Origin of the sequence: Ovoidimarina sediminis, from assembly GCF_032586175.1 — a bacterium.
Classification (GTDB): Bacteria; Pseudomonadota; Alphaproteobacteria; order Rhodobacterales; family Rhodobacteraceae; genus Ovoidimarina; species Ovoidimarina sediminis.
Window position 1 is genome coordinate 1 of sequence record NZ_JAWHTE010000021.1, and the last position, 82,820, is coordinate 82,820.

79 protein-coding genes and 3 tRNA genes are annotated in these 82,820 nt (G+C 63.2%); 36 read left to right on the top strand and 46 right to left on the bottom strand.

Translation table 11 applies throughout. From position 1 onward, the window contains the following. Nucleotides 1–129: 129 nt before the first annotated feature. From RXV90_RS19410 to speB, 3 genes are all read right to left on the bottom strand, one after another. Nucleotides 130–1,350, bottom strand: coding sequence for a tyrosine-type recombinase/integrase (locus RXV90_RS19410; protein ID WP_316650806.1), 1,221 nt, complete (start codon nucleotides 1,348–1,350; stop codon nucleotides 130–132). Between the two features lie 200 nt (nucleotides 1,351–1,550). Then, nucleotides 1,551–2,084, bottom strand: a complete 534-nt coding sequence (locus RXV90_RS19415) for an AAA family ATPase (RefSeq protein ID WP_316650808.1) — start codon at nucleotides 2,082–2,084, stop codon at nucleotides 1,551–1,553. A 12-nt stretch (nucleotides 2,085–2,096) separates the two neighbouring features. Continuing rightward, complete coding sequence (gene speB / locus RXV90_RS19420) at nucleotides 2,097–3,059, bottom strand: agmatinase (protein WP_316650810.1); 963 nt, start codon at nucleotides 3,057–3,059, stop codon at nucleotides 2,097–2,099. Nucleotides 3,060–3,188: 129 nt separating this feature from the next. Between speB and RXV90_RS19425 the strand changes: the two genes are divergently transcribed. The 6 genes from RXV90_RS19425 to RXV90_RS19450 all read left to right on the top strand — a co-directional run bounded on the left by RXV90_RS19425 (nucleotide 3,189) and on the right by RXV90_RS19450 (nucleotide 8,174). Further along, complete coding sequence (locus RXV90_RS19425) at nucleotides 3,189–4,010, top strand: aspartate dehydrogenase (RefSeq protein ID WP_316650812.1); 822 nt, start codon at nucleotides 3,189–3,191, stop codon at nucleotides 4,008–4,010. Nucleotides 4,011–4,069: 59 nt separating this feature from the next. Continuing rightward, nucleotides 4,070–4,801 carry a B3/B4 domain-containing protein gene (locus tag RXV90_RS19430; protein ID WP_316650814.1) on the top strand — a complete coding sequence of 244 codons (732 nt, stop codon included), beginning with the start codon at nucleotides 4,070–4,072 and terminating at the stop codon, nucleotides 4,799–4,801. Between the two features lie 262 nt (nucleotides 4,802–5,063). Beyond that, nucleotides 5,064–5,219, top strand: coding sequence for a light-harvesting antenna LH1, beta subunit (gene pufB, locus RXV90_RS19435; RefSeq protein WP_316650815.1), 156 nt, complete (start codon nucleotides 5,064–5,066; stop codon nucleotides 5,217–5,219). Between the two features lie 12 nt (nucleotides 5,220–5,231). Then, complete coding sequence (locus tag RXV90_RS19440) at nucleotides 5,232–5,573, top strand: light-harvesting protein (RefSeq protein ID WP_316650817.1); 342 nt, start codon at nucleotides 5,232–5,234, stop codon at nucleotides 5,571–5,573. Between the two features lie 97 nt (nucleotides 5,574–5,670). Then, complete coding sequence (locus tag RXV90_RS19445) at nucleotides 5,671–7,125, top strand: PucC family protein (protein WP_316650819.1); 1,455 nt, start codon at nucleotides 5,671–5,673, stop codon at nucleotides 7,123–7,125. After that, on the top strand, nucleotides 7,122–8,174 hold the full coding sequence (locus RXV90_RS19450; protein WP_316650821.1) for a PucR family transcriptional regulator: 1,053 nt from the start codon (nucleotides 7,122–7,124) through the stop codon (nucleotides 8,172–8,174). The genes RXV90_RS19445 and RXV90_RS19450 overlap by 4 nt, the downstream gene beginning before the upstream one ends. A gap of 57 nt (nucleotides 8,175–8,231) precedes the next feature. Here the strand turns inward: RXV90_RS19450 and RXV90_RS19455 are convergent, their stop codons facing one another. The 9 genes from RXV90_RS19455 to RXV90_RS19495 all read right to left on the bottom strand — a co-directional run bounded on the left by RXV90_RS19455 (nucleotide 8,232) and on the right by RXV90_RS19495 (nucleotide 15,762). After that, entirely contained in the window at nucleotides 8,232–8,798 is a 567-nt protein-coding gene (locus RXV90_RS19455) for a hypothetical protein (RefSeq protein WP_316650823.1), read from the bottom strand. A gap of 173 nt (nucleotides 8,799–8,971) precedes the next feature. Next, a tRNA-Glu gene (locus RXV90_RS19460) sits at nucleotides 8,972–9,046 on the bottom strand. A gap of 56 nt (nucleotides 9,047–9,102) precedes the next feature. Beyond that, complete coding sequence (locus RXV90_RS19465) at nucleotides 9,103–9,654, bottom strand: AAA family ATPase (protein WP_316650825.1); 552 nt, start codon at nucleotides 9,652–9,654, stop codon at nucleotides 9,103–9,105. Then, nucleotides 9,635–11,398 carry a single-stranded-DNA-specific exonuclease RecJ gene (gene recJ / locus RXV90_RS19470; protein ID WP_316650827.1) on the bottom strand — a complete coding sequence of 588 codons (1,764 nt, stop codon included), beginning with the start codon at nucleotides 11,396–11,398 and terminating at the stop codon, nucleotides 9,635–9,637. The genes RXV90_RS19465 and recJ overlap by 20 nt, the downstream gene beginning before the upstream one ends. Before the next feature lie 74 nt (nucleotides 11,399–11,472). Further along, nucleotides 11,473–11,943, bottom strand: a complete 471-nt coding sequence (locus RXV90_RS19475) for a hypothetical protein (RefSeq protein ID WP_316650829.1) — start codon at nucleotides 11,941–11,943, stop codon at nucleotides 11,473–11,475. Continuing rightward, nucleotides 11,943–12,896 (bottom strand): class II fructose-bisphosphatase, encoded by a 954-nt coding sequence (glpX, locus tag RXV90_RS19480; protein WP_316650832.1) that lies wholly within the window; start codon nucleotides 12,894–12,896, stop codon nucleotides 11,943–11,945. The genes RXV90_RS19475 and glpX overlap by 1 nt, the downstream gene beginning before the upstream one ends. Before the next feature lie 104 nt (nucleotides 12,897–13,000). Then, nucleotides 13,001–13,948, bottom strand: coding sequence for an Acg family FMN-binding oxidoreductase (locus RXV90_RS19485; protein ID WP_316650834.1), 948 nt, complete (start codon nucleotides 13,946–13,948; stop codon nucleotides 13,001–13,003). 108 nt (nucleotides 13,949–14,056) lie between these two features. Beyond that, on the bottom strand, nucleotides 14,057–15,343 hold the full coding sequence (locus tag RXV90_RS19490; RefSeq protein ID WP_316650836.1) for a homoserine dehydrogenase: 1,287 nt from the start codon (nucleotides 15,341–15,343) through the stop codon (nucleotides 14,057–14,059). Between the two features lie 152 nt (nucleotides 15,344–15,495). After that, nucleotides 15,496–15,762: a hypothetical protein gene (locus tag RXV90_RS19495; protein ID WP_316650839.1), complete on the bottom strand. Its 267-nt coding sequence runs from the start codon at nucleotides 15,760–15,762 to the stop codon at nucleotides 15,496–15,498. Between the two features lie 78 nt (nucleotides 15,763–15,840). Here RXV90_RS19495 and RXV90_RS19500 point away from each other — a divergent pair, with 78 nt between their 5' ends. From RXV90_RS19500 to RXV90_RS19520, 5 genes are all read left to right on the top strand, one after another. Then, complete coding sequence (locus RXV90_RS19500) at nucleotides 15,841–16,443, top strand: TetR family transcriptional regulator (RefSeq protein WP_316650841.1); 603 nt, start codon at nucleotides 15,841–15,843, stop codon at nucleotides 16,441–16,443. An 85-nt stretch (nucleotides 16,444–16,528) separates the two neighbouring features. After that, nucleotides 16,529–17,974 carry an IMP dehydrogenase gene (gene guaB, locus RXV90_RS19505; RefSeq protein ID WP_316650843.1) on the top strand — a complete coding sequence of 482 codons (1,446 nt, stop codon included), beginning with the start codon at nucleotides 16,529–16,531 and terminating at the stop codon, nucleotides 17,972–17,974. Between the two features lie 156 nt (nucleotides 17,975–18,130). Continuing rightward, nucleotides 18,131–19,744: a hypothetical protein gene (locus RXV90_RS19510; protein WP_316650844.1), complete on the top strand. Its 1,614-nt coding sequence runs from the start codon at nucleotides 18,131–18,133 to the stop codon at nucleotides 19,742–19,744. 13 nt (nucleotides 19,745–19,757) lie between these two features. Beyond that, the gene (locus RXV90_RS19515; RefSeq protein ID WP_316650846.1) at nucleotides 19,758–20,954 is read left to right on the top strand and encodes an RsmB/NOP family class I SAM-dependent RNA methyltransferase; all 1,197 of its coding nucleotides are present in this window, start codon (nucleotides 19,758–19,760) and stop codon (nucleotides 20,952–20,954) included. A gap of 134 nt (nucleotides 20,955–21,088) precedes the next feature. After that, a complete protein-coding gene (locus RXV90_RS19520) occupies nucleotides 21,089–23,392 on the top strand; it encodes a hybrid sensor histidine kinase/response regulator (RefSeq protein WP_410482388.1) in 2,304 nt (767 codons plus the stop codon). 7 nt (nucleotides 23,393–23,399) lie between these two features. Here RXV90_RS19520 and RXV90_RS19525 read toward each other — a convergent pair whose 3' ends face one another. The 5 genes from RXV90_RS19525 to recA form a co-directional block, all read right to left on the bottom strand. After that, nucleotides 23,400–23,855 (bottom strand): MOSC domain-containing protein, encoded by a 456-nt coding sequence (locus tag RXV90_RS19525; protein ID WP_316650849.1) that lies wholly within the window; start codon nucleotides 23,853–23,855, stop codon nucleotides 23,400–23,402. Nucleotides 23,856–23,869: 14 nt separating this feature from the next. Then, entirely contained in the window at nucleotides 23,870–24,160 is a 291-nt protein-coding gene (locus RXV90_RS19530; protein WP_316650851.1) for a DUF1330 domain-containing protein, read from the bottom strand. Then, a complete protein-coding gene (alaS, locus tag RXV90_RS19535) occupies nucleotides 24,157–26,829 on the bottom strand; it encodes an alanine--tRNA ligase (RefSeq protein WP_316650853.1) in 2,673 nt (890 codons plus the stop codon). Before alaS ends, RXV90_RS19530 begins: the two co-directional genes overlap by 4 nt. Before the next feature lie 120 nt (nucleotides 26,830–26,949). Further along, nucleotides 26,950–27,315 carry a nuclear transport factor 2 family protein gene (locus RXV90_RS19540; RefSeq protein ID WP_316650855.1) on the bottom strand — a complete coding sequence of 122 codons (366 nt, stop codon included), beginning with the start codon at nucleotides 27,313–27,315 and terminating at the stop codon, nucleotides 26,950–26,952. A 924-nt stretch (nucleotides 27,316–28,239) separates the two neighbouring features. Further along, nucleotides 28,240–29,328 carry a recombinase RecA gene (gene recA, locus RXV90_RS19545; RefSeq protein ID WP_316650857.1) on the bottom strand — a complete coding sequence of 363 codons (1,089 nt, stop codon included), beginning with the start codon at nucleotides 29,326–29,328 and terminating at the stop codon, nucleotides 28,240–28,242. Between the two features lie 240 nt (nucleotides 29,329–29,568). Between recA and RXV90_RS19550 the strand changes: the two genes are divergently transcribed. Beyond that, nucleotides 29,569–29,790, top strand: a complete 222-nt coding sequence (locus RXV90_RS19550) for a DUF6471 domain-containing protein (RefSeq protein WP_316650859.1) — start codon at nucleotides 29,569–29,571, stop codon at nucleotides 29,788–29,790. Between the two features lie 18 nt (nucleotides 29,791–29,808). Beyond that, nucleotides 29,809–30,687: a hypothetical protein gene (locus tag RXV90_RS19555; protein WP_316650863.1), complete on the top strand. Its 879-nt coding sequence runs from the start codon at nucleotides 29,809–29,811 to the stop codon at nucleotides 30,685–30,687. Between the two features lie 269 nt (nucleotides 30,688–30,956). Here RXV90_RS19555 and typA read toward each other — a convergent pair whose 3' ends face one another. The 4 genes from typA to RXV90_RS19575 all read right to left on the bottom strand — a co-directional run bounded on the left by typA (nucleotide 30,957) and on the right by RXV90_RS19575 (nucleotide 34,377). Beyond that, entirely contained in the window at nucleotides 30,957–32,777 is a 1,821-nt protein-coding gene (gene typA / locus RXV90_RS19560; protein WP_316650864.1) for a translational GTPase TypA, read from the bottom strand. Between the two features lie 60 nt (nucleotides 32,778–32,837). Beyond that, entirely contained in the window at nucleotides 32,838–33,167 is a 330-nt protein-coding gene (locus tag RXV90_RS19565) for a DMT family transporter (protein WP_316650866.1), read from the bottom strand. Between the two features lie 100 nt (nucleotides 33,168–33,267). Further along, nucleotides 33,268–33,879 carry a YitT family protein gene (locus RXV90_RS19570; RefSeq protein WP_316650868.1) on the bottom strand — a complete coding sequence of 204 codons (612 nt, stop codon included), beginning with the start codon at nucleotides 33,877–33,879 and terminating at the stop codon, nucleotides 33,268–33,270. Nucleotides 33,880–33,918: 39 nt separating this feature from the next. Continuing rightward, nucleotides 33,919–34,377, bottom strand: a complete 459-nt coding sequence (locus RXV90_RS19575; protein WP_316650870.1) for an Lrp/AsnC family transcriptional regulator — start codon at nucleotides 34,375–34,377, stop codon at nucleotides 33,919–33,921. Between the two features lie 116 nt (nucleotides 34,378–34,493). Between RXV90_RS19575 and RXV90_RS19580 the strand changes: the two genes are divergently transcribed. After that, a complete protein-coding gene (locus tag RXV90_RS19580) occupies nucleotides 34,494–34,700 on the top strand; it encodes a DUF6356 family protein (RefSeq protein ID WP_316650871.1) in 207 nt (68 codons plus the stop codon). A 1-nt stretch (nucleotide 34,701) separates the two neighbouring features. Here the strand turns inward: RXV90_RS19580 and RXV90_RS19585 are convergent, their stop codons facing one another. Together RXV90_RS19585 and RXV90_RS19590 are read right to left on the bottom strand one after the other, a co-directional pair. Continuing rightward, the gene (locus RXV90_RS19585; RefSeq protein WP_316650873.1) at nucleotides 34,702–35,448 is read right to left on the bottom strand and encodes a hypothetical protein; all 747 of its coding nucleotides are present in this window, start codon (nucleotides 35,446–35,448) and stop codon (nucleotides 34,702–34,704) included. A 74-nt stretch (nucleotides 35,449–35,522) separates the two neighbouring features. Further along, a complete protein-coding gene (locus tag RXV90_RS19590) occupies nucleotides 35,523–36,734 on the bottom strand; it encodes an NADP-dependent isocitrate dehydrogenase (protein WP_316650875.1) in 1,212 nt (403 codons plus the stop codon). 241 nt (nucleotides 36,735–36,975) lie between these two features. Here RXV90_RS19590 and RXV90_RS19595 point away from each other — a divergent pair, with 241 nt between their 5' ends. Beyond that, a complete protein-coding gene (locus RXV90_RS19595) occupies nucleotides 36,976–39,204 on the top strand; it encodes an NADP-dependent isocitrate dehydrogenase (RefSeq protein WP_316650877.1) in 2,229 nt (742 codons plus the stop codon). On the opposite strand, the gene RXV90_RS19600 is transcribed toward RXV90_RS19595, so the two are convergent. Beyond that, nucleotides 39,201–39,773 (bottom strand): HD domain-containing protein, encoded by a 573-nt coding sequence (locus RXV90_RS19600; protein ID WP_316650879.1) that lies wholly within the window; start codon nucleotides 39,771–39,773, stop codon nucleotides 39,201–39,203. The two genes, RXV90_RS19595 and RXV90_RS19600, sit on opposite strands and share 4 nt — an antisense overlap. A gap of 173 nt (nucleotides 39,774–39,946) precedes the next feature. Beyond that, nucleotides 39,947–41,560: a winged helix-turn-helix domain-containing tetratricopeptide repeat protein gene (locus RXV90_RS19605; RefSeq protein WP_316650881.1), complete on the bottom strand. Its 1,614-nt coding sequence runs from the start codon at nucleotides 41,558–41,560 to the stop codon at nucleotides 39,947–39,949. A gap of 75 nt (nucleotides 41,561–41,635) precedes the next feature. Here RXV90_RS19605 and RXV90_RS19610 point away from each other — a divergent pair, with 75 nt between their 5' ends. After that, entirely contained in the window at nucleotides 41,636–41,803 is a 168-nt protein-coding gene (locus RXV90_RS19610) for a hypothetical protein (RefSeq protein WP_316650883.1), read from the top strand. A gap of 131 nt (nucleotides 41,804–41,934) precedes the next feature. Then, complete coding sequence (locus RXV90_RS19615; protein WP_316650885.1) at nucleotides 41,935–42,873, top strand: ketopantoate reductase family protein; 939 nt, start codon at nucleotides 41,935–41,937, stop codon at nucleotides 42,871–42,873. Between the two features lie 24 nt (nucleotides 42,874–42,897). Here RXV90_RS19615 and RXV90_RS19620 read toward each other — a convergent pair whose 3' ends face one another. Continuing rightward, nucleotides 42,898–43,551, bottom strand: coding sequence for an alpha/beta hydrolase (locus RXV90_RS19620; protein ID WP_316650887.1), 654 nt, complete (start codon nucleotides 43,549–43,551; stop codon nucleotides 42,898–42,900). Between the two features lie 187 nt (nucleotides 43,552–43,738). Here RXV90_RS19620 and iscR point away from each other — a divergent pair, with 187 nt between their 5' ends. From iscR to RXV90_RS19675, 11 genes are all read left to right on the top strand, one after another. Then, entirely contained in the window at nucleotides 43,739–44,200 is a 462-nt protein-coding gene (iscR, locus tag RXV90_RS19625; protein ID WP_316650889.1) for a Fe-S cluster assembly transcriptional regulator IscR, read from the top strand. Nucleotides 44,201–44,375: 175 nt separating this feature from the next. Beyond that, nucleotides 44,376–45,380 carry a cysteine desulfurase family protein gene (locus RXV90_RS19630; protein WP_410482389.1) on the top strand — a complete coding sequence of 335 codons (1,005 nt, stop codon included), beginning with the start codon at nucleotides 44,376–44,378 and terminating at the stop codon, nucleotides 45,378–45,380. Between the two features lie 18 nt (nucleotides 45,381–45,398). Beyond that, nucleotides 45,399–46,919 (top strand): Fe-S cluster assembly protein SufB, encoded by a 1,521-nt coding sequence (gene sufB / locus RXV90_RS19635; RefSeq protein ID WP_316650893.1) that lies wholly within the window; start codon nucleotides 45,399–45,401, stop codon nucleotides 46,917–46,919. Between the two features lie 118 nt (nucleotides 46,920–47,037). Next, entirely contained in the window at nucleotides 47,038–47,349 is a 312-nt protein-coding gene (locus RXV90_RS19640) for a heavy metal-binding domain-containing protein (RefSeq protein ID WP_316650895.1), read from the top strand. Further along, entirely contained in the window at nucleotides 47,349–47,855 is a 507-nt protein-coding gene (locus RXV90_RS19645; protein ID WP_316650897.1) for a cupin domain-containing protein, read from the top strand. Before RXV90_RS19640 ends, RXV90_RS19645 begins: the two co-directional genes overlap by 1 nt. A 154-nt stretch (nucleotides 47,856–48,009) precedes the next feature. Continuing rightward, nucleotides 48,010–48,576: a hypothetical protein gene (locus RXV90_RS19650; RefSeq protein ID WP_316650898.1), complete on the top strand. Its 567-nt coding sequence runs from the start codon at nucleotides 48,010–48,012 to the stop codon at nucleotides 48,574–48,576. Nucleotides 48,577–48,667: 91 nt separating this feature from the next. Next, nucleotides 48,668–49,423 (top strand): Fe-S cluster assembly ATPase SufC, encoded by a 756-nt coding sequence (gene sufC, locus RXV90_RS19655; protein WP_316650900.1) that lies wholly within the window; start codon nucleotides 48,668–48,670, stop codon nucleotides 49,421–49,423. After that, complete coding sequence (locus RXV90_RS19660; protein WP_316650903.1) at nucleotides 49,423–50,718, top strand: SufB/SufD family protein; 1,296 nt, start codon at nucleotides 49,423–49,425, stop codon at nucleotides 50,716–50,718. The genes sufC and RXV90_RS19660 overlap by 1 nt, the downstream gene beginning before the upstream one ends. Nucleotide 50,719: 1 nt before the next feature. Further along, nucleotides 50,720–51,211, top strand: coding sequence for a YIP1 family protein (locus RXV90_RS19665; RefSeq protein WP_316650905.1), 492 nt, complete (start codon nucleotides 50,720–50,722; stop codon nucleotides 51,209–51,211). Beyond that, complete coding sequence (locus RXV90_RS19670; protein WP_316650906.1) at nucleotides 51,208–51,807, top strand: YIP1 family protein; 600 nt, start codon at nucleotides 51,208–51,210, stop codon at nucleotides 51,805–51,807. Before RXV90_RS19665 ends, RXV90_RS19670 begins: the two co-directional genes overlap by 4 nt. Further along, nucleotides 51,808–53,028 carry a cysteine desulfurase gene (locus tag RXV90_RS19675; protein WP_316650908.1) on the top strand — a complete coding sequence of 407 codons (1,221 nt, stop codon included), beginning with the start codon at nucleotides 51,808–51,810 and terminating at the stop codon, nucleotides 53,026–53,028. 63 nt (nucleotides 53,029–53,091) lie between these two features. Here RXV90_RS19675 and RXV90_RS19680 read toward each other — a convergent pair whose 3' ends face one another. Continuing rightward, nucleotides 53,092–53,223, bottom strand: a complete 132-nt coding sequence (locus tag RXV90_RS19680) for a hypothetical protein (RefSeq protein WP_316650910.1) — start codon at nucleotides 53,221–53,223, stop codon at nucleotides 53,092–53,094. 125 nt (nucleotides 53,224–53,348) lie between these two features. Here RXV90_RS19680 and RXV90_RS19685 point away from each other — a divergent pair. Together RXV90_RS19685 and RXV90_RS19690 are read left to right on the top strand one after the other, a co-directional pair. Further along, nucleotides 53,349–53,425 (top strand) — tRNA-Arg (locus RXV90_RS19685). Between the two features lie 830 nt (nucleotides 53,426–54,255). Then, nucleotides 54,256–54,744, top strand: coding sequence for a hypothetical protein (locus tag RXV90_RS19690; protein ID WP_316650912.1), 489 nt, complete (start codon nucleotides 54,256–54,258; stop codon nucleotides 54,742–54,744). A gap of 591 nt (nucleotides 54,745–55,335) precedes the next feature. Here RXV90_RS19690 and RXV90_RS19695 read toward each other — a convergent pair. The 9 genes from RXV90_RS19695 to RXV90_RS19735 all read right to left on the bottom strand — a co-directional run bounded on the left by RXV90_RS19695 (nucleotide 55,336) and on the right by RXV90_RS19735 (nucleotide 62,931). Then, nucleotides 55,336–55,749 (bottom strand): hypothetical protein, encoded by a 414-nt coding sequence (locus tag RXV90_RS19695; RefSeq protein ID WP_316650913.1) that lies wholly within the window; start codon nucleotides 55,747–55,749, stop codon nucleotides 55,336–55,338. 231 nt (nucleotides 55,750–55,980) lie between these two features. Beyond that, on the bottom strand, nucleotides 55,981–57,264 hold the full coding sequence (locus RXV90_RS19700) for a phage major capsid protein (RefSeq protein WP_316650915.1): 1,284 nt from the start codon (nucleotides 57,262–57,264) through the stop codon (nucleotides 55,981–55,983). 124 nt (nucleotides 57,265–57,388) lie between these two features. After that, nucleotides 57,389–57,574, bottom strand: coding sequence for a hypothetical protein (locus RXV90_RS19705; protein ID WP_316650917.1), 186 nt, complete (start codon nucleotides 57,572–57,574; stop codon nucleotides 57,389–57,391). 1,144 nt (nucleotides 57,575–58,718) lie between these two features. Beyond that, the gene (locus tag RXV90_RS19710; protein WP_316650919.1) at nucleotides 58,719–60,596 is read right to left on the bottom strand and encodes an AAA family ATPase; all 1,878 of its coding nucleotides are present in this window, start codon (nucleotides 60,594–60,596) and stop codon (nucleotides 58,719–58,721) included. Next, nucleotides 60,593–60,793, bottom strand: a complete 201-nt coding sequence (locus tag RXV90_RS19715; RefSeq protein WP_316650921.1) for a hypothetical protein — start codon at nucleotides 60,791–60,793, stop codon at nucleotides 60,593–60,595. The genes RXV90_RS19710 and RXV90_RS19715 overlap by 4 nt, the downstream gene beginning before the upstream one ends. 11 nt (nucleotides 60,794–60,804) lie before the next feature. Next, nucleotides 60,805–61,026 (bottom strand): hypothetical protein, encoded by a 222-nt coding sequence (locus RXV90_RS19720; protein WP_316650923.1) that lies wholly within the window; start codon nucleotides 61,024–61,026, stop codon nucleotides 60,805–60,807. Beyond that, the gene (locus RXV90_RS19725) at nucleotides 61,023–61,262 is read right to left on the bottom strand and encodes a hypothetical protein (RefSeq protein WP_316650925.1); all 240 of its coding nucleotides are present in this window, start codon (nucleotides 61,260–61,262) and stop codon (nucleotides 61,023–61,025) included. The genes RXV90_RS19720 and RXV90_RS19725 overlap by 4 nt, the downstream gene beginning before the upstream one ends. 104 nt (nucleotides 61,263–61,366) lie before the next feature. Continuing rightward, nucleotides 61,367–61,816 carry a hypothetical protein gene (locus RXV90_RS19730; RefSeq protein WP_316650927.1) on the bottom strand — a complete coding sequence of 150 codons (450 nt, stop codon included), beginning with the start codon at nucleotides 61,814–61,816 and terminating at the stop codon, nucleotides 61,367–61,369. After that, on the bottom strand, nucleotides 61,813–62,931 hold the full coding sequence (locus RXV90_RS19735; RefSeq protein WP_316650929.1) for a tyrosine-type recombinase/integrase: 1,119 nt from the start codon (nucleotides 62,929–62,931) through the stop codon (nucleotides 61,813–61,815). The genes RXV90_RS19730 and RXV90_RS19735 overlap by 4 nt, the downstream gene beginning before the upstream one ends. Nucleotides 62,932–63,049: 118 nt before the next feature. Here RXV90_RS19735 and RXV90_RS19740 point away from each other — a divergent pair. Continuing rightward, nucleotides 63,050–63,116: transfer RNA gene (locus RXV90_RS19740), tRNA-Arg, on the top strand. A 787-nt stretch (nucleotides 63,117–63,903) separates the two neighbouring features. On the opposite strand, the gene RXV90_RS19745 is transcribed toward RXV90_RS19740, so the two are convergent. After that, nucleotides 63,904–64,392, bottom strand: coding sequence for a fasciclin domain-containing protein (locus RXV90_RS19745; protein WP_316650931.1), 489 nt, complete (start codon nucleotides 64,390–64,392; stop codon nucleotides 63,904–63,906). Between the two features lie 1,340 nt (nucleotides 64,393–65,732). Between RXV90_RS19745 and RXV90_RS19750 the strand changes: the two genes are divergently transcribed. Next, a complete protein-coding gene (locus RXV90_RS19750; RefSeq protein ID WP_316650933.1) occupies nucleotides 65,733–66,431 on the top strand; it encodes a winged helix-turn-helix transcriptional regulator in 699 nt (232 codons plus the stop codon). 334 nt (nucleotides 66,432–66,765) lie between these two features. On the opposite strand, the gene RXV90_RS19755 is transcribed toward RXV90_RS19750, so the two are convergent. After that, a complete protein-coding gene (locus RXV90_RS19755) occupies nucleotides 66,766–67,809 on the bottom strand; it encodes an alpha/beta fold hydrolase (protein WP_316650935.1) in 1,044 nt (347 codons plus the stop codon). Nucleotides 67,810–67,836: 27 nt separating this feature from the next. Here RXV90_RS19755 and RXV90_RS19760 point away from each other — a divergent pair, with 27 nt between their 5' ends. The 3 genes from RXV90_RS19760 to RXV90_RS19770 all read left to right on the top strand — a co-directional run bounded on the left by RXV90_RS19760 (nucleotide 67,837) and on the right by RXV90_RS19770 (nucleotide 71,793). Beyond that, nucleotides 67,837–68,943: an alpha/beta fold hydrolase gene (locus tag RXV90_RS19760; RefSeq protein WP_316650937.1), complete on the top strand. Its 1,107-nt coding sequence runs from the start codon at nucleotides 67,837–67,839 to the stop codon at nucleotides 68,941–68,943. Between the two features lie 618 nt (nucleotides 68,944–69,561). Continuing rightward, nucleotides 69,562–70,812 (top strand): alpha/beta fold hydrolase, encoded by a 1,251-nt coding sequence (locus tag RXV90_RS19765; RefSeq protein ID WP_316650939.1) that lies wholly within the window; start codon nucleotides 69,562–69,564, stop codon nucleotides 70,810–70,812. 156 nt (nucleotides 70,813–70,968) lie between these two features. Next, nucleotides 70,969–71,793, top strand: a complete 825-nt coding sequence (locus tag RXV90_RS19770) for an alpha/beta fold hydrolase (RefSeq protein ID WP_316650941.1) — start codon at nucleotides 70,969–70,971, stop codon at nucleotides 71,791–71,793. Nucleotides 71,794–72,423: 630 nt separating this feature from the next. Here the strand turns inward: RXV90_RS19770 and RXV90_RS19775 are convergent. The 8 genes from RXV90_RS19775 to RXV90_RS19810 form a co-directional block, all read right to left on the bottom strand. After that, nucleotides 72,424–73,287: an NAD(P)-dependent oxidoreductase gene (locus tag RXV90_RS19775; RefSeq protein ID WP_316650943.1), complete on the bottom strand. Its 864-nt coding sequence runs from the start codon at nucleotides 73,285–73,287 to the stop codon at nucleotides 72,424–72,426. Between the two features lie 522 nt (nucleotides 73,288–73,809). Next, nucleotides 73,810–75,468, bottom strand: a complete 1,659-nt coding sequence (locus RXV90_RS19780; protein WP_316650945.1) for a Na/Pi cotransporter family protein — start codon at nucleotides 75,466–75,468, stop codon at nucleotides 73,810–73,812. 38 nt (nucleotides 75,469–75,506) lie between these two features. After that, the gene (locus RXV90_RS19785; RefSeq protein ID WP_316650947.1) at nucleotides 75,507–76,304 is read right to left on the bottom strand and encodes a metallophosphoesterase; all 798 of its coding nucleotides are present in this window, start codon (nucleotides 76,302–76,304) and stop codon (nucleotides 75,507–75,509) included. Between the two features lie 4 nt (nucleotides 76,305–76,308). Beyond that, nucleotides 76,309–77,118 (bottom strand): carbohydrate ABC transporter permease, encoded by an 810-nt coding sequence (locus tag RXV90_RS19790; protein WP_316650948.1) that lies wholly within the window; start codon nucleotides 77,116–77,118, stop codon nucleotides 76,309–76,311. Then, a complete protein-coding gene (locus tag RXV90_RS19795; RefSeq protein ID WP_316650950.1) occupies nucleotides 77,115–78,008 on the bottom strand; it encodes a carbohydrate ABC transporter permease in 894 nt (297 codons plus the stop codon). Before RXV90_RS19795 ends, RXV90_RS19790 begins: the two co-directional genes overlap by 4 nt. 63 nt (nucleotides 78,009–78,071) lie before the next feature. Further along, entirely contained in the window at nucleotides 78,072–79,328 is a 1,257-nt protein-coding gene (locus RXV90_RS19800; protein WP_316650952.1) for an ABC transporter substrate-binding protein, read from the bottom strand. A gap of 47 nt (nucleotides 79,329–79,375) precedes the next feature. Further along, nucleotides 79,376–80,410, bottom strand: coding sequence for an ABC transporter ATP-binding protein (locus RXV90_RS19805; RefSeq protein ID WP_316650954.1), 1,035 nt, complete (start codon nucleotides 80,408–80,410; stop codon nucleotides 79,376–79,378). Further along, on the bottom strand, nucleotides 80,410–81,183 hold the full coding sequence (locus RXV90_RS19810) for a DeoR/GlpR family DNA-binding transcription regulator (RefSeq protein ID WP_316650956.1): 774 nt from the start codon (nucleotides 81,181–81,183) through the stop codon (nucleotides 80,410–80,412). The genes RXV90_RS19805 and RXV90_RS19810 overlap by 1 nt, the downstream gene beginning before the upstream one ends. A gap of 298 nt (nucleotides 81,184–81,481) precedes the next feature. On the opposite strand from RXV90_RS19810, the gene RXV90_RS19815 reads away from it, so the two are divergent. Then, the gene (locus RXV90_RS19815; protein WP_316650958.1) at nucleotides 81,482–82,366 is read left to right on the top strand and encodes an HAD-IIA family hydrolase; all 885 of its coding nucleotides are present in this window, start codon (nucleotides 81,482–81,484) and stop codon (nucleotides 82,364–82,366) included. The last annotated feature ends 454 nt before the right edge of the window (nucleotides 82,367–82,820 follow it).

Below are 82,820 nucleotides of genomic sequence, written 5' to 3' on the forward strand. Positions count from 1 at the left end.
ATAAGCTGGAACCACAACGAGCCAGGGCCTCCGTTACAGATCAAGCCACCCTGTCCCAAATCATCTGACGACGGACAGTATAGACTAGCGCGCCAAAGACACGGTAGCCCGCATCAACTTATAGCACCCCTAGGCGTCCCTTGCAACACTATCTTGTGCCTCATTCCGAAAATTCACCACTGAAGTTCCATACGGCTTACCTAGCAGTTTAGCCCACCGCTCCATCAAAACGCGCCGCTGCTCCAGAAAATCCGTCCGCCGATAAGCCCGCTCGACCGCTGCCCCCGTGACGTGACCCAAAGCCGTCTCGGCCACATCACGCGGTGTGTTCGTCGCTTCCGCGCACCAGTCCCGAAATGACGACCGGAACCCATGGGGCCGCGCCTCCATCCCGCGCCGTTTCATGAAAGAACTCATCGTCATGTCGGATGTCACGCCTTTGCGGACACCTGGGAACAGAAAGCCGTTTCGGGCGAACTTCCGCGCCTCCTGAATGACCTCCTGCGCTTCGGTCGATAGCGGCACCCGGAACTCGGACGTAGCCCCCACGCGGCCTTTCATCGCCTCTGCAGGGATGGTCCAGACATCGCCATCAATCTGGTCTTCGTGGATGTGGCGCAAGGGGTAAGACCGGACCGCTGTCAGGATGAGAAGACGCAAAGCCAGTTCGGTCACTGAACCGCCAAGGCTCTGGTAGAAAGCGGGAACCTTCTGCCATTTCAGGGCAGGGACGTGCTTTGGCGTGTGGCGCTGTTTGCCCAGAAGGGCGCGTGCCTTGTCTGTCGCCTGAAGGTCCACGTCGAGACCCAGAGCTGCCGCGTGACGTAAACAGATGCTCAGCCGGTTCATCGCCTTTCGAGCGGTATCGGCTTTGGTGTGCCAAATCGGAGCGAGCGTGTCGCGGATATCGCGCTGGTCGATTTCAGCTATCGGCATTCTGCCAAGCTTCGGCAGAACATGCAGTTCCAGTGGCGTAAACCAGCGGCCCGCTTTGCCGTCGCCCTTCAGCTCGGCCTTTCGGCTTTCGAATGCATCGAGCGCGATCTCACTAAGAATGTGCATGTTGCGCTCCGCCTCTCGGCGCTGGCGCTCCCGCTCCTTGATGGCATCCTTTCCCTGCCGCACCACCGCGCGCCACTTCTCGGCCTCTGTACGTGCGTCCTTTAGGCCAACATCGGGGAACCGCCCCAAGCCCATTTCATGGCGCCGCCCATGAATGGTGTATCGCAATACCCACTGCGCCCCGCCATCGGCGCGTTTATAGAGCCAGAGGCCCCCGCCGTCGGAGTGCTTCCCTTGAGGAGCGGCCTTCACGGTCGCGGCGCTGAGCTTGTGCAGGGCACGGGCCATTTCAATCCCCCTAGCAATCCCCCCACAACATATGGGGTATAGTGGGGTAGAATGGGACGGGGTGAAACGACTAAGTCACTATATGACTATATTTTACAGAATTGGTGGGTCAGGTTGGGGCATCAAGATATAGTTCTTTGATGCCGTGTGGGGGCACCACCACAGACAGAAAACCCGCCGTCCATCGGCAGTTTGCCCGGCTATGCGCCCTTGAGTGCATTGCGAACAAAGGCGACCCGCTCCGCCACGGGCGCCTTGGGCAGGCGCAGCACCCGGTGTCCCGGCGCGTCCAGTGCCCGCTCGATCCGCGCGCATTCCGCGGCGGCTGCGGCGAAGCCGTGCGGACGATCGTCATCGGTGGCAAAGATCTCGGGCCAGGGCGGCGCCAGGAACACAGGGTCGGCATAGGGCGACCCATCCAACAACGTATCGGCCAGGCACGCGCCCCCCGCGTGCTCCAGTGCCACCGCCGCATCGATCGGCCCCCGGTCGAAGAACACCCGGCCCGCCATCCGGTGCGTGGCCTCCAGATCCGCCCGAGACACCTCCACCGCCCGCCGCGCGAAAGCCAGCGGGTCGACCCAAGCCAGGGCCGCGCCGGTGCCCGCACGCGCCTCGGCCACGATCCGGCGGCCGGGCTCGTCGTCGCAGCGCTCTCCCGCTTCGCGAAGCGCTGCAAGCAAGGTCGACTTGCCGCCCCCGGAGCAGCCGGTGATAAGAACGCATGTCGTCACGCCGTTATTGCGTCACGCCCCCGGCGCGCCGCGTCGCTTCACGCCGGGCAGGGCACAAAGCATCTCGAACAACAGGTTTGCGGCGATCAGCGCCGTGTTCCCCGACGGATCATAAGGCGGTGACACTTCCACAAGATCCCCGCCGACGAGGTCCAGCCCCATGCATCCCCGCACGATCTCAAGCCCCTGCCACGACGAAAGCCCGCCCGATTCCACCGTCCCCGTGCCCGGCGCGAAGGCCGGGTCGAGCGCGTCGATGTCGAAGCTTAGGTAAACGGGCGCATCGCCGATTTTCTCCCGCACCTCCTCCATCAGAGGCGCGAGAGAGCGGTACCAGCACGCCTCCGCCGGCACCACGGTCCAGCCTTTCTCGCGGCCCCAGTCGTGATCCTCGGGCGTATAACCCGTGCCCCGCAACCCGATCTGCCAGACCTTGTCGTTGATCAGGCATCCGTCCTCCCAGGCCCTGCGGAACGGCGTGCCATGGGCCACTGCCTCGCCGAACATATCGGGGCTCGTATCGGCATGGGCATCGACATGGATCAGCGCCACCGGCCCGTGCCGTTCCTTGATCGCGCGCAGGATCGGCCAAGTCAGGGTGTGATCGCCGCCAAGCGTAAGGGGTACCGCCCCGTGGCGCAGGACCTCGCGGTAATGCTCCGTGATGATGTCCGCCGTGGCCGGCAGGTTGAAGGTGTTGATCGGCACATCCCCGATATCGGCCACCTGCAGGCTTTCGAAAGGGGCGGCGCCTGTCGCCATGTTGTAGGGCCGCATCATCCGGCTTTCGTCGCGGATCTGCCTTGGCCCCAGCCGCGTGCCCGCCCGGTTCGACGCCCCGATATCCATCGGGATTCCGATGAAGCAGGCATCAAGCCCTTCGGCCGTCGCCTGTGCGGGCAGCCGCATCATCGTCGCCGGCCCGCCGAAGCGCGGCATCTCGTTGCCCCCAAGCGGCTGGTTCAGATCAGGCATGGCAAATCTCCCTTCTTCATCTTGCCGCCAGTGATGAAGAGAAAGGCCGCCCGGTGCAAACCTTTCCGCCCCGCACTTCCGGCCCTATGACTGGCCGGGCGCCCGCAGATCGGTTCGGGCGGCAGGCAGTTGGAACGTCTCATGCATCTCGGCATCATCGGCTATGGCAACATCACCGAAACGCTTCTCGGGCTTCTCGAAGCCGAACCGGTTGAAGCCCTCACGGTCCTCGTCCGCCCGGGACGGGAGGCGCGCGCCCGGTCGGCGCTTGCGGCCTCGGCCGCTGCGCCTTTTGTCACGGTAGTCGACACACCCGACGCCCTCGCCGACGCCCGCCCCGATATCGTGGCGGAATGCGCGGGTCAGGGGGCTGTCGCCGATCTCGTGCCGCCGCTCCTCGATGCCGGTCTTCCGGTGATCGTGGCCTCGGTCGGCGCGCTGGCCGACGATGCGCTCGCCGCCCGCCTCAACGCGGCCGCACATGCAGGGGGCACCCGGATCATCCTGCCCGCGGGCGCCGTCGGCGGTGTCGATCTCCTCGCGGCCCTCGCGCCGGCAGGCGGCCTCAGCGTCAGCTATCGCGGGACAAAACCGCCGGCGGCGTGGAAGGGCACCGCCGCGGAGGCGTTCCTCGATCTGTCCGCCCTCACCGAGCCAGCCGTTTTCTTCCGGGGCAACGCCCGCGAGGCGGCGCAGACCTATCGCAAGAACGCCAATGTGGCCGCGACGCTGGCCCTCGCCGGTCCCGGCTTCGCGGCGACGTCTGTCGAACTCGTCGCCGATCCGGCGGCCCGCGCAAATATCCACCATTACGTCGTGACCTCTGCGCTCGGGCGCTTTGCGGTCGAAATCGAAAATGCTCCGTCGCCGGGGAACGCGAAAACCTCCGTCGCCACGGTCTATTCCATCCTGAGAGAGATCAACCGCATGCGCCGGGCGGTTGTCATCTGACGGGCACCACGCCATCGTCCCCGGCAACGGATCGCCGGATCACGAAGCAGGGGTGGCATATGGCCGACAACGTCACATTCGAAATCGACGCCAGCGTGATCGCGGCCTTCCCCGAGGTCGAGGTTCTGGCCCTGCGCGCCGTCATCCCCGATCAGGCGGCACTCGCCCCTGTGGTGGCCGGACAGGCCGCGCGGATCGAGGCCGCCATGGCCGAGATCGCAGCGGTCGATCCGATCACGGCCCTCCCCGAAATCGCGCGCTGGCGCAGGGCTTACGGCGCGCTTGGCGTGAAGCCGTCGAAATTCGCCTCCAGCATCGAGGCGCTTCTCCGCCGCGCCCGCAAGGGGCAGATGGCGGACACCGGAATTCCGGCGGTCGATCTCTACAACACGGTTTCGGTGATCCACCGCGCGCCCATGGGCGCCTATGACGCGGCGCGTCTGTCGTCAGACCCCCTGCGGCTTCGCCAGGCCGATCCCGCGGCCGACAGCTTCGCGCCGCTGGGCGGTGATCCCGCCTCCTTTCCGCTCAACCCCGAACTCGTGGTTTACGCGCAGGGGGCAGGGATCTTGTGCTGGGGCTTCAACACCCGCGACAGCGCGGCCACGGCCGTGCACGAAGGCTCCTCGGATATCGTGTTCTTTTCCGAGACGGCGGCTGCGGACGGTGCCGCCGCGGCGGGCGCCGCGCTCGAGTCTCTTGCTGTGTTGATCGGGGCGGGCGGGGGAACGGCCGGCCCGATCTGCCGGTTTTCGGCGGCCCGGCAGGCGGGGGACATTTCGCGTCCCTGACGCGGTTCTCTCAAGAAAAAAAGCAGGTTAGTGCGTCGTGATCCTCGGGATTCCGTCATATCCGGGTGTATTCGGCACGCCAGCGGGACACCTGAAATATGTAAAGAAAAATTTACACTATTATTGTCTACAAATTATGACATAGTAGCGACATGGTGACGCAGGCGGCGAAATGGCTCAATCGGCCCGATCGCAGCGGGGGCGGGGCAAGTGCTCACCCGGCGGGCACCGCGGGAACGAAAAATCTTAGAAGGAAAACGGCATGTCCGATGATCCAGACAAAGTATGGCCAACCGGCCTTACGCTGAAAGAAGCCGAGGAAGTCCACAGCTACATCATTGATGGCACACGGGTCTTCGGTGCGATTGCGCTTCTGGCGCATATCCTCGTCGCATTCACCACGCCCTGGCTCGGGTAAGGGAGGCCTCTCATGAACAATGCGAAAATGTGGCTGGTCGTAAAGCCGACCGTGGGCATTCCCCTCTTCCTCGGCGGTGTCGCCGTTGCGTCCTTCGCCGTGCACGTTGCCGTGCTCTCGAAAACCAACTGGTACGAAGATTACCTGATCGGCGCCGAGCTTGGCTCTGGCGAAGGCATGGCGTTCTTCAACAGCACCGATACGGATGACACCGTGAAGCCGGCCTCCTATGCAACGCAGCTTCAAAGCGGCGCGCAGGAACTGACCGTCATTCTTCCCGACGGCACCACGACCAAGGCTGTTCTGGCTCCGGATGTCATTGCGGCATCGGCACCACTCAGTGTGGCCAACTAGAGCAAGCTGACACCTGCCGGAACTGCTTCCGGCAGGCGTGTTATCCCAAAGCCATCGGCCGTCCCGTCCGCAGGACGGCCGGGCCCATGGTGGATTTATGGCCTTCGACTACAAAGCATTCGCGCTCGGCAAGCTGACCCGGATCGGGCCGCAATACATGCCGTTCGCGGATGTGGCGACAGACGACGTGCCGCTGTCGCGCCTCCTTCGGCTTTCGCTCTTTCAGGTCACGGTGGGGATGGCGCTCGTCCTGCTCGTCGGTACCCTGAACCGGGTGATGATCGTCGAACTCAAGGTGCCGGCCACTCTGGTGGCGGGCATGCTGGCGCTTCCGCTTCTCTTCGCGCCGCTGCGCGCGCTCATCGGCTTCAAATCCGATTCCCACGTTTCCGCCCTTGGCTGGCGGCGTGTGCCCTACATCTGGAAGGGCACGCTCTATCAGTTCGGCGGCTTCGCGATCATGCCCTTCGCGCTTCTGGTCCTGTCCGGTTTCGGCGAGGCCGTCGATGCGCCGCGCTGGGTCGGGCTTTCCTCCGCCGCGCTCGCGTTCCTGCTGGTGGGGGCAGGGGTCCACATGGTACAGACGGTGGGCCTCGCCCTCGCGACCGATCTCGTCCGGGAAGAGGATCATCCCAAGGTCGTCGGGCTGATGTACGTCATGCTCCTGTTCGGCATGGTCGCAAGCGCGCTCGTCTACGGGCTTCTTCTCGAACCCTACACGCCTGGCCGCCTGGTGCAGGTCATCCAGGGCACGGCGGTCGTGACCGTGGGCCTGAACCTCTGCGCCCTCTGGAAGCAGGAGGCGCGTGACAGGATCCGTGCCCGCGATATGGAAACGGCGCCCCGGCAAAGCTTCGGCGCGGCCTGGGGCCGCCTCGTGTCGACACCGGGAACGATCCGGCTGCTGGTCGTGATCGGTCTCGGGACCTTCGGGTTCGGCATGGCCGACGTGCTTCTCGAACCCTACGGGGCCGAAGCGCTCGGTCTCTCCGTCGCAAGCACAACCAAGCTGACGGCGCTCTTCGCCACCGGCACGCTGATCGGCTTCGGCATCGCCTCGCGCGTGCTCGGACGCGGGTATCCGGCAGTGATGCTGGGGCGCATCGGCGCGGCGATCGGCGTCCCGGGCTTCGCGGCCATCGTCGTGTCGTCCTCCGGCGGCGGCGTGCCGCTCTTCCTTGCGGGAACGTTCGCCACCGGTCTCGGCGCGGGGCTGTTCGGCCATGCCACCCTCACCGCGGCGATCCGCCGGGCGCCCAAGGGCCAGATCGGCCTCGCGCTCGGTGCATGGGGCGCGGTTCAGGCCACCTGCGCCGGGCTCGGCATCGCGCTTGCCGGCGGCGTGCGCGATTTTCTCGTCGCAACGGGCGGTCTTGCCGGACTTCCGGCGCACGCGCCCTATAATACAGTATTCGGGATCGACATCGTCTTCCTGGCCCTGGCCGTCATCGCCGCGATCCCGCTCGGCGCGGCCCTGTCCAGGAATGGCGAAACACCACAGTCGCTGCGGTCGCCCGCAGACGCGCACCCCAACCCGGTGGAGGCATCATGACAGTCGTCATTACTCGGTACTTCGACAGCGCAGCGCAGGCCCGGTCCGTCAAGCACGAACTCGTGCACTGGCGCCGCTTCTCCCTCAAGATCCTCGATCTCTTCGAAAGCCCAAGGGGCCTTGCGGCAGCCCTGCAAGCCGACCACGTCGAACCCGAAACGATCCGCGCCTATGAAGAGAGGCTGGCGAATGGCGGCGCCGTCCTACTCGTCCGCGCCGGATACAAGCCGCTCGGCGTCGCCCAGATCACCCGCGATGTCGCGGCCGAGATGGGCGCGGCGGATATGGGCGATCTCGTGGAAGAGGTCTACGTCAAGGACGAGGTGCGCACCGCGACCCTCAGCCTGCTGGAAGATCATCCGCTTCTTCTCTCCCGTCCGCGCGATCACAAGAAGACGGCCTATTACATGGCCGACTGGCCCATCGCCCTGATCAGCCGGCGCAAGCCGCTTCAGGGTTCGGTGATGACGAGCCATCCGCATTTCACGAAGGAGTTCTTTCCCCTTCTCGACGAGCGCAAGCCCTATACCGGCTCGATCATCAAGCCGCACGCGCATATGGCGAATTTCCCGATCCCGCTGATCAGCCGCCGCAAGCCGTCGACGGCCTCGATCATCCCGCGCCACGCCCACATGGCGAATTTCCCGATCCCGCTGATCAGCCGGCGGCGGCCCTCGGGGCGTTCGATCTTCCCGCGGCATCAGCGCATGGCCACCGTGCCCTTCCCGCTGTTGATCAACGAAGAGACGGGGAAAAACGCCCTGATCCCGGGTCAGCCCCACATGGCGAACTTCCCGATCCCCCTGATCAGCAAGCGAAAGCCATCGACGGCCTCGATCTTCCCGCGCCACGCGCATATGGCGAACTTCCCGATCCCGCTGATCAGCCGGCGCAAGCCATCCACGGCGTCGATCATCCCGCGCCACGGGCACATGGCCGAATTCCCCTGGCCGCTCGTCATCCGCCGCTCGAACACCGCGGCCCCCGACGGCGGCTCGGGCTTCTCGTTCTCGAAGATGCTGGGAATGCGGACGATCACCCGCAAATAGAAACGATCTGCCGGTGTCCCGGGCGCAGCCCCGGGACATCCGCGCCCCGAAAAGCGCCTACTGCCGCTTCAGAAAGCTCGAAAGCGATCGCTGCTCGGCCCCGTTCCGGAAACTGCTGAATTCAAGCTGCAGCCCGCCCTCGGCAAGGGTCCGGTCGTATTGCTGGATCTCATAGCCCCCGGTCGCATCGACGAACAGCGCATAGACGGTCAGCGTATCGCCGTTCAGCTGCCCCCAGACATAGGGTTCACCCTTCATCGGGTCGAGCTGCACGTCATGCCCGAACAGATCCTTCTTCATCGCGGCCGCGAAAAGCCCGTCTTCCTTGCTCGGCACGAACCCGATCTTGTAGGAGCGTTCCTTTGTGCGCCCGTCGGGCCGGAAGGTGATCGTGCCCCAGGCGACCGAGAACCCGGCGTCGCTTTGTGCGATCTCCACATTCAGATCGCGGTTCTGCTTTGTGCCGTCCGCGAGAACAAGCTCGGCAGATCCGGAATACGTGCCCACGAAGGGCTCGATCCCGGGCACCTCCGCCAGCGCGGCCACCGCCGCGGACAGGGAAAGAACCAGGCCGGCGGCCAGGCCCAGGATGGCTCGGCTCAGGAAAATATCACGTGCTGTCATAACAGGCCCTCATCTGGCATCGGAAACGCATGCCCTCGAAATACCGGCATGCCGATCAACCTTAGCCTATGAGCGCGCCCCGTCAAAAGCCAGTCACGTCTCCGCGCTTGCCAGGTGAACTTGCGTCCCCGGCCGGAGCCCAGCAAGGACGCGACGAAAACTGGAGGAGAATGTGGCAGCCCGTAGGGGAATCGAACCCCTCTTTCCAGGTTGAAAACCTGGCGTCCTAACCGATAGACGAACGGGCCTTACCGGTGGTGAGGGGCTATCTAGGGAAACCCGCGTGGGGAGGCAAGCGGAATTTTCAGCCAAGCCCCGTTCCCGGTTCGGCTGAATCCGGAAGGGCCCTGATCAGCGCCGCAAGGCTCTCCTCTGGCGGCATGCCGCAGGTCTCGATGCGAATGTCGGCGTGCTCCACCGGATCCATCCCCAGCGCGCCAACCTTCCGCCAGCTCTTCCTCCCCGACTGCGCTCGCGCTTCGATCCGGGCCTGCCGGATGGCAGGGTCCGAGCACAGGGTTTCGATCCACAGAAGCTGCGCTCGGGCCCGCGCCGCCACGTCCGTCCAGGGATGCCGCAACGCCGCTGTCCAGTGCACCGCGTCCGCCACCACCGGGCGACCGAGCGCCAGGTTCTCCGCCGCCAGACTCCGCGCCGCACAATAGGTCCCGTCCTTCGCATCGCCCAGCCGAAGCTCTGACTGGAAAAGCCCGTCGCGAATCGCGTCAACCCTCAGGTAGGCCGCTCCCAGATGGCGCGCCAGCCCGGCGGCCAGCGTCGATTTCCCGGTTCCGGGAAGGCCGCAGAACACGCAAAGGCGCGGCCCCGCCAGTTGCTCACCCGGCGGGCGCGGCATCCGACAGCTTCACTTGGGCCCGCGCGCGCCCGTTCCAGTGATTGATCTCCAGGTGGCCGGCAAGGTGAAACCGCGCCCCGCCATGGGCCAGAAGCGCGGGGCCGAGCGGCCCCTCGAACGCCCCGAAGACGATCGCCTCGGCCTGCGGCCCGCCCGTGTCGCCGAACCGGATCTTCAGATGCGTCTCGCCCACGCGGCGCGCATCGGTGATCCGCTGGTCGGGAAAGGCGAAGCGCGGGGCAGGGGCCGCCTGCCCGAAGGGGCCCGCCGCCTCGATCTGTTCGACAAGCTCCGGCGTGGCGGCCCCGGCCATCATCAAACCGTCGATCCTCAGGCTCCGCGGTCCGTCCGCCCCCGCGCCCTGCCGCGCCAGAAGCTCCGACAACCGTGCCATCGCCGCCTCGATCTTCGCCTCCGCCACGGTCAGTCCGGCGGCCATCCGGTGCCCGCCGCCCTTCTCCAGAAGCCCCTCCGCCGCAAGCCTTTGCACCGCCGCGCCCAGATCGATGCCGGGGACCGACCGGCCCGATCCCTTGCCCATGCCGTCTTCCAGCCCGATCACCACCGCCGGTCGCCCCAGCGCTTCCTTCAGGCGCGCCGCCACGATGCCCACGACCCCGGGGTGCCAGCCCGCGCCGGCGGCCCAGGCAAGCGATGCCTCCGTCCCCCGGTCTTCCGCCTGCGCCAGGGCGGCCTCGCGCACCGCGGCCTCAATTTCCCGCCGCTCGGTGTTCAGCTGGTCGAGCCGTTCGGCCAGCGCCGCCGCCTCGTGGGGGTCCGCCGTCGCAAGACAACGCGCGCCCAGATCGGCCGCCCCGATCCGTCCGCCGGCATTCACCCTGGGGCCGATCACATAGCCCAGGTGATAGGCCGCGGGCGGCACATCGAGCCGCGCGACATCCGCAAGCGCCCGAAGCCCGGGGCGCGCCCGCCGCCCCATCGCCGTCAGCCCCTGCCGCACGAAGGCCCGGTTCACCCCCGTCAGCGGCGCCACATCCGCCACCGTCGCCAGCGCCACGAGGTCGAGAAGGGCCATCAGGTCGGGCGTCGGCGCGCCCGCCGCCCGCCGCTGCCGGTTCGCCTCCACAAGCATCAGGAACACCACGCCCGCCGCGCAAAGATGGCCAAGCGCGCCATCCTCGTCCTGCCGGTTCGGGTTCACCACTGCGAGCGCCGGGGGCAGGGTCTCGCCGCCAAGGTGGTGGTCGAGCACGATCACGTCCGTGTCCCCCGCCGCCGCCAGCGCCTCGTGCGACAGCGTCCCGCAATCGACACAGACGATCAGGTCATGGTTGCGCGCAAGCTCGGCGATCGCGGGCGCATTCGGCCCGTATCCCTCGTCGATCCGGTCCGGGATATAAAGCGTCGCCACCCGTCCCAACGCCCTCAGCCAGTCGATCAGAAGCGCGGCCGATGCCCCGCCATCCACGTCGTAATCGGCGAAGATCGCGATTTTCTCGCCCCGGCCGGCGGCGGCCACGAACCGCTCCGCTGCCGGCCCCATATCCTTCAGCGTCATGGGGTCGGGCAGCAGATCCTTGAGCTTCGGCGCCAGAAACGCCTCCGCCTCCGCGCTGTCGATGCCGCGATCGGCCAGCACGGCGCAGACGGGGTCGGGCAATCCGGTATCCTGCCGCAGCCGCTCTGCCTGCCGCGCGGTTTCAGGCTCGGGGCCGGTCCACCGACGGCCGGTCAGTGACGCGGCGACACCAAGAAAATCCGGCACGGTGTGATCCTTCGGCATATCCCGAGATGTGGTGTTAGGGGCGGTTTTGACCACTATATCTTACGATGCTTCCGGGCGAAAGGCCGGCGTCTTCACTTGGAGGCGCAGAGGCCGGAACGGTGGCAGTCCACCACCGCCTGCTCCCCCGCCGCATCCAGTGGCAGGGCGTTCGACGGGCAGGGCCCCAACGACACGATCTGCCGCTGGCCGTCCTCGCGCACCGCGACCAGAAGGTCGTGCCCCGCTTCCGGGGGCGGTGCGCACCAGACCGACAGGCAGGTCAGTTCAACGGCAACCACGCTGTCGAAAGGGGCGGAAAATCCCAGCCGGCCAAGCGATCTGCCCTTGAGCCGCGCCTCGAACGTGACCGGCGCGTCTTCGGCTTTGGCGCCCGCATCCGGCACCCTGTCGAACCGGCCCGACACGATCCGGTAGGGATCGGCACTGTCCCGCGCCTCGGTGTAAAGCCGCACCGGATCGGGCGGCAGGCAGGACAGCGCCAGGGCAGGGCCCGCCAGACCGGCGAGAACCGCCGCGACGGCCAGCCTGCCGCCGCGCCACATCACGTCGGGTTGCGATAGGTCATCCGCCGGATCGACCCGGTCTTTGACCGCATCAGCATCGTTTCGGCGGTCAGGAACCCTGGCTCCCGCTTGATCCCCGGCAAAAGCGAGCCGTCGGTCACGCCCGTCGCGGCGAAGATCACGTCGCTCGTCACCATGTCGTCCCGGGTATAGACGCGGTTGAGGTTCTTGATCCCGGCCTTCTCGGCCCGCCCCTTCTCGTCGTCGTTGCGAAACAGAAGCTTGCCGAACATCTGACCGCCCATGCATTTCAGGGCGGCGGCTCCCAGAACGCCCTCCGGCGCGCCGCCCGATCCCATATACATGTCGATCCCGGTGATATCGGGCTCCGCGCAATGGATGACACCCGCCACGTCACCATCGGTGATCAGCCGGATCGCCGCGCCCGTGGTGCGCAGTTCCGCGATCATCTCCTCGTGCCGCGGGCGGTCGAGGACACAGACGGTGATGTCTTCGGTCGAACAGCCCTTCGCGGCAGCGAGCGCCGACACCCGTTCCGACGGCGACATGTCCATCGTCACGATCCCACGCCGGAACCCGGGGCCGATCGCCAGCTTTTCCATATAGACATCGGGCGCGTGCAGCAGCGTGCCCCGCGGCGCCATCGCAATCACCGTCAGCGCGTTGGGCATGTCCTTCGCCGTCAGCGTCGTCCCTTCCAGCGGGTCAAGCGCGATATCCACCTCCGGCCCGTTTCCCGAGCCGACTTCCTCGCCGATATAAAGCATCGGCGCTTCGTCACGCTCGCCTTCCCCGATCACCACGGTGCCCCGGATGTCGAGGCGGTTGAGCTGATCGCGCATCGCGTTGACGGCGGCCTGGTCGGCGGCCTTCTCGTCGCCGCGTCCGATCAGACGGGCCGAGGCCATCGCGGCGGCTTCTGAGACCCGCGCAAGGCCAAGCGACAGCAGGCGGTCATGAAATTCGGGCATCTTCAGCTCCGGTGGTTGGGATTGGGTCCTGGTCATCCCCTACCGTCGCAGCGGCAGCGGGGCAAGATCGGTCTCTCCTGTGCACGTCTGCCCGGCTCATGACATCAGCGCTCGATCACCGCGTCGAGGTTCCGCCGCGGCGTGGGGTCGGAAGGCGCCTCGGGGTAGCCAAGGCACATCAGACTCTGCGGAACGCCCCCACGATCACAGAGGTCCGAAAGCCGGGGGCGAAGATAGGCCACCTGTACCGGCTGGTTGAGGTATCTCGCCTGAAGCCCCGACGCCGCCGCGATCAACAGCACACGCTGCATCGCCTGACCCGCGGCAATCCGGTCCCTGGGCCCATCCGCACCGGTGCCGATGACGGCAAGCACAGGTGCAGTTTCCGCAAGCGCTGCGTCCTTCGTGGCGATCCGGTCGCCCATGTCGATCGCCCGCACCACGGTGCGCGCCACCGGAGCGAGGACACCGGGCAGGGCCAGCCCGTCACCCTGCCGGCGCGGGTGCATCCATTGCGCCAGCTCCCGCCTCCAGTGCGGATTGGCCCATTGCGCCGCGTCGCCCTCCGCGACAAGCGTTGCAGCGGCACGGCGCCGCTTCGGATCGTCCAGAAACTCCGCCCACGCGCCCTCGGCCTCCGCCGCCGCGGCCAGCGATGCGATCTGCCGGTCATCGGGACGATCCGCCTTGAAGCTGCCGTGGCATGTCCGGCGCAGGCCGATCGCACCGGCCCACGTGCGCAGGGCGGCGTCCTCGCCGGGCGTCAGCTCCACCAGGGCCAGAAGATCCTCGTCATCCGCCTCGGGCAGCACGTTAACCGATGCTTGAAATCCGCGATCCGCAGCCGCGACGCGCAGGTTGAACAGCGCGCAGCCACAACTGATCAGCAGCTCCCGGTCGTCGGGGTCGTTGACCGGCAGGGCGCGGGTGCGGTCCGCGTAAAGCGCGATACCGTCCGGGCGCGGGGCAAAGATCCATGGTTGCGTGTTGTGGCTCGACGGGGCCAGAACCGCGTGGCCGATCAGCGCCTCGAACAGCCCGTCTTCTGTCATATGCCTGTGTCCCCAGGTCCGAGTGGCGGGCCGGAACCGGCCCTCGACGCCACTCTGGACGACAGACCGCGCCGCGTATTGACCCGGGTCAAGCAGAACGGCGGGCGTTCAGACCTCTTCGATCCGGATCGCCACCGGATCGCCGCTCAGAACCCCGGTCTTGCCCATCGCGGCAATCGCCTCGTCCAGCGCGGTCTTCGTCGTCTTGTGCGTCACGATCAGAACCGGGGCGGTCGGCTCGTCATGGCCGTATTGCCGCATCCGGTCGATCGAAATGCCCGCATCCCCCAGAACCGCCGCGATCTTCGCCAGCGCGCCGGGTTTGTCGACCAGCGCCATCCGCAGGTAATAGGGCGCCGAGACCGAGGCTTCCGCCCCGCGCGCCGGGCGCAGCGCGGTGGCCGGCTGTCCGAAGGTCGACAGCCGCGTGCCGCGCGCGATGTCGATCACGTCCGCCATCACCGCGCTCGCGGTCGGGCCCGCCCCGGCGCCCGCGCCCCGCAGCACGATCTGGCCCACCGCGTCGCCCTCGAGGACGACCATGTTCGTTCCGCCCTCGAGCTGCCCGAGCGGAGAGGTCGCGGGCACGAGGCACGGGCTCATCCGCTGCTCGAGCCCCCGTCCGGTCATCTGCGCCACGCCCAGAAGCTTGATCCTGTAGCCCATGTCGGCGGCCTGCCGGATATCCTCGATCGAGATCCGTTCGATGCCTTCAAGATCCATTGCCCCGAAATTCACCTTCGTCCCGTAAGCGATTGACGCGAGGAGGGAAAGCTTGTGCCCCGCATCGATCCCGCCCACGTCGAGCGTGGGATCGGCCTCAAGATACCCCAGCGCCTCGGCCTCTGCGAAGACCTCGTCATAGGGCAGGCCGGCCGATTCCATCCGCGTCAGGATGTAGTTGCAGGTGCCGTTCATCACCCCCATCACGCGGGTGATCTCGTTGCCCGCCAGCCCCTCGGTCAGCGCCTTGACGACGGGGATGCCGCCCGCCACCGCGGCTTCGAAGCGGATCACGTGATCGCGGGCTTCGGCCGCCTCGGCCAGTTCCTGCCCGTGCAGCGCCAGCATCGCCTTGTTCGCGGTCACCACGTCTTTTCCGGCGGCGATCGCGGCCTCGACCGAGGCTTTCGCAGGGCCGTCCGAGCCCCCCATGAGCTCGATGTAGAGATCCACGTCATCCCGCGTGGCGAGCTTCACGGGATCGTCTTCCCAGGCGAAGCCCGCAAGCGACACGCCCCGGTCCTTGTCCCGCGACCGGGCGGAGACGGCCGTGATCTCGATCGGGCGGCCGGCCCGGGTGGCGATCAGGTCGGGATGGGTCTTGAGGATCCGGACAACGCCGGCCCCCACGGTGCCGAGACCGGCGATGCCAAGGCGAAGGGGCGCAGTCATGGGTCGTCCTCTCTCAGGGGCTGTTCTGCGAGACTTCGCTTAGCGCAAGGCGCTCGGGGCGGCAATCCGTTGGAGGGGACGGAGGGGGCGCTGCCCCCGCCGCGCGTGCCGCGCGGCCCCCCGGGATATTTCCGGCCACATGAAGGGGCGGGTCAGTCTGGTGCGTCGCCGTTGGCAAGGGCCGCGGCGCGGCCGCGCAGCGCATCGCCGCGGGCCTCGAGCGCGGCATTGGCGGCGAGCTCCTCTTCCCGGACGTCTGCATCGAGCGCGAGGATTTCGGCCGTGGAGACAAGGTCCGGATACTCCGTGCCGGGCGGCGGCGGCCCAAGCGCCGCGTCCACCTCGGGCCGCCGGTCGCAGGCGGCCAGAAGGGCCGTGGCCAGGCAGGCGAGGATCAGGGTCTGGCGCGCTTCATCCATGGCCGCGACGCTAGGCGCGCCGGCCGCGCGGCGCAAGCTCCGCTTGATATGAACGCCCGTTCATATAGCATTGCCCCCATGGCGCGCAAATCAGGCTCCCATTCCGAAATCACGCGGCCCCGCATCCGCGATGCCGCCCTGCGGCTTTTCGCCCGGCATGGCTTTGCCGCCGTCTCGATGCGCCAGATCGCCGCCGAAGTCGGCGTGCAGGCCGGGGCGATCTATCTTTATTTCGAAGACAAGCAGGCGCTTCTTTTCGAACTGATGGACACCCATATGGACGATCTGCTTGCGGCCTGGGAGGCGGTCGTTCTGCCCGAGGATGCGCTCGGCCGGCTGCGGGCCTTCACGCGCTTTCACATCGCCTATCATGTCGAGCGGCCCGACGACGTCTTCATCGCCTACATGGAGCTGCGCAGCCTGACGCCCGGGAATTTCGCCGTCATCGAGACCAAGCGCCGCGCCTATGAGCGGATCCTCGAAGACCTGCTCGAAGCGGGCCGGGCCGACGGCGTGATCGATGTCGAGGATGTGCGGATCACCACCATGGCGCTCATCGCCATGCTCACCGGCGTCAACACCTGGTACCGCGAAGGCGGGCGGCTGGCGCGCGAACGGCTGGAGCGGATCTACTGGGGCATGGTCGAGCGCATGATCACCGGCGCCCGCGTCCCCGCCTGAGGGCGGCGGCGACAAAGGCCCTTTTCGCCCCCCGCGATCCGTGTAATAGCAACCTGCCAACCGATCTTCCCGAGGAGAGGACCTGATGGAGATTCGCGAGGCGCTTACCTTCGACGATGTGCTGCTTGTGCCGGGGGCGTCATCCGTCCTGCCGTCCGAGGCCGATACCCGCACACGTGTCACCCGCGACATCGCGATGAACATCCCGCTCCTGAGCTCTGCGATGGATACGGTGACGGAATCGCGCATGGCCATCGCGATGGCCCAGGCCGGCGGCATCGGGGTGATCCACCGCAATCTCGATATCGAGGAACAGGCCCGCGAGGTGCGCCGCGTCAAACGGTTCGAATCGGGCATCGTCTATAACCCGATCACGCTGACGCCCGACCAGACGCTTGCAGACGCCAAGGCCCTGCAGGAACGCTACAACGTCACCGGCTTCCCGGTGGTGGGCGAAGGCGGGCGGCTCGTCGGCATCGTCACGAACCGCGACATGCGCTTCGCCACTTCCCACGACACGCCCGTCCGCGTGATGATGACCTCCGACAATCTCGCCGTCCTGACCGAACCCGCCGATCTCGACGAGGCGAAATCGCTGATGAAGGCGCGGCGGATCGAGAAACTTCTGGTCACCGACGGCGCGGGCAAGCTTACGGGGCTTCTGACGCTGAAGGATACCGAACAGGCGGTGCTGAACCCGCAGGCCTGCAAGGACAGGCTCGGGCGGCTGCGCGTCGCGGCGGCTACCACCGTGGGCGACAAGGGCTTTGAACGCTCCGAGGCGCTGGTGGATGCCGGCTGCGACGTGATCGTGATCGATACCGCGCACGGCCATTCGAAGGGCGTGGCGATCGCCGTAGAGCGGGCCAAGCGGCTCTCGAACGAGGTTCAGATCGTGGCGGGCAACGTCGCGACGGCAGAGGCCACGCGTGCGCTCATCGCCGCGGGCGCGGACGCGATCAAGGTGGGCATCGGCCCCGGCTCCATCTGCACCACGCGGATGGTGGCGGGCGTCGGCGTGCCCCAGCTTACGGCGATCATGGATGCCGCATCGGGCGCGGGCGACGTGCCCGTGATCGCCGATGGCGGCATCAAGTTTTCCGGCGATTTCGCCAAGGCGATCGCCGCCGGGGCCTCCTGCGCGATGGTCGGCTCGATGATCGCGGGCACCGATGAAAGCCCCGGCGAGGTGATCCTCTACCAGGGGCGCAGCTTCAAGAGTTACCGCGGCATGGGCTCTCTCGGCGCGATGGCGCGGGGCTCGGCAGACCGGTATTTCCAGTCGGACGCCGCCTCGGACAAACTCGTGCCGGAAGGGATCGAGGGGCAGGTGCCCTACAAGGGGCCGGCCGGCACGGTGATTCATCAGCTCGTGGGCGGGCTTCGCGCCGCAATGGGATACACCGGCTGCGCCACCATCGAAGAGATGCGCACCAACTGCCAGTTCGTGAAGATCACCAATGCCGGGCTCAGCGAAAGTCACGTCCATGACGTGACGATCACGCGCGAGTCGCCGAACTACTCTCGCTGACGCCGAATGCTGCCGCATGGGCGGCATCGTGCACGGATCGGCAACGGTTCGCGCCCCGGCCGGGTGCGCCCGGGGCATCTCATGGCAAATCTGCGCCTTATGAGGTAAACCTAAGACGGATCTGACCGAAGTGTTCCCATGTGGGGGGGCGTCAGAATGGCCAATGGCGGGCCAGAGAACGGCACGGCGAAGCGCCGCCCGATACGGCGGCTGCCTCCGAACAAGCGGCAGGGCCGGTGGGATCTGCGGCTTGAGGAGGCGCGCGCCCGGCGCGAGGCCGCTCTTGCGGGGCAGGGAGAGCCCGCAGACGACGCGTCGTCCGCAACGCCCCCTGCGTCCCCCGTCGATCTGCCGGACGAGCGCGACTTGCGGCGCACCCCCGCTGCGCCCCGGCACCGCGATCCCTTCACCGCGCCTGCCGAAGCGCCCGGGGTGCCGCCTGCGTTGGTGCCGGAAGACGAGGGCGACGCCCCTGCGGGCGCACCGGTAAAACCCGCTTCCGAACCGCGCAGCAGGCAAAAGAAGACGGCCGGTCTTTCACGGCGCCTGCTCTGGGGTGGCCTCTCTTACGGCCTGCTCGCCGCCGCCGTCGTCTACACGCTGTTCGAGACCGGTATTCTGCCACCGAAACCCTCGGCGCCCGAACGGCTCGCCACCTCTCCGCTGCAGGCCGCGCCTTCCGATCCGCTGGCGGGGCCAGCAGGTGCGCCGGCGCTGACGGGCGATCCGCCCCGCAGCGCTCCGGCCCCCGCCACGCCCGGGGCTGTCGCGCTGCCGTCAGGCGCCTACCGTCTTCTCAGCACGCCGCCCGCGCCGCTCAACCGCCCGCCGCCGCGCCTTGCCGAAGCGGTTCCGCGCCCCAGCCCGCTGCCCTCTCTCGCAGCGCCCGCACCTCCACCTCTGGAAACGGTGGCCACGATGCGCTTCGACGAGCGCTACCGCGGCCGCCCTGCGATGATGCCGTTCAACCTGAACAACCTGATCTCGACGACGGCCCCGCCGCCCCGGCTTCTGGTGATCCCGGTTCCCGATCCGGTGCCGGAAATCGCGGTGACGCCGACCTTGCTGATCCCGCTTCGCCTGACGCCGCCGGCACCGCGCCCGGGAATAGTCGTGCCGGTCTTCGAGGCATCGGATGAGGATGCCCGGCCGCGCGCGCGCCCCGTGCCTGACGCAGGCGATAGCTTGTCGCCGGAAGAGGCGCTTTCCGCCTCCGACACGCAGGACGACGCGTTTGACGGCGCGCCTCTGGCAGAGGCCGGCAGCGAACCGCTTGCCGACAACGTGCCGCAACCCGCCTTGCCTGAAGACAATGCAACGCCTGAGCCGCTCCCCACGGCTGACGCGTCTCCCCCGGATGTCACGCCATCCGCGCCGCCACGCGACGGGCGCGTCGTCCTCTTCGCGCCCAGTATCACGTCCGATACCGAACTCGGCGTCCTCGGCGCCCAGATCCGGGCCATGGGGTTTGGCGACGTCACCGAACGGCGGCACGGCTTCGGCATCGCCGACACGCAGATCCGCTACTACTTCGCCGCCGATCGTCCCGCCGCTCTGGACCTCGCGCAAACCTTCGACGGGGATGTGCGCGATTTCACGGGCTTCACGCCGCGCCCCGAACCCGGGCTGATCGAGGTCTGGCTGCCGGGCGAGGCACCGGTCAGCCGGTCCGCCACCGCACCTGCCGCGCCGGAACCTCCCGAACGTCTCTCGCCAGTCGAAGCGGTCGGGCGTACGCTGAACCGCATCATCGACGATATCCTGCCCTGAGGCCCGGCCCCCCGTGACCCCCGCTGCCCGCATCGCCGCCGCGATCGAAATCCTCGACACCGTGCTCACCGGTCAGCCGGCCGAACAGGCGCTGACCAACTGGGCCCGGCGGCACCGTTTCGCAGGCTCGGGCGACCGGGCGGCGATCCGCGATACCGTCTTCGACGCGCTCCGCCGCCGCCGCTCCGCCCTCTGGGCCTCGGGGGCAGGGGAGGAAACAGGGCGCGCCCTGATGATCGGCAGCCTCACGCTCCAGAAAATCCCGCTCGATCCGATCTTCTGCGAGGCCCGCTTCGCCCCGCCACCGCTTTCGGCGGAAGAGCACGCGGCCCTCGCCGCCGCCGATCCCGCCACGGCGCCTGATCCTGTTCGCCTCGACTATCCCGACTGGCTCGACACGCCGCTTCGCGAGGGCCTCGGCGACAGGCTCGGGCCCGTCATGACGGCCCAGTCCACCCGCGCCCCCATCTTCCTGCGCGTTAACCTTCTGAAGACGACCCGCGACGCCGCCCTCCGCCGCCTCGCCGAAGAGGGCATCGCGGTCACGCCGCATCCGGAGGTCGCGACGGCGCTCACGGTCGAGGGTGGCGGGCGCGGCCTCCGCCAGGCGCCAGCCTTCGCGGACGGGTGGGTGGAGCTTCAGGACGCTGCCTCCCAGGCCACGGCGCTCTTCGCCGCCGAGGCGGCGCCGCGCGAAGGAAGACCCCTCAAATGCCTCGACTATTGCGCCGGAGGCGGCGGAAAGACCCTCGCCCTGGCGGCCGCGCTCGATACCCCCGTCGCGGCGCATGACGCCGATGCCGGCCGCATGTCCGATCTTCCGGCCCGTGCGCGGCGCGCAGGCGCCGACGTCACCCTCCTCAAGCTGGGCGAACCGGCCAGGCAGGCGCCCTGGGATCTGGTCCTCGTGGACGCGCCCTGTTCCGGATCCGGGGCCTGGCGCCGCCAGGCCGAGGCGCGGTGGCAGCTGAGCCCTGCGCGCCTAGCCGAGCTCACCGCACTCCAGGCGACGATCCTCGACGAAGCGGCGGCGCTTGTCGAAGAGGGCGGGGCGCTCGTCTATGTCACCTGCTCGATTCTCGGGGAAGAGAACGAAGCCCAGGTCTCTGCCTTCCTCGCGCGCCACCCCGGCTGGCGCTGCGTGACGGCCCGCCGTTGGTGGCCCGGATCGCACGGGGACGGCTTCTTCGTGGCACACCTTATAAGGTAGCGCGAACTTTTTACGCAACCTTAAGGCGATTTTTCTATTTGGATTAACACCTGATTAACCCATAGTACCCGATAGAGGACTGAACGAGACGAAGACTAAAGGGGATGGGTGTGCGTGATCCGGTCCAGCCGATGATGAAAGCAGGGCCATCGGCGCTCGGGCACATTCCCCCCGCGACCCGCCGCTCAGGCCCGGTGCACCTTGTTCTGCTGGGCGCGGTTCTGATCGGGCTCACCAGCGCCATCGGCGATCCGCTCCTGTCAACGGTCACACTCGCCGGGGGAATCAGCCTTGTCGCGGCCAGCGGGCTGATCTTCGCGCTGTCCGCCTATCGCCAACGTGTCGCGACGACGGATGCCCGTGCCATCGCACGCGTCACGGCGCGCGACGCCTCGCCCTGTTTCACCACGAATGAAGACGCCTGCATAACCTACCAGAACGATGCGGCCACCGCACGCTTCGGCGCGCGCCCCGGCGCGTCCCTCGCCAGTGTATTCGGCGGGATCCTCGCCTCCCCCGGCGCGGTCATCCAGCGCGTCAGCGGGCGTGCCACGGCCACCGGCGCCGCGCAGGAGGATCTGAGTGTCAGGAACGGCATGGTCCGCCTCTCGGCCTGGGATCTCGGCGATAACCGGCTTCTGTGGCGGCTGGACGAATTCGCCGCGCGCACCGGGGCATCGGGCGGGGCAGATGGCGTCAGCCTGCCGATGCTCACCGTCGCGAAATCGGGCGCGGTCCTGCATGTGAACGAGGCGCTGCGCCGCCTCGTCGGCGGGCGGCCCAAGACGCTCGACAGGATCATCGCCGATCTGCCGCTCCGGCCCGGCGACGTGCATCGCGTGTCCACGGAAACCGGCGTGCGCCATGTCACGGTGATCGAGGTGCAGGGGCCTGCCGGGCGGCGCGAACTCTACCTCCTGCCGGTCACGGTCGATACCGGCCCGGTGAACTGGGACATGATCGATGCGCTGCCCGTCCCGATCCTGAAGCTCGCGCGCTCGGGCGTCGTGCTGATGGCCAACCGCATGGCGAAAGAGCTTCTGCGCGTCCAGCCGGGCGAGGAAACGGGGTTCGGCAGCCTTGTCGAGGGCCTCGGGCGCCCGCTCGCCGACTGGGTGGCAGAGGCCGCCGACGGGCGCGGCAGCGGGCGGCCCGAATTCCTCCGCGCGGCCCGCGTTCCGCAGGATACCTATATCCAGGTCACGCTCACGGGGTTCGAAGAAAACGGGCAGGGCGCGGTCATCGCCGTTCTGAACGACGCGACCGAACTCAAGACGCTCGAGGCGCAGTTCGTGCAATCCCAGAAGATGCAGGCCATCGGCCAGCTCGCGGGCGGCGTGGCGCATGATTTCAACAACCTGCTCACCGCGATCAGCGGCCATTGCGATCTCTTGCTCTTGCGCCGCGATCCGGGCGATCCGGACTATGCCGATCTTTCCCAGATCCACCAGAACGCCAACCGCGCGGCAAGCCTCGTGGGGCAGCTTCTGGCCTTCTCGCGGAAACAGAACCTTCGCCCCGAACACATCGATCTGCGCGAAACCATGGGCGATCTCGCCCATCTCCTGAACCGCCTCGTGGGGGAGAAGATCGCCCTCACCTTCACCCACGATCCCGACGCCAAGCAGGTGCGCGCCGACAAGCGCCAGTTCGAGCAGGTGATGATGAACCTCGTGGTGAATGCGCGCGACGCGATGCCCGACGGTGGCACGATCGAGGTGGAAACCCGCGCCACCACGCTCGCCACCGAACTCACGCGCGACCGTGCGGTCGTGCCCCCGGGGGAATACGTGATGATCCGCGTGGTCGATCACGGCACCGGGATCGATGCCGACAGCCTGCAGAAGGTGTTCGAACCCTTCTTCACGACGAAACGCGCGGGCGAGGGCACGGGGCTCGGCCTCTCCACGGTCTACGGGATCGTCAAACAGACCGGCGGCTTCATCTTCGCTGACAGCGAACCGGGCTCGGGCACCGCGTTCACGATCTACTTCCCAGCGCAGGACCCGCCCGCCCCGGAAGAGGCCACGGCACAGGCCGAGGCGCCGCGCACCCGGTCGAAGGAACGCCACGGCCATGGCGTTATCCTTCTGGTCGAAGACGAGGCGCCGGTACGCGCCTTCGCAAGCCGCGCGCTGCGCCTGCGCGGCTACACGGTGATCGAGGCGGCGAACGCGGAAGAGGCGCTCGAACAGCTGCGCGACGCCACGCTGGATGTCGATGTCTTCGTCACCGATGTGATCATGCCCGGCATGGACGGCCCCACATGGGTGTCCGAGGCCCTGCGCGACCGCCCCGACACGCGCGTTGTTTTCGTCTCGGGCTATGCCGAGGAAAGCTTTGCCGAAGGCCAAGCCCGCATCCCTCAATCGGTGTTCCTGCCGAAACCCTTCTCGCTGTCGCAACTGACCGAAACGGTGCAGGCCCAGATCCACTGAGCGCGGCTCAGCCCCGCTCGGGGCGCACCACGTCGCCGATCGCGATCCGGCCCGGCTCCAGAATCTCGGCATAGACCCCGCCATGCCCCCGCATCGCGGTATAGCCCCCGTGGCCCAGCGCCTCTTCCATCCGGGAACAGGGCGGGCAGGGGCCGGTGACCTCGATCAGCACGGGGCCCACCCGCAGCCGCGCCTTTCGAAAGCCCAGAAGGTTCAGCCCCGACACCAGAAGGTTGCGCCGCAAAAGCGCCGGCGCCACCGCCTCGCGCCCCAGAAGCGCGGCCAGAACTCCCAGATGCTCGGCCTGAAGAAGTGTCAGCGCCCGCTTCCCGGCCCGCCCGTGATCGCCCTCAGGGCCCTCCGGGGTGATCTCGGCCTCCTGAACCTCGCGCACCGGCTCGCGCCGGCCGGGCCGAAGCCCGATCCACGCAACCCGGCCCTCCCGCGCGGTCCGGGCCATCATCTCGGCAAGGCCCGTCAGGCAGGCGCCTCTTCAACCACCACAAGCTCCCGCGTGGCGGCGCCCTTCGCGAACTGAAGCGCCTCCTGGTAGCGCTCCGAATTGTAGCAGGCCACCGCATCCTCGACCGAGGGAAACCGCGCCACCACGTTCCGCGGCCGGTCGGGCCCCTCAAGCTGGACGTAGGCGCCACCCCGGGCAATGAAGACGCCCCCATGGGCGGCGATCGCCTCGGTCGCGATCGCGGCGTATTTCCCATAGGCCTCCGCGTCATGCACGTCGACATGGGCGATCCAGAGTGCGCTCATGACAGCTCTCCCAACAGTGTTTCAACGGCCGCGATCGCGGCATCGGCCTTCTCGGCATCCTTGGCGCCACCCTGCGCCAGGTCGGGCCGGCCGCCGCCGCCCTTGCCGCCCAGCGCCTCCACGGCCGCCCGCACCAGATCGACGGCCGAGACCGTGCCGGTCAGGTCGTCGGTCACGCCCGCGGCCACCGCCGCCTTGCCATCGGCTTCGGCGATCAGAAGCACGGCGCCCGTGCCAAGCCGCGCCTTGTGCGCGTCGATAAGCGACGGCAGATCCCGCCCCGAAACGCCGCTCAGCGTCTGCGCGACGAAGGCCACGCCGCCCACATCGCGCGCCTCGGCCCCGCCATCGCCGCCACCGCCCATCGCCACCTTGCGCCGCAGCTCCGCCACCTCGGCCATCAGCGCCTTCCGCTCGTCCAGAAGCGCGCGAATCCGCTCCGGCACCTCCTGGGGCTGCGCCTTCAGCGTCAGCGCGGCCTCCGCCAGCCGGTGATCCTGCCCCGCTAGGTACTGGAACGCGGCATCGCCCGTCAGCGCCTCGATCCGCCGCACACCCGCCGACGACGCGCTGTCGCCCAGCGTCACGAAGGTGCCGATATCGCCAGTGCGCGTCACATGGGTGCCGCCGCAAAGCTCGATCGAATAGGTCGCCCCGTCGACACCCTTTCCGGTCTCGGCCCGGCCCATCGACACGACCCGAACCTCGTCGCCGTATTTCTCGCCGAAAAGCGCCTGCGCCCCGATGCCGCGCGCCTCGTCGGGCGTCATGATCCGCGTCTCCACCGGTGCGTTCTGCCGGATATAGGCGTTCACCTCGGCCTCGACGCGCGCCAATTCCTCAAGCGAAAGCGCCTTCGAATGGCTGAAATCGAACCGCAGGCGGTCGGGCGCGTTCAACGATCCGCGCTGCGCCACGTGACTGCCCAGGGCCTGCCGCAGCGCCTCGTGCAGAAGGTGCGTCGCCGAATGGTTCGCCCGGATCTGCCCGCGCCGCGCGTGATCGACCGTCAGATGCACCGATCCGCCCACCGCCAGCGCGCCGCTCTCAAGCCGCGTCAGATGCCCGAACACCGCGCCGCCCGCGAACCGCTTGGTATCGGCCACGGCCCCCACGACATCGCGGTTTTCCAGGTTCGTCATGTGGCCGGTGTCGCCCACCTGGCCGCCGGCCTCGCCGTAGAACGGGGTCTGGTTCAGCACGATCCAGGCCTCGCCGGGGCCCTCGAACCGCTCGACCGGCGCGCCATCCTGCACGATCGCCACGATCTGGCCCTCGGCGACCTCCGTGTCATAACCCAGAAACTCGGTTGCGCCCGTCCGCTCGGCGATATCGAACCAGTGGCCCGCATCCGCGGCCTCGCCCGATCCCGCCCAGGCGGCGCGTGCCTTGGCCTTCTGCGCTTCCATCGCGGCGTCGAAGCCCGCGACATCCACGCTCCGGCCCTTCTCCCGCAAGGCATCCTGCGTCAGGTCCAGCGGAAACCCATAAGTGTCGTACAGCTTGAACGCCTCTTCGCCCGGCAGTTCCGCGCCGTCAGGCAGGCCGGCCAGCGCCTCGTCCAGAAGCGTCAGCCCCCGGTCCAGCGTCTGGCGGAACCGTGTTTCCTCAAGCCGCAGGGTTTCCTCGATCAGCGCCTGCGCCCGGCCAAGCTCGGGGTAGGCCTGCCCCATCTGGCCGACGAGCGCGGGCACCAGCCGGTGCATCAGCGGATCCTGCGCGCCAAGCAGCGCCCCATGCCGCATCGCCCGCCGCATGATCCGGCGCAACACGTAACCGCGCCCCTCGTTCGAGGGCATCACCCCGTCCGCGATCAGGAAGGAGGTTGAACGCAGGTGATCCGCGATTACCCGGTGATGCACGTTCCCCGGCCCGTCCGGATCGGAGGATGTCGCATGTGCCGAGGCCTCGATCAGCGCCCGCATCAGGTCGGTGTCGTAATTGTCGTGCTTGCCCTGCAGAAGCGCCCCGATCCGCTCGAGCCCCATGCCCGTATCGATCGACTGCATGTCGAGCGCTTTCATCGAGCCGTCCTCGAACTGCTCGTTCTGCATGAAGACGATGTTCCAGATCTCGATGAACCGGTCGCCATCCTCGTCGGGGCTGCCCGGCGGGCCGCCCGGAATATGCTCGCCGTGGTCATAGAAGATCTCGGTGCACGGCCCGCAGGGCCCCGTCGGCCCCATCTGCCAGAAATTGTCCGAGGTCGCGATCCGGATGATCCGGTCCTCCGGCACGCCGGTCTTCTTCCAGATCTCCGCCGCCTCGTCGTCGGTGTGATAGATCGTGACCAGCATGCGCTTGGGGTCGATGTCGAAGCCCTTGGTCAGAAGCTCCCAGGCATAGGGAATGGCATCCTCCTTGAAATAGTCGCCGAAGCTGAAATTCCCCAGCATTTCAAAGAAGGTATGGTGCCGCGCGGTATAGCCCACATTGTCGAGGTCATTGTGCTTCCCGCCGGCGCGCACGCATTTCTGGCTCGTCGTCGCGCGGGTATAGTCGCGATGCTCGAGCCCGGTGAAGAGGTTCTTGAACTGCACCATGCCCGAATTGACGAACATGAGCGTCGGGTCGTTCCGCGGCACGAGCGGCGATGATGCGACGACCTCGTGATCGTTCTTCGCGAAATAGTCGAGGAAGGTGGAGCGGATGTCGTTCAGGCTGGGCATGGGCGCGGGCTTCGCTTCGGCTGCTGTCAGGCGTTCCGCCCATTTAGCCCTCTGCCCCGGGGGTGTCCACGGGGGATGGGCCCGATCGGGTGGATCGCCGCCCCCCTCAACACGGCAGGATCACGCCAGGTGGTGAAAACACTTGAAGACGATCCGCCAGCGCCCGTCTTCCTCAAGCAGGGTCAGCGTGTCGCGAAATTTCTCGCCCGCCCAGACATTCGTGACGATCACCACCGCGGTATCGCCCGATGTCCGGATCATCTCGATCTCCCAGGCCGGCACCTCCGCGCCCGCGGGAAGCGCATGGGCGGCACAGTCCTCCGCGAAGGCCTCGACGCCCATCCATTCCAGCGCGCCGCCGAAATGCCCTGCCGACACGCCGCGGGGGTGAAAGGCCGCGCGCAATTGCCCGGCATCCCCAAAGGTCATTCCCATCACATATGTGGCAACCGTCTCGCGGATCGCTGCCTCTGTCACACTATCCATCGCCGTCCTCCCCGCTTCATCCGATCATCGCGCGCGACGTGCCGGCCTGTCACCTGAAAAGACGCGGGCGGCGCCGTGCCCCTCGGGTCGACTCGCCCGCACGAGGCCAAATACCGGACTCGCGCCTGCGAAAACATGCCGCCTTCGGCGCCGGACCGTCACGCGAGCGCCCGTGGCTCTCCCGCGCACACCTGCCGCCTGCCGCGCCGCCTCGTCCCGCAAGCTCCCGCGCCTCTCCCATGGCCCCCTGGCACGGCACCGGGGCCCTTTCGCCGCCCGTCGGCCAGGGCAGTCACCTCAGGACAAAGCGCTGTGGCCGCGGTTGGCGGCTCCCTCAGAAGGAAAAAAGGGCCCGGCCAACCGCCGCGCCCTCCCTTCTCGTGGCCGAAAGTATCCCGGCGGGGGGCACAGCCCCTTCGACCCCCGCCAACCGGCAATCGCCTCGCGCAACGATGTGTTCGCGCGTAACGTCCCCCCGAACAGGATATCGCCCACGAAGATGTACCGCCTGCGTTGCCGCACGGTCTGGTAAACTCCCATACCTCTCCCGCGGCCCCCTGGCACAGTGCCGGTGCCTTTTCGCCGCCCGTCGGCCGGAAATCGCCCCACATCACGATGTGCTCGTAGGTAACATCCCGCCCCGGACAGAAATCCGCCGGCGAAAACAGGGCACCTGCTGCGCTGCACCTTCCGCAAGCTCCCATGCCTTTCCCATGGCCCCCTGGCACGGCACCGGGGCCGTTTCGCCACCCGCCGGCCAGGGCAGTCACCTCAAGACAGAGCGCTCTTGCCGCGCGTGGCGGCCCCCTCAGAAGGAAAAAAGGGCCCGGCCAACCGCCGCGCCCTCCCTTCATGTGGCCGAAAATATCCCGGGGGGAGCCGCCCGGGCTCCGGGCGGCGGGGGGCAGAGCCCCCCGAACCGGCTCAAAGGTCGACGAGCGCGTCGTCTTCCCCGTCCGCTTCCGCCTCACTCTCGGGCATGTCGAAATCCAGCCCGTGCGCGGCCCGGATCTTGTCCTCGATTTCCAGCGCGATCTTCGGGTTCTCCTTCAGATATCCCTTGGCGTTCTCCCGCCCCTGGCCGATCCGTTCGTCGCCATAGCTGAACCAGGCGCCCGACTTCTCCACCACCCCAGCCTTCACGCCAAGGTCCAGAAGCTCGCCGGTCTTCGAAATCCCCTCGCCATACATGATGTCGAACTCGACCTGCTTGAACGGCGGCGCCACCTTGTTCTTTACCACCTTCACCCGGGTCTGGTTGCCCACCACCTCGTCGCGATCCTTGATCGCGCCGATCCGGCGGATGTCCAGCCGGACGGAGGAATAGAATTTCAGCGCATTGCCGCCCGTGGTCGTCTCGGGCGAACCGAACATGACACCGATCTTCATCCGGATCTGGTTGATGAAGATCACCATGCAGTTCGATCGGCTGATCGAGGCCGTCAGCTTCCGCATCGCCTGGCTCATCAGCCTTGCCTGCGCGCCCACGGTCGCGTCGCCCATATCGCCCTCGAGTTCCGCCCGCGGCGTCAGCGCCGCCACCGAATCGACGACGACAAGGCTCACCGCGCCCGACCGCACCAGCGTATCGGTGATCTCCAGCGCCTGTTCGCCCGTGTCGGGCTGCGAGATCAGAAGTTCGTCAAGGTCGACGCCAAGCTTCTTCGCATATTGCGGGTCAAGCGCGTGTTCGGCATCGACGAAGGCGCAAACCCCGCCTTTCTTCTGCTCCTCGGCGACGCAATGCAGCGTCAGCGTCGTCTTGCCGGAGCTTTCCGGGCCATAGATCTCGATCACCCGGCCCTTCGGCAAGCCGCCGATCCCAAGCGCGATATCAAGCCCCAGCGATCCGGTCGAGGTCGCCTCGATCTCGCGCATCGGGCTCCCGGCGCCCAGCTTCATGATCGAGCCTTTGCCGAATTGCCGTTCGATCTGCGCCAATGCCGAATCGAGGGCCTTCTGACGGTCGTCGCTGCGCTTGTCGCTCATCTCGAGAATACTTGCCGTGGCCATAGGTCCTGTTCCTTATTCCATGGCCGCACCCGGGATGCCAGAGGGGGCAGGGGGCGCGGCGATGCTGCACATGTTCGCCTCTTGTTCTTGTTTTGAGGTATGAGAACAAAACGCGAAGATTTCAACTCTTTTCTTCGGCCTTATGTATCAAGCGCACCAGTTAACAGCCCGTTAACCCTGCTATCCTGCGCCCATGCAGGACAAAACGATAGACAACGTACTCCGCCACCTTCACCGGGAATGCATGAACGGTCGCCATGGTGGGTTGATGTATGGGCAAGTCTTCCGGCAAACCTGCTCAAAGCAGAGTTGAAACGTAAGGGGGTGACTTACAGTCATCTTGCCGACATGATCGGGGAGAAAGAAGTCAACATTCGCAACAAGTTATCCAGAGGCAAATTTAGTGCCGCGTTTCTCCTGCAATGCCTGAACGCGATTGGGGCGAACGAGCTCCGCTTGTAGTTCTAGTTTTTTTTACTGGTGATTTTTGCCGGTGTGGTGGCTTGGGATGCACTAGAATACCCAAGACCAGGAAGCATACATCAAGACTATCATCCCAGCGAATATGCAAAACGCGCCGAGGAACGCATTGCGGTAATATGCCGTGATCTTGTCGGCGTTCAGCAGGCGGCTTGCGCGGCTGAAATAGCAGACAGACAGCGGGAAAAACATGATTCCGAGCGCGACCTTAATGCCCAAAGGTACATGGCGTTTTGGGCCTTCTGGATGGTCGTCGCATCGACCATTGCGGCTTTTGCTACACTCGTCGGTCTGATCTTGCTTCAAAGGACGTGGCGCGAGACGAAGCGAACCGCTGACGTAGCTCAATCGGCTTTTCTGATGTCCGAGCGTCCGCACCTTTTCATTGGTGAAGTTCAGCCAATGGCTCCGCTGTTTTCTGATTACCCGAACCGCGTAATTAATCCTGATCTTGAGTTCTTCGACGTGCGCTACGACGTGCAAAACCACGGAAAGACACCAGCAATTATCAAGGCTCTTGAGGCTTCTGTTCGCATCCTGCCCAATCTCGACGGTACACCCGAGTTTTCTTCCGGTGAACAAAGCCCGTTCGAGATGATTGTTGCGGCGGAGCGCGCCAGAACCGCTAGTCAATTCATGCGACGCGCGATCACCGAAGAGGACGCCCACCTCATCAGCCGAAGTCGACAAGTCTACATTGAGGGCGCTGCGGTTGGGCACATCTTCTTTTATGTCAGAGTAACCTACACCAGCCCTCTCGGTGTCACAGATCAAATCATGTCTGCATTTCGGTATGACCCGATCACTAACGATTTCATTCCAGCAAGTGGAAGCAACTTCAACTACCGCCGTCTCGGCCAAATAGAGCCCCAAAGCTAAAGCAGCCCAAATCACCCCTCATCCCCCGTGCCGGGGGCGAGAGCCGGTGACGCATCTGGTGCGCTTGATACATAACGCCGCTTTTCTTCGCGTCCACTCTGAAGCCACGTGGTTAACGGGCCGTTACCGCCACATGTCCGGCGGGCCCGGTGGCCTTCATGCGGCCGGAAATATCCCGGGGCCGCCCTTCAAGCGTGATTGGTCCGATCGACAATGGCGATGGGCAGCGCCCCACATGGTCGGCGCGGCCGTCAGGCCGCGTCGATCCCCTATTCCGCCGCCCGCGCCTGGCGTTTCCGCTCATGGGGGTCGAGATACCGCTTCCGAAGCCGGATGGCAGAGGGCGTCACCTCCACAAGCTCGTCATCGTTGATATAGGCGATGGCCTCTTCCAGCGAAAACCGCGTGGGCGTCGTCAGCACCACCGCATCGTCCTTCCCCGATGCGCGGATATTCGTCAGCTTCTTGCCCTTCAGCGGGTTCACCTCCAGGTCGTTGTCCCGCGAATGCTCGCCGATGATCATCCCCTGATAGACGTCTTCCTGCGCCCCGATGAACAGCCGCCCGCGTTCTTCGAGGTTCCACAGCGCATAGGCCACCGACTGCCCGGGCTCCATCGAGATCAGAACGCCCGCGCGCCGCCCGGGGATCGCGCCTTTCCACGGCGCCCAGCCATGGAACACCCGGTTCAGAACCCCGGTGCCGCGGGTGTCGGTCAGGAATTCCCCGTGATAGCCGATCAACCCGCGCGATGGCACCAGCGCCACGATCCGCGTCTTGCCCGCGCCCGCGGGCCGCATTTCCGTCATCTCGCCGCGCCGGGGGCCAGTGATCTTCTCGATCACCGCGCCGGAATAGCCGTCGTCGACATCGATCGTCACTTCCTCGATCGGCTCGTGGCGCACCCCGTCGATCTCGCGGGTCAGCACCACGGGGCGGGAAATCGACAGTTCGAACCCCTCGCGCCGCATGTTCTCGATCAGAACGCCCATCTGCAATTCGCCGCGGCCCGCCACCTCGAAGGCCTCGCCGCCCGGCGTGTCACTTACCCGGATCGCAACGTTCTGTTCCGCCTCGCGCATCAGGCGCTCGCGGATCACCCGGCTCTGCACCTTCTTGCCGTCGCGGCCCGCCAGCGGGCTGTCGTTGATCCCGAAGGTGACGGAGATCGTGGGCGGGTCGATCGGCTGCGCGGGCAGGGCCTCGTCGACGGCAAGGGCCGCGATCGTGTCCGAAACCGTGCCCTTCGACATGCCCGAGATCGAAACGATGTCGCCCGCCACGGCCTCCTCGATCGGTTGCTGGCCGAGGCCGCGGAACGCCTGGATCTTCGACACCCGGAACTGCTCGATCGGCTGGCCCATCCGGCTCAGCGCCTTCACCGTCGCCCCGGTCTTCAGCCGCCCGGTTTCCACCCGGCCCGTCAGGATGCGGCCCAAAAACGGGTCGGCCGACAGGGTCGTGGCGAGCATCGTGAAATCCTCGTCCACACGGCCCTGCTGGCGCGGGCGGGGCACGTGGTTCACGATCAGCCGGAACAGCGCCGACAGATCCTTCCGCGGCCCGTCCAGATCCTCGTCGGCCCAGCCCGAGCGCCCCGACGCATAGAGATGCGGGAAATCGAGCTGATCCTCGTTCGCGTCAAGCGCGGCGAACAGATCGAACACTTCATCCAGCGCCCGGTCCGGCTCTGCATCGGGCTTGTCCACCTTGTTCAGCACGACGATGGGGCGCAGGCCGAGGGCCAGCGCCTTCGAGGTGACGAATTTCGTCTGCGGCATTGGCCCTTCGGCGGCATCGACCAGAAGGCACACCCCGTCGACCATCGACAGGATTCGCTCCACCTCGCCGCCGAAATCGGCGTGGCCCGGCGTGTCGACGATGTTGATCCGCGTGCCCTTCCATTCGACCGAGGTGCACTTGGCGAGAATCGTGATCCCGCGTTCCCGCTCCAGGTCGTTCGAATCCATCGCGCGTTCGGCCACGGCCTGGCCTTCGCGGAAGGCGCCCGACTGGCGCAGAAGCTCGTCGACGAGCGTGGTTTTCCCATGGTCGACATGGGCGATGATGGCGATGTTGCGAAGGTCCATGGGGCACTCTTAAGGGCTGCTCGCGGGGGAGCTAGCGCGCCCGGGCCGGAAAGACCAGCCTCAGTGACCCGTGGTCTTGGAAAAGAGGTGAATGACGAGGATCCCGGCAAGGATCAGTGCAAGGCCCAGGATCGCGGCGGCATCGAGCCTCTGGCCAAACAGAACCCAGCCGATCGCGGCGATCAGGATGATTCCAAGCCCCGACCACATCGCATATGCCACGCCAACGGGAATGACCTTGAGGCAAAGGCCGAGGAAGTAGAACGACACCGCATATCCCAGGACAACCAGAAGCGAGGGCCCGAGCTTGGTGAACCCGTAGCTCGCCTTCAGGGCGGAGGTGCCGATCGTCTCGAAGGCGACGGCGATCACGAGATAAAGGTAGGGCATGGCGGGCCTCGCATGGGTCGGTGGCCTGCCCCTCATGCCGATCCCGGGCCCATGGGGCAACAGGGATGTTCAACGGCGGGGCGCGGCGCGCCCGGCACGTCTATCGCCCGATATACCTGTCCTTCCGGTGGTTCACCCCGATGATCAGGTTCACCACCACCGCCCCCAGCAGCGACCAGATCACCAGCGGCAGGTCGAGCACGAAAAGCGCCGCGGCGAACAGGGCCACGTCGAAGATCAGCTGCGTCCACCCGGCCTGAAACCCAATCCGCTCCTGCAGGTACAAGGCCAGCACCCCGATCCCGCCCAGCGATGCGCCGTGGCGGAAGATCACGATCAACCCCAGTCCGATCATCCCGCCCGCCAGTGCCGCGCCGAGGGGCGTGTTCACCTGGCCCAGTTCCACAAGCCGCCCGAAGGCTTCGGTGAAAACCGAAACCATCGCGACGGCGATGAAGCTTTTCACCGTGAAACGGGGCCCCAGCCGAAGCCATGCAAGGATGTAGAAGGGCAGGTTCACGAGGAAAAAGACCCCGCCGAACGGCAGCCCCGTCACATAGGCCAGAAGAACGCCAAGCCCCGCCGTCTGCCCGGTCACAAGCCCCAGATGCGTCAGGAAAACGACGCCGAGCGCGCACATCGCGGTGCCCAGCACGAAGGCCATCGCGTCTTCGAAAAGCGTGTGTTCCAAGGGTTTGTGCGGTTCCGCCATGGCCCGCCTGCTGACACGGGCCACGGCCGGTGTCCAGCGTCACAAGGGCAGGGCGGTGGTGTGCTTCAGTTCTTCCATAACGAAGCTGGCCGACACGTCGCTCATCTCCACCTTCTCGATCAGCCGCCTGTAAAGCGCGTCGTAGCCCGCAACATCCGCCACCCGGGCGCGCACGAGATAGTCGAGATCCCCCGTCATCCGGTAGGCGCCGAGGATCTCGGGCATCGTGCGGGTAGCGCGCCTGAACTTCTCCAGCCATTCCGCGTCGTGACGGTTTGTGCGGATCAGCATGAAGACGGTCAGCGGCAGGCCGGCCTTCTCGGGATTGACGAGGGCCACGCGCTTTTCGATCACGCCGGCCTCTTCCAGCGCCTTGATCCGGCGCCAGCAGGCGTTGCGGCTGAGGCCGACGGCCTCGCTCAGCGCGTCGAGGCTTTGGTCGGCGTTTTCCTGCAGCGTCCTCAGAATGCGCCGATCGGTTTCATCAATGTCCCGCATTATTGGGGTATCATGGGATAATTTCTCACATTCTGCAAGTCAATCAGCACTTATTTGGGACACTCTCCCATCGTCCCGGCGCTATCCTTGATGAAAGAGCAGTACAGGAGTTTCCCATGATCGACCGCGTCTTCCTCGACCATCCGCGCAGCGTCGAAGAAAGCTATCTCGAACATGCCGCCTTCGCCGGGCGGTTCTCGGGCCGGCTCTTCCTGGCCGCCTGCGCCGCGGCGGTGCACGCGGTGATCCCCTGCCTCTTCGAGAAGACGGCAAGCCGCATGGTCGCCGAACTCTACGCCAAGACGGCACATCGCGGCCGCTGAGCTAGTCTTCGCCGCCGCCCCGCCAACGCTCCCGCAAGACGGCGAGGGTCAGCGCCAGGCTGTCCTTCCGCTCCGACAGTTGCCGAAGCGTCAGGCGCCGGTGCCGCACCACCCTCCGTGCGATCCGGAAGTTGAGGCGGCGCTGCCGGTCCAGCGCCTCTTTCGGCAGCCGCCGCCTGACGAACCGCCAGAGCCAGCCGAGCTGGAAGAATGCGGCCGTCTTGAACGCCGTCTTGCGCAGAGTTTCCCAGATCATCCGCCCCAAAGCGGTTAACGCGGCGATCGCCCAGAACGGCAGCTTCACCAAAAAAAGAATCAGCCAGAGCCCGAGGGACGTGACCGACAGCGCCAGCGTGGCGAACAGAACGATCAGCGCGGCCACCAGTTTCTCGTACCACTGAAGCCCTGCGAACCACCCCATCAGCGCGTCGTACTGCGCCCGCACCCGGCTGCGATAGGCGGCGAAGAACGCCTCGATCCGGCGCAGCAGGGCATTGCCCACCAGAAGCGGCAGGGCGCTTGTCATCAGCCATTTCTTCAGAAGCTCGATCTGGAAGAAAGCCTGCGTCTCGGTCTTGAGCCAGGCAAGGATCGCGGGCCATTCGACGGTGGCGAGTTTCTTCAGAACGAACTTGAGCTGCACCGCGATCAGGCCGAGCGCCAGAAGCACCGCCTCGCCGAAATACCACGTCAGCGCCAGCGAGAGGCCGGCGACGAGGATCAGGAGGAGAAGCGCGCGCAGGAACATGTGCTTGAAAGCCTAGGCGATGTGCCGCCGGGTCTGAACCGGCGCTCCCGGCATGGCCTTTCCCGGCCCCCGCCTCAGCTCAACGCCGCCTGCAGGTTCTCGTCGATCTTGTCGAGGAAACCGGTCGTCGTCAGCCACTTCTGTTCCGGCCCCACCAGAAGGGCGAGATCCTTCGTCATGTCGCCGCGTTCCACGGTTTCCACCACGACGCGTTCCAGTGTTTCCGCGAACTCCATCAGGCGCGCATTGTCGTCGAGCTTCGCGCGATGCTTGAGCCCGCCGGTCCAGGCAAAGATCGAGGCGGTCGAATTGGTCGAGGTCGCCTTGCCCGCCTGATGCTGGCGGTAGTGCCGCGTCACCGTCCCGTGGGCGGCCTCGGATTCGACGATTTTCCCGTCCGGCGTCATCAGGATCGAGGTCATGAGCCCCAGCGAGCCGAAGCCCTGCGCCACGGTATCCGACTGCACGTCGCCGTCGTAGTTCTTGCAGGCCCAGACGAACCCGCCCGACCATTTCATGGCCGAGGCCACCATGTCGTCGATCAGCCGGTGCTGATACTCGATCCCGGCCTCGTCGAAGCGCGGCTTGAACTCGTCCTCGAAGATCCGCTGAAAGATCAGCATGAACTGGCCGTCATATTCCTTCAGGATCGTGTTCTTGGTCGACAGGTACACCGACCAGCCGAGGTTCAGCCCGTAGTTGAACGAGGCACGGGCAAAATCCTCGATCGACTGATCGAGGTTGTACATGCCCATGTAGACGCCGGAAGAGGGCGCCTTGTAGACCTCGCGCTCGATCACCTCGCCGTCCTCGCCCACGTATTTCATCGACAGCGTGCCGGCGCCGGGAAACTTGAAATCGGTCGCCCGGTACTGGTCGCCAAAAGCGTGGCGGCCGATCACGATGGGTTTCGTCCAGCCCGGGACAAGGCGGGGCACGTTCCGGCAGATGATCGGCGCGCGGAACACGACGCCGCCCAGGATGTTGCGGATCGTGCCGTTGGGCGAACGCCACATCTTCTTCAGCCCGAATTCCTCCACCCGGGCCTCGTCGGGCGTGATCGTCGCGCATTTCACGCCGACGCCCACCTCCTTGATCTTCTCGGCGGCGTCGATGGTGATCTGGTCGTCGGTGCGGTCGCGTTCCTCGATCCCGAGATCGTAATACAGAAGGTCGATATCCAGGTACGGCTCGATCAGCTTTTCGCGGATGAAGTGCCAGATGATCCGCGTCATCTCGTCTCCGTCGAGTTCGACGATGGGGTTTTCGACCTTGATTTTCGACATTGCGCCGGATCCTCCTGAGGGCTCGCGTCCGAAGGGCAGCATAGCCTGTCCCGCGCCCCCGGGTCAGGGGGTGTGGGGTGATGATGCGGCGCCAGGTCGCGGTGAATTCGTGGTTGGTATACATTCGTACACATTGACTTGTCGAGGCCGCTTCGATACGCGAAGCGCAATCCCGAACAGGCGGGCGCGGGAACGAGGGATGCGCGCCCGAAACCCCATAAGACACTTGGAGGCACGACGGATGGCCCAGACCAGCACGCCGGACATCATCTACACAAAGGTTGACGAAGCCCCTGAACTTGCGAGCGCTTCGCTTCTTCCCATCATCCGCAGCTTTGCCGCGCCTGTCGGGATCAAGATCGGCACGCGCGACATCTCGCTTGCGGGCCGGATCATCGCGGCCTTTCCGGAATACCTGACCGAAGATCAGCGCCAGTCCGACGACCTTGCGATCCTGGGCGATCTTGTGAAGACGCCCGAGGCGAACGTGATCAAGCTGCCCAATATCTCGGCCTCCGTGCCGCAGCTGACGGCGGCGATCTCGGAACTTCAGGGGCAGGGCTACGCGCTTCCCGACTACCCCGAAAGCCCTGAAACCGATGAGGAAAAATCGGTGCGCGCGCGCTATGACGCGATCAAGGGCTCGGCCGTGAACCCGGTTCTGCGCGAAGGCAATTCCGACCGGCGCGCGGCCCAGGCGGTGAAGAACTACGCCATGGCGAACCCCCATTCGATGGGCGAATGGAGCGCCGACAGCAAGACGCATGTCGCCTCCATGACCGGCGATGATTTCTACGCCAACGAAACCTCGACCACCGTGACCGCCGCGCAGGCGGGGCCGGCGAAAATCGTCTTCACCGGGACGGGCGATGTCGAGACCGTGCTGAAGGACGGCGTCGAGATCGCGGAAGGCACCGTCGTCGACGCAAGCTTCATGTCCGCCGCGGCGCTCCGGGCGTTTCTGAAGGAACAGGTGGCGGATGCGAAGGCGAAGGGCGTTCTGTTCTCGCTGCATCTGAAGGCCACGATGATGAAGGTTTCGGATCCGATCATCTTCGGGCATGCGGTTTCGGTGTTTCTTGAGGATGTATTCGACACCCATGGCGAAACCCTGAAGGCGGCGGGCGTTAACCCGAATTCGGGGATCGGCGCGCTGGAGGCGCGGGTGGCGGAATTGCCCGAAGGCGTGCGGGGCCAGATCGAGGCCGATATCGCCGCGCTGATGGCGGCGCGGCCGCCGATGTACATGGTCGATTCCGATCGTGGAATCAGCAACCTGCACGTGCCGTCGGATGTGATCATCGACGCCTCGATGCCCGCCGTGATCCGCGCGGGCGGCAAGGGCTGGGGCCCGGACGGGCAGCCGGCGGATTGCAAATGCGTGATCCCGGACCGGTCCTATGCCCCGGTCTATGACGAGACGATCAAGTACTTCAAGGAAACCGGCGCGCTTGATCCCGCCACCGCGGGCGCGGTGCAGAACGTGGGCCTGATGGCGCAGAAGGCCGAGGAATACGGCTCGCACCCCACCACCTTCGAGATCCCCGAGGCGGGGACGGTGAAAGTGATCGCCGCCAATGGCGACGTGCTTCACCAGCATGCGGTGGGCAAGGGTGATATCTGGCGCGCCTGCTTCACGCGAAAGGCCCCGATCGAGGATTGGGTGCGGCTTGGCATTGCGCGGCAGAAGGCCACCGGGGCGCAGGCGATTTTCTGGCTCGACGCGAACCGGGCGCATGACGCCGAGCTGATCAAGTATGTGAAGCCGATGCTGGAAGCCGCTGGTGTGGATGACAAATTCGAGATCATGGCCCCGCGCGAGGCAACGCGTGCGTCACTGGAGACGATCCGGGCGGGCAAGGATTCGATCGCGATCACCGGCAACGTCCTGCGCGACTACCTGACCGATCTGTTCCCGATCCTCGAGCTTGGGACCTCGGCGAAGATGCTGTCGATCGTGAAACTGATGCAGGGCGGCGGGTTGTTCGAAACCGGGGCCGGTGGATCGGCGCCGAAGCATGTGCAGCAGCTTGAACGCGAGAACCACCTGCGCTGGGACAGCCTGGGCGAGTTCTGTGCGCTGGGTGAAAGCCTGAATTACCTGGGTGAAGCGACTGGAAAGAAAGGCGCTTCCGTCCTGGGCGCGGCGGTGGATGCGGCGACGCAGAAGATCCTCGACCATGGCCATTCACCGGAGCGGAAGGTGGGCCAGAACGACACGCGGACAAGCCATTTCTACTTCGCGCTGCACTGGGCCGAGGCGCTGGCGGCGCAGACCGATGACGCGGAGCTTGCGGCGCATTTCGGGCCGATTGCCGAGGCGCTGAAGGACAGCGAGGCGACGATCCTGGCCGAGCTGAAGGCGGCGGAGGGATCGCCTGCCGATACCGGCGGCTACTACCACACCGATCCGGAAAAGACCGCGGCGGTGATGCGCCCGAGCGAGACGCTGAATTCGATCATCGGCTAGGCGCCGAACCAGGCGCGGATGCGGGTTTCGAGGTGCGCCCAGACAATGGGCGCACCGCGCTTTGCCTTGCTTGCAACTCGTGTCTCAAGTTGTTCATAAGTCACGTTAAATTCGGCCCAGGTTCCGCCGCCTGACTGCAGGTTGGCGACGACGGGCTGGATCCTGTCAAGGGATTTGGCGAAGACCGCGTCATCGGATTCGGCGGCTTCGAATTCGTCCCAGAGGGCGCGGAATTCCGCGGCCTGATCGGGGGGAAGGAGGCCGAAGAGCCGGTCGGCGGCCAGTGCTTCCCGCGCCGCCTGCCTGGCCGGGTCGTGGCCGCCGTGGATCGGGGCGTCGCCCGCGTCTATCTCGACAATATCGTGCAAAAGCAACATCTTGAGGACGCGGTTGATATCGACGGGCCGCGTCGCATGTTCGGCCAGCGTCAGCGCGTAGAGCATGATGTGCCAGCTGTGTTCGGCCGAATTTTCACGGCGCGAACCGTCGTGGAGGGTGGTGCCGCGGAGGATGGATTTGAGCCGGTCGGCTTCGTTCAGAAAGGCAAGCTGGGCGTCTAGTCGGGACATCGTTGTTACCTTTCCGGTCGGTGCATTAAGCGGAAATCTGGCCGAAAACCGGCCGTACACCCGGCGTACACAACCTGTACACAGCGCGTACACAGAAAATCGTTCCGCCCGCGCATCGAGCGTACGTTAAGGATTGGGGACGGTCCTGTCGGGATTTCGTAACGCCCCACCTGCTAGCGTTCGGGCAAACCCGCCATGCGGAGCCCTTCGAGCCAGAGCTGCTGGTTCGCGTCGGGCACGATCGGGATCATCTTTTCCAGCCGCTCGATCGTCAGGTGCGGCATCCGGGCCAGAAGCTGATCGAGGGCCACGCGCGCTTCGTCCATCCGTCCGAGATGGGCGAGGGCGGAGACCCGCTGGCGGAGCGCCGGGCCGTAATCGGGATCGACCTGAAGCATGCGGTCGGTGTTGTCGATCGCTGCCTCGAATTTCCGCGCGAGGATGAGCGCGATGCCCTTGCCGGACATCCAGAGGGTGCGCGTGGGATCGGCGGGGCTGAGCGCCATGGCCCGGTCGAAGGCCGCGAGCGTGGCGTCGTATTCGCCCTTGCAGCCATGGGCTGTCGCCTTGAAGCCATAGGCCGAGGCGAGGTTCGGATTGATCGCGAGCGCGGCCTCGAGCCGGTCGAAGCATTCGTCATGCCGCCCGCCGAACATCGCCGCGAGCCCCAGAACCGCGATGGCGCCGGCATCATAGGCATCGAGCGTCGCCGCGCGGCGGGCCGCGGCCTCGGCGGCGCGGATTTCCTCGATCGGGTCGGCGCACCAGGCGTTCAGCATCTTGTGGTAGTGGCAGAACGCCTTGGTGGAATGCGCAAGGGCGAGATCGGGGGCGGTTTCGATCACCTGTTCGAGGATGGCGAGCGCGGTGTCGGTATCGTCGCGGGAAAACTTGTCCATGTGCCAGCGCGCGCGCATCACGCGTTCCCAGTCCGAGAGCCGCGCGATGTCCTTCCGGAAGGCCGAGGACATCTCGTGATACTGGGTTTGCGGGGCGATGGCGGTGACGGCCTTTGCCGTGATCTCGTCCTGCACCTCGAAGATATCTGTCAGTTCGCCGTCGTAGCGGTCGGACCAGATGGTGCGGTCGGCGCCCGCGTCGATCAGTTGCACGGCCACGCGGATGCGGTGGCCGACCTGGCGGACGGAGCCTTCGAGGATGTACTTGACGCCGAGGGTCGCGGCGATCTCGCGCGCCGAGACGGCCTGGCCCCGGAAGGCGAAGCTGGAGTTCCGGGCGATGACGGAAAGCTCGTGGAAGCGGGAGAGGGCGTTCAGGATATCTTCCGCGATGCCGTCGGCGAAGAAGGCGAGGTCGGGGCTGTCGCCCATCACCGCGAAGGGCAGGACGGCGATGGAGGGGGTGGTGGCCGCTGTGCCTGCCGGGGCCGGGCTGTCGGTTTCGGGCGTCGCGCCGAAGCGGAAGCCGCGCCCGTGCACGGTTTTGACGAGGCGCTGTTCGGTGCCGTCGTCGCCGAGCGCGCGGCGAAGCGCGTTGACGCGCGAGGACACCGCGCTTTCGGAAACGATGCGGCCCGACCAGACGGTTTCGATGATCTCGTCCTTCGTGACCACCCGGTCGTGGTTGCGGACAAGCAGGGTCAGAAGATCGAAGACCTGGGGTTCCATGGGCACGGGGGCGCCGTTCGCGCGAAGCTCTGCCCCCGCGATATCGAGGGTGAAGCCCTCGAAGCGATAGACCTGTACATCGTGCCCCGCCATGGGGGTACTGAACGCTGTCGTGACGTGCTCTGCAAGCGTCTCAAGGAAATCGTGACGAAATCTCAAGACCGGCTTCAAGCCTTTGGGCCGCGCCCTGGGCAGGGTGGGGGCATCGACGGCAATCAAAGAAGGATCGGCACGATGACACAGGATCACAGAGAGTTCTTCCGGGCGGACGGATCGATCGACATGGAGCGCGCGATGCGCGCCGGTCGGCGGGTGCGGGCCGAGGCGTTCCGCGAGGGGATCGCCGAGGTGAAGCGGGTGTTTGCGGGGGAGCCGCGGGTGCAGCGGCGGATCTACTGGTAGGGGGCTTCGTCGCCCGTTCCGGGCGCAGGCGTGATGCGCCTGGCCCGCTGATGCCCGTGGCAAGGCTTAGCAGGCCAGTCGCGCGTCGCCGGTCAGGCGGCCGATGGAGGTAGGTCTTTGGAGGAAGATCGATGAGGGCAATCATCTACGGGGCCGGCGCATTGGGGTGCTTCTACGGTGCCCGGCTGCAGGAGAGCGGGCACGACGTCACCTACATCGCCAGAGGCGCGCATCTGGAGGCCATGCAGCGAAACGGTCTGCGCATCGAAAGCCGTTTGGGGGATGTCCACATTGAGACAATCGATGCAACCGACGATCCGACCATGGTTCGGCAGGGCGATCTGATCTTTTTCGCGGTCAAGAATTACGATGTCGAGACCGCGATCCCGGCCATGGCCGGGCTGGTGGGCGCGGACACCAGGATCATCACGGTGCAGAACGGCGTCTGGGCCCAGCCGCTTCTGGCAGACAGGTTTGGCCGTGAGCGCGTGCTGCCGGGTGTTGTCGTGCTGCCCGCCGATATCAAGGCGCCGGGCGTGATCCGGACGCCCGCAGAGGTGGAACTGGGTGGCCTGACGTTCGGCCCCTACGGAGGGGGCGTTTCGGAGCATGCCGTGAGGATCCATGACGCCTTTGTGGCCAGCGGTGTGCCCGCGACGCTGACGGAGGATATCTGGCGCGCGTTGTGGGAGAAATTCATCCGGCTTTCGGCCTATTCGGCGATGACGGTGTCGGCGCGCCTGAACATCGGGGCGATCCAGAAGACGGCCGCTGCGCGCGACCTCATGCACTCCCTGGTCGGCGAGACGGCGGCGATTGCCCGGGCGTCACACGGAAGCGTGCCGCCGGACGCGGCGAAGAGCGCGTTCGACTTTCTCATGTCGCTGCCGTCCGACATTCACGCGTCGATGCTGGACGACCTCCTGCGGGGGAAGCGCATCGAGCTTGACTGGTTATCGGGCGAGGTGATCCGGAGGGGCAGGGAGCTGGGCATCCCGACGCCCAGCCATGCATTCGCCCATGCCGTGCTGTCGCCCTATATCGGCGGCCGGCCCGAGGGCGCTTTCTAGAAGCGCCCTTCTGGCCCGGATGCCTCAGCGCGTCGTTTCCGTCAGGCGGCGTTCGACGTAGCCCTGCACGTGGCCGATCATCTCTTCCATATACGGATCTTCGAAGAAGTGGCCGGCGCCCTCGATCTCGGTATGGGTGATCGTGATGCCCTTCTGCTCGTGCAGCTTCTCGACAAGCGTGTGGGTGTCGCGGGGCGGGGCCACGCGATCGGCCGTGCCGTTGATGATGAGGCCCGAGGAGGGGCAGGGGGCGAGGAACGAGAAGTCGTACATGTTGGCCGGCGGCGAGACGGAGATGAACCCCGTGATCTCGGGCCGGCGCATCAGAAGCTGCATGCCGATCCAGGCGCCGAAGGAGAAGCCCGCGACCCAGCAATGCTTGGAGTTCTGGTTCATCGACTGGAGGTAGTCGAGCGCCGAGGCGGCATCCGACAATTCCCCGATGCCCTGATCGTATTCGCCCTGGCTGCGGCCCACGCCGCGGAAGTTGAAGCGCAGAACGGTGAAGCCGATCTGGTGGAAGGCGTAGTGCAGGTTGTACACCACGCGGTTGTTCATCGTGCCGCCGAACTGCGGATGCGGATGCAGGATGATCGCGATCGGTGCGTCCTTGATCTTCTGCGGATGATAGCGGCCTTCGAGGCGCCCTTCGGGCCCCGGAAAAATCACCTCGGGCATTCTCGTCCCATTCCCTTGCCGACCCCGCGCCCGGAGATGTTGACGGTTTTCGTCAGGGTCCTTAGAACTGTTCTAAACAACGCGCGATGACGTCGCCTCGACCGGGCCAGATTGCACCTAAGGCCCCTGTCCAGCCACGTCAATGTCTCAAGGGCCGATTGGCCCTGATCCCGGGAGGTCTTGGCCCATGAAACTGAGCACGAAGGGCCGCTATGCGATGGTCGCGCTTGCGGATCTGGCGAGCGCGCCCGAAGGGACGCTGGTGTCGCTTTCGGAACTGAGCAAGCGGCAGAACATCTCGCTGCCCTATCTCGAACAGCTTTTCGTGAAGCTGCGGCGGGCGGGGCTTGTGGAAAGCGTGCGGGGGCCCGGCGGCGGCTATGCGCTGGCGCGGGCGGCCTCGGACATCCGGGTGAGCGAGATCCTGGGCGCGGTGGACGAGACGGTGAGCGCGATGGAAACCGGCGCGGGGGCATCCGGCGCGGCCTCGGGAACGCGGGCGCAGAGCCTGACGAACCGGCTGTGGGAGGGGCTGTCGGCCCATGTCTATGTCTTCCTGCACCAGACGCGGCTGTCGGATGTGGTGGGCAATACGCTGGCACCCTGTCCGGCGGTGCCCGCACTTCTGACCGTGGTGGACGACGGATGACGATCGAGCGCCTGCGGCGGGTTTCCTTTCGTGGATCGGGGGCGCTGCCCCCGAACCCCCGGAGTATTTGTGCCAAAATGAAGGGGCGGGCCGGGATAGAGGGTGCGGCGTGAGCGGTCGGGTCTACCTCGACTGGAACGCGACCGCGCCGTTGCGGGCGGAGGCGCGCGACGCGATGGTTGCGGCCTTCGATCTGGTGGGCAACCCGTCTTCGGTGCATGCCGAGGGGCGGGCGGCGAAGGGGCTCGTGGAGCGGGCGCGGGCGCAGGTGGCGGCGGCGGTGGGCTGCAAGCCTGTCGAAGTGATCTTCACCTCCGGCGCGACCGAGGCAGCGGGGGTGCTGGCGCATGTCGCTCCTCATGGCGCGGTGTGTGTCGACGAGACGGCCCATGATGCGCTTTGGGCGCAGTTCGACCTGACCCATGTGGAGACGGGGCACAACGTGCTGGCGATGGGGGTGGCGAATTCCGAGACCGGCGTGATCGGGGAGGTGCCGGAGCGGGGGGCGGCGGGATACCCCTACGGCGCCTATCATGCGCAGAGCCTGCTTCTGGACGCGACCCAGGCAGTGGGGCGGATCCCGTGGTCGTTCGCCTGGTCGGGGGCGGATATGGCGATTTTAAGCGCCCACAAGCTGGGCGGACCGAAGGGGGTGGGGGCGCTGATCCTGCGCGATGGCCTTGATATCGAACCGCTTCTCAGGGGCGGCGGGCAGGAAATGGGCCGCCGGTCGGGGACCGAGAACGTGGCCGGGATCGCGGGGTTCGGGGCCGCGGCGGAGGCCGCGATGGCCGATCTGGAGGCCGGAGCCTGGGCGCGCGTCGAGAAACTTAGAAATATTCTAGAAATAACTCTGGCCGATACGGCAAAAGAGACTATTTTTGTCGGGAAAGATCGGAATCGGCTTCCGAACACCTCCTGCTTCGCGACGCCCGGCTGGAAGGGCGAGACGCAGGTGATGGCGATGGACCTTGCGGGGTTCGCGATTTCCGCGGGCTCGGCCTGTTCGAGCGGCAAGGTGCGCGAAAGCCGGGTTCTGCGGGCGATGGGATATGCGGAGGATGTGGCGAAGAGCGCCGTTCGCGTCTCTCTCGGCCCCGCGACGACGGAAGACGAGGTTCTGCGCTTTTGCGAGGCGTGGGGCCGGGCATACGGGAAGTTCCGCCAGAGGGCGGCGTGAGACAAAGGATGTGACGGGATGAGCGCGCTCGATGTGAACGTCAAGGAAGGCGTCGACCAGGAAACGGTGGATGCCGTCGAAAAGCTTTCCGGCAAGTACAAGTACGGCTGGGAAACCGAGATCGAGATGGAATACGCGCCGAAGGGCGTGACCCCCGATATCGTGCGGCTGATTTCGGAAAAGAACGGCGAGCCGGAGTGGATGACCGAATGGCGGCTGTCGGCGTTCCAGCGCTGGGAGCAGATGGACGAGCCGGAATGGGCGATGGTCGATTACCCGAAGATCGACTACCAGGACCAGTATTACTACGCCCGGCCGAAGAGCATGGAGGCGAAGCCGAAGAGCCTCGACGAGGTGGACCCGAAGCTTCTGGAGACCTATTCGAAGCTGGGCATTCCGCTGAAGGAGCAGATGATCCTCGCGGGCGTCGAGGGGGCGGAAAACGCGCCGGCGGAAGGCCGCAAGGTGGCGGTCGATGCCGTCTTTGACAGCGTGAGCGTGGGCACGACCTTCCAGGAGGAGCTGAAGAAGCACGGGGTGATCTTCTGCTCGATCTCGGAAGCCGTGCGGGAGCATCCGGAGCTTGTGAAGAAATACCTAGGCTCGGTCGTGCCGCCCTCGGACAATTTCTTTGCGACGCTGAATTCCGCGGTCTTCTCCGATGGCTCGTTCGTTTACGTGCCGCCGGGGGTGCGCTGTCCGATGGAGCTTTCAACCTATTTCCGGATCAATGCGGAGAATACCGGCCAGTTCGAGCGGACGCTGATCATCGCCGACAAGGGCTCTTACGTGAGTTACCTCGAAGGCTGCACCGCGCCGATGCGGGACACCCATCAGCTTCATGCCGCCGTCGTGGAACTGGTGGCGCTGGAAGACGCGGAGATCAAGTATTCGACGGTGCAGAACTGGTATCCCGGCGACGAGAACGGCAAGGGTGGGATCTACAACTTCGTGACGAAGCGCGCCGATTGCCGGGGCGACCGGTCGAAGGTGATGTGGACGCAGGTTGAGACGGGATCGGCCGTGACGTGGAAGTATCCCTCCTGCATCCTGCGGGGCGAGGGGAGCCAGGGCGAGTTCTATTCCATCGCGATCACGAACAACCGGCAGCAGGCGGATACCGGCACGAAGATGGTGCATCTGGGGAAGAACACCAAAAGCCGGATCGTGTCGAAAGGGATTTCCGCGGGGCGGGCGCAGAACACCTATCGCGGCCTCGTGTCGATGCACCCGAAGGCGAAGAACAGCCGGAACTATACCCAGTGCGACAGCCTGCTGATCGGCGACAAGTGCGGGGCACATACGGTGCCTTACATCGAGGTGAAGAACAACTCCTCGCGCGTCGAGCATGAGGCGACGACATCGAAGGTCGATGACGACCAGATGTTCTATTGCCGTCAGCGGGGCATGGACGAGGAAGAGGCCGTGGCGCTGATCGTCAACGGTTTCGCCAAGGAAGTGCTTCAGGCGCTGCCGATGGAGTTCGCCATGGAGGCGCAGCAGCTGGTGGCGATTTCGCTGGAAGGGTCGGTGGGGTGACCTGCTGAGCCTTCCTGCAAGGCGTTTACGGGCCGGCTTTTCGCTTTGATCCGCCGGCCCCTGGTTCCTCGACAAATCTGCGGGATGTGAGCCGATGACCCCCTGGGGAGAGAGTAAGATGATCGTGACGACGACGCCCTCGATCGAGGGCAAGAGCATCACCGGCTATCACGGGGTCGTAGTGGGCGAGGCCATTCTGGGGGCGAATGTGTTCCGGGATCTGTTCGCCTCGATCACCGATATCGTGGGCGGCCGGTCGGGGGCCTATGAGCAGGAGCTTGGGAAGGCGCGGGACATCGCGCTGCGCGAGCTTCAGGAGCGGGCCATGGCGCAGGGGGCGAATGCCGTTGTGGGCGTCGACCTCGATTACGAGGTGATCAACAACATGCTGATGGTCTCGGCCAGCGGCACGGCGGTGACGGTGGCGTGATGGCGGGGCCCGTCGTTCATATCGACGACCTGCGCCGGTTTCCGACGGCGCCCGAGGGCGGCAGCGGCCGCTTCGGGGTGGAGGTGTCGCCGGTGGGCGAGGCGCTGGGGCTGACGGGCCTCGGGATCATGGTGATGACGGTTGAGCCGGGCAAGCGGGCGTTTCCGTTTCACAACCACCTTGGGAATGACGAGGCCTTCGTGATCCTCGAAGGTGAGGGTACCTACCGGTTTGGCGAGAGCGAACATGCGGTGCGGGCCGGATCGATCTGTGCCGCGCCGAAGGGCGGGCCGGACACCGCGCATCAGCTGATCAATACCGGGAGCGGCCCCTTGCGCTATATCGGGCTGTCGACGACGCAGGACCCGGATGTGGTGGAGTATCCCGACAGCGGGAAATACGCCGCCATCGCGGTGGCCCCCGGAGCCTCGTTCATGGAGGCGCATCTGAAGGTGATCGGGCGGGCCGAGGCCACGCTCGATTACTGGGACGGGGAGGACATTTAGCCAGTGTTACCCGTCATTAACCACGATTTGGCGACATTCGTGAGCCCGGTCACGCAAATCGGACGTCTGTGCGCCCAAAACTCCCCCCGTATGCCACGTTTCCGCCCTCTTTCCGGGGCAAGAAACGGCCAAGCGGAGAGTGTGGAGTTTTCTCATGGCTGTTATGGCGGAAGGACAGAAGCAGAGCTTTCAGGACCGGATCGGGCGCATCGAAAAGGGCGGTGCGAACACGATGGGCACCATCTATATGGGTGCGGTCGAGGCGGATGGGAAAACCATCCAGCCGAAGCGCCGGAAGCGGAAGGGCGGGGGGCTGATCGTCGGCCTTCTGATGCTGCCGCTGGCGATCGTCTTTGGCGGGATCGCGATGCTGGGCGGGCGGATCGGCCTGTTTCAGCTTGCCGCGCAGCCCGACCTGATCGCCGAGGAATATGCCGAAACGATCATGGCCTGGGGCGACCTGGGGATCGGGCTTGTGCTGATGTTCGTCTTCGCGGTCGCGCTGAAGATGGGCAAGGGCATCCGGAAATACGGGCTGGCCGCCGGTTTCATCGCCGTGATGCTGGGCGAGCCGCTTCTGATCCAACAGGCGCCGGAGCTGTTCGTGCCCGCCTTCTCGGAAGAGTATGTGGCCGAGATGATGACGGCCGAGTCGCAGCTCGAGCGGCTGCCGGAGTGGATCGAAAGCGCGAAGGCCTATATCGCGTCAGAGGACGGCTGAGCCGCCTCACCCCAAACACTGAAATCCTGAATTCGGAGGGCCCCGCGCTGCGCGGGCGCCCTCTTTCGTCATGCCTGCAATGAGGACTAAGATGCTGAAGATCGAGAACCTGCACGTATCGCTGGAAGAGGAAGAGAAGGAGATCCTGAAAGGGGTCAACCTCGAGGTGGAGGCCGGGAGCGTTCACGCGATCATGGGCCCCAACGGATCGGGCAAGTCGACGCTGTCCTATGTGCTGTCGGGGCGCGACGGGTACGAGGTGACGGACGGAACGGCGACGCTGGAAGGCGAGGACGTTCTAGAGATGGAGCCCGAGGAGCGGGCGGCGGCCGGGCTGTTCCTGGCGTTCCAGTACCCCGTCGAGATCCCCGGCGTGGGCAACATGACCTTCCTCAGGACCGCGATGAACGCGCAGCGGAAGGCGCGCGGCGAAGACGAGATGAGTGCGGCGGATTTCCTGAAGCTCGTGCGCGAGAAGGCGAAGGATCTGAAGATCGACGCCGATATGCTGAAGCGCCCCGTGAACGTGGGCTTTTCGGGCGGCGAGAAGAAGCGGAACGAGATTTTGCAGATGGCCGTGCTGGAGCCCAAGATGTGCATCCTGGACGAGACGGATTCCGGCCTTGACGTCGATGCGATGAAGCTGGTGGCCGACGGCGTGAACGCGCTGCGCAGCGAAGGCCGGGGCTTCCTGGTTATCACGCATTATCAAAGGCTTCTGGACCATATCAAACCCGATGTCGTGCATATCATGGCGAATGGCCGGATCGTGAAGACGGGCGGGCCCGAGCTTGCGCTCGAGGTTGAGGAGAACGGCTATGCCGATATCCTGAAGGAGGTGGCGTGATGGCGCTTCCGCAAGCGAAGCTTGATGCGACCGAGGCGCGGCTTGACGGGCTGAGCCTTCCGGCCGGCGCGGGCTGGGCCGTGGCGGCGCGGGAAGAGGCGCTGGCGCGGCTCAGGGCCATGGGCCTGCCGGGGCGGCGCGACGAATACTGGCGCTTCACCAACCCCGAGGCGCTGAACCGCCCCGATGCGCCGGAGGCCGCGATCTTCGACGCGGGCGACGAGAGCCCGGTCTTTGGCGGGGTCGACCGGCTGAAGATCGTGTTCGTCGACGGCGTGTTCCGGCCCGATCTGTCGGACCCGCTTGAGATGGCGGGGCTGGAGATCGAGCTTCTGTCGGAGGCGCAGGGGAAAGACATTCACTGGGCCAAGGAGTTCTACGGCGTTCTCGAGGCGCGGGGGCAGGCCCCCGTGGCGCGGCCCTTCGCGGCGCTGAACACCGCGTTCGCGAGCGACGGCATCCTGATCCGGGCGACCGGCAAGGCGGCGCGGCCCGTGGCGTTCATCTACCTGCATGAAGACACAACGTCGGACGCGACGCTGCACCATGTGGTGCGCGTCGAGGAGGGCGCGGAGCTGACCGTGCTGGAGGTTGGCCCTGCGGCGGCGCGGTTCAACAAGTGCATGGAGGTCGACGTGGCCGATACCGGCACGTTCCACCACGTGCGCGCGCAGGGCCGGGATCACGAGCGGCGCGCGATGACCCATATCTTCGCGCGGCTGGGGCGCGAAAGCATCTACAAGAGCTTTACGCTGACCGCGAATGGCGTGCTGACGCGAAACGAGCACGTCGTCGAACTGACCGGCGACGATACCGTGGCCCATGTGGCCGGCGCGTGCCTGGGCGATGGCGGGGCGTTTCACCATGACGACACCGTCTTCATCACCCATGACGCCGTGAATTGCGAAAGCCGGCAGGTGTTCAAGAAGGTGCTGCGGAACGGGGCCACGGGCGTTTTCCAGGGCAAGATCCTGGTGAAGGAAGGCGCGCAGAAGACCGATGGCTACCAGATCAGCCAGTCGCTTCTTCTGGACGAGGATTCGGTGTTCCTGGCGAAGCCCGAGCTTGAGATCTATGCCGACGACGTGGCCTGTTCGCACGGGAGCACCTCTGGCGCGATCGACGAGACGGCGCTGTTCTACCTGCGGTCGCGCGGGATTCCGCACACGGATGCGCAGGACCTGATGGTGCTGGCTTTCGTTTCGGAAGCGATCGACGAGATCGAGGACGAGGCCCTGGCCGAAGACATGCGCACCCGCCTCGAGGGATGGCTGAGCCGGCACAGACACGGCTGATATGAGCGTCACCTGGGACATCCTGCGCACCTACCGCGCGCCGCGGGAGGTGGTGCGCCGCCGCGCCGGCGGCGTGCCGAGCGAGGCGCGTGCGCTGGCCGTTCTGCTGGCGGGGTGCCTTCTGTTGTTCGTGGCGCGGCTGCCGGCGCTGCGGCGGCAGGCCTTCGACGACCCGTCGGTGCCCTTCGAGGGGCTGGTGGCCGGGGCGCTGGTGGGGGTGATGTTCATGGCGCCGCTTCTGTTTTACGTGCTCGCCGCCCTGTCGCATCTGGTGGCGAAGCTCGTTGGCGGGGCGGGCACGTGGTATGGCGCGCGGGTCGCCCTGTTCTGGGCGCTTCTGGCCGCCGCGCCCGCCTTTCTTCTAAGCGGGCTGGTGCAGGGCTTTGTCGGGCAAGGAGTTGCCGTTTCGATCACCGGCACCCTTGCGGGCGCGGTGTTTCTGGTGTTCTGGGTCATGGGACTGATCGAGGTAGAGCGGAGGCAGCCGGCGTGAGCCTGAGCTTTTCCGAATTGATGCGCATGGTGCTGCGCACCCTTCAGAACCCGCGAGAGGGGGCGGCGGAGGTGCTGGCGCTTGGCATCCCGCGGGAGGCGCACTGGCTTCTGGTGGCCGTCGTTGTGGTTCTGTCGTCGCTTCTGACCGAGTTTTTCGCCGTGGTGGCGATGATGGGCAGCCCCGCCTCGGCGATGGGCCAGCCCAGCCTCGTGCTGACGCTGGCGGTGCATCTTGGCAGCATCGTGATGCTGATCGTGCTGGTGCAGGGGATCGGGCGCGCGATGGGCGGCACGGGGCGCGTGGAAGAGACCACGGTGCTGATGTGCTGGCTGCAATTCGTGATGATGGTGGTGAGCGTGGCGCAGACGCTTCTCATCCTTCTGATGCCGCCGATCGCGGCGGTGGTTCTGTTTGCGGGTGTGGGAATTCTTCTGTGGTTGCTCACGCATTTCGTGGCCGTGCTGCACGGGTTTCGCTCGTTGGCGGGGGTGTTCGGGATGATCCTCGGGACGGCCTTTCTGATCGCCGTCGTGCTGACGATCCTGCTGCAGATGGCCGGTGTGGAATTCCCGATGCCCGAGGGGGCTGTTTAGATGTACGATGTTTCTGAAATCCGGGCGGATTTTCCGATCCTCGCGCGCGAGGTGAACGGCAAGCCGCTGGTTTACCTCGACAACGGCGCCTCGGCGCAGAAGCCGCAGGTGGTGATCGATGCCGTGACGCGGGCCTATGCGGAGGAATATTCCAACGTGCACCGGGGCCTGCATTTCCTGTCGAACCTCGCGACCGAGAAATACGAGGCGGTGCGGGGCACGATCGCGCGGTTCCTGAACGCGCCCGACGAGCGCGAGATCGTGATGACGACCGGGACGACGGAGGGCATCAACCTCGTCGCCTATGGCTGGGCTATGCCGCGGATGGAGCCGGGCGACGAGATCATCCTGAGCGTGATGGAGCATCACGCGAATATCGTGCCCTGGCATTTCCTGCGCGAACGCCAGGGGGTTGTTCTGAAATGGGTGGATGTGGATGCCGACGGTTCGCTTGACCCGCAGGCGGTGATCGACGCGATCGGGCCGAAAACCCGGCTTGTCGCGATCACCCAGGTGTCGAACGTGCTTGGCACGAAGGTGGATGTGAAGGCGATCGCGGCGGGCGCCCGGGCGCAGGGCGTGCCGGTTCTGGTCGACGGCAGCCAGGCGGCGGTGCACATGCCCGTCGATCTTCAGGATCTGGGCGTCGATTTCTATGCGATCACCGGGCACAAGCTTTACGGCCCCTCGGGATCGGGCGCGATCTGGATCAGGGACGAGCGGATGGCCGAGATGCGGCCCTTCATGGGCGGCGGCGACATGATCCGCGAGGTGCACAAGGACGCGATCACCTGGGCCGAGCCGCCGATGAAATTCGAGGCCGGGACGCCGGGGATCGTGCAGCAGATCGGGCTGGGCGTGGCGCTTGAGTACATGATGGGCCTCGGGATGGAGAATATCGCGGCCCACGAGGAACGGCTCTGCGCCTATGCGGGGGAGCGGCTGGACGGGCTGAACTGGCTTCAGGTGCAGGGGACGAGCCCCGGCAAGGCGGCGATCTTTTCCTTCACGCTCGACGGGGCGGCCCATGCCCACGACATCTCCACCATCCTCGACAAGAAGGGCGTGGCGGTCAGGGCGGGCCACCATTGCGCGGGGCCCCTGATGGATCACCTCGGGGTATCGGCGACCTGCCGGGCGTCGTTCGGGCTTTACAACACCGAAGCCGAGATCGACGTGCTGGTCGAGGCACTGGAACTGGCGCACGATCTTTTCGCCTGAGGCGATGGTCGGCGGATTGGCCGCGGGCCGGACGCCCGGCCCGCGGCCTTGCCCGTTCCGGCGTCAGGCGCCGTCCGGCGGCGACAGGATGGACTGAACCTTGTCATATGTCCGTTTCATCTCGACGTTGTGCCGGAAATGCGAGAGCGCGAATGCAATACGCTCCCAGTCCTCGCGGGTGAGGGCATCGGTCATGTTTACACCATTTCACTGTTTACGGATGCCCCCGCGGCCGGGATAGGGCATGCAGGTGAAGAACCGGTTGCCCCGGGATTTTCCGTTGCAGGGGGTGGGTGGAGCGGCTATAGCCCTGCGCCAAGGCACCCGTAGCTCAGCTGGATAGAGCGCTGCCCTCCGAAGGCAGAGGTCACAGGTTCGAATCCTGTCGGGTGCGCCAAATAAATCAAAGAGTTAGTATTTTGGGGCAGAGGCTTTAGTAAAAAATTAGTAAATTCCGTTGAGCTTGTTCACTCGAATCTTCCATGCCTGACCGCCGTGGCCGCAAAGGTAGCGTCGAAGACCTGATCCCCGAAAACAGGACTGCATGGGCGCGCGAGATTTGGGCTGACCGCGAAGCGGTCGCCAAACTGCAGTCAGGTGCTTGGATGCTGAGAGAAGCCGCGAAGGCGCTGGGGCTCCCCGAGGAAGAGGTGGACGAGGTTTTGTGTCGGTAGGGCAATGTCCGCTTCGGGGCAATGCTGCCGTTTAGCGCTAGAGCTCTCAATGACTGTTCAGCGGACGATGCTGCCGTTTGCTCCAGCGGGTGCTGGCAGACGCATTCGAACCTGTCTCCGGTGGGACAGTCGCTCTGTCCATTATTCCGCGCTTGCATCGCCATTGTCTGCCGGAATCTTTATCCCATTTCTACCATAGTCCCCAGTCACTCGCGACGCCTATAGGACGTCTCTGGAGCTTCTCGACAACGACTCCGGCGGACCTACGGACTGCCATCTCCTTACCTCGTCAATCTGTCAGGGTGCCGTGCCGCGTGCGGTCAGGGATCGGCTTTGCCGTGTTCGGGCCCAAGGGAGCGGAGCGGAAACTCGGAGACATGACTGGCTTTTGACGATACGGCACAATAGGCTAACATCATGGTGCGTGCCGGTATTTCGAAGTGCATGCGTTCCCGATGAGATGCGAGGGCCTCTTATGATTGTAAACTCCATTCCTCTTGGCCGATCTGTACGGGGCCTAGCCGCAGGCCTTGTTCTTTCCCTGTCCGCGGCTGTGGCGGCACTGGCCGAGGTGCGCGGGATCGATCCGTTCGTGGGCAGCTATTCGGGATCCGCCGAGCTCGTTCTCGCGGATGGCACTACGCAGAAACGCGATTTGAGTGTCGAAATCGCACAGACCTATGCGGGGTTTTCGGTGGCATGGAGCACCATCACAATCCGGCCCGATGGGCGCACGAAGGAACGCTCCTACAAGATCATGTTCGTGCCGAGTAGGGAGGACGGGCTTTTCGCGGCCGCCATGAGGAAGGATCTGTTCGGCCACGACGTGCAGCTAGACCCAATGAAGGGCGAGCCCTTTGTTTGGGGGCAGCTTAGCGGGGATACGCTGACCGTGTATGCGATTTTTGTAGATTTGACAGGTGGTTACGAGATCCAGCAATACGACCGGACGCTGGCAGAGGGCGGGCTGCAGCTTGAGTTCAGCAGTTTCCGGAACGGGGCCGAGCAGAGATCGCTATCGAGCTTTCTGAAGCGGCAATAAGCGCCTCAGGCCACTGCCCCGGGGTGACCACTCCCGGAAAGTGCCCGCCTTCACCTACTTTCGGATGATTTTCCGCATTTCCAGCATTTTACAGAACGAGAAGCCTGTGCCGCCATTGGACGCTGTCGTGCCGGCGCGGCGGATCGCTGGAACACCAATCGCATAGCATGTCGCCTGGAGCGGAAGGTTTAAGGCTGACTGCTAGTGTGCATTTTTTCTGAATGCAGATTTCTAAATCAGATTACATCCTGTTTCGCCGTCGGGGATTTCAGCGTTGAAAAGAGCCAGTTTAGTCGACCAGATCAGCGCTTAGATTCGGCGTTGCCTTGGATCAATTGTCGGTTCCGGGCTGATTGTGTTGAAAAACTCTGCAACTCGAAATTCGCGTTGAAAATCTGGAACTCTGTTCTCGCAGATATCCTTTTAGCAAACATGGTTTGCGATGAGGCAACTTCGCGGGAAGATGTTCTGCCAATTCGACCTTCCGAGGCGGGACACCGAGTTTTTCAACACAATCGGCTCTTCCCGGTCATCTGAGTAAAATAGTCGAATGACCGGTATGAAGAGTTAACCGGTCATCGGTCGTCACGGTTAATTGGGCCGCGCCAGGAGACCGTCTGAATCGCCCTCAGCGTCCTTGAGCCTGTCCCGGCGTGCCGCCACCCGATGAGCCTCCCCATTCTTCGCCCGCGCATGGATCTGCAGCGACTGGCGCATGGCGATGATGTCGGCCAGCAGGCCCCTCACGATGCGCGTGCGTGGATTGACCACAACAGTACCGCTTGGCTTTGTGACAATCGTTTCCTCTTCCCGAAGTTGCGTCTGCTCTTCGTTCAGCGATGCCATCATGCGGGCCAGCATGGCCGCGAGTTCGATTGCGTGCGAAGTCCATTCCACGCGTGCCATTTCCTCGATGATGCTGACGAAGAACGTCAGTTCCGCATCCGAAAGCGGTATGTTTGAAGGCGGGACGACCCGCGGGGCTTGGGCCGCCTCTACGGCCATCGCTGTGCTGTCTGAGCGGGTTCTTCGTGTCATGCTCATCTCCAAAACTTACTTAGCGTGCAATCCCTGTGGGGCGCGCGGTTTTCCCCTTTGAGGCTGGGGAAATCGGACCCGCCCCCTCCCCCCTGCTAGGCGACCAAGTTCCCGTGGGCCGCCTAGCTGCGGGCAAGAGGAACGGAGCAGCTGGGCACCGAACGGGCCCAGTGCTGTGAACCCAACTGCTCCCCGCATTCATGTCGTCGCGCACTTGGCGAAGCGCACGGCGTTCTCGTCGTAGGTTGCCCCGCCGATGCTTTGGTGCACGTAAATCTTGTGCGTGCCCGGCGTCGTGATGCTGCGGTCCGCATTCTGCACAAAGAGACCGTTGTTCAGGCAGAGAACATAAGCGCGATACCAATCCCCAAAGCCGATGGGATGCGCATCCGCGCCGATATCCGGCATGCTTTCGCAGATGGAGACGGGATACCCGAGAAGCCTCGAGGGCTCACCAGCAGCCAGGCCATCCGACCAGAGCATCCGATTGTCCGCGTCCTTGTATTTCCGAAGTGTGCCTGCTGTCGCCGAGTTCATGAGCCAGCGCCCATTGGCCCGGTAGCCTGAGTGCAGGTCGTAAACGAGGTCGGCCAGCAAGTCCTGCACCGCCGATGCGTCAGTCCCCAGCGTAGCGGCTGTACCGCTTGGCAAGTACTTGAATGCATCTGCAGTTCGCGACCCGTCATCGCCGCTCTCAGGGGCCACGTTCAGGAACCCGGTCGGCTTGTTGGTGCCATTGCCTGAGACGATGGCATCCGCTTCCGCTTCCCCGAGGGCGCGCGATACCTCGTCCACGAACCAGTTCTCGATATCAACAATCGCGTTCATCGCGAGTTCTTCGGACATGTAAACGTAGGCGTAGTTCATCCCGAAGGTCGGCGTCTTGCTTGCAAGGGTGGGTTCAGTCGTTTGGGACCGCGTGCCGAGTTCCCCAACCCAGCCCTGGGTCGCGTCCGCCTCGCTAAGCGGGAACTTCACGTCCCGGGTGCGGGTGCGCACGGTCCGCACAAGCCCACGGAACGGATTGCTGTCCCGGGCACGGGTCTGAATGTTCGTGTCGATAACCTCGGGCACGACATAGCCACCGGCGGCACCGGTCAGCCCGGAGGCCGTGCGGGTTTCATGTTCCATGAGGGCTTGCTTGGCGCGTTCACTGCCGGGGGCGCGGAGCCAATCGGAAAAGGCGCGCTCGTGCGGAGAACTCCCAACACCCAGGCCGCTGCAAGAAGCGTTCGCGCCGCGAGGCATGTCTGCGGTCAGGTCATCAAGCTGGTGAAGCCGGATTTTGCGCCCCAACCGGTCGTGCTCTTCCATGAGGTCGTCAAACTCGGCCTCAATGTTCCGCGCCTCACGTTCGGGCATGTCCTCAGTGATGGCGTTGAACTTGTCATAGGCACGCGCGGCGATTTCGCGCTGCTGCTTCCGTATATCAGGGATACTCATTTCGTTTCCTTCGCATTTTCTGGGCACGTGGAGACGCACCCGGTTTTCGGGTTTTCGCCTCCTTCGTGCTTACGAAGGGAATCCAACGGTTTTGCCCGCTGGACGAATGCACATCTGGGTGCATCCGTGAGCGGTATTAATATACCCCAATAGGATTCACCGTTCAAGCCCGACCCGCCGTTCCTTTGCGGATTTGTTCGGCTCTCGATATCTCCTCAAATGCTGTCCACAATTCGCCGCTGCCGTGGATTTCGGAATAGAGTTCGGCTGCGGCTAGGAGTGCTGCCGAAGAGAATGCCGAGACATTGCGCTGCTCGACTTCAAGCTGCGATATCGCATCGAGAAACATATCGCGGGCCAATTGGATTTCGGATTCTGGGAACTGCATATTGTGACCTTTCGTTGTGAGATTTGTTTTTCAGGGCGTAGAGAGTTTGCTTCTGAAACGGGGGCGCTTGATAGGCTGCCCGGCCTTGCGGCCCGTGGGCACCGATAGCGCCTCGATGAAGCTGATTGCGGCGGTGGAAGGCTTCATGCTGGATGTCCAATCTTTTTGACTGAACGGGCAACAGGAGTTGTATGCTGCAAGGCGAATAAGGGAATCGCGCCAATGACAAAGCTTCGTGTTCTCGCCGTGTTTTCCTTAGTTTGCGTCGCATCTTGCGGGGCTTCATATGCGCCGCCAGGAACCGAACAAGGACAAGACACAGTAGTTTCCAAGTCCAAACTTTCGGTGGCAATCAAAGCTTGGGAGCATGACCGAGAGCCAAAGGAAATCATTGACGGAAGGCCTCGCAGGCCACTTCTTGAGCCGCCCAGTGCGGTTCGCGTTATGGCCGATGAGACATGTCGGGAGTATGGAAAGAGCGCCGGCGATTTGGTCGAAGGCTGGCCGTATGCAGGAATGACTGACGACGGTGAGCCACGCTTCGTCTCAATCACCGAGAAAATCCTTCTAGGAATGTCTCCAATCCCACGAAGTCCGTACTGGGTGTACGAATTCGAGTGCGTCTGAAGTTCGCCTAACGCGAAGGTAAAAAGTGGGGGGGCGGTTGAGCTAGTCCGCACCTTTTCCGGACATTGGGACCACTGGTCGCGCGATTGACGGACGTCAATGTCAGCGCCGCTCGCGAAGTTAGTCCTGTGACTGAGCCCCTCTTGATGGAGCTCTCTGTTTACTAGTCCCCCGTCACGCTTGTCGTGGCGGGGTTTTTCATTATTCCGCTTTGATGACTCATGCAGCCTTGGTAACGTTCGGTATTCCTGAGAGACTTTTCTCGTTTTTCCTTCCCCGTCGCGCTCGTCGCGGCGGGGCTTTTCATTGAGCAGGCCAGACACAACCTCCCCAATCGACCGCCACGAAGACGTCGCGCCCACTCCCCTCTTAGGGGTGGGCACGCCTTCAGGTGTGTTCACACCCTCTGGGGGTATGGGGGTATGCTTGGCTAGGGGGGATGAACAGGGGGTGAAGCGGGGGTGAAACGGGGTGAAACTCATGCCGCTGCCTCCAAAAAGGTGACAGGGCGGGACGGCGGACCGTCTTGGCGGATGTTAACTTTGCCGTCTCTTAGCAGCCGCTCCATGACGTCCTTGAAGGCGCGCCGGGTGACGCCCTCGTTGTCAGGGTGTTCGGCGAATTTCTTGGGGGCGTAGTTCGTGCCGCCGCTGGCATTCACACGGCGGCCTTGCGCCGCATAAATGGCCAGCAACTTCAGGAAGACACGCTCGGCCTTTGCACTGGCCGCAGCCGCATCGAGGCCGGTTTCCACCTTCTCAGCCCGGAAGACACCTGCCTCCCACTTCAGCCTTATCTCGTCGCCCGTGCGCCCATAGTTCGCTTTCTTCGTCGTTATCAGGCGCGCGTCGGGGTCGGGCTCGTATCCGTCATCCATGATGCGGGACAGGTACAGGCGCGAGCGCACGCTGTTGTTCCATGCGGTAGATCCCGAGGTGCCCGAGCCGCTGTTGAGGCCGGTAAGGGACGGGTGCCCTAGAAGCATCACCGCGCAGTTTCGTCCCAGGGCCAGGCCCCGCAGGATACCCACGAATTGCCTAACCTTGGCCCGGTCGTTTTCATTGGCCGGGTAAACATCCGCGAGCGTGTCGATCACGATCAGCGCGGGGTTTTCATCTGCAGCCCGTGCATCGAGTTCCCGGAAGAGTTCCGTTTCCATAAGCGCCAGTTGCGTATCGACCGCGAGCAAGGCGTCTTCCCCCGCAAGCGAGCGCATGGTCAGGCCAGCGAGGTCGCCATAGTCCCGGCCCTCAGCCTTCAGGATACTGTCCAGCCGCCGGTGCAGTTCGTCGTCGTCGTCTTCGGCGCTGAGAAAGATTGCGCCCCCTTGCGTGACGGCCCGGCCAATCCATCCGGTTTGCGCCACAGTCGCCACCGCGAGTTGCAGGGCCAGGAGGCTCTTGCCGGTGCCGCCATCACCCCCGAAGAGCGTGACGGTTTTCTGAGGGACAAGCCCGTGCACAAGCCATTGCCGGGACGGGACGGGTTTCCCCTCCAGAGATTCCGCCGAATAGAATGTGCTGCCAGTCTCGGCGCAGGGCTCTTCTTCCAGCGCCCGCGCCGCCAGTCTGTGCAGTTCGTCGCCGTGTTGGCCCGCGTCCAACCAATCGGACACGTCGCCCTTATCGGGCAGGCCGTCGAGGAAGACGACACGGCAGGTCACGCCGGCCTTATCCAGTGACGCCTTAACCATGGCCGCATGGTCCCGTCCGGCCTCGTCATTGTCAGGCAGGACAATCGCGGTCTTGCCCTTCAGGCTTACGGAGAAATTATCGCACCATTTCCCCGCACCGCCGGGGCATGTGGTCGCTAAGAGGCCTTCCGCCTCCAGCCGGTGCACGTCCTTCTCGCCCTCGACGATGTAGACAAACGCACCGTCATGGGCCGCCGTTATCTGGCGCAGGCGATACAGCACCTTGCGGATGCCCTTCACCTTCCACGTGCCATCCGCCGCGCGCTGCCGGAAGTCTTTCGGCTCGAAACGGACCACGTCGAAAAGGCGCACCCCGTTCTCGTCTTCATAATGGTAAGTTTCGACGATGCGGCTCTTCCCCGCTTGCGCCGCCTGCAGCGTTGGGGTGTCACCGATGCCGTTGGCCTTGAGCCAATCGAAGGCCTCGCCATTCGAGAGGCCTTTCTTGCGGCATATCAGGTCGAGGGTGCCGCCGCCTTCGTTTGCCTCGAAGTCAAACCAGCGCCCATTGTCGATATCGACAGACAGCGAGCCATTGCTGCCGAAGCGCAGTTCCCGAGGCTTAGACAGGTGCTTATTCGGCTCCCCGAGCAAGGCGCGGGCCACCGCCTCCATAGAGGCGGCCCAATCAATGTCGTTCTGAAAGCCGGTTTCTATCTTCACGCCGCGCCCTCCGGCTTAGCAAAGACCATCCGCGCGCCTTCCATCCAGCTAAGCGCCCGCTCGGCTGAATCCTCGATGCCGTACACCGCCCGCCCCGTCGGCTCGTGATAAGCACTGACAAGGTAGAGGCCGTCAGGCGCGGGCATAATCGCCCCCTGAATGTCAGACGCAATCTGCAGGGAAATGCGCTCGCTCATGCCGCCACCTCCTAAACGAGCGTGAGCGGAGGGCGCTTGCCCTCGGCCTCGAGCGCGTCGGCTTCAGCGACCGCCGCCATTGCGCTATCCTCGAGAGCCTGTCGGAAAAGCTCGACTTGCTTTTCGTCGCCACTCTGGGCAATCCGGTGAGCGAGTGCGCGCAGGAAAACTTCCGGCTGGTTTGACGCCACGTGGTCGGCAGCGGCGAGCAGTTTTGTGCGGAGGATACTCATGCCGCCACCTCAGCACGGGCCTCGGCAATCCTTTCTTGCTGCCATTCACGGATTAATTCGACTGTCGTGAATTTCCGGCGACCAACAGTAAAGAATTGAGGGCCGCGACCACGGCGACATTCAAGTTCAAGCGTCGAGACCGGCAGGCCGAGCGAGGCTGCCGCGTCCTCAATGCCAAGCTGAAGGCGAGGGACTTGCTGGACGTACGGAATTTCGAAGAGGGTTTTATCGGACATTCGGGGTACTCCGGTTGGGTTAAAACAGGTCAATCGTCAAAACCTGAAACCCATTATTCCCTAGTCCGACGTCACAAACGGGGGTCAGTGTCGCGGTATTTTCGCTAGTCTCGAATCTTCTTCAAATCTCTTTGGATGGTTCTAAGTTTCAATTCGGCGTTATAGACGCGGTTGAATTTCGTCCGGTGCCACTCGGCGCTCATTGATGGATTGTAGATTGCTCTCAGTTCATCCAAACGGTCGGCGACCGAGTCCTCCCTGTTTAGCGTGCGGTTCTCGACGCCTTTCCTGCTTCCCCTTTTCTCCTTCTCTTCGCGCTGGATTGTTGGCCTCAGCGCGTTCTCCAAGTAGTCGAAAGCCATCTGGGCGAGAAACCCGTACTGGTCCAATTCACCACTATCTAAACCTTGTTTCAGGCGCTTTTCCTCAAGTGCTTTCCAGCGTCGGTGACACTCTCGTGCGATATCTTGTTCTTTATTACGAAATGCCGACGCTCCCATGCCTTTTGGACCGCCCTTGTCCTCCCAGCGTCCGGTTTCCTTGTTGAACTTCATCCAAACCACTCCGCCAACTGTGCCGCGGCGAATTTAGCATAGGTCTGCTCGATCATTTCCACGCTGGACCCGACATGCTGTGCGACGGCCACGGTCGGGACGCCACGGCTCAGAGCGCGGGTGATAAAGCCATGCCGCAAGGCGTAGCTTGTCACGTCCTCAGGCAGCCCCGCAGCCCTCACAGCCGCGCTCACGGGCTTCAGATGGCCCCCGTCGGGCCAAGGCTTGCAGTCCTGCCTCGGGATAAGCGGGGCGCTTGACGGCCTGTTTCCGGCCTTCAGCCGAAACCATTCGGCCTTTTCGGGTGACAGGACAATGACACGCCGCCCGGTTTTCCCGGTGAGCGCCAGCCGATTGCCCTCAAGGTCGCCGACAAGGGTGGATGCTATCTCGCCAAAGCGTGCGCCTGTCGCTTGTAGGGCGCGCAAGAGGTCGGCCACGTCCGGGCGGGCCGCGTCGATTAGCCGGGCCTCTTCTTCCTCTGTCAAAATCACCATGCGCTTTCCGAAGCTATCAGCCTTTGGAAACTTCTGCACGTTCACCCATGCCCGGGTGCCTTGATAGGCGTGAAGGTCAGCCGCGCGGGTCAGGGCAGCCTTCAGGACGGCCAGTTCCCGGTTTGCCGTGGCGCGGCGGGCTTGCGGGTTGTCTCCGGTGGACACGATGCCATTGAGCCATTGCGTTATGTCGCGGGCGGTAATCGTCTTGAGCGTCTTGCGAGGGAAGGGGGCTGAGAGACGGCGCGCGCGGTTGCGCAGGTCTGTGCATTGCTTGTCGGTCGAAGCTGTCCGGCATTTCCACTCGGCCCAATCGTCGAGCGCATCGGCCACCGATACACGTGACGGGTCTGCTGTGGTCTGCCCGGCTGCCTTTGCCAAGGCTTGCTCATAGCTGAGAACGTCCCGGTTGTTCGCGTCCAATTGGTCGTCCGCCGTGCCTAGTGTTTCGTAGGTATACCCACCCGAAAGTTTTGCTGTCCTGAGAAGCCACGAGCCAGGCTTCCCGTCCGTCTGGCGGCGGTAGCAAAGAAAGCGGCCAATGCCGAGTTTCAGGGGGTGCGGCTTGCTGCCTGTCGGCAGTTTTGCGCGGGCTTTCGGGGTGGTCAGATCTGGCATTAGTAAAATCCTAGTAAAAAAATTATAACTAAGGCTAGCTTCGCCCTATCTGTGCCTTTCCGCCGTATTTGTCAATGAATCAACAGGTTAGAATACGCCTGTCTGCGGGCAACTAGGGGCAACTTAAGGGAAAATATGCCCTCCGAAGGCAGAGGTCACAGGTTCGAATCCTGTCGGGTGCGCCAAATAAATCAAATACTTGGCGGTTTCTTGGAGTTCTTGCTCAGGCGTAAGGTAGCAAATAGGTAGCAAAACTAATTGAATCCAATGCCAGACCGCCGAGGCCGCAAAGGCAGCGTTGAAGACCTGCTTCCCGACGACCGCGTGACCTGGGCGCGCGAGATCTGGGCTGACCGCGAATAGGTCGCCAAGCTGTCGGCGGGCGCATGGATGCTTAGAGAGGCCGCGAAGGCGCTTGGGTTGCCCGAGGAAGAGGTGGACGAGGTTTTGCGGCGGTAGCTCGTGCCGGGAACGGCATCCCTTCTTCGAAAAGTCTCAGCAAAGAAAAGCCCCGCCACGACGAGCGCAGCGGGGACGTTGCGTCCATGTACTTCCCTCCCTTCACAGAAGGGGCAGGCACACAAATTCAACTAAGAGTTTTCGAGAGATGTCCCCGCCGCAACAACGCGGGCGGAGGTCAGAAATTCCCAACACGAGGGTCTGGGAACTCTGACTGGCTAGCACACTTATCCACAGACTCAAAGCGGCGAATTCTGGTCCCAATGCCGGGAGATTGCTGCGGCCCGGTAACCGCCACCCCAACATCTGCGTTCGCGCTACGCGGTGCTAGACCATTGTCCGTTTTTGCCAACAGCGGGCCTTCGCTGGAAAAGGCTCGATGTCCGAGTTGCGGGACGAAGTGTGCATTCAGCTCTGCAAGTTAGTCCTGCGATTTCCAGCTATGAGACTATTTGTTCATAAAGGGGGCCCCTGTTCGACACGAGGAGCCCCCTTGATGTCGGGCTAATCTCTTTAAGGCAGGATGACGCTGTCAATCACATGGATCACGCCATTCGTTGCAATGATGTCCGCGGCGGTAACCGTAGCACCATCAACGGTTACACCATCGGTGCCGTCGACATGCACTTTCGACCCTTCGACAGTCGTAACCGACAGACGCTTTCCGGCTAGCTGGTCGGAGGTCACAGCAGCCGGAACTACATGGTAGGTAAGGATCGAGACAAGTTGATCTTTGTTCTCTGGCTTCAGAAGCGTCTCGACTGTGCCAGCGGGCAGTTTTTCGAATGCTGCATTTGTCGGCGCGAAGACTGTGAAAGGTCCGTCGCTCTTCAGCGTGTCGACAAGGCCCGCTGCCGAAACAGCGGCGACCAGCGTCGAGAAGTCAGGGTTCGACGATGCGATGTCGACGATATCGTCACCATCATCCATCGGGGCACAGGCGGCGGCAAACGCGGCAACTGCGGCAAGCGCAGTTGCTTTAAGGGCAAAGCGGCGGTTCATTTGGTTTCCTTTCGGTTTATTTCGATTCAAACAAAGGGCGACCGCCGGCCGCCTCTGAGTTCATAGGACGTGCTACGCTCGTCAGCTCTATCCGGATCACTCTTCGTACCTCTTCTTCATAGCTGGGAGTCGCATCTAGATACCGGTGTGCTTTGGATTGAGCGCTGACTGGGTGCCGCGGGACCAGCTGCCTTTGAAGTGGAAGGCACTTAGTTGGACTCAAGGCAGCTAACGATCATTTCGGCTGAACACTTACATTACGGACGAAGCTACGGTTCCACCTGCCGATGCAGTAGTGAAAACAGAAACAAACTGTTTCCGTTTGAAATTCAATCTAGCTGACGATCCCACGCGTATCCCTCCCTAAAAACAAGCTTGTGGAGGCTACAAAGTGAACAAGATTTCTATTCTGGCCGTCGTTGCGGCCCTGGTCGCGGGCCCCGTTTTTGCTGGCGCTCATACGCCAAAGGATCGTGCTCAAAGTATGAAGGGGGCTCTCGCTAAAAGCGGCGCAGATGGCGTCGGAGACTTTGGCCTTCCGGGCGCGAGCGTTGCCCGGACTCTTGGCAAAGAAGGTTCCGACTTCCCGAAAGGTGGATGGGGCAATGTTGGCAGTGCGCTTACTAGCTCCAACGGAGCACCCGTATCGCCTGCAGACCCGAAAGGTCTCACAGAGTAATCATCATTCGAATTTTTTTGTTGGCCCTGTCTCTTCGTCTAGAGGCAGGGCTTTATCATGCGCCGGCTTCTATCATTCTTGGCTCTATCCTTGACTGAATAGCTTTTTCAGCGGTGACGAGAGGGGTCTGCTCTGGGCTCCTGGCCGTCGTTCAGCCCCGGTTCGCCCAACGACCGCTTCTGACAGCCGAAGGTCCGTATAGCCGGCCAGCCTACTGAAGACAGGGAATAATCTGCGTCTTGCGAATGGCTGCTTCCGAAAAGCTGCTCACCCGACGGCTTTGCTAAAGTGACGAGCGAGCACGTAGCTTGGCCAATTCTTCCGCGGAGCAACCGACATCGGCCTGGACGCTTTCAGGAAGCATATCCAGTTCGGCGACCAGATGGCGGTATGCAGAACGCCTCCCGAGTGCACTTGCGAAGCACAGGAGTCCAGCTCTAAAACGCCCTGCCGCGGTGTCTTCGCATTGGTAAGGCATGGATTGAGAGGATAGGGTCATTTCGCTTCTCTGTCTGGTGTGGCGTTGAGCGCCGATTTGGTTCGGGAGAAGTGTGGCAGGCATTCAGGATGTGCAGATAGTTCACGGACTGGAGCGTTCCGCTTCACAATGTGAACTGGCCCAAATGCGATGCGATCTCTAGTCTTGCTTGAGGAGCGCGCGATGGAAGTCAAAACCTACGGGCTGATTTGCCCAATCACCAAAGCCTGTGAACTGCTTGAGTCTCGTTGGACAATTCCGATTCTGGCCGAAATCTGGTCGGGCTCGAGCCGTTTCAACGACATTCGCAGAGGCGTAGGCAATATCTCCTCCGCGCTTCTGTCAAAGCGCCTCAAAGAGATGCAAGCGAATGGGCTGATTGAACGGGTTGATGATCCCGCGACAGGTGGGGTCGAGTACGTCCGGACAGAAATGGCCGTCGCGCTAGAGCCGACATTGAACTCGATGGCTGTATGGGCACAGCGCTTTATCGATGCGGACGTAGCGGTCTCTGATACAAACATCGCCGCGTTGATTTGGAAGCTTCGGAGGTCAGTGATTGCAACTGAGTTACCGCAGCGGCGCGTAGTCATGCGGTTCCACTTTAGCGACCCCAATCTCGACTTCGACACCTGCTGGCTTCTGGCGCAACCGGGTTCAGAGGTCGAACTGTGCACATCCGTACCAGACTTTGACGTCGACCTCTTTGTAGAGACGACGGTCAAGTCGATCAGTGCCATTCTGATGGCGCGGTCCACCGTTTCGCGCGAGGTGGATGAAGGCCGGCTCTTTCTCTCCGGCGATGCGCGCATCATCAAAAGTATTGGTAAATGGCTACGCGAGTCCGACTACGCTGACATAGAGGGCATTGCGACCGTCTAGGGCCCTTTTGCTCGGTGCGATACAAACCAAGCTGAGTGACTTGAGCGTTCTCGGCCTTTGCTATCGATCACATTGGACACTTAGAAGGCAATGAAAGCGACGCACGGGAGCGGAATTTCGAGAGTCGCCTCTGGGCTCTTCTGCGACATCTGAGTGAAACGATCAGATGACCGCTGTGCTGCGCTAACCGGTCACTCACGGCACTCGAAGCGATATTTTTGGGCGGGAACGACCGCTTCTGCTGACAGCGGACCTTCATCAGATTTAGCCCGATGTCCGGGATGCGGGACGAAACCGCCATTTGCATTTCAGCAGACGACGGCTTGGTTGTTCTTCAAGCAGGGACCCGAGCCGCGGCGAAGGCCGCAAGTTCTCGGTTGAAGCGCTCTGTATCTTCGCCGTAGGTCGTATGCCCCGCCTCCTCATAAAGTGAAACTTCTGCATGAGGAATTCGAGACTTTATCGCTTCGGACATTAACGGCTTCACGATGGCGTCCTTGAGACCATGCGTGATCAGCACCGGGCATCTTACGGCGCTCATCACGGCATCCCCATCAAGTTCCCGGCTAGCAAGTGCCAACCGGACATCCGGCGGCACCATCATGTTGTAGGCCAGAACCGTCTCGAAGACCTCCCGCGTGGGCTCTTCCGCATAGAACAGGCGTACAAAATCCTGTGTGGTTGAGATGTTCTCAGCGAGATCGTTCGACAGGAGTCCCGGCACCAGGGCTAGTAAATCGTCCCCGAGAAGTGCATTGGCCTTGTCGCTGCCAAAATAAACGGTCGAGGCGACGTAGTTGATCCCCCCCAGCTTCGCATCACCGTAGACCGACAGATAGTCATTGATGACCAGTCCTGAATAGGAGGCCCCGACCAGAATGGGGCGCTCAAGCCCGAGTGTCGTGATGACTGCCGCGACGTCCTCGGCAAAAAGCCGGGAATCCTGATAGGCGGCAGCCGTCGTGGCACGACCTGACATTCCATGCCCGCGGACGTCCATACAGATCAGACGAAACCGGTCGGCCAGCGGGCTTGATGTCTGATTGGACCAGCTCAGACCGCATTGCATCAGACCGTGCAGAAACAGGATGGGCGCGCCGGCTGCATTGCCGAATTCCTGGACGGAAAGGCTCAGACCTCCGCCGCCATCTATTTCGTATGTCGTCATTTCCTGGACCTTTCTGATATTCGTTTCACGCCCCACATTTCTTCGAGGAGTACAGTACGATGCTCCACAACGAGGGATGTGGAGTCCTGACGCTATTTCTGAAAAGTTCTGACGTTTCTGATTGTTCGGCTCTGCGTCAAACTGGTTTTCCGGCTTCGAAGAAGCGGCCCAATCGTCTAGTCTTGTCGCAGGATGCAGATAGGACAGCATGTATTTGATCCCGACAAAGGGGTCCTCATGACGCCAGACGGCGAGCCGATCAGCCTGCGGCCGCAAACCTCTGCCGTCCTGCGGCACCTGGCCGAGGCCGAGGGAGGTGTCGTATCCAAGGAGGACCTGCTGGCCCGCGTCTGGCCGGAAGTAATCGTGGGGGAGGATTCACTTTATCGTTGTATCTCCGAACTGCGCGGCGCCATAGGGGACGAACGACGCACGGTGCTGCGAACTGTTCCCAGACGTGGCTACCGGCTCACCATCACCGGACATTCCGGTTTGGGTCCGCTTTCCCGCGAACCGATCCGATTCACCAAGTCAGGGAATGTGCAGCTTGCCTGGACTGCGGTCGGACGCGGCGTCCCGATCCTCAAAGCTCCAAGCTGGATCTCGAACATCGAAAGCGAGGCGGACAGCCTGATCTTCGGGCCCTTCTATCGCCGGCTCGGCGCCCGCGCAAGAATTGTTCATTTCGATCAGCGGGGATCCAGCCGATCGACCAGAGATGTCAATGACTGGTCTGTCAACGTAATGGTTGCAGACATGCTCGCGGTTGCCAATGCTGCGGGGCTCGATCGGTTCTTTCTGTTCGGACCCTCACAAGGGGGCGCCTTCGCTCTCGCCTTCGCCGCTCGCTACCCCGAACGCGTGCGTGGGATCATCGCCCGGGGCACATTTGCGACAGGCTGGAAGCTGCTTGGCGACAAGGCCCAACAGCGCCGCTACGAGATGAGCCGTACGATGATCTCGGAGGGATGGAATGCCTCAAATCCCGAGTATCGCCGCTTCTTCACCAGCCTTTTGATCCCTGATGCCCCTCCCGAGATTGCGCGCGAGATGGACCGGACACAGGCCCGCGCCGTAACGGCCGAGGTTCAGTTGGCGAACGTAGAGCTTCAGTCTTGCCTCGATATCCGAGACGTTTTGGATCAGGTAAAATGTCCCGTTTTGCTCATGCATTCGGGCGGCGATCTTGCCGTTCCGGTTGAGCGAGCTGTCGAACTTGCTTCCGCCCTAACAAACTGTGATCTCCAAATTCTCGAAGGCGACAACCATATCCCGGTTCCAGGAACACACGGGTACAGCCAGTTCATGGACGCCATCGACAACTTCCTTAATTTGCACGCCTAGAGAAAGCCGGGCCATCAACGAAGAAGTCAGACCGCGACCGCAGAAAGTGTCCACTTCGGACTCGAAACGGTCAATCGCCTATAGACCTTCAATGACCGATCAGCGGACGAAGTGGCCGTTCGATGAATGGCTTCGCCGCTAAAGATGTTAACAGTCTCTCTGCGAAACGAAGCGGCTGATCGCTTGTTTATGCTGGGACATTTGGGAAGTGCCATTTGCCCAGGGGCTCAGAGACGTAATCTCCGTCAGCTGCGGTCCGCGCACCTCGATACCCTGCACGCGGCTGCAAGCTGCGAGGTCTTAATGTAAGCTGGCCTGAATTGGCGCAGCCTCTTTCGGGATTTGCCGTTTATGCGAGATCGTTTGCGAATTGAAGTTCTTGGCAACCTGCGCTTGCGCAGCGGTGGGACGGAGCTTGATCTGCCCGCGTCAAAGAAAACCCGGGCTCTTATCGCGTATCTCGCTGTTTCCGGTCGACCTCAAACAAGGGAACATCTCTGTAACTTGTTTTGGGAGGGTCCCGCGGATCCGCGGGCGTCGCTCAGATGGAGTGTTCATAAACTTCGGCGGGCAACGGCACACGTGGGGCTGGATTGCATCCGCTCGGAAAGCGAAAGGGTGTATCTCAATCCGGATGCGTTCGACCTCGATCTCCGTGAAGTCATGGAAACAGATCTGAAAACCGCCAGCACGTCTTCGATCGAGGACGTTGCGGCAACGTTCAGAGGGAGGTTTATTGAGGGCCTCGACTTGCCGCTATGCGAGGGCTTCGAAGCCTGGCGCACTTATCATTCGACATTGGCCCTCTCGCTGCGAACAGGCGTCCTGCGGACACTAGCGGAACGGTTGAGGGAAGCTAATCCAGTTCGAGCAGACTATTATGGAAAGATGCTGAATACCCTTGTGGCCGGAAACGAAGAGATCAGTGGCCGTGCTCCCTATGAGACAGACAGCCGGGCCCAAACGTCGACAATACAATTGTCTCCCGATGCCCAAGAAAAGGTAAACGCACCATCCCTCCACTTTTGCCGCTCGGACGATGGCGTTCGAATTGCTTACTCGATAGCGGGCTCCGGCCCTCCGATCCTGCGCGCTGCGCACTGGATGTCGCATCTACAGTATGAGTGGGAGAGCCCGGTTTGGCGGCACTGGATCACCGCCCTGTCGGAGCGAGCGACCCTTATACGCTATGACCAACGTGGAAACGGCCTGTCCGACTGGGATGTATCGGACATGAGCTTTGAGCGGATGCTGAGCGACCTCGAACGGGTCGTCGAAGCCTCCGGGGTGGACCGGTTCGCCTTGCTCGGCGTGTCTCAAAGCTGCTCGATTTCGATCGCATACGCGGTGCGTCATCCCGAAAAGGTGAGTTGCCTCGTCCTCTATGGAGGATTTGCGAAGGGGTGGCGCATGCGAGGAGATCCAAGTTCCGTGGCATCACATGAGGCGATGACAACCCTTATTCGCGAGGGCTGGGGACAAGACAATCCAGCCTTCCGCAGGCTGTTCACGGAACTCTTGATACCGGATGCGAAGGATACCGACTCGAAGTCGTTGGACGATCTACAGGAGCGATCTGTGTCCCCCGAAAACGCTGCGCGCCTGCATGAAGCGTTCGGGCGTACGGACGTCGAAGAACAGTTGGCCCGGGTAGAGGTTCCGACGCTTGTCGTGCACGGCCGTCGCGACGCAATGGTTCCTTTCAATTGCGGACGCGAGATAGCAGCCGGAATTCCAGGCGCTCGCTTTCTGGAACTCGACAGCGCAAACCATATCCTCGCTCGGGATGAACCCGCGTTCGAGGAGTTCATCCGGGAAGTCATGTCCTTCATCGAAAATCCGCTACCCGCGATGCCGCCCTCACGGTGATGCGATACGCGAGAGGAAGATCTCCAAGAAAAACAACGCTCGCCTCTCAAATTTCGACACGCTCTCCAACGGTTTTTTCAACGCTGATCGGCAATGCTGCGGATCACGGGTTGCCCAAAGTTGGGTGAAAGTCAGAAAACTAACGGAGAAGATTTCATGCTGGATCACAAGGTTACAGGCGGGGGTGGATTGCAACTGCACGTGCGCGAGTGGGGGCGCAAGGATGGACCCGAGGTTCTCTTCATCCACGGATGGTCCCAGTGCCATATGTGCTGGCACAAACAGGTGACGAGCGATCTTGCAAAGGACTACCGAATGATTGCGCTCGATCTTCGCGGTCACGGAATGTCGGAAAAGCCTGTGGCGCAAGAGCGGTATACCGATACGACCCTATGGGCGGACGACGTCGCCGCTGTGATATCGGCCCTCGGACTGAAGCGCCCCTTCGTCCATGCCTGGTCCTATGGCGGGTTGGTCGTGTGCGATTATGTCCGCCACCACGGAGAAGGCCACATCGCAGGCATTAACTTCTTGGGGGCGGCCACGACGCTAAATGCCGATGCTTTCGGAACCTATATCGGTCCCGGATTCTTCGAGCCGTTTGCCGATGCAACGAACGATGATCTGACGAAAAACATCCCTGCGATGCGCCGCTTCCTTGGGGGTGTGACGCACAAACCGCTTCCGACCGACGAGTTCGAGACTGCGCTTTGTTGGAACATGGTCGTCCCGCCAGGAGTGAGAGGCGCGCTTGGCGCGCGGACCCTAGAGAATGACGATGTGCTTGAGAGCCTCAGCGTGCCGGTCGTGGTCTCGCATGGACGGGAAGACACTGTCGTGCTCCCGGCGATGGGCGAACACATCCTAAGTGTCTGCCCCGGCGCCCAGGCGTCTTGGTATGAAGCTACGGGTCACGCGCCGATGCTGGAGGAACCCAGTCGGTTCAATAGAGAGATCCGCACAGCGATGGTTGCTGCGTAATTTCTGCCGCGATGCGTTCATGGCCCTTGCAGGCGATGCAATTAGACACTGAGCAAGCGGTGAAAGCGACGCCCGGGAGTGGATTTCGGGGGTCGCTTTGGGCTGATACTGTTGAAAAACTCCGCATGCCGAAAATCGCGTCAAAATTCTAGAATTTTGTCCTCACACTTCACCATTTAGCAAACGTGGTTTGCGAGAGGGCGCCTTTGCGGGAAGAAGTTCTGCCAATCCGACCTTCCGAGACGGGACACCGAGTTTTTCAACACAATCGGCTCAACGCGGTCATCTGAGCAAAATCGTCGGGTGACCGGTCTGAAGTGCTAATCGGTCATTGATGGCCGCCGATGCCCGATACGGAACAGACCGGAGAATGAGACACCCCGTGCTTTGTCCTGAGCGATCTCTGTTCGATATGCAGGATGGGACTCGGTTTGCGGAAACCATCAGGGCCAGCGGTCACATGCACCGCGTCAACAGGCCGGACACAAGACCGCTTCTGAAACCGCGCCGATCACATCAGAAATGTCTTGCCTCGCAGGAGCCATCCACACGGGACGAAACGGACAATTGATGACCGCGTTGTCCGGTGGTCAAAAGCATTCTTCGAACTGAATGGTTTTGGAAACAACTTCACCGAGACTCGCGAAGAACCCGGATCAGGCACGCATTGTCCAGTTCACCCCAACCCTGCTCTGCGCCGTCTTTGCACCAACGCAGGAATAGATCCGGAAGCTCGCTGTTTATTCCTGTTGACCTTGCCTGGGACTGCATGGCCGCCCAAACGGCCATGGCCACATTGACGCTTGCCGATCCCGGACGAAGCGTGAAGTCGTCGCTTGCTATGGTCTCGACCATGCGTCGGGCATTGTCACCTTCCGGCAATAGCTTTGCGAACTCCGAGAGACTGACACCCTCGGATTCACATATTCGGGCACCATGCATGGCGCTGAACTTGAGACCGACGAACCTGGAGAGCAAAGCCATGTCCAAGGTTTTCGCGGCGCGAATGTTGTCACCCACAAATCTCAAGTCCTCGGCAAGGCAGGCAAGCAGCGATTTCCACTTTTTGAACAGGGCAGCATGGCCCGAAACCAGGACTTGCGAGCCAGCGCCACCCAGGTCGCCCGGATAGCACATGATCGCGCCGTCAAGGTAATCCACACTAGCGGCTTGCATCCGTTCGAACGCATCAGCTGCGTCCGCCGGCGTGCCACCGGTCAACTGGATCACCGAGCGCCCTTTGAGAGCGTCGGCAATCCCGGGGGCATCACACACTTCCTTGCTCGCATCGTAGTCAAGGACGCAAATCACGATCTTTTCGCTGGCACACAGGGCAGTCCCCAGATCGGTGTACGTTTTGGCGCCTTCAGCGCGTAGGGGGTCTGCCCTTGCCGGATTGCGGTTCCAGACCGTCACATTCACACCATGCACCAGGAACCTTCGCGCTATGGCAGACCCCATAGCCCCCAAGCCAACCACAGTGATGTCCGACATGAGTCCCCTCCCGACGATCCGACAAGTCTAGTGGACCCATTCCTATCGAACAAATCGTCAGGAAATCCCGGTTGATCTCGCTTAACCTTGGAACCTCGATTGCCAGCTCACGCACAACGATCCGGCCCCGAAACGACCAGCGTTTACACGGCCCGCACCCCGCCACCGCAGGCCAAAAACGGTGTGGCCTGCAGTGGCTCAACTCTTCGGCTGAGACCGCGTTAATCAATAGACAAGCGCTTTGGTCAGATGACCGGTACCTGGCGCCGAGCAGTCACCCAGAGCCAGGCGAAGCCGAGACAGCCTCCGCTTTGGCTCTCGGATGACCGCTTCCAAAGCAAGCAGACGTTCGTCAAGTAGACCTCGAGGTCGGGTGAGCGGACAATGCGGTCAATTACAATGCTCCAAAAATAAGCCACCGAACAAGTAGCGCTACGACTAGGCTCGCATCAATGTGCTGTCACCACGGCGGCGAACCGAACAGGGCAAGTAAGCCTTCGAGAACCTCTCCATAGCAATGCCTCACGATTCGGCGAGCCGGCTCTCAAGAAGTTCGCCATGTTGCTCAAGAAGGGGATAGGCGATCATCGCAAATGAAGTGTTAAGCATCTTCGACGCGCGCAGAAGCTCAAGGTGAATTGCACTGGTTTCGATGGACTCGACCAGGCCCTGACGTAACCGTTTCAGGTGCGCACGCTCCAGACGCTGTTCCAGATCGCGAACCTTTTCTTTCTGCTCCACCAGTTCTCGTGCAAGTCCAATGTCCTCCGACATCAGAACCGTGATGCCATGTTGAACGTTCCGAAGTACCCGGTCGTGGAAATCCGATAGCTCCCGCCAGCCTTCCTCTGAAAAATTCAGCCTCTCCAGATTCTTACGCCGCGCCAATTCGACCATCTTCCGGACGATTACGTCTGCTCCTGCCTCGAGATTTACTGCAATCCCCGACAGGTTGAATGCGCGTGTGCCAGTGTCTTCTTTGGGGTCGCTGCTTCGAATGCCTGCGAGATAGACCCTGATATTTAGCGACATCCGTGCGATGTCCTTCATTTCCGAGTGCAGCCTTTGCGAGATTGCGTCATCGTAGCTATCGAAAAGCCCAATTGCTTCCCTCAGCATGCTTTCAATGCTGTTGCCCATAGCGATGAGTTCTCGCTGAGCGCATGCGAAGGCGCGACTTGGCTGGTTCTGCAGAGAATGATCGAGAGCTGAACGCACGACGTTCTCCGGTGCCGCACCTTGAGGGTCGGGAAGGATGCGACTGGATATCCACATCAATGGTCCGACGAATGGCAGGCCAATAGCCAAAAGCCCAAGATTGAAAAACAGGTGGATATTCAGGGTTTGCTGGGCGACGGATGATCCGGGGATCAAGCTGGCCATGTCGACCTGCGTAAGTGACAGCAGTGTGAGAGCCGCGCCGCCGCCACGCAGAGCGAAGTTGGTCCACACGACCCGTCGGATCGAAACTCTCCCGTGCAATGTCAGAAACACTGCGATCAGTGAGCCTCCGAGGTTCGCACCAAGAACCATGGCGCAGGCCGCTTCGAACGGCAGAAGACCTTGCTGTGCAAGCGTTGCAAACAGAAGCACCGCCGCGACGCTGGAATGGACAAGCCAGGCAAAGACCGCAGCGATGAGGAACGAAGAAATTGCATCACCTGCCAGATACAGCATTGCTGTATGCGCCGAGCCACTACCGGCCAGGGGCTGGCTTGCCTCACGTATCAGGTCGAGCGACACGAAAATGAGAGCAAGGCCGATAAGGATGCGTCCAATCTGGCGTAGGCTCCGGCGGGAACTTCTGAGAAAGAACATGACGCCGACAAGCAATAGAAGCGGTGTCAGAAGGGAGACACGAGAGCTCAATATCTGAGCGACGACAGCTGAACCCAAGTCTGCGCCTAGGATGATTGCCAGCCCGGCTGCACTACCGATTACGCCTGCCGACATGAAACCCGCCAGGAGCATCGCGACTGCGGTGGAGCTTTGCATGAGGATTGCGGCGGCGGCACCCGTCGCTGCAGACGTAAGCCGGTTCGCCGTTGATCGACGTAGCCACCGACGCAGTTGATCACCGAAAGCGCGCTCGAAGCCCGTGCGCACCAAGCGGACAGCCCAGATGAGAAGCGCCGCCGCCGCTGCCATGTTCAACAGGACCAGAGCCGGTGAACCATCCATCCTTGAAGTGCCTCCTCTGGCAGCCGGTTGAGCCGTGCCTAGAAAGGGTAGGGGCCGTCAGCGCTGGAGAGCGGGAGCACACTCCAGACGCCTTCTGGTCCGGTATCGATCACGGCAAATCCTGTCGGTCCGCTGTAGAATCCCACCGGAGCATCGATACGGCGATCAAGCGCGAAGGCACTGCACGTGGCGGGTGCGGTAAGCACCGTGTGTCCGCCGACCCGGCCGCGATACACGCCGTGAACGTGCCCGGATACAATCGTGATGTCGCCTTGAGCCTCGGCCATCAGGGAGCGCAGATCCGACAAATTCTCCAACCCGATTGCGTCCATGAATCTTATTCCCGTACACAGCGGCGGGTGATGCATTGCAATGATCACAGGCCGGTCTTCTGCGGCAGAAAGAGATTGGCGAAGAAGGGCAAGGCTTTCCGGGCGCAATCTGCCACCGCCCTGGCCTTCGACCAGTGTGTCCAGTCCGACAACGCACGCCTCGCCGATATCCACAAACCAGTCGATCAGTCCCGATTTGGGCATCACTGGTAGGTCGGCAAACGCTGCTCTCATGGCCTCCCGATCATCGTGATTTCCGGGAATGACGAGAAGCGGAAGCTCAAGCCGTTCCAGCTCGGAGCGTGCAAACTTGTAGCTTTCTGGGCTGCCGTCGTCGCTGATATCCCCTGTGACGAGCGCTGCCTTCAGAGACCCGAGTGGGCCGCGCAGTTCCGTCAGGCGATCTATGGCTTCGCACAACTGTGACCGCGTATCCAGCACGCCCGAAGCAAGTTTGCCGGGTGCCACAACATGAAGGTCCGTCAGATGCAAAAACTGCGCCATTGCTTTACTTGATTCCGGCGCGCAGGAAGGCCTGAACGAACTGTCGCTGAAACACGAGAAAGGCGACGAGGAGCGGTGCGACGGTCATCATTGTGGCCGCTGAGATTACTGAGATGTCCACACCGTTCTCCGGCGCGCCGAATATCGATAGTCCAACTGTCAGCGGCCGCGTGTCGGGCGAGTTAGTGACGATCAGAGGCCAGAGGAAGTTATTCCAATGAGTTGAGACCGACACCAGCGCGTAGGCCAAGTAGGTTGGTCGCGCCAGCGGGACATAGACCCGCCATAGAATACCGAACCAGCCGCAGCCTTCGACCCGCGCCGCCTCATGCAACTCGATTGGCACGCCCTTGAAAGCCTGCCTCATCAGGAAGATCCCAAAGGCCGAGGCCATGTAGGGCATACCAACGCCGAGTATCGTGTCGAAGAGACCAAGGCGCGAGACCATCGCATAGTTTTCGACGATCAGTACTTCGGGCAAGATGAACAATTGCATCAGGACTAGGATGAATAGAACGTCCCGGCCCGGAAACCGGACCTGCGCGAACGCAAAACCAGCGAGTGTCGTGACGAAGAACTGCCCGATCAGGATCACGGTCACCAGAAGGAATGTGTTCAGGAAGTAGCGGAGCCAAGGAGCTCCGTCCCAGGCGGTGCGGAAGTTGTCCAGCGTCCAGGGAGCCGTGATATTGAAATTGACCGCGTCAGAGGTCGTGTGAAACGCCGCCCAGAAGGCAAAGACCAATGGCGAAATCCAGATAACCGCCAGCAGTAGCGCACCGAAGCTCTCAATGTGTCTGGAAAAGCCGCTCATTGGTAGTGCGTCCGCTTATCAAGAATGGTGAATTTGATGCCGGCCACAACGCCTAGGACCACGAGGACAAGGATGGTCATGGCAGCCGCGTGCGGAGCATCGAAAAAGGCGAATGCCATCTCCCAGATGTAGTAGAGGATCAGCTTGGAGGCATCGTTTGGCCCACCCTTTGTCAGGATGAACAGATGGTCGATCAACTTCACAGAGTTGATCAGCGCGTTGACCATTATGAAAAGCGTCGTCGGCATCAGAAGTGGGATGACTATCCGGCGGGTATAAGTCCAGCGACTGGCGCCTTCGATATCGGCTGCTTCCTTCAGGTCCTCAGGGATGGTCTGGAGCGCAGCGAGATAGAAGATCATGAAGAACCCTGCCTCCTTCCAGATCGTCACAATGATGACTGCCCAGAGCGCTGTTTCGGGCTGCCCAAGCCAGTTGACGGAGGGCAGGCCGAACAAACTGCCAATCTGGTCAAGAACACCAAGCCCCGGTGTGTAGAAGAACAGCCATAGGTTCGCCGCGGCGATCATGGGCAAGACAGTTGGCGTGAAGTAGGCGGTGCGCACGAAGCCACGCGCCGGAATTTTCGAGTTTGCCCAAAGCGCCATGCCGAGCGCTATGGCGATGGATATCGGAATTGTGGCGCCTGCGTAGATCAGGTTGTTGGTCACCACCTTCCAAAAGGTCGGATCGGCGAACAGGTCGGAGTAGTTCTCGGTACCAACGAACTCCGTCGGGCGGCGCCTTGTCCCACGGCTGAAAAGGCTTGACCACAGCGTCGCGAGAGAGGGGTAGAACGCGAAAGTCGTCAGAAGAATCGCGGCAGGCGATAGCAGGATCCACCCGTAGATCGCCTGTCTGCGGCGTTCATTGCTGACGTGATCGGCCATGTCCCGGTCCTTCGCGTTAGAAGATGCGGGTGCCCGGCCGAAGCCGGACACCCACTGGGAGGTTTACTGGTAGTCGCGCAGCAGGCGCACGGCTGCTGCTTGCGCCTCGGCCAACGCATCCGCCGGGGACTTGGTATTTGTCAGCGCCGCCTGGATGGCATTGTTCAGCCCTTCGCGCACGCGCGCCGTCTCGAAAGTCGAGAACTCGGCGACGGCGTTTTCGAGCTGGTTGCGCGCGACCAGAGCGGGCGGGAATTCCGCCGTGTAGGCCTTGAGCGCCTCGGTCTCGTAGGCTGCGGGTGACACGCCCATGTAGCCAGTACCGATTGACCACGCCGCGGCCTGCTCAGGCGAGGTCATGAATTCGATCAGCTTAAGCGCTGCGGCCTGCTCTTCCGGAGTGGTGTCCTTAAAGACGTAGAAGTTGCCGCCACCGGTCGGCGAACCCTTCCGTACGTTCGCCGGCAGTTCGGCGACGCCGAAGTCGAAGCTGGCATTGTTCTTGACCGCGGTCAGGTTGCCGGTCGAATGCCACATCATCGCTGTCTGGCCCTCGAGGAACGCCTGACGAAGCGTACCCCATTCGACCGTGCCCTCTGGCATGATCCCGTGCTCCTGGCTGAGCGATTTCCAGAATTCCAGCGTCTCGACGATGGCCGGGTCATCGAAATAGGTGGTCAGCCCGTCATTCGACATGACCTCCTTACCATTCTGGATCGCGAGCGCCTGGAACATCCAGTAGGGATAGCCGGTCGACGGGATCATCAGGCCATAGGTGCCGTCCTTGGTCAGCGCCTTACCCATGCTGATCATCTCGTCCCAGGTTGAAGGCGGGCTTTCCGGGTCAAGCCCGGCATCGCGGAACATGTCCTTGTTGTAATAGGCCACGATGGTCGAACGCTGGAACGGGATACCCCAGGTCTTGCCCTCGATCTGGCCGTTGGCCATCAGCGCGGGATAGAAACTGCCGAGCCACGCCTGATCTACGCCTTCGATATCGTCGAACGCGACGATGAGATCCTGCTCGATCAGGTCGTAAGCATCGATGGAGAACATCACGGCCAGCTGCGCGGGCTCGCCAGAGGCCAGCGCCGAAAGCGCTCGGACGCGGGTGTCGTCGTAGTTGCCCGAATAAACTGCGTTGACCTTGATGTCCGGGTTGGCCTCTTCGAAATCTGCAACGATCCCGTCCACCACCTCGGTCAGCGCCCCGCCGACGGCGATGGGATAGTACATCGTCAGTTCCGTCTCGGCGATGGCCGGGGCCGACAGGCCGACAGCGGTCGCCGCTGCCAGTCCGAGTTTCGTGAGTTTGGTCATGGTTTCCTCCCTTTTAGATTTCGGTTTGCCGCCGAGCTGTATGCTTCCTACGCTTGGCTTGGGCGGGTAGTTCTGACGCCGGCGGCATCAAAGAAATGCAGGTCCTCGTCGTTGAAGGTGATTTCGAGGTCCTCACCCTGAGGAATGTGTTTAAGCCCGGGCATCGCCACTGTCAGGCCGCGGGCACCTTTCAAATCGAGGCCGATGAAGGTTTCGGAGCCAAGGAATTCGCACTCCGTGACCTTGCAGATAAGTCTGCCGTGACCGGGGTCAGCAACGCGCAGGTTCTCGGCGCGAAGTCCGATCTTTGGCGCGCCTTCGAAGCCAGGTAATACACTGCCGTCCAGAAGCGCCATTGGTGGCGCGCCCACAAACTCGGCGACGAAGGTATTGGCGGGCCGGTAGTACAGGTCTTCGGGCGCGCCCGTTTGCTGGATATGGCCATCCTTCATCAGCACAACCATATCGGCCATGCTCATCGCCTCGGTCTGGTCGTGGGTGACGTAGACAACCGTGATGCCCAGGTCGACCTGGAGCTTCTTGATATCCTTCCTGACCGATGCGCGGAGCTTGGCGTCAAGGTTAGAAAGCGGCTCGTCCATAAGACACAGCGGCTGGTTAGCGACGATGGCGCGGGCCAGCGCAACGCGCTGGCGCTGGCCGCCCGACAGTTCGCCAGGCTTGCGGTTCTCGTAACCGAGCAGGCCGGTAATCTCCAACGACCGGCGCAGTTTCTCCTGCCGCTCGGCCGCCGGGACCTTTCGGACCTTCAGCCCGAAGACGACGTTTTCGGCCACGCTGAGGTGCGGAAACAGGGCGTATGATTGAAAAACCATCGACAGGTTCCGCTCCGAGGGGGCGGCGGCGGTCACGTTCCTGCCGTCGATGGTAATCGTCCCCTCGTCGGGAAGCTCCAGCCCCGAGAGAAGCCGCAGCGTCGTGGACTTGCCGCAGCCGGACGGCCCGAGAAGCGCGACGAAGGAACCGCGCGGGATCGACAGGTCGATATTCTCGACGCCTAACTGTCCGTTCCAGCGTTTGGCGACGTTCTGTACATGCACGAAAGGGGCTGTTTCGGTCATCAGATGTCCTCGACGAAATCAACCTGACATCCCAGGTCGCTAAAGAGTGCGGGAAAGGGTTCGGCCGGGGCCCGGTCGCAGATTATGAGATCGATATCGGTCAGGTTGCAGCCCACCGCGGGAGCGAGGCGGCCGAACTTGCTTCGGTCTATGGCCAGCACAGAGGTTTGTGCGTTCCGGCGCATCTGCTCGGTGGCCCGGACTTCCGACTGATGAAATTCCAGCAGCTTGCCGTCCACATCGACACCAGCCGTCCCGAAGATCGCATAATCGGCCCGGTACCGCTGGAAGAACGCGACGACCTCTTCGCCGACGAAATCACGGTCAGGCAGGCGGATCTCCCCTCCCGGCAGAATGATTCGGTTAGACACCTCTTCGCTCAGGGCCATCGCTGCGCTGAGGTTGTTGGTGATTACGGTCAGCTGTTTGCGGCGATGAAGCGAGCGCGCGACACTCAGCGCGGTTGAACCTATGGACAGAAACAGCGTTGCCCCGTCCGGGATCTTCGACGCAACGGCCTCCCCGATGGCGCGCTTTCCCACAAGATTGGTTCCCGTGCGCTGGTCGAACGGGGTGTTTAGACGATCCTCGGCCAGCTCGATGCGCCCGTGTACGCGGCGCAGGGTCTCTCCGTCGCACAGTACGTCGAGGTCGCGCCGGATAGTCTGCATCGACACACCCAACATCTCCGCCAGCGCGCCCACGCTCACCCAGCCACGCTCTTGCACAACCTGCTGGATCAAGTCCCGACGCCGGAGTGATTTCGATGCCATAGGTGTTGTTCTCTCCCCAGTCGAACGCTACTGTCGAAAAAACCACAAAACAACAAAATTCTTTTGATTTTCGATTCCGATGCAAGGCGGGAGACCTTTGATCAACTCGATAGAAAGGGTTTAGTGAAAAATTACAGTGCTTTATGATAGTGCTGTCTTCCCCGGCAAAACTCTCCAAATATCCGGATTCTTGTTGTTTTATTGTTTTCTCTTTTTTTTCCATCACTGCGTAGTAAGGTCACTCCGCGACACCGGGGCGCCAGGAGCATCCTCTAGAGAAACGGATACGGTACCGCGAATGAACAACATTCAGAGCATATTCGACCGTTATGAGGCTGTCCGGCATCGTCTGCCGGAGGTTCGGATGACCTCCCCGACCCGGGGCATCGACTCTCTGCTGGATATCGCCACGGAGGTCGATGCGTTCGTCTTCGATGCCTTCGGAGTGCTCAACGTCGGAGAAACGCCGATCCCGGGCGCATCAGAACGGCTGGATCAGCTAAGAGGCGCGGGATGTCAGATCCGGATCCTGTCTAATGCTGCCAGCTATAACCACGACATGGCTGTGAAAAAATTCCGCCGGCTTGGGATGAATGTGGACGCCGACGAGATCGTAACGAGCCGCGACGCGACACTTCGGGCCCTCGGCCCGGGGCTGTGGGGATGTATTGCTGCTTTGGCGGATGACCTGTCTGATGTTCCCGCCCGGACACGTCGACTGGACGATCAGCCCGGTGATTACGACGAGGTCGAAGGTTTTCTGTTCCTGTCCAGTGAAAACTGGAACGACCAGCTACAGTCAATCTTAACAACGTCTCTACGGCGCCACCCGCGGCCAGTGAAGATTGCAAATGCCGATCTGGTTGCGCCGAGAGAAGGCCGATTCACCATTGAACCTGGTTACTTTGGCCATCTTCTCGCTGACGCTGGGGTTTCCAATATCCAGTTCTTCGGCAAGCCCTTTCCCGAAGTCTACGAGATGATTGAATCATCCCTGCCCGGGATGGCGCGCACGCGGATTGCGATGTGCGGCGATACGCTTCACACCGACATATTAGGAGCTGCGGCGCGGAACTGGCGGACTGTACTCGTTTGCCGCGATGGGCTTTTTGCCGGACAGGACACAGAAGGCTATTGCAGAGAAGCCGATATCTTTCCCTCGTGGAGGCTCGAGGCAATCTGAGCCGCATTCAAAGATCAGCGGAACATCCAAACAGCACCTAAGGGCTGTTATGTTAAGTCCGGAAGAGGCTCAGTTGTGCCAACTCTCGTAGTTAACAAAAGATCGAATTTTCCGTGGCTCGGTGCGAGACCTTCAGACCTTAGGCAGTCACCGAGGACGACGTACGCGGGATTGCGGTAAACATCGCGTCACGAATAGCCGGGCTGGGTGGAGGCGGAATTATCGTGGATTCTCGAACAGTGAAGGATTTTGTTGCGGGTTCTGGGCTCGAATTTCAAAGTCTTGGAACACATCGTCTGAAAGGCCTCTTAGAAGAGTAGCAAGTGTTCAGGGTACTTTAGCCAATCGCGAACAAGATCTACGATCCTGATGAATGACCGCTTCGAGCCGATTGTGTTGAAAAACTCCACTTGAGGGGCGCGTCATCGGCTGATTCACTTCTCCCGAGGCAAGG

Bases quoted from the DNA above. Each gene is read 5' to 3' on its own strand.
- RXV90_RS19410 (WP_316650806.1), bottom strand. From the start codon at position 1,350: ATGGCCCGTGCCCTGCACAAGCTCAGCGCCGCGACCGTGAAGGCCGCT.
- speB (WP_316650810.1), bottom strand. From the start codon at position 3,059: ATGCCTGATCTGAACCAGCCGCTTGGGGGCAACGAGATGCCGCGCTTC.
- RXV90_RS19430 (WP_316650814.1), top strand. From the start codon at position 4,070: ATGGCCGACAACGTCACATTCGAAATCGACGCCAGCGTGATCGCGGCC.
- pufB (WP_316650815.1), top strand. From the start codon at position 5,064: ATGTCCGATGATCCAGACAAAGTATGGCCAACCGGCCTTACGCTGAAA.
- RXV90_RS19440 (WP_316650817.1), top strand. From the start codon at position 5,232: ATGAACAATGCGAAAATGTGGCTGGTCGTAAAGCCGACCGTGGGCATT.
- RXV90_RS19445 (WP_316650819.1), top strand. From the start codon at position 5,671: ATGGCCTTCGACTACAAAGCATTCGCGCTCGGCAAGCTGACCCGGATC.
- RXV90_RS19450 (WP_316650821.1), top strand. From the start codon at position 7,122: ATGACAGTCGTCATTACTCGGTACTTCGACAGCGCAGCGCAGGCCCGG.
- RXV90_RS19455 (WP_316650823.1), bottom strand. From the start codon at position 8,798: ATGACAGCACGTGATATTTTCCTGAGCCGAGCCATCCTGGGCCTGGCC.
- RXV90_RS19465 (WP_316650825.1), bottom strand. From the start codon at position 9,654: ATGCCGCGCCCGCCGGGTGAGCAACTGGCGGGGCCGCGCCTTTGCGTG.
- recJ (WP_316650827.1), bottom strand. From the start codon at position 11,398: ATGCCGAAGGATCACACCGTGCCGGATTTTCTTGGTGTCGCCGCGTCA.
- RXV90_RS19475 (WP_316650829.1), bottom strand. From the start codon at position 11,943: ATGTGGCGCGGCGGCAGGCTGGCCGTCGCGGCGGTTCTCGCCGGTCTG.
- glpX (WP_316650832.1), bottom strand. From the start codon at position 12,896: ATGCCCGAATTTCATGACCGCCTGCTGTCGCTTGGCCTTGCGCGGGTC.
- RXV90_RS19485 (WP_316650834.1), bottom strand. From the start codon at position 13,948: ATGACAGAAGACGGGCTGTTCGAGGCGCTGATCGGCCACGCGGTTCTG.
- RXV90_RS19490 (WP_316650836.1), bottom strand. From the start codon at position 15,343: ATGACTGCGCCCCTTCGCCTTGGCATCGCCGGTCTCGGCACCGTGGGG.
- RXV90_RS19495 (WP_316650839.1), bottom strand. From the start codon at position 15,762: ATGGATGAAGCGCGCCAGACCCTGATCCTCGCCTGCCTGGCCACGGCC.
- RXV90_RS19500 (WP_316650841.1), top strand. From the start codon at position 15,841: ATGGCGCGCAAATCAGGCTCCCATTCCGAAATCACGCGGCCCCGCATC.
- guaB (WP_316650843.1), top strand. From the start codon at position 16,529: ATGGAGATTCGCGAGGCGCTTACCTTCGACGATGTGCTGCTTGTGCCG.
- RXV90_RS19510 (WP_316650844.1), top strand. From the start codon at position 18,131: ATGGCCAATGGCGGGCCAGAGAACGGCACGGCGAAGCGCCGCCCGATA.
- RXV90_RS19520 (WP_410482388.1), top strand. From the start codon at position 21,089: ATGAAAGCAGGGCCATCGGCGCTCGGGCACATTCCCCCCGCGACCCGC.
- RXV90_RS19525 (WP_316650849.1), bottom strand. From the start codon at position 23,855: ATGATGGCCCGGACCGCGCGGGAGGGCCGGGTTGCGTGGATCGGGCTT.
- RXV90_RS19530 (WP_316650851.1), bottom strand. From the start codon at position 24,160: ATGAGCGCACTCTGGATCGCCCATGTCGACGTGCATGACGCGGAGGCC.
- alaS (WP_316650853.1), bottom strand. From the start codon at position 26,829: ATGCCCAGCCTGAACGACATCCGCTCCACCTTCCTCGACTATTTCGCG.
- RXV90_RS19540 (WP_316650855.1), bottom strand. From the start codon at position 27,315: ATGGATAGTGTGACAGAGGCAGCGATCCGCGAGACGGTTGCCACATAT.
- recA (WP_316650857.1), bottom strand. From the start codon at position 29,328: ATGGCCACGGCAAGTATTCTCGAGATGAGCGACAAGCGCAGCGACGAC.
- RXV90_RS19550 (WP_316650859.1), top strand. From the start codon at position 29,569: ATGCATGAACGGTCGCCATGGTGGGTTGATGTATGGGCAAGTCTTCCG.
- typA (WP_316650864.1), bottom strand. From the start codon at position 32,777: ATGGACCTTCGCAACATCGCCATCATCGCCCATGTCGACCATGGGAAA.
- RXV90_RS19565 (WP_316650866.1), bottom strand. From the start codon at position 33,167: ATGCCCTACCTTTATCTCGTGATCGCCGTCGCCTTCGAGACGATCGGC.
- RXV90_RS19570 (WP_316650868.1), bottom strand. From the start codon at position 33,879: ATGGCGGAACCGCACAAACCCTTGGAACACACGCTTTTCGAAGACGCG.
- RXV90_RS19575 (WP_316650870.1), bottom strand. From the start codon at position 34,377: ATGCGGGACATTGATGAAACCGATCGGCGCATTCTGAGGACGCTGCAG.
- RXV90_RS19580 (WP_316650871.1), top strand. From the start codon at position 34,494: ATGATCGACCGCGTCTTCCTCGACCATCCGCGCAGCGTCGAAGAAAGC.
- RXV90_RS19585 (WP_316650873.1), bottom strand. From the start codon at position 35,448: ATGTTCCTGCGCGCGCTTCTCCTCCTGATCCTCGTCGCCGGCCTCTCG.
- RXV90_RS19590 (WP_316650875.1), bottom strand. From the start codon at position 36,734: ATGTCGAAAATCAAGGTCGAAAACCCCATCGTCGAACTCGACGGAGAC.
- RXV90_RS19595 (WP_316650877.1), top strand. From the start codon at position 36,976: ATGGCCCAGACCAGCACGCCGGACATCATCTACACAAAGGTTGACGAA.
- RXV90_RS19600 (WP_316650879.1), bottom strand. From the start codon at position 39,773: ATGTCCCGACTAGACGCCCAGCTTGCCTTTCTGAACGAAGCCGACCGG.
- RXV90_RS19610 (WP_316650883.1), top strand. From the start codon at position 41,636: ATGACACAGGATCACAGAGAGTTCTTCCGGGCGGACGGATCGATCGAC.
- RXV90_RS19615 (WP_316650885.1), top strand. From the start codon at position 41,935: ATGAGGGCAATCATCTACGGGGCCGGCGCATTGGGGTGCTTCTACGGT.
- RXV90_RS19620 (WP_316650887.1), bottom strand. From the start codon at position 43,551: ATGCCCGAGGTGATTTTTCCGGGGCCCGAAGGGCGCCTCGAAGGCCGC.
- iscR (WP_316650889.1), top strand. From the start codon at position 43,739: ATGAAACTGAGCACGAAGGGCCGCTATGCGATGGTCGCGCTTGCGGAT.
- RXV90_RS19630 (WP_410482389.1), top strand. From the start codon at position 44,376: ATGGTTGCGGCCTTCGATCTGGTGGGCAACCCGTCTTCGGTGCATGCC.
- sufB (WP_316650893.1), top strand. From the start codon at position 45,399: ATGAGCGCGCTCGATGTGAACGTCAAGGAAGGCGTCGACCAGGAAACG.
- RXV90_RS19640 (WP_316650895.1), top strand. From the start codon at position 47,038: ATGATCGTGACGACGACGCCCTCGATCGAGGGCAAGAGCATCACCGGC.
- RXV90_RS19645 (WP_316650897.1), top strand. From the start codon at position 47,349: ATGGCGGGGCCCGTCGTTCATATCGACGACCTGCGCCGGTTTCCGACG.
- RXV90_RS19650 (WP_316650898.1), top strand. From the start codon at position 48,010: ATGGCTGTTATGGCGGAAGGACAGAAGCAGAGCTTTCAGGACCGGATC.
- sufC (WP_316650900.1), top strand. From the start codon at position 48,668: ATGCTGAAGATCGAGAACCTGCACGTATCGCTGGAAGAGGAAGAGAAG.
- RXV90_RS19660 (WP_316650903.1), top strand. From the start codon at position 49,423: ATGGCGCTTCCGCAAGCGAAGCTTGATGCGACCGAGGCGCGGCTTGAC.
- RXV90_RS19665 (WP_316650905.1), top strand. From the start codon at position 50,720: ATGAGCGTCACCTGGGACATCCTGCGCACCTACCGCGCGCCGCGGGAG.
- RXV90_RS19675 (WP_316650908.1), top strand. From the start codon at position 51,808: ATGTACGATGTTTCTGAAATCCGGGCGGATTTTCCGATCCTCGCGCGC.
- RXV90_RS19680 (WP_316650910.1), bottom strand. From the start codon at position 53,223: ATGACCGATGCCCTCACCCGCGAGGACTGGGAGCGTATTGCATTCGCG.
- RXV90_RS19695 (WP_316650913.1), bottom strand. From the start codon at position 55,749: ATGGCCGTAGAGGCGGCCCAAGCCCCGCGGGTCGTCCCGCCTTCAAAC.
- RXV90_RS19705 (WP_316650917.1), bottom strand. From the start codon at position 57,574: ATGTTTCTCGATGCGATATCGCAGCTTGAAGTCGAGCAGCGCAATGTC.
- RXV90_RS19715 (WP_316650921.1), bottom strand. From the start codon at position 60,793: ATGAGCGAGCGCATTTCCCTGCAGATTGCGTCTGACATTCAGGGGGCG.
- RXV90_RS19720 (WP_316650923.1), bottom strand. From the start codon at position 61,026: ATGAGTATCCTCCGCACAAAACTGCTCGCCGCTGCCGACCACGTGGCG.
- RXV90_RS19725 (WP_316650925.1), bottom strand. From the start codon at position 61,262: ATGTCCGATAAAACCCTCTTCGAAATTCCGTACGTCCAGCAAGTCCCT.
- RXV90_RS19730 (WP_316650927.1), bottom strand. From the start codon at position 61,816: ATGAAGTTCAACAAGGAAACCGGACGCTGGGAGGACAAGGGCGGTCCA.
- RXV90_RS19735 (WP_316650929.1), bottom strand. From the start codon at position 62,931: ATGCCAGATCTGACCACCCCGAAAGCCCGCGCAAAACTGCCGACAGGC.
- RXV90_RS19745 (WP_316650931.1), bottom strand. From the start codon at position 64,392: ATGAACCGCCGCTTTGCCCTTAAAGCAACTGCGCTTGCCGCAGTTGCC.
- RXV90_RS19750 (WP_316650933.1), top strand. From the start codon at position 65,733: ATGGAAGTCAAAACCTACGGGCTGATTTGCCCAATCACCAAAGCCTGT.
- RXV90_RS19755 (WP_316650935.1), bottom strand. From the start codon at position 67,809: ATGCTGTCCTATCTGCATCCTGCGACAAGACTAGACGATTGGGCCGCT.
- RXV90_RS19760 (WP_316650937.1), top strand. From the start codon at position 67,837: ATGACGCCAGACGGCGAGCCGATCAGCCTGCGGCCGCAAACCTCTGCC.
- RXV90_RS19770 (WP_316650941.1), top strand. From the start codon at position 70,969: ATGCTGGATCACAAGGTTACAGGCGGGGGTGGATTGCAACTGCACGTG.
- RXV90_RS19775 (WP_316650943.1), bottom strand. From the start codon at position 73,287: ATGTCGGACATCACTGTGGTTGGCTTGGGGGCTATGGGGTCTGCCATA.
- RXV90_RS19780 (WP_316650945.1), bottom strand. From the start codon at position 75,468: ATGGATGGTTCACCGGCTCTGGTCCTGTTGAACATGGCAGCGGCGGCG.
- RXV90_RS19785 (WP_316650947.1), bottom strand. From the start codon at position 76,304: ATGGCGCAGTTTTTGCATCTGACGGACCTTCATGTTGTGGCACCCGGC.
- RXV90_RS19790 (WP_316650948.1), bottom strand. From the start codon at position 77,118: ATGAGCGGCTTTTCCAGACACATTGAGAGCTTCGGTGCGCTACTGCTG.
- RXV90_RS19795 (WP_316650950.1), bottom strand. From the start codon at position 78,008: ATGGCCGATCACGTCAGCAATGAACGCCGCAGACAGGCGATCTACGGG.
- RXV90_RS19800 (WP_316650952.1), bottom strand. From the start codon at position 79,328: ATGACCAAACTCACGAAACTCGGACTGGCAGCGGCGACCGCTGTCGGC.
- RXV90_RS19805 (WP_316650954.1), bottom strand. From the start codon at position 80,410: ATGACCGAAACAGCCCCTTTCGTGCATGTACAGAACGTCGCCAAACGC.
- RXV90_RS19810 (WP_316650956.1), bottom strand. From the start codon at position 81,183: ATGGCATCGAAATCACTCCGGCGTCGGGACTTGATCCAGCAGGTTGTG.
- RXV90_RS19815 (WP_316650958.1), top strand. From the start codon at position 81,482: ATGAACAACATTCAGAGCATATTCGACCGTTATGAGGCTGTCCGGCAT.